The organism is Pseudomonas sp. BN102 (assembly GCF_029871245.1).
In the GTDB taxonomy this organism is placed as follows: Bacteria; Pseudomonadota; Gammaproteobacteria; order Pseudomonadales; family Pseudomonadaceae; genus Metapseudomonas.
Map to the genome: position 1 here is coordinate 1 of NZ_SSON01000038.1, position 110,940 is coordinate 110,940.

Annotated in this window: 110 protein-coding genes; 57 read left to right on the forward strand and 53 right to left on the reverse strand. The window is 66.4% G+C overall.

The window, feature by feature from the left end; translation table 11 throughout:
- Position 1: 1 nt before the first annotated feature.
- The gene (locus tag E8F12_RS06400) at positions 2-1,522 is read right to left on the reverse strand and encodes an aldehyde dehydrogenase family protein (RefSeq protein WP_280324438.1); all 1,521 of its coding nucleotides are present in this window, start codon (positions 1,520-1,522) and stop codon (positions 2-4) included.
- Between the two features lie 347 nt (positions 1,523-1,869).
- Here E8F12_RS06400 and E8F12_RS06405 point away from each other — a divergent pair, with 347 nt between their 5' ends.
- A complete protein-coding gene (locus E8F12_RS06405; protein ID WP_280324439.1) occupies positions 1,870-3,771 on the forward strand; it encodes a sigma-54-dependent Fis family transcriptional regulator in 1,902 nt (633 codons plus the stop codon).
- 454 nt (positions 3,772-4,225) lie between these two features.
- Here the strand turns inward: E8F12_RS06405 and phnX are convergent, their stop codons facing one another.
- From phnX to E8F12_RS06420, 3 genes are all read right to left on the reverse strand, one after another.
- Positions 4,226-5,053: a phosphonoacetaldehyde hydrolase gene (gene phnX, locus E8F12_RS06410; RefSeq protein ID WP_280324440.1), complete on the reverse strand. Its 828-nt coding sequence runs from the start codon at positions 5,051-5,053 to the stop codon at positions 4,226-4,228.
- Between the two features lie 39 nt (positions 5,054-5,092).
- On the reverse strand, positions 5,093-6,433 hold the full coding sequence (locus E8F12_RS06415; RefSeq protein ID WP_280324441.1) for an MFS transporter: 1,341 nt from the start codon (positions 6,431-6,433) through the stop codon (positions 5,093-5,095).
- A 287-nt stretch (positions 6,434-6,720) separates the two neighbouring features.
- Entirely contained in the window at positions 6,721-7,890 is a 1,170-nt protein-coding gene (locus tag E8F12_RS06420) for a 2-aminoethylphosphonate--pyruvate transaminase (RefSeq protein WP_280324442.1), read from the reverse strand.
- Positions 7,891-8,023: 133 nt separating this feature from the next.
- Here E8F12_RS06420 and E8F12_RS06425 point away from each other — a divergent pair, with 133 nt between their 5' ends.
- The 4 genes from E8F12_RS06425 (at position 8,024) to E8F12_RS06440 (ending at position 11,385) form a co-directional block, all read left to right on the forward strand.
- Positions 8,024-8,896 carry a LysR substrate-binding domain-containing protein gene (locus E8F12_RS06425; protein ID WP_280324443.1) on the forward strand — a complete coding sequence of 291 codons (873 nt, stop codon included), beginning with the start codon at positions 8,024-8,026 and terminating at the stop codon, positions 8,894-8,896.
- A gap of 212 nt (positions 8,897-9,108) precedes the next feature.
- Complete coding sequence (gene mpl / locus E8F12_RS06430; RefSeq protein ID WP_280324444.1) at positions 9,109-10,461, forward strand: UDP-N-acetylmuramate:L-alanyl-gamma-D-glutamyl-meso-diaminopimelate ligase; 1,353 nt, start codon at positions 9,109-9,111, stop codon at positions 10,459-10,461.
- A gap of 11 nt (positions 10,462-10,472) precedes the next feature.
- Positions 10,473-11,102 (forward strand): flavin prenyltransferase UbiX, encoded by a 630-nt coding sequence (gene ubiX / locus E8F12_RS06435; RefSeq protein ID WP_280324445.1) that lies wholly within the window; start codon positions 10,473-10,475, stop codon positions 11,100-11,102.
- Complete coding sequence (locus E8F12_RS06440; RefSeq protein ID WP_280324446.1) at positions 11,095-11,385, forward strand: YceK/YidQ family lipoprotein; 291 nt, start codon at positions 11,095-11,097, stop codon at positions 11,383-11,385. The genes ubiX and E8F12_RS06440 overlap by 8 nt, the downstream gene beginning before the upstream one ends.
- 125 nt (positions 11,386-11,510) lie before the next feature.
- Here E8F12_RS06440 and E8F12_RS06445 read toward each other — a convergent pair whose 3' ends face one another.
- The 5 genes from E8F12_RS06445 to E8F12_RS06465 form a co-directional block, all read right to left on the reverse strand.
- The gene (locus tag E8F12_RS06445; protein WP_280324447.1) at positions 11,511-11,978 is read right to left on the reverse strand and encodes a YbaK/EbsC family protein; all 468 of its coding nucleotides are present in this window, start codon (positions 11,976-11,978) and stop codon (positions 11,511-11,513) included.
- A 72-nt stretch (positions 11,979-12,050) separates the two neighbouring features.
- On the reverse strand, positions 12,051-12,917 hold the full coding sequence (locus E8F12_RS06450) for an MBL fold metallo-hydrolase (protein ID WP_280324448.1): 867 nt from the start codon (positions 12,915-12,917) through the stop codon (positions 12,051-12,053).
- 71 nt (positions 12,918-12,988) lie between these two features.
- A complete protein-coding gene (locus tag E8F12_RS06455) occupies positions 12,989-13,630 on the reverse strand; it encodes an oxidoreductase (protein ID WP_280324449.1) in 642 nt (213 codons plus the stop codon).
- 28 nt (positions 13,631-13,658) lie between these two features.
- Positions 13,659-15,386: a C13 family peptidase gene (locus E8F12_RS06460; RefSeq protein ID WP_280324450.1), complete on the reverse strand. Its 1,728-nt coding sequence runs from the start codon at positions 15,384-15,386 to the stop codon at positions 13,659-13,661.
- A gap of 87 nt (positions 15,387-15,473) precedes the next feature.
- Positions 15,474-15,929 (reverse strand): MaoC family dehydratase, encoded by a 456-nt coding sequence (locus E8F12_RS06465; RefSeq protein WP_280287199.1) that lies wholly within the window; start codon positions 15,927-15,929, stop codon positions 15,474-15,476.
- A 216-nt stretch (positions 15,930-16,145) separates the two neighbouring features.
- Between E8F12_RS06465 and E8F12_RS06470 the strand changes: the two genes are divergently transcribed.
- Genes E8F12_RS06470 through E8F12_RS06480 form a run of 3 tightly spaced genes read left to right on the forward strand, consistent with a single transcriptional unit; the run spans position 16,146 to position 17,821 of the window.
- On the forward strand, positions 16,146-16,508 hold the full coding sequence (locus tag E8F12_RS06470; protein WP_280324451.1) for a CidA/LrgA family protein: 363 nt from the start codon (positions 16,146-16,148) through the stop codon (positions 16,506-16,508).
- Positions 16,505-17,221, forward strand: coding sequence for an LrgB family protein (locus E8F12_RS06475; RefSeq protein WP_280324452.1), 717 nt, complete (start codon positions 16,505-16,507; stop codon positions 17,219-17,221). The genes E8F12_RS06470 and E8F12_RS06475 overlap by 4 nt, the downstream gene beginning before the upstream one ends.
- Before the next feature lie 9 nt (positions 17,222-17,230).
- On the forward strand, positions 17,231-17,821 hold the full coding sequence (locus E8F12_RS06480) for an LON peptidase substrate-binding domain-containing protein (RefSeq protein WP_280324453.1): 591 nt from the start codon (positions 17,231-17,233) through the stop codon (positions 17,819-17,821).
- A 61-nt stretch (positions 17,822-17,882) separates the two neighbouring features.
- On the opposite strand, the gene E8F12_RS06485 is transcribed toward E8F12_RS06480, so the two are convergent.
- A complete protein-coding gene (locus tag E8F12_RS06485) occupies positions 17,883-19,199 on the reverse strand; it encodes a bifunctional DedA family/phosphatase PAP2 family protein (protein WP_280324454.1) in 1,317 nt (438 codons plus the stop codon).
- Positions 19,196-19,906, reverse strand: coding sequence for a DNA-3-methyladenine glycosylase (locus tag E8F12_RS06490; protein WP_280324455.1), 711 nt, complete (start codon positions 19,904-19,906; stop codon positions 19,196-19,198). Before E8F12_RS06490 ends, E8F12_RS06485 begins: the two co-directional genes overlap by 4 nt.
- 116 nt (positions 19,907-20,022) lie before the next feature.
- Between E8F12_RS06490 and E8F12_RS06495 the strand changes: the two genes are divergently transcribed.
- Complete coding sequence (locus E8F12_RS06495) at positions 20,023-20,868, forward strand: class I SAM-dependent methyltransferase (RefSeq protein WP_280324456.1); 846 nt, start codon at positions 20,023-20,025, stop codon at positions 20,866-20,868.
- A 136-nt stretch (positions 20,869-21,004) separates the two neighbouring features.
- Here the strand turns inward: E8F12_RS06495 and E8F12_RS06500 are convergent, their stop codons facing one another.
- On the reverse strand, positions 21,005-22,234 hold the full coding sequence (locus E8F12_RS06500) for an alpha/beta hydrolase (protein WP_280324457.1): 1,230 nt from the start codon (positions 22,232-22,234) through the stop codon (positions 21,005-21,007).
- A gap of 276 nt (positions 22,235-22,510) precedes the next feature.
- Between E8F12_RS06500 and E8F12_RS06505 the strand changes: the two genes are divergently transcribed.
- The 11 genes from E8F12_RS06505 to lipB all read left to right on the forward strand — a co-directional run bounded on the left by E8F12_RS06505 (position 22,511) and on the right by lipB (position 32,564).
- Positions 22,511-23,776: a glutamate-5-semialdehyde dehydrogenase gene (locus E8F12_RS06505; RefSeq protein WP_280324458.1), complete on the forward strand. Its 1,266-nt coding sequence runs from the start codon at positions 22,511-22,513 to the stop codon at positions 23,774-23,776.
- Positions 23,776-24,420 carry a nicotinate-nucleotide adenylyltransferase gene (gene nadD / locus E8F12_RS06510; RefSeq protein WP_280324459.1) on the forward strand — a complete coding sequence of 215 codons (645 nt, stop codon included), beginning with the start codon at positions 23,776-23,778 and terminating at the stop codon, positions 24,418-24,420. Before E8F12_RS06505 ends, nadD begins: the two co-directional genes overlap by 1 nt.
- Positions 24,421-24,442: 22 nt before the next feature.
- Positions 24,443-24,796 (forward strand): ribosome silencing factor, encoded by a 354-nt coding sequence (gene rsfS / locus E8F12_RS06515; RefSeq protein WP_280324460.1) that lies wholly within the window; start codon positions 24,443-24,445, stop codon positions 24,794-24,796.
- Between the two features lie 12 nt (positions 24,797-24,808).
- A complete protein-coding gene (gene rlmH, locus E8F12_RS06520; protein ID WP_280287189.1) occupies positions 24,809-25,276 on the forward strand; it encodes a 23S rRNA (pseudouridine(1915)-N(3))-methyltransferase RlmH in 468 nt (155 codons plus the stop codon).
- Positions 25,277-25,285: 9 nt separating this feature from the next.
- On the forward strand, positions 25,286-27,184 hold the full coding sequence (mrdA, locus tag E8F12_RS06525) for a penicillin-binding protein 2 (RefSeq protein WP_280324461.1): 1,899 nt from the start codon (positions 25,286-25,288) through the stop codon (positions 27,182-27,184).
- Positions 27,181-28,326, forward strand: coding sequence for a rod shape-determining protein RodA (rodA, locus tag E8F12_RS06530; RefSeq protein ID WP_280324462.1), 1,146 nt, complete (start codon positions 27,181-27,183; stop codon positions 28,324-28,326). Before mrdA ends, rodA begins: the two co-directional genes overlap by 4 nt.
- A gap of 14 nt (positions 28,327-28,340) precedes the next feature.
- Positions 28,341-29,351: a lytic murein transglycosylase B gene (gene mltB / locus E8F12_RS06535; protein ID WP_280324541.1), complete on the forward strand. Its 1,011-nt coding sequence runs from the start codon at positions 28,341-28,343 to the stop codon at positions 29,349-29,351.
- 3 nt (positions 29,352-29,354) lie between these two features.
- A complete protein-coding gene (locus tag E8F12_RS06540) occupies positions 29,355-30,356 on the forward strand; it encodes a septal ring lytic transglycosylase RlpA family protein (RefSeq protein ID WP_280324463.1) in 1,002 nt (333 codons plus the stop codon).
- Between the two features lie 62 nt (positions 30,357-30,418).
- Entirely contained in the window at positions 30,419-31,582 is a 1,164-nt protein-coding gene (locus E8F12_RS06545) for a D-alanyl-D-alanine carboxypeptidase family protein (protein ID WP_280324464.1), read from the forward strand.
- Positions 31,583-31,656: 74 nt separating this feature from the next.
- Positions 31,657-31,938, forward strand: coding sequence for a DUF493 domain-containing protein (locus tag E8F12_RS06550; RefSeq protein ID WP_280324465.1), 282 nt, complete (start codon positions 31,657-31,659; stop codon positions 31,936-31,938).
- A complete protein-coding gene (gene lipB / locus E8F12_RS06555; protein ID WP_280324466.1) occupies positions 31,938-32,564 on the forward strand; it encodes a lipoyl(octanoyl) transferase LipB in 627 nt (208 codons plus the stop codon). The genes E8F12_RS06550 and lipB overlap by 1 nt, the downstream gene beginning before the upstream one ends.
- Positions 32,565-32,833: 269 nt before the next feature.
- Here lipB and lipA read toward each other — a convergent pair whose 3' ends face one another.
- The 6 genes from lipA to leuS form a co-directional block, all read right to left on the reverse strand.
- Entirely contained in the window at positions 32,834-33,886 is a 1,053-nt protein-coding gene (gene lipA / locus E8F12_RS06560) for a lipoyl synthase (RefSeq protein WP_280324467.1), read from the reverse strand.
- A gap of 178 nt (positions 33,887-34,064) precedes the next feature.
- Positions 34,065-35,363 carry a lytic murein transglycosylase gene (locus E8F12_RS06565; protein WP_280324468.1) on the reverse strand — a complete coding sequence of 433 codons (1,299 nt, stop codon included), beginning with the start codon at positions 35,361-35,363 and terminating at the stop codon, positions 34,065-34,067.
- Positions 35,364-35,421: 58 nt separating this feature from the next.
- On the reverse strand, positions 35,422-35,577 hold the full coding sequence (gene arfA / locus E8F12_RS06570) for an alternative ribosome rescue factor ArfA (RefSeq protein WP_280324469.1): 156 nt from the start codon (positions 35,575-35,577) through the stop codon (positions 35,422-35,424).
- A gap of 72 nt (positions 35,578-35,649) precedes the next feature.
- Positions 35,650-36,687, reverse strand: a complete 1,038-nt coding sequence (gene holA, locus E8F12_RS06575; RefSeq protein ID WP_280324470.1) for a DNA polymerase III subunit delta — start codon at positions 36,685-36,687, stop codon at positions 35,650-35,652.
- A gap of 40 nt (positions 36,688-36,727) precedes the next feature.
- Entirely contained in the window at positions 36,728-37,336 is a 609-nt protein-coding gene (gene lptE, locus E8F12_RS06580) for an LPS assembly lipoprotein LptE (RefSeq protein WP_280324471.1), read from the reverse strand.
- A 61-nt stretch (positions 37,337-37,397) separates the two neighbouring features.
- Complete coding sequence (leuS, locus tag E8F12_RS06585) at positions 37,398-40,019, reverse strand: leucine--tRNA ligase (RefSeq protein WP_280324472.1); 2,622 nt, start codon at positions 40,017-40,019, stop codon at positions 37,398-37,400.
- A gap of 254 nt (positions 40,020-40,273) precedes the next feature.
- On the opposite strand from leuS, the gene E8F12_RS06590 reads away from it, so the two are divergent.
- Positions 40,274-40,705 (forward strand): hypothetical protein, encoded by a 432-nt coding sequence (locus E8F12_RS06590; RefSeq protein WP_280324473.1) that lies wholly within the window; start codon positions 40,274-40,276, stop codon positions 40,703-40,705.
- 26 nt (positions 40,706-40,731) lie between these two features.
- Entirely contained in the window at positions 40,732-41,493 is a 762-nt protein-coding gene (locus tag E8F12_RS06595) for a YdcF family protein (RefSeq protein WP_280324474.1), read from the forward strand.
- Positions 41,494-41,630: 137 nt separating this feature from the next.
- Here E8F12_RS06595 and lnt read toward each other — a convergent pair whose 3' ends face one another.
- The 5 genes from lnt to miaB all read right to left on the reverse strand — a co-directional run bounded on the left by lnt (position 41,631) and on the right by miaB (position 47,035).
- The gene (lnt, locus tag E8F12_RS06600) at positions 41,631-43,151 is read right to left on the reverse strand and encodes an apolipoprotein N-acyltransferase (protein ID WP_280324475.1); all 1,521 of its coding nucleotides are present in this window, start codon (positions 43,149-43,151) and stop codon (positions 41,631-41,633) included.
- A gap of 113 nt (positions 43,152-43,264) precedes the next feature.
- Positions 43,265-44,104, reverse strand: coding sequence for an HlyC/CorC family transporter (locus E8F12_RS06605; protein ID WP_280324476.1), 840 nt, complete (start codon positions 44,102-44,104; stop codon positions 43,265-43,267).
- 21 nt (positions 44,105-44,125) lie between these two features.
- On the reverse strand, positions 44,126-44,590 hold the full coding sequence (gene ybeY / locus E8F12_RS06610; RefSeq protein WP_280324477.1) for an rRNA maturation RNase YbeY: 465 nt from the start codon (positions 44,588-44,590) through the stop codon (positions 44,126-44,128).
- A complete protein-coding gene (locus E8F12_RS06615) occupies positions 44,583-45,602 on the reverse strand; it encodes a PhoH family protein (RefSeq protein ID WP_280324478.1) in 1,020 nt (339 codons plus the stop codon). The genes ybeY and E8F12_RS06615 overlap by 8 nt, the downstream gene beginning before the upstream one ends.
- Before the next feature lie 92 nt (positions 45,603-45,694).
- Positions 45,695-47,035, reverse strand: coding sequence for a tRNA (N6-isopentenyl adenosine(37)-C2)-methylthiotransferase MiaB (miaB, locus tag E8F12_RS06620; protein ID WP_280324479.1), 1,341 nt, complete (start codon positions 47,033-47,035; stop codon positions 45,695-45,697).
- A 129-nt stretch (positions 47,036-47,164) separates the two neighbouring features.
- Here miaB and E8F12_RS06625 point away from each other — a divergent pair, with 129 nt between their 5' ends.
- Positions 47,165-47,488, forward strand: coding sequence for a DUF1820 family protein (locus E8F12_RS06625; RefSeq protein WP_280324480.1), 324 nt, complete (start codon positions 47,165-47,167; stop codon positions 47,486-47,488).
- A 57-nt stretch (positions 47,489-47,545) separates the two neighbouring features.
- On the opposite strand, the gene E8F12_RS06630 is transcribed toward E8F12_RS06625, so the two are convergent.
- From E8F12_RS06630 to E8F12_RS06645, 4 genes are all read right to left on the reverse strand, one after another.
- Positions 47,546-48,094 carry a tetratricopeptide repeat protein gene (locus E8F12_RS06630; protein ID WP_280324481.1) on the reverse strand — a complete coding sequence of 183 codons (549 nt, stop codon included), beginning with the start codon at positions 48,092-48,094 and terminating at the stop codon, positions 47,546-47,548.
- 195 nt (positions 48,095-48,289) lie between these two features.
- Positions 48,290-49,579 (reverse strand): glutamate-1-semialdehyde 2,1-aminomutase, encoded by a 1,290-nt coding sequence (gene hemL, locus E8F12_RS06635; RefSeq protein ID WP_280324482.1) that lies wholly within the window; start codon positions 49,577-49,579, stop codon positions 48,290-48,292.
- 32 nt (positions 49,580-49,611) lie between these two features.
- Positions 49,612-50,241: a thiamine phosphate synthase gene (gene thiE / locus E8F12_RS06640; RefSeq protein WP_280324483.1), complete on the reverse strand. Its 630-nt coding sequence runs from the start codon at positions 50,239-50,241 to the stop codon at positions 49,612-49,614.
- On the reverse strand, positions 50,238-51,035 hold the full coding sequence (locus E8F12_RS06645) for a hydroxymethylpyrimidine/phosphomethylpyrimidine kinase (RefSeq protein ID WP_280324484.1): 798 nt from the start codon (positions 51,033-51,035) through the stop codon (positions 50,238-50,240). Before E8F12_RS06645 ends, thiE begins: the two co-directional genes overlap by 4 nt.
- 254 nt (positions 51,036-51,289) lie before the next feature.
- Here E8F12_RS06645 and E8F12_RS06650 point away from each other — a divergent pair, with 254 nt between their 5' ends.
- From E8F12_RS06650 to amn, 4 genes are all read left to right on the forward strand, one after another.
- A complete protein-coding gene (locus E8F12_RS06650; protein WP_280324485.1) occupies positions 51,290-53,686 on the forward strand; it encodes a hybrid sensor histidine kinase/response regulator in 2,397 nt (798 codons plus the stop codon).
- 155 nt (positions 53,687-53,841) lie between these two features.
- A complete protein-coding gene (locus E8F12_RS06655; protein ID WP_280324486.1) occupies positions 53,842-54,513 on the forward strand; it encodes a TetR/AcrR family transcriptional regulator in 672 nt (223 codons plus the stop codon).
- Positions 54,491-56,140 (forward strand): acyl-CoA dehydrogenase family protein, encoded by a 1,650-nt coding sequence (locus E8F12_RS06660; RefSeq protein ID WP_280324487.1) that lies wholly within the window; start codon positions 54,491-54,493, stop codon positions 56,138-56,140. Before E8F12_RS06655 ends, E8F12_RS06660 begins: the two co-directional genes overlap by 23 nt.
- A gap of 109 nt (positions 56,141-56,249) precedes the next feature.
- Positions 56,250-57,746: an AMP nucleosidase gene (gene amn, locus E8F12_RS06665; protein WP_280324488.1), complete on the forward strand. Its 1,497-nt coding sequence runs from the start codon at positions 56,250-56,252 to the stop codon at positions 57,744-57,746.
- Between the two features lie 67 nt (positions 57,747-57,813).
- On the opposite strand, the gene E8F12_RS06670 is transcribed toward amn, so the two are convergent.
- Positions 57,814-58,866, reverse strand: a complete 1,053-nt coding sequence (locus tag E8F12_RS06670) for an MBL fold metallo-hydrolase (RefSeq protein WP_280324489.1) — start codon at positions 58,864-58,866, stop codon at positions 57,814-57,816.
- Positions 58,867-59,016: 150 nt separating this feature from the next.
- Between E8F12_RS06670 and E8F12_RS06675 the strand changes: the two genes are divergently transcribed.
- Positions 59,017-59,583, forward strand: a complete 567-nt coding sequence (locus E8F12_RS06675; RefSeq protein WP_280324490.1) for a pseudouridine synthase — start codon at positions 59,017-59,019, stop codon at positions 59,581-59,583.
- A gap of 68 nt (positions 59,584-59,651) precedes the next feature.
- Here the strand turns inward: E8F12_RS06675 and E8F12_RS06680 are convergent, their stop codons facing one another.
- The 5 genes from E8F12_RS06680 to E8F12_RS06700 form a co-directional block, all read right to left on the reverse strand.
- Positions 59,652-59,855 carry a DUF2788 domain-containing protein gene (locus E8F12_RS06680; protein WP_280324491.1) on the reverse strand — a complete coding sequence of 68 codons (204 nt, stop codon included), beginning with the start codon at positions 59,853-59,855 and terminating at the stop codon, positions 59,652-59,654.
- 175 nt (positions 59,856-60,030) lie between these two features.
- Complete coding sequence (locus tag E8F12_RS06685) at positions 60,031-60,510, reverse strand: Lrp/AsnC family transcriptional regulator (protein ID WP_280324492.1); 480 nt, start codon at positions 60,508-60,510, stop codon at positions 60,031-60,033.
- Between the two features lie 388 nt (positions 60,511-60,898).
- Positions 60,899-61,315 carry an MAPEG family protein gene (locus tag E8F12_RS06690; RefSeq protein WP_280324493.1) on the reverse strand — a complete coding sequence of 139 codons (417 nt, stop codon included), beginning with the start codon at positions 61,313-61,315 and terminating at the stop codon, positions 60,899-60,901.
- A 59-nt stretch (positions 61,316-61,374) separates the two neighbouring features.
- Positions 61,375-62,265, reverse strand: coding sequence for a cation diffusion facilitator family transporter (locus E8F12_RS06695; protein WP_280324494.1), 891 nt, complete (start codon positions 62,263-62,265; stop codon positions 61,375-61,377).
- Between the two features lies 1 nt (position 62,266).
- A complete protein-coding gene (locus E8F12_RS06700) occupies positions 62,267-62,686 on the reverse strand; it encodes a polyribonucleotide nucleotidyltransferase (RefSeq protein WP_280288177.1) in 420 nt (139 codons plus the stop codon).
- 126 nt (positions 62,687-62,812) lie between these two features.
- On the opposite strand from E8F12_RS06700, the gene hrpB reads away from it, so the two are divergent.
- Entirely contained in the window at positions 62,813-65,335 is a 2,523-nt protein-coding gene (gene hrpB, locus E8F12_RS06705; RefSeq protein ID WP_280324495.1) for an ATP-dependent helicase HrpB, read from the forward strand.
- A 118-nt stretch (positions 65,336-65,453) separates the two neighbouring features.
- Here the strand turns inward: hrpB and E8F12_RS06710 are convergent, their stop codons facing one another.
- Positions 65,454-66,578 (reverse strand): endonuclease/exonuclease/phosphatase family protein, encoded by a 1,125-nt coding sequence (locus tag E8F12_RS06710; protein WP_280324496.1) that lies wholly within the window; start codon positions 66,576-66,578, stop codon positions 65,454-65,456.
- Between the two features lie 49 nt (positions 66,579-66,627).
- Between E8F12_RS06710 and E8F12_RS06715 the strand changes: the two genes are divergently transcribed.
- The gene (locus tag E8F12_RS06715) at positions 66,628-66,876 is read left to right on the forward strand and encodes a CDGSH iron-sulfur domain-containing protein (protein WP_280289842.1); all 249 of its coding nucleotides are present in this window, start codon (positions 66,628-66,630) and stop codon (positions 66,874-66,876) included.
- 13 nt (positions 66,877-66,889) lie between these two features.
- Positions 66,890-67,690 carry a transporter substrate-binding domain-containing protein gene (locus E8F12_RS06720; protein ID WP_280324497.1) on the forward strand — a complete coding sequence of 267 codons (801 nt, stop codon included), beginning with the start codon at positions 66,890-66,892 and terminating at the stop codon, positions 67,688-67,690.
- Here E8F12_RS06720 and E8F12_RS06725 read toward each other — a convergent pair.
- From E8F12_RS06725 to E8F12_RS06740, 4 genes are all read right to left on the reverse strand, one after another.
- Positions 67,684-68,121: a VOC family protein gene (locus tag E8F12_RS06725; RefSeq protein ID WP_280324498.1), complete on the reverse strand. Its 438-nt coding sequence runs from the start codon at positions 68,119-68,121 to the stop codon at positions 67,684-67,686. The genes E8F12_RS06720 and E8F12_RS06725 overlap by 7 nt on opposite strands.
- Before the next feature lie 129 nt (positions 68,122-68,250).
- A complete protein-coding gene (locus tag E8F12_RS06730) occupies positions 68,251-68,913 on the reverse strand; it encodes a YciC family protein (protein WP_280324499.1) in 663 nt (220 codons plus the stop codon).
- 204 nt (positions 68,914-69,117) lie between these two features.
- Positions 69,118-69,843 (reverse strand): transporter substrate-binding domain-containing protein, encoded by a 726-nt coding sequence (locus E8F12_RS06735; RefSeq protein ID WP_280324500.1) that lies wholly within the window; start codon positions 69,841-69,843, stop codon positions 69,118-69,120.
- Positions 69,844-69,999: 156 nt separating this feature from the next.
- Positions 70,000-70,572 carry a cysteine hydrolase family protein gene (locus E8F12_RS06740; protein WP_280324501.1) on the reverse strand — a complete coding sequence of 191 codons (573 nt, stop codon included), beginning with the start codon at positions 70,570-70,572 and terminating at the stop codon, positions 70,000-70,002.
- 85 nt (positions 70,573-70,657) lie between these two features.
- Between E8F12_RS06740 and E8F12_RS06745 the strand changes: the two genes are divergently transcribed.
- Entirely contained in the window at positions 70,658-71,137 is a 480-nt protein-coding gene (locus tag E8F12_RS06745) for an NYN domain-containing protein (protein ID WP_280324502.1), read from the forward strand.
- Positions 71,138-71,162: 25 nt separating this feature from the next.
- Positions 71,163-71,774: a 3'-5' exonuclease gene (locus E8F12_RS06750; RefSeq protein ID WP_280324503.1), complete on the forward strand. Its 612-nt coding sequence runs from the start codon at positions 71,163-71,165 to the stop codon at positions 71,772-71,774.
- A gap of 121 nt (positions 71,775-71,895) precedes the next feature.
- Here the strand turns inward: E8F12_RS06750 and E8F12_RS06755 are convergent, their stop codons facing one another.
- On the reverse strand, positions 71,896-72,375 hold the full coding sequence (locus E8F12_RS06755; protein WP_280324504.1) for an Lrp/AsnC family transcriptional regulator: 480 nt from the start codon (positions 72,373-72,375) through the stop codon (positions 71,896-71,898).
- A 161-nt stretch (positions 72,376-72,536) separates the two neighbouring features.
- Between E8F12_RS06755 and yedA the strand changes: the two genes are divergently transcribed.
- From yedA to E8F12_RS06795, 8 genes are all read left to right on the forward strand, one after another.
- Positions 72,537-73,463, forward strand: coding sequence for a drug/metabolite exporter YedA (yedA, locus tag E8F12_RS06760; RefSeq protein WP_280324505.1), 927 nt, complete (start codon positions 72,537-72,539; stop codon positions 73,461-73,463).
- A 61-nt stretch (positions 73,464-73,524) separates the two neighbouring features.
- Positions 73,525-74,844 (forward strand): DEAD/DEAH box helicase, encoded by a 1,320-nt coding sequence (locus E8F12_RS06765; protein WP_280324506.1) that lies wholly within the window; start codon positions 73,525-73,527, stop codon positions 74,842-74,844.
- Between the two features lie 210 nt (positions 74,845-75,054).
- Positions 75,055-75,879 carry a helix-turn-helix transcriptional regulator gene (locus E8F12_RS06770; protein ID WP_280324507.1) on the forward strand — a complete coding sequence of 275 codons (825 nt, stop codon included), beginning with the start codon at positions 75,055-75,057 and terminating at the stop codon, positions 75,877-75,879.
- 648 nt (positions 75,880-76,527) lie between these two features.
- Complete coding sequence (locus E8F12_RS06775; protein WP_280324508.1) at positions 76,528-77,646, forward strand: ABC transporter ATP-binding protein; 1,119 nt, start codon at positions 76,528-76,530, stop codon at positions 77,644-77,646.
- A 51-nt stretch (positions 77,647-77,697) separates the two neighbouring features.
- Positions 77,698-78,843: a spermidine/putrescine ABC transporter substrate-binding protein gene (locus E8F12_RS06780; RefSeq protein WP_280324509.1), complete on the forward strand. Its 1,146-nt coding sequence runs from the start codon at positions 77,698-77,700 to the stop codon at positions 78,841-78,843.
- An 88-nt stretch (positions 78,844-78,931) separates the two neighbouring features.
- Positions 78,932-79,843: an ABC transporter permease gene (locus E8F12_RS06785; RefSeq protein ID WP_280324510.1), complete on the forward strand. Its 912-nt coding sequence runs from the start codon at positions 78,932-78,934 to the stop codon at positions 79,841-79,843.
- The gene (locus E8F12_RS06790) at positions 79,843-80,655 is read left to right on the forward strand and encodes an ABC transporter permease (protein WP_280324511.1); all 813 of its coding nucleotides are present in this window, start codon (positions 79,843-79,845) and stop codon (positions 80,653-80,655) included. The genes E8F12_RS06785 and E8F12_RS06790 overlap by 1 nt, the downstream gene beginning before the upstream one ends.
- Before the next feature lie 17 nt (positions 80,656-80,672).
- Complete coding sequence (locus E8F12_RS06795) at positions 80,673-82,142, forward strand: aldehyde dehydrogenase family protein (RefSeq protein ID WP_280324512.1); 1,470 nt, start codon at positions 80,673-80,675, stop codon at positions 82,140-82,142.
- Positions 82,143-82,287: 145 nt separating this feature from the next.
- Here E8F12_RS06795 and E8F12_RS06800 read toward each other — a convergent pair whose 3' ends face one another.
- The 5 genes from E8F12_RS06800 to E8F12_RS06820 form a co-directional block, all read right to left on the reverse strand.
- Positions 82,288-82,740, reverse strand: coding sequence for a PAS domain-containing protein (locus E8F12_RS06800; RefSeq protein WP_280324513.1), 453 nt, complete (start codon positions 82,738-82,740; stop codon positions 82,288-82,290).
- Between the two features lie 3 nt (positions 82,741-82,743).
- Positions 82,744-83,751 (reverse strand): response regulator, encoded by a 1,008-nt coding sequence (locus tag E8F12_RS06805; protein ID WP_280324514.1) that lies wholly within the window; start codon positions 83,749-83,751, stop codon positions 82,744-82,746.
- 88 nt (positions 83,752-83,839) lie between these two features.
- Entirely contained in the window at positions 83,840-84,205 is a 366-nt protein-coding gene (locus E8F12_RS06810) for a VOC family protein (protein ID WP_280324515.1), read from the reverse strand.
- Between the two features lie 78 nt (positions 84,206-84,283).
- Positions 84,284-85,522, reverse strand: a complete 1,239-nt coding sequence (locus tag E8F12_RS06815; RefSeq protein WP_280324516.1) for a TIGR03862 family flavoprotein — start codon at positions 85,520-85,522, stop codon at positions 84,284-84,286.
- A 105-nt stretch (positions 85,523-85,627) separates the two neighbouring features.
- Entirely contained in the window at positions 85,628-86,551 is a 924-nt protein-coding gene (locus E8F12_RS06820; RefSeq protein ID WP_280324517.1) for a histone deacetylase, read from the reverse strand.
- Between the two features lie 70 nt (positions 86,552-86,621).
- Here E8F12_RS06820 and E8F12_RS06825 point away from each other — a divergent pair, with 70 nt between their 5' ends.
- The 5 genes from E8F12_RS06825 to E8F12_RS06845 all read left to right on the forward strand — a co-directional run bounded on the left by E8F12_RS06825 (position 86,622) and on the right by E8F12_RS06845 (position 90,732).
- Positions 86,622-87,182 carry a GNAT family N-acetyltransferase gene (locus tag E8F12_RS06825; RefSeq protein ID WP_280324518.1) on the forward strand — a complete coding sequence of 187 codons (561 nt, stop codon included), beginning with the start codon at positions 86,622-86,624 and terminating at the stop codon, positions 87,180-87,182.
- Complete coding sequence (locus E8F12_RS06830) at positions 87,179-88,783, forward strand: nitroreductase family protein (protein WP_280324519.1); 1,605 nt, start codon at positions 87,179-87,181, stop codon at positions 88,781-88,783. Before E8F12_RS06825 ends, E8F12_RS06830 begins: the two co-directional genes overlap by 4 nt.
- Positions 88,784-88,814: 31 nt before the next feature.
- Positions 88,815-89,684: an acyl-CoA thioesterase II gene (tesB, locus tag E8F12_RS06835; RefSeq protein ID WP_280324520.1), complete on the forward strand. Its 870-nt coding sequence runs from the start codon at positions 88,815-88,817 to the stop codon at positions 89,682-89,684.
- An 8-nt stretch (positions 89,685-89,692) separates the two neighbouring features.
- Positions 89,693-90,286: an HAD family hydrolase gene (locus tag E8F12_RS06840; protein WP_280324542.1), complete on the forward strand. Its 594-nt coding sequence runs from the start codon at positions 89,693-89,695 to the stop codon at positions 90,284-90,286.
- Positions 90,287-90,393: 107 nt separating this feature from the next.
- A complete protein-coding gene (locus E8F12_RS06845; RefSeq protein ID WP_280324521.1) occupies positions 90,394-90,732 on the forward strand; it encodes an endonuclease domain-containing protein in 339 nt (112 codons plus the stop codon).
- A 349-nt stretch (positions 90,733-91,081) separates the two neighbouring features.
- Here the strand turns inward: E8F12_RS06845 and E8F12_RS06850 are convergent, their stop codons facing one another.
- From E8F12_RS06850 to E8F12_RS06860, 3 genes are all read right to left on the reverse strand, one after another.
- A complete protein-coding gene (locus E8F12_RS06850) occupies positions 91,082-91,954 on the reverse strand; it encodes a neutral zinc metallopeptidase (protein WP_280324522.1) in 873 nt (290 codons plus the stop codon).
- Between the two features lie 68 nt (positions 91,955-92,022).
- Positions 92,023-92,877: a PhzF family phenazine biosynthesis protein gene (locus tag E8F12_RS06855; RefSeq protein WP_280324523.1), complete on the reverse strand. Its 855-nt coding sequence runs from the start codon at positions 92,875-92,877 to the stop codon at positions 92,023-92,025.
- Between the two features lie 58 nt (positions 92,878-92,935).
- Entirely contained in the window at positions 92,936-93,370 is a 435-nt protein-coding gene (locus tag E8F12_RS06860; RefSeq protein ID WP_280324524.1) for a DUF411 domain-containing protein, read from the reverse strand.
- 142 nt (positions 93,371-93,512) lie between these two features.
- On the opposite strand from E8F12_RS06860, the gene E8F12_RS06865 reads away from it, so the two are divergent.
- Complete coding sequence (locus E8F12_RS06865; RefSeq protein WP_280324525.1) at positions 93,513-93,899, forward strand: DUF4345 domain-containing protein; 387 nt, start codon at positions 93,513-93,515, stop codon at positions 93,897-93,899.
- 44 nt (positions 93,900-93,943) lie between these two features.
- Here E8F12_RS06865 and trmA read toward each other — a convergent pair whose 3' ends face one another.
- Positions 93,944-95,038, reverse strand: coding sequence for a tRNA (uridine(54)-C5)-methyltransferase TrmA (gene trmA / locus E8F12_RS06870; protein ID WP_280324526.1), 1,095 nt, complete (start codon positions 95,036-95,038; stop codon positions 93,944-93,946).
- Complete coding sequence (locus tag E8F12_RS06875) at positions 95,038-96,330, reverse strand: NCS2 family permease (protein ID WP_280289811.1); 1,293 nt, start codon at positions 96,328-96,330, stop codon at positions 95,038-95,040. The genes trmA and E8F12_RS06875 overlap by 1 nt, the downstream gene beginning before the upstream one ends.
- 193 nt (positions 96,331-96,523) lie before the next feature.
- Here E8F12_RS06875 and E8F12_RS06880 point away from each other — a divergent pair, with 193 nt between their 5' ends.
- Entirely contained in the window at positions 96,524-97,090 is a 567-nt protein-coding gene (locus tag E8F12_RS06880; RefSeq protein ID WP_280324527.1) for a DJ-1 family glyoxalase III, read from the forward strand.
- Between the two features lie 147 nt (positions 97,091-97,237).
- On the opposite strand, the gene E8F12_RS06885 is transcribed toward E8F12_RS06880, so the two are convergent.
- Complete coding sequence (locus E8F12_RS06885) at positions 97,238-98,446, reverse strand: MFS transporter (RefSeq protein WP_280324528.1); 1,209 nt, start codon at positions 98,444-98,446, stop codon at positions 97,238-97,240.
- A gap of 310 nt (positions 98,447-98,756) precedes the next feature.
- On the opposite strand from E8F12_RS06885, the gene E8F12_RS06890 reads away from it, so the two are divergent.
- The 8 genes from E8F12_RS06890 to E8F12_RS06925 all read left to right on the forward strand — a co-directional run bounded on the left by E8F12_RS06890 (position 98,757) and on the right by E8F12_RS06925 (position 107,994).
- Entirely contained in the window at positions 98,757-101,585 is a 2,829-nt protein-coding gene (locus E8F12_RS06890; RefSeq protein WP_280324529.1) for a xanthine dehydrogenase family protein molybdopterin-binding subunit, read from the forward strand.
- Positions 101,578-102,117, forward strand: coding sequence for a 2Fe-2S iron-sulfur cluster-binding protein (locus tag E8F12_RS06895; RefSeq protein ID WP_280324530.1), 540 nt, complete (start codon positions 101,578-101,580; stop codon positions 102,115-102,117). The genes E8F12_RS06890 and E8F12_RS06895 overlap by 8 nt, the downstream gene beginning before the upstream one ends.
- A 2-nt stretch (positions 102,118-102,119) precedes the next feature.
- Positions 102,120-103,346, forward strand: coding sequence for a cytochrome c (locus E8F12_RS06900; protein ID WP_280324531.1), 1,227 nt, complete (start codon positions 102,120-102,122; stop codon positions 103,344-103,346).
- Between the two features lie 14 nt (positions 103,347-103,360).
- Complete coding sequence (locus E8F12_RS06905) at positions 103,361-104,332, forward strand: XdhC family protein (RefSeq protein ID WP_280324532.1); 972 nt, start codon at positions 103,361-103,363, stop codon at positions 104,330-104,332.
- 164 nt (positions 104,333-104,496) lie between these two features.
- A complete protein-coding gene (locus E8F12_RS06910; protein WP_280324533.1) occupies positions 104,497-105,066 on the forward strand; it encodes a nucleotidyltransferase family protein in 570 nt (189 codons plus the stop codon).
- A 327-nt stretch (positions 105,067-105,393) separates the two neighbouring features.
- Positions 105,394-106,833, forward strand: coding sequence for a cytochrome ubiquinol oxidase subunit I (locus E8F12_RS06915; RefSeq protein ID WP_280324534.1), 1,440 nt, complete (start codon positions 105,394-105,396; stop codon positions 106,831-106,833).
- Between the two features lie 3 nt (positions 106,834-106,836).
- A complete protein-coding gene (gene cydB, locus E8F12_RS06920) occupies positions 106,837-107,844 on the forward strand; it encodes a cytochrome d ubiquinol oxidase subunit II (RefSeq protein WP_280324535.1) in 1,008 nt (335 codons plus the stop codon).
- Positions 107,845-107,853: 9 nt separating this feature from the next.
- Positions 107,854-107,994 (forward strand): DUF2474 domain-containing protein, encoded by a 141-nt coding sequence (locus E8F12_RS06925; RefSeq protein WP_280324536.1) that lies wholly within the window; start codon positions 107,854-107,856, stop codon positions 107,992-107,994.
- Between the two features lie 150 nt (positions 107,995-108,144).
- Here the strand turns inward: E8F12_RS06925 and E8F12_RS06930 are convergent, their stop codons facing one another.
- A complete protein-coding gene (locus tag E8F12_RS06930) occupies positions 108,145-109,269 on the reverse strand; it encodes a class I SAM-dependent methyltransferase (RefSeq protein WP_280324537.1) in 1,125 nt (374 codons plus the stop codon).
- Positions 109,270-109,352: 83 nt separating this feature from the next.
- Here E8F12_RS06930 and E8F12_RS06935 point away from each other — a divergent pair, with 83 nt between their 5' ends.
- Positions 109,353-110,129 (forward strand): ferredoxin--NADP reductase, encoded by a 777-nt coding sequence (locus tag E8F12_RS06935; RefSeq protein WP_280324538.1) that lies wholly within the window; start codon positions 109,353-109,355, stop codon positions 110,127-110,129.
- Between the two features lie 125 nt (positions 110,130-110,254).
- Here the strand turns inward: E8F12_RS06935 and E8F12_RS06940 are convergent, their stop codons facing one another.
- Together E8F12_RS06940 and E8F12_RS06945 are read right to left on the reverse strand one after the other, a co-directional pair.
- Positions 110,255-110,500 (reverse strand): cbb3-type cytochrome c oxidase subunit 3, encoded by a 246-nt coding sequence (locus E8F12_RS06940; RefSeq protein ID WP_280324539.1) that lies wholly within the window; start codon positions 110,498-110,500, stop codon positions 110,255-110,257.
- A partial coding sequence (locus E8F12_RS06945) for a cbb3-type cytochrome c oxidase subunit I (RefSeq protein WP_280324540.1) occupies positions 110,493-110,940 on the reverse strand: 448 nt, incomplete at its 5' end. The genes E8F12_RS06945 and E8F12_RS06940, both read right to left, overlap by 8 nt.

Sequence of the window (110,940 nt, forward strand, 5' to 3'; positions counted from 1 at the left end):
ATCAGAAGAAGCCCAGCGGATTGACGTCGTAGCTCACCAGCAGGTTTTTGGTCTGCTGGTAGTGGTCGAGCATCATCTTGTGGGTTTCGCGGCCGACGCCGGACTTCTTGTAGCCGCCGAAGGCAGCGTGGGCCGGGTACAGGTGGTAGCAGTTGGTCCACACGCGGCCGGCCTTGATGCCACGGCCCATGCGGTAGGCGCGGTTGATGTCGCGGGTCCAGAGGCCGGCGCCGAGGCCGAACTCGGTGTCGTTGGCAATCGCCAGGGCCTCGGCCTCATCCTTGAAGGTGGTCACGCCCACCACCGGGCCGAAGATCTCTTCCTGAAACACGCGCATCTTGTTGTGGCCCTTGAGCAAGGTCGGCTGGATGTAGTAGCCGCTGGAAAGGTCGCCACCCAGGCGCTCGGAGCTGCCGCCGGCGAGCAGTTCGGCGCCCTCCTGCTGGGCGATGTCGAGGTAGGAGAGGATCTTCTCGTACTGCTGCTGGGAGGCCTGGGCGCCGACCATGGTCTCGGTGTCCAGCGGGTCGCCGCGCTTGATCGCCTTGATCTTCTTCATCACCTCGACCATGAAGGGTTCGAAGATCGACTCCTGCACCAGGGCGCGGGACGGGCAGGTGCAGACCTCACCCTGGTTGAAGAAGGCCAGCACCAGGCCCTCGGCGGCCTTCTCGATGAAAGCCGGCTCGGCCTGCATGATGTCTTCGAAGAAGATGTTCGGGCTCTTGCCGCCCAGTTCGACGGTGGAGGGAATGATGTTCTCCGCCGCGCAATGCATGATGTGCGCGCCCACCGGAGTCGAGCCGGTGAAGGCGATCTTGGCGATACGCTTGCTGGTGGCCAGGGCCTGGCCCGCTTCCTTGCCGAAGCCCTGGACGATGTTGAGCACGCCCGGCGGCAGCAGGTCGCCGATGATTTCCGCCAATACCATGATCGACAGCGGGGTCTGCTCGGCCGGCTTGAGCACCACGCAGTTGCCGGCGGCGAGCGCCGGGGCCAGCTTCCAGGCGGCCATCAGCAGCGGGAAGTTCCAGGGGATGATCTGGCCGACCACGCCCAGCGGCTCGTGGATGTGGTAGGCGACGGTGTTCTCGTTGATCTCGGCGGCGCCGCCTTCCTGGGCGCGGATGCAGCCAGCAAAGTAGCGGAAGTGGTCGACGGCCAGCGGGATGTCGGCGTTCAGGGTCTCGCGTACGGCCTTGCCGTTGTCCCAGGTCTCGGTGACGGCGAGGACTTCCAGGTTCTGTTCGATGCGGTCGGCGATCTTCAGCAGGACGTTGGAGCGGTCCTGGACCGAGGTCTTGCCCCAGGCATCGGAGGCGGCGTGGGCAGCGTCCAGGGCCTTCTCAATGTCTTCGGCAGTGGAGCGGGGGAATTCGGCGATCGGCTGGCCATTCACCGGCGAAGTATTGGTGAAGTACTGGCCTTTGACTGGGGCGACGAACTCGCCGCCGATGTAGTTGCCGTAGCGGGACTTGAAGGAAACGACAGCGCCGGGGGTACCGGGTTGGGCATAACGCATGGTGTTTCTCCTGGCTCTTGTGTTTGTTGGAGAGAACGCTTGCCTGCTCGCGAGATCGTAAACAGGCTCTCGGTGGCGTTTGTATCTCCTGAGCAAGGCCTGGGCCAAAGTGCCAGGAGTGCCGTGCCAGAGCGGTTCTCCGCTCTGTGATGCGGGCGGCCCGCGGTGGGCTGTCGCAAGCCCGGTACAAACCAGAGTGACACTTTGTCACGCTACTGGCGCGGTGGGTGACCGACCGGTCGGCGGGCCATTGCAAAGGACTGCACGCTGGGGGATGCTGCGGCGATGCGGGTGCCGCGCCACGGCCCGGGCTGCCTCCCGGAAACCCGCATTGGAGAACAACAACAATGCAGAACCCTCACAGTCGTCACGCCCAACAGGTGCTGACCCTGGCACAGGGCAAGGCGCAGGCCAGCGGGCCGGCTGCCGACCCTTCGATTGCCCGTTCCTGGCTGCGCTGCCTGGAGGATTACCACCTCGACCCGGCCTTGCCGGTGGCGCCGACGGTGCTGGAGCACGGGCGCATGCTCGAATGCCGCGAGCGCATGCAGCAAGTGTTGGAGATCGCCAGCGGCGAGATGAACAACCTCTACCGGCAGCTCTCCGGAGCCGGGCACGCGGTGCTGCTCACCGACGCCCGCGGAGTCATCCTCAACTGCGTCACCGCCCATGCCGAGCGGCCGACCTTCGAACGCGCCGGGCTCTGGCTCGGCGCCGACTGGAGCGAGTCCAGCGAAGGCACCAACGGCATCGGCACCTGCGTGGTGGAGCGCCAGGCGCTGACCATCCACCAGGACGAACACTTCCGCAGCCGTCACACCGGCCTCACCTGTTCCGCCAGCCCGGTGTTCGATCCCCAGGGCGACCTGATGGCGGTGCTCGACGTGTCCTCCGCGCGGCATGATATGTCGCGCCAGAGCCAGTTCCACACCATGGCGCTGGTCAACCTGTCGGCAAAGATGATCGAGAGCTGCTACTTCCTGCGCCGCTTCGAAGGCGAATGGTTGCTGCGTTTTCACCTGCAGGCCGAGTACGTCGGCCTGTTCAGCGAAGGGCTGCTGGCCTTCGACGGCGAAGGGCGCATTCGTGCGGTCAACCAGAGCGCGATCAACCTGCTCGGCTGCTTCCGCGAGCAGTTGCTCGGCCAGCCGGTGGAGGCCTTCTTCGATATCCGCCTGGACGACCTGCTCGGCCGCGCCACACCGCAACCGGCTACCAGTTGGCCGCTGCGCACGCGCCAGGGCCGTGCGCTGTTCGCCGCCCTGCGCGGCCAGCCCCGCAGCCTGCCGTGTCCCGTCCCGGTGGCGCCGTCCCAGCCTGCGCGGCCAGGCATCTGCCTGGGCGACACGGCGCTGCAGAACGACTTCCGCCGCGCCCTGCGCGTCTACGAGCGCGACGTGCCGTTGCTGATCAATGGCGAAACCGGCTCCGGCAAGGAAGCCTTCGCCCGCGCACTGCATGAGGCCAGCTCGCGCGCCGCCAAGCCCTTTGTGGCGTTGAACTGCGCGGCCATTCCGGAGACCCTGATCGAGAGCGAACTCTTCGGTTATCGCGGCGGCAGCTTCACCGGCGCGCGCAAGGAAGGCATGCGCGGCAAGCTGCAGCAGGCCGACGGCGGCACCCTGTTCCTCGACGAGATCGGCGACATGCCCCTGGCCCTGCAGACCCGTCTGCTGCGGGTGCTGGAAGAGCGCCAGGTGGTGCCCATCGGCGGCGAACCCGTGGCCGTGGACGTGCGCATCATCAGCGCTACCCACCGCGAGTTGGAAGCGCGAGTGCAGAACGGTGGTTTCCGCGAAGACCTCTACTACCGGCTCAACGGCCTGGTCCTTGACCTGCCGCCCCTGCGCGAGCGCAGCGACAAGCCGGAGTTGTTGTTGCACCTATTGGCCGAGGAAGCCCGCGGCCAGCACATCCACCTTGCCGACGAGGCCCGCCAGGCGCTGCTGGACTACCACTGGCCAGGCAACGTGCGCCAGTTGCGCAATGTGCTGCGGACCCTCGCGGCGCTCTGCGAAGACGGCATCATCCGCCTTGCCGACCTGCCCCGCGACGTGCTGCGCGCAGCGCCCCTCGCCTCCGAGCCGGAGCCTGTGGCTAACCCGCTGGACGATGCCGAACGCACTGCGTTGCTCAATGCCCTGGACAGCCAGCGCTGGCACATGACCCGCACCGCCGAACAGCTCGGCATCAGCCGCAATACCCTGTACCGCAAGCTGCGCAAACACGCCATCGCCACGCGGGGATAAGGGCTGTTTCACCTCGTGGGGCGAATTCGTTCGCTAACCGGACCGCAGGGCCGGCTTGCGGGCTGGCAGGGGAATGCGCAGCCGCCCCGTAGGTTGGTGCTGAGCCTGCGAAGCTCAACTATCCCGAGCACCGAGTTCGTCCTGTTGGGCTTCGCGGAGCTCAGCCCAACCTACGGGCTGCTTCGCCCCTACAGGGTTCGAGTCCTGCCGGTGGGCGCGGGTGTTTCCAGGGAGCCGTTAATGTAGGGGCGAACTCATTCGCCAAGGACGACGAAGCCGTACCGTAGGTTGGTGCTGAGCCTGCGAAGCCCAACAATCCCGGGTATCGAGTTCGCCCAACAGCTCTGCTGCCAATGAAAAAGCCCGGCCCCTTTGCGGGGGCCGGGCTTTTGCGTGAACAGGTGCGTGCATCCATGCCCGCCGGGGGAGGGGCCGACGGCGGACCCCGGTCCAATCAGGCGCCTTGCGGGGTTTCGCCGCGCCTGAGACGGGTGTTGATGTCGTCGATCACCGCCGGCAGGTCGGCGATGGTGTCGATCAGGTAGTGCGGGCGAGAGGCTTCGAACATCTGGCCGATGCGCGCACGCTCCTGGTCCAGCTTGTCCTTGGGCAGGGCCTTGTACTGATCAAAGGTCAGGCCCAGGGCGTTGCCGGAGCAGGTCAGGGCGACGGTCCACATGCCGGCGCTGCGGCCTTCGAGGATGCCCGGCCAGGTGTCGTCGACCTTGACGCAGGCGGCGACGTCGTCGATGCCCAGGGCGATCACGTTGGCCAGGGCCTGGGCCGGGTGCGGACGGCCGTTGGGGACTTCGTCGGTGGCGACCACGTGGTCGGCGACGTAGCCGTTCTCGCGGGCCAATTCCACCACCTGGGCCATGACCACCGCCGGGTAGCCGGAGCAGGAGCCGATCTTCAGGCCCTTGCCGCGCAGGGTGGCGATGGCGTCGAGGGCGCCGGGAATCAGCGCGGAGTGCACACCGATCTTCTCGATCTGCAGCGGCATGAAACGCTCGTAGATGGCGGTGACGTCGTCATCGGTGGGCAGGCGGCCGAAGGCGGCGCGGTAGCGCTCGGCGATTGCCGGGATGTCGCAGAGGGTGCGGATGTGGTCCCACTTGCCCATGCCCATCGGGCCGCGGGCTTCTTCCAGGGAGACGGCGACGCCGAACTCGGCGAAGGCCTCGACGAAGATTTGGGTCGGTGCGAAGGAACCGAAGTCGACGACGGTGCCCGCCCAGTCAAGGATCGCGGCTTTGAGTTGAGTGGGTTGCTTGTATTGCATGGCGATGGCTCCAGCGGATTGCGAGTTGGGAAACAAGTTTCAGGACTTGGCGCCGGCCAAGGCCGGTTGTCCGGTTGTCGGGAAGGGTTCCGGTGCTTTCAGGGTTTGCGGGCGGCTGTTCCAGAAGGGCGCCAGCATCAGGCTGGCCAGCAATGCTGCGACGGTGAACACGATGAATACGGTGACGGTGTCGAAGTAGCCCGGCAGCAGGCCGCCGAGGATGGCGCCTATCGAGCCGCAGCCGTTGACGAAGCCCGCTGCGGTGCCGGCGCCGTCCTGGGTGCCGAAGTCGATGGCGGCCGAGCCGCTGATCATCGAGTCCGGCCCGTAGAGGGTCATGCCCATCATGAACAGCAGGCCGACCACCAGGTACAGGCTGCCGCTCTGCATGGCCGGGACGAACAGCGCCAGGCAGGCGGTGAGGGCGACCAGGCTGAGCACGCAGGCCGGCATGCGGCGGGCGCCGAACAGTTTGTCGGAGGCATAGCCGATCAGGATGGGACCCACCAGGCCGGCCAGTTCGAAGGCGGTGGGCACTATGGCCGAGGCCACTTTGCCGATGGCCGGCATGCGTTCGTAGATGATCACCGGGCCCCACAGTAGGATGGCGTAGCGCGCGGGCTTGAGCAGGAAGTAGGCGAGGCCGAGGACCAGCACGGTGCGGTTCTTCAGCACCTTGCGCAGGGCGTTCCAGTGGCCTTCGTGTGGCGTGTTGACCTTCTCCTGGGGAGTGGTCTCGACTTCCACCGGCGGCAGGCCGACGTCCTGCGGACGATTGCGCTGGAGCAGGAAGAACAGGACGGCCACCACCAGCACGACCACGGCGGATGACATGAATGCCATGCGCCAGTCGTGCGACACCTCGTAGGCCCACCAGCCGGCGAAGGGCGTGGCGACCAGGCCGCCGAAGGCGTAGCAGGTGCTCCAGTAGCCCAGTACGCGGCCGCGTTCGCGGGTGGCGAAGAAGCTGCCAATGTTCTTGCACAGCCCCGACCAGCCGGTGGACTGGGCCAGGCCCTGGACCAGCATGCAGGTGACGAAGATCGGCAGGGTGGCGAAGGTGCCCATGACCATGGCCGCGAGGGCCGAGACCACCAAGCCGCCGAGGACCACCATGCGCGGGCCGAAACGGTCGGCGAATATGCCCCAGGTGAACTGGCCCACGGCGTAGGCGGCCAGGTAGATGGCATCGAGGTTGGCCATCATGGCCTTGTCGAGTTCGAAGCTCGGGTCTTCACCGATGCCAAGCTTGGCGACCGAGAAGGCTTTCCGGGTGAAGTAGAAGGCGGCGTAGGCCAGCCAGGTGATGAGGAAGATCTGTACGCGCCAGCGCTGGAGGGATTTCCAGCCGCTGCCGAAGGCACCTGCGTTGTTGTTCATGATTCTGACCCCGTGTGGGTATGCCGGACAGTGCAACTAGGGAGGTTGTTTTTGTTTTCAGTACTGCTGGGCTGTCTAAACGCACGGCCTTGGTCAGATGGCAGCGGTCGTGGCGTCAGGCGGATTGGATGAGGTTCTGTGCTACTGAGGCTCCCTGCCCGGCATTTCCGAGCGGTCGGTTTACTACAGAGATGTTTCAGAAAAAGGTCACCACACCACGACCCCGCCACCCGCAGCGGGAACCGTCTCAGGACGGCGGGTGACCTTGAATGGGTCGAGGTGTCGACTCAGGCGACCGCTTGCTTCATCTCCACGCCCATTACCTCGAGGGCGTCGGCGATGGCGCGCAGCAGTTGGCGGACGATGTGTTCGTCGATCTGCCCGATGCAGCCGATGCGGAAGCTCTCGGCCACGGTCAACTTGCCCGGGTAGATGACGAATTGGCGGGCCTTGAGCTCCTCGTAGAAGCGCTTGAACTCGAAGTTCGGGTGCTCCGGGCTGAAGAAAGTGGTGATGATCGGCGACAGCCAGCGGTCTTCCAGCAGGGTCTGGAAGCCCAGGTCGCGCATGCCGGCCACCAGTACGTCGCGGTTGCGGCTGTAGCGCGCCAGGCGACCCGGGACACCGCCCTCGGCGGCGTGCTGTTCCAGGGCAGCGCGGAAGGCCACCACGCTGTGGGTCGGCGGGGTGAAGCGCCATTGGCCGGTGCGCTCCATGTAGACCCACTGCTCATAGATATCCAAGGCCAGGGAATGGGCGCGGCCCTTGGCGGCTTCCAGCAGGGAGCGACGGATGATCACGAAACCGAAGCCGGGGATGCCTTCGATGCACTTGTTGGCCGAGGACACCAGCACGTCGAAAGCCACTTCATTCACAGTCAGCGGCACGGCGCCGAAGGAACTCATGGCGTCGACGATCAGGCTCTTGCCATGGGCTTTCACCACATCGGCAATTTCTCGCAGCGGGTTGAGGATGCCGGAGCTGGTCTCGCAGTGGACCAGGAACACGTTGGTCACATCCGGGTTGGCCTTGAGAAGGGCATCCACTTCTTCTGGCTGCGGCGGCAGGTAGTCGCCCTTGTCCAGGGTGATGTAGGCGCGGCCGAGATAGTCCAGGGTCTTGGCGGCGCGCTGACCATAGGCACCGTTCATCAGGATCAGGCACTTGCCGTCGCGGGGGATGGCGGTGGCCAAGGCGGCCTCTACCGAGAAGCTGCCGCTGCCTTGCAGCGGTACGCAGGCGAAGCTGTCGTCGTGCACGCCGGCCATGGACAGCAGCTCCTGGCGGACTTCGGCGGTGACCAGGTTGAAGGCGCCATCCCAGGAGCCCCAGTCGCGCAGCATGGCTTCCTTGGTGGCCTTGGAGGTGGTCAGCGGGCCGGGGGTCAGCAGGTAGGGCTCGCCCAGGGCGGGCGCGGCCAGGGGCTGGTTGGATGTGGGGAATTCTGCTTTGGTCATGATCGTCTCCAGCGGCGTTGTTCTGGTGAGGGCGCGTTGCGTTGGAGAGATCAAAACAATTTCGTAGAAATAAAAAAAATCGATTTATAGTATTTCAAAAATAACTTGAGCTTATTTATCGAGGAGTGGACAGATGGCGGTTTCCCAGGCGCAGCTCAAGGCCTTCCACGCCGTGGCGGTGCACGGCAATTTCACCCGTGCGGCCGAGGCCCTGTTCCTCAGCCAGCCGGCGGTTTCCGACCAGGTGCGCAAGCTGGAAGAGCGCTTCGGCATCCTGCTGTTCAACCGCAACAAGCGTTCGGTGCAGTTGACCGACCTCGGCGAGCGCCTCCTGGCCATCACCCAGCGCCTTTTCGCAGCAGAGGCCGAGGCCCAGGAGCTGCTTTCCACGTCGCGGGCGCTGGAGACCGGCAGCCTGACCCTGGCGGTGGACTCGCCGGTGCACCTCCTGGGGCATATCGCGCGCTTCTGCGAGCGCTATCCGGGCATCCGCGTGAGCCTGGTCACCGGCAACAGCGACGAGTGCCTGCGCCGGCTGCAGGAGTACAAGGCGGACTTCGCCCTGCTCGGTCGGGTGGTGGAAGACGACAGCCTGATCACCCACGTGCTGAGCAGCGATCCGCTGGTGGCTTTCGTCGCCCACTCGCACCCCTGGGCGGCGCGCGAGTCGATCGTCCTCGCCGACCTGAAGGACATGCCCATGGTGCTGCGCGAGCGCGGCTCCATGACCCGTCAGATACTGGAGGACGAGATGAAGCGCGCCGGCCTCCTCATACGTCCGGCCATCGAGGTGGAGGGCCGCGAGGCGACCTTCGAGATGGTCGCCGCGGGGCTTGGCGTCGGCCTGGTGTCGGCAGCGGAGGTGGGGGCCAGTGCCAATGTGCATGTGCTGCCGGTCCGCGACTGCCTGCAGCGCATGACCGAAACCCTGGTGTGCCTGCGGGAGCAGGGCTCGCGGCGGATCATCGAGACCTTTTTCGAAATCGTGAGGTCGAACGGCCGATAAGGGGCTTGCCGTTTCCTTGTGGGGGCGAATTCATTCGCAAAGGGACGCGCAGCGGTCCCTCGCTTACCGAACCTTCGGTCCGGTTAGCGAATGAATTCGCCCCCACAGTAGAGCCGACCGCGCCAGTGGTTGAACCATAGGGCCGACAGGGCCGCTGTGCTAACCTGCGTCAAGTTTTTTCCGGGCCGGGCGGCCCGTTTCAGAGGTCATCCATGCATATCCACATCCTCGGCATCTGCGGCACCTTCATGGGTTCGCTGGCGGTGCTGGCCAAGGAACTTGGCCACCGTGTCACCGGCTCCGACGCCAATGTCTACCCGCCCATGAGTACCCAGCTCGAAGCCCAGGGGATCGAGCTGATGCAGGGTTACGATCCGGCGCACCTCGATCCGGCGCCGGACCTGGTGGTGGTCGGCAACGCCCTGTCCCGCGGCAACCCTGCGGTGGAGCATGTGCTGAACAAGGGCCTGCCCTATGTCTCCGGCCCGCAGTGGCTGGCCGACCATGTGCTGCAGGGGCGCTGGGTATTGGCGGTGGCCGGTACCCACGGCAAGACCACAACCACCAGCATGCTGGCCTGGGTGCTGGAACATGCCGGCATGAGTCCGGGTTTCCTGATTGGTGGCGTACCGCAGAATTTCGGTGTTTCCGCGCGCCTGGGCGGTACGCCCTTTTTCGTGGTGGAGGCCGACGAGTACGACAGCGCCTTCTTCGACAAGCGTTCGAAGTTCGTCCACTATCGGCCGCGCACCGCCATCCTCAACAACCTGGAATTCGACCACGCGGATATCTTCCCCGACCTCGCATCCATCGAGCGGCAATTCCATCACCTGGTTCGCACCATTCCCGGTGAAGGCCTGATCATCCATCCCACTTCCGAAACTGCGCTTACGCGCGTGCTGGAGATGGGCTGCTGGACCCCGGTGCAGACCACCGGCGAAGGCGGTCAGTGGCAGGCGCGCCTGCTGGCCGAGGACGGCTCGCGCTTCGAGGTGCTGTTCGAAGGTGCGGTCACCGGTACGGTGGACTGGGAGCTGACCGGCCAGCACAACGTCGCCAACGCCCTGGCCACTCTGGCTGCCGCCCGCCATGTGGGCGTGGTGCCGGAGCTGGGTGTCGCCGCGCTCTGCGCCTTCAAGAGCGTCAAGCGGCGCATGGAGAAGGTGGCCGAAGTGAACGGCGTGACCATCTACGACGACTTCGCCCATCACCCGACCGCCATCGCCACCACCCTCGACGGCCTGCGCAAGCGCGTGGGCGATGCGCCCGTGGTGGCGGTGATCGAACCGCGCTCCAACTCGATGAAGCTCGGCGCCCACCGCGACGGCCTGCCGGAATCGGTGAAGCTGGCCGACCAGGTGTTCTGGTACGCGCCGCCGAACCTCGGCTGGGACCTGGCCGCCACTGCCATCGCCTGCCCGGTGCCGGCGCAGGTCTGCACCTCGCTGGAGAGCATCATCGCCGAGGTCAAGGCCCTGGCCCGACCCGGCACCCAGGTGGTGATCATGAGCAACGGCGGTTTCGGCGGCCTGCACGGCAAGCTGGCCAAGGCCCTGGAAGACTGAGGAGGCAGCAGATGAACGGACCCGCACGCGTCACCCTGGCGATGACCGGCGCCTCGGGCGCGCAATACGGCCTGCGCCTGCTGGACTGCCTGGTGCAGGAAGACCGTGAGGTGCACTTCATGATCTCCAAGGCCGCCCAGCTGGTGATGGCCACCGAGACGGACGTCACCCTGCCGGCCAAGCCCCAGGCGATGCAGATTTTCCTCAGCGAATACACCGGCGCGGCGCCGGGGCAGATCCGCGTCTACGGCAAGGAAGACTGGATGGCGCCAGTGGCCTCGGGCTCCGGCGCGCCGGGGGCCATGGTGGTGGTGCCCTGTTCCACCGGCACGCTTTCGGCCATCGCCTGCGGCGCCTGCAACAACCTGATCGAACGCGCCGCCGACGTGGCGCTGAAAGAGCGCCGCCAACTGATCCTGGTGCTGCGCGAGGCGCCTTATTCGAGCATCCACCTGGAGAACATGCTCAAGCTCTCCAACCTTGGCGCAGTGATTGTGCCGGCCTCGCCGGGCTTCTATCACCAGCCGCAGACCATCGACGACCTGGTGGACTTCGTGGTGGCGCGCATCCTCAACCTGCTGGACATCCCGCAAGACATGCTGCCGCGTTGGGGCGAGCATCACCTGGGTGTCGATGAGTAAGGGCCTGGCCGCGGTCCTGCTGGCGCTGGGCCTGTTGCAGGGCTGCGCCAGCGTCGGCACCCTCAATGCCGCCAAGCCGGGGGCGCCGATCATCTATTCCGGAACCCGCCTGGACTGGTATTCGCTGAATGGCGGCTGCTGCCCCATGGACCGTTTCGGCGTCGAGGCACCGCGCTATCCGGGCCTCGATCTGCCGGCCAGCGCACTGCTGGATACCCTGCTGCTGCCCTTTGCGGTGGCGGCGGAGCTGGGGGTGGGGCTGGGTGTCAGCGGCGGGTATTGAGGTGACCCTCAACCTGTAGGGGCGAATTCATTCGCCAAGGAGGCCGCAGGTCTGCCAATGGACGCCTTTGGGGGCAGCTGCGCTGCCCTTGGCGAATGAATTCGCCCCTACAACAAGAGCGCCCTTCAAGCCGGTTCCTGGCAAACATCCACCCATTTCGCCTCCACCAGCTCGGCCATGCGCTCAGGGGTGATGCGCACCGCGCTATGGGTGGCGCCGGCCGCCGGCACCACTTCGTCGAAGGCTTGCAGGGAGCGGTCGCAGTAGACGGGCAGGGCAGTGGCCAGACCGAAGGGGCAGACGCCGCCTACCGGGTGGCTGGTCAGGGCTTCCACCGTCTCGGCATCCAGCATCTTGGCCTTGGCGCCGAAGGTTTCCTTGAACTTGCGGTTGTCGATGCGCGCGTCGCCCCGCGCCACCACCAGCACGGCATCCTCGCCGACGCGGAAGGCCAGGGTCTTGGCGATGCGGCCAGGCTCCACGCCATGGGCCTCGGCGGCCAGGGCCACGGTCGCGGTGCTGGTCTGCAGTTCGATGATGTCGATCTCGGGCGCCCTCCCGGCGAAGAAGGCGCGTACCGAATCAAGGCTCATTGTCGATTCCTTTGTCAAAGGCCGAATCGTTATTCAGCCGTCGACCCGGCGTCAGCCGGGCCACCATCTGTATCAGGCGGCCAGCCCACGCACCGCGGCCAGGCTGTCGGTCAATCCATAACGTCCTTTGCCGTCACGCACCACGCGGCCCATGGCGATGGCCGGGTCGTGGGTGAAGACCAGGCGGCCATTGCGCGCCAGCAGGTCGGCCAGCAGGGCCTCCTTCTCTTCGATCAGGCCTTCGGGGAAGCGGTCGTAGCCCATGGTGATGGGCAGGTGCACCCAGGGCGCGCCGGGGATCAGGTCGCCGCTGAACAGCACCGGGCCATCGGGCATGTCCACTTCCGGCAGCAGCTGGCCCGGAGTATGTCCGTCGCTCCAGTGAAAGCGCCAGCCGTCGCCGAGGCTGTCGCTGCCGCTGCCGTCCTCGATCAGTTCCAGGCGGCCGCTGCCTTCCAGCAGGTCGAGCAGTTCCGGGATGTAGGACGCGCGGTCCCGCGCATGGGGCTGGCAGGCGCGCTGCCACTGGCGGCGGCCGGTGACGAAGCGCGCTCGGGGGAAAAGCAGGCGCGGCGGCTGGCCCTCTTCCCAGGGAGCGAGCAGGCCGCCGGCGTGGTCGAAATGCAGGTGGGTGAGCAGCACGACGTCTATGTCGGCGTCGCTGAGGCCCGCCTCGGCCAGGCTGTCGAGCAGCACGTGGCGCTCTTCCTGGACGCCGAAGCGTTGCTTGAGTTCGGGGGAGAAGAAGGCGCCGATGCCGGTCTCGACCAGGATGTTGCGCTCACCGTCCTGGACCAGCAGGGCGCGGCAGCCGAGGTCGATGCGGTGCTCGGCATCCGGCGTCATCCAGCGCTCCCAGAGGGCGCGGGGGGCGTTGCCGAACATGGCGCCGCCGTCGAGTTTCTGGCTGTTGCCGAGCAGGGTGGTGAGGGTACGCATGGCAGGGGTTCACATCCGATGGCAAGTCGCCAAGGCTAAACCCTGGCGACTGTGCTGCCCAGTCCCGGATATCAGCGGCCCAGTCGGCGCAGGTCGTCGGAATCGATAATGCGCACGCCGTCTTCCTCCTCCAGCGCCAGGCGCCAGAGTGCGCGGGCGAGGGTGCAGGCGCCGATTCCGCGGTACTTGCCCGGCAGCCAGCGCATGAAGGGCGCGGCCAGGCGTTCGCCAATGCGGAACTCGCTGCGCGGGCCCATCAGCAGGGAAGGGCGGGCGATGGTCAGCTGTGGCCAGTCCATGGCCTTGAGGGCTTCTTCCATCTCGCCCTTGACCCTGTTGTAAAAGACCGGCGAAGCACGATTGGCGCCCACGGCGCTGATCACGATGAAGTGCCGGGCGCCCATCTCCCGGGCGCGTCGGGCGACGGCCAGTACCAGATCCAGGTCCACCGCGCGGAAGGCTTCCTGGGAACCGGCCTGGCGGATGGTGGTGCCAAGGCAGCAGAAGGCGGTATCGATCCGACCTTGCAGTTGTGGCAGCAAGTCGGCCAGGGGCCCGACGGGATTCCGCAGGTGCGGGTGTTCGGCCAGGGGACGGCGGGTAGGGGCCTGAACCTGCGCCACGGTGGGTTCGTTGAGCAGGCGGTCGAGCAGGTGCTCGCCGGTGAGTCCAGTGGCGCCGGCTAGCAGTATGTGCTGGGGCGTCAGATACATGTTGTTTCTCCGCTGATACAGACTCAGCTTAGTGGCTGCGGGCAGTTTTGTCGGCGCCCTGGGCTCTTTGCGCGGTCAGGGCCTGTTCGGCCTGGCGCTCGCGCAGCACGCGCCAATGGGCGGTGACGGCCTTGGGGGCCCAGATTTGCGGCTCCGATGCCTCGAAGTCGTCGGCCTGTTCCCGTTCGGCGACTTTCTCCCTGGCGATGCCGAAGGCGCGCTCGAGATCGTCGGTCTCGCTGAAGGCGTCGGCGAACAGGGCGCGGCCGAAGTAGGTGAAGTCGTTCTCTTCGGAGCAGCCGAAGGACACGCGGTCGGAGCGGGCCGCGGTCATGATCAGGGTCTTCTCATCCTTCAGCGGTGGAATGAAACCACCGGAGTAGCAGGCGGAGATCACCAGCACCTTGTACCTGTCCTTGAGCGGGACGAGCAGGTCCGCCAGTTCCTGGGCCGGCAAGTGGCCCAGCTGCAGGCCGGGTTGCTCCAGCGCCAGCTCGTGCTGCGGCGAGCCGTGGCTGGTCAGGTAGATGAACACCAGGTCCTCGGGACCGCTGCGTCGGGCGATCGCCTGGACGGCGCGGGACAGGGTCTCGCGGGTGGCCAGCGGACGGTCGGTTATGTGGTCGCGATGGTTGACCAGGGTGACCTGGCCGTGGGCGCCGAAGCGATCGGCCAGCAGCTTCGACACGTAGTCCGCCTCGCGCAGGAACACGCTCTGGCGACCGTCACCCGCCAGGCTGAGGGAATACAGCTCCACAGCGGAGGTGGAGGCCGGTACGGCGTCCAGGGCCTGGTCGAGCAGCTTACCCTGGGCCAGCAGGCCGATTTCCAGCGGGTTGGGCAAGGCCTTACCCTGTTCGTCGCGGATGCGCGTACCGTCCTGCCAGGCGCCGGCCTCGCGCTTGCCGTCGGCTCGGGTCAGGCTACCGCTGCCGCTGTAGAGGCCGTCATTGAAATGGCCCTGGTAGCGGCTGCCGTCGGCCAGGGACAGCTTGCCCTCGCCCTGGTAGCGCCCGTGGCGGAAGTGGCCGTCGTAGTGGCTGCCGTCGGCGCCGATGAATTCGCCCTGGCCGACCAGGCCGCCTTCCTTGAAGGGGCCGCTCCAGACGTCACCGTCGGCGCTGGTGAAGCGGCCCTTGCCGTCGAACAGGCCATTCTTGAAGTCGCCGATATAGTGGGAACCGTCCTCGCCCTGGTAGCTGCCCTGGCCTTCCAGCTGGCCACGGCGGAAGCGCCCGCTGAAGCGGTTTCCGGCCTCGTCGGTGCGTACCCCTTCACCGTCCGGCTGGCCGGCGTTGAAGCGGCCCTGGTGGTTGCTGCCGTCGGGCCATTCGAGGTTGCCGAAGCCGTGGTACTTGTCGTTGTGGAACTGTCCGCGGTAGGTGGCGCCACCCTGGCGCAGGGTACCTTCGCCTTCGAACTGGTTGTGGGCGAAGCCACCTTCGTAGGTGGTGCCGTTGCCGTAGCTGAGAAGCCCCTGGCCATGGAACAGGCCGGCCCTGAAGTCACCGACATAGACCAGGCCGTTGGGCCCGTGCCACTCGCCGCGGCCTTCGGGTTGGCCGTCCTTGAACTGGCCTTCGAACCAGGTGCCGTTGGTGTAGTCCAGACGACCCGGGCCTTGCAGCAGACCGTCGACCAATTCGCCGCGGTAGCGGGAACCATCGGGCAGACGGGCGTCCGGTGGCGTCAGGGGCTCCCCTTCGCCGCAGGCCGTGAGCAGCAGGGCGAGGGTCAGGGGCAGAAGCGGCTTCATCGGGTGTCCTTGTCCAGGCGTCTGCCCATCAGTTTGGCGCAAAAAAGCCCGCTATTGCGGGCTTTTTTGGGCAGACGGTTTCTGGGCTCAGACGAAGCAGAGGCTCAAGGACTCGGCAATGTAGGCGGGTTTCTGCTGGCCTTCGATCTCCAGGGTGCAGAGGGCCTTGATCAGCCACTGGCCGGGGTTTTTCTCGTTGACGTCGATTACCTTGACTGCGAGGCGTACGCGGGAGTCAACCTTCACCGGCTGGATGAAGCGAACGGTGTCGAGGCCGTAGTTGACCACCATCTTCGCGCCTTCGGGCAGAACCAGCAGGCCGTCGATCAGTTGGGGGATCAGCGACAGACTGAGGAAACCGTGGGCGATGGTGGAGCCGAAGGGCGTCTGCTTGGCGCGCTCCGGGTCGACGTGGATGAACTGGTGGTCGCCGGTGCATTCGGCGAACTGGTTGATGCGCTGCTGATCGATGGTCACCCAATCCGAGTGGCCGAGTTCCTTGCCAACGTAGTTCTTCAGTTCCGCTACTGGTACGAACGCCATACGTCATCCTCCGTGGATGCAGTGTTGTAATTCTTATTGGTCCGGGGGCCTGCGCCCCTGTCTTGCGAGCAGGACGTAGATCACCATGCCGGGCAGGGCAGGTCAAGCCGCCATGCCCCCTGCGAATGGCGGGTTATAGCGTGGCGGCGGGCAGGCCTATAATGCCCCGGTCCCGGCCGAGGCTCGCCCGGCCGGACCTTCACCCTGGAGATTTTAATGCTGTTGCGCGGACTGACCTGGCTGGTGCTGTTCCAGCTGATCGGTAGCGGGCTGAACGCCCTGTTCCTGTCCATGCTGCCCGGGCCCATTATCGGCCTGGTGCTGCTCTTCATCTACCTGCTGGCCCGTGGCGAAGTGAGTGAGCCGCTGAGCCTGGCCGCCAGCAGCCTGTTGCGCTATCTGCCGCTGCTGCTGGTGCCGCCGGCGGTGGGGGTGATGGTGTACGCCGAGGCCATCTGGGCGGACTTCTGGGCCATAGTCGGCGCACTGGTGTTGTCCTTGCTGACCGCATTCCTCTTCTGCGGTTGGCTGATGCAGAAGCTCATCGATCGCCAGGCACAACGCCGGGAGGAGCCATGAGCCTCGACTGGCAGGCCGCTGTGCAGGTGGTGGTGCACCACCCCCTGTTCGGCTTCGGTGTCACCCTGGGCGCCTATCAGCTGGCCCTGGCCGCTTACGAGAAGACCCGCTGGGTCTTCCTGCAGCCGGTGCTGCTGTCCATGTTGCTGCTGATCGGCGTGCTGTTGGCCTTCGGCATCAGCTACCAGGAGTACCGCCAGAGCACGCAATTGCTCACGGTGTTCCTCGGGCCGGCCACTGTGGCCCTGGCCGTGCCGCTGTTCCTCAACCTGCGGCGGATTCGCCAGCTGTTCTGGCCGACCCTGCTGACGCTGGTGTTCGGCGGGCTCTTCGCTACGCTGTCGGTAGCGCTGTTGGGCTGGTGGTTCGGCACCGAGCGCATGGTGCTGATGACGTTGTTGCCAAAATCGGTGACCTCGCCCATCGCCATGCTAGTGGCCGAGCAGCTCGGCGGAGTGGCGGCGCTGGCCGCGGTATTCGTGCTGATCACGGGCGTGCTCGGCGCCATACTGGGGCCGGAGCTGTTGCACCGTTGCGGTGTGCGTCATCCGGCTGCCCAGGGCATTGCCCTGGGACTCACGGCCCATGCCGTGGGCACCGCACGGGCGCTGCAGGAGGGTGAGGAGTGCGGCGCCTTCGCCGCCCTGGCCATGAGCCTGATGGGCGTGGCCACCGCGGTGCTGCTGCCGCTCGCCGTTGCGATGATTGCTTGAGGTCGATGCATGAAGTTGCCGTTGTTTCCGCTCAATACTGTGCTGTTTCCGGGCTGCACCCTGGACCTGCAGATCTTCGAGGCGCGCTACCTGGACATGCTCGGTCGCTGCATGAAGCAGGGCGAGGGGTTCGGCGTGGTCTGCATCCTCGAAGGCCAGGAAGTGGGCGAGGCCGCCAGCCGTTTCGCCGCAGTCGGCTGCGAGGCGCTGATCCGCGACTGGCAACAGCAGCCCAACGGCTTGCTGGGCATTCGGGTCGAGGGTGGCCGGCGCTTCCATGTCAATTCGGCGGAGGTGCTGCGCGACCAGCTGACGCTGGCCGAGGTGGAGTGGTTGCACGATGAACCCGAGCGGCCGCTGCGACCCGAACATGCCGACTTGGCGGCACTGCTCAATGCGCTGGCCGAACATCCCATGGTCCAGGGCCTGGGCATGGGCGGTGAGGTGGACGGGCAGCAGGCCCTGGCCAACCAGCTGGCCTACCTGCTGCCGTTCAACCTGAAGGAGAAGTTGCACCTCCTGACCCTGCCCAGCCCCGACGAGCGCCTGGCTTTTCTCCAGGGGTTGCTCGATCAGTTGCAGGGCGAGTCCATCGCCTGACTTCCACTCTGTGCAGGAGCCAGCTTGCTGGCGAACAGGGACTCCTCCTTCTGTTCGTTCATTAATAGCTGTAGCGCGCCAGGGCCTCGGGCAGCGCCCAGGTGGCGACGCCGCCGAGCAGGGCCAGGCAGGCCGGCAGAATCAGCAACCAGACCTGCGGGCTCATGGCCGACAGCGGCGCCGCGCGTTGCATCAGCGCCAGGCTGGCGGCGGAGATGCAGCCGGCCAACAGGCTGCCGGCAAGTATGTCGGTGGGCCAGTGCACGCCGAGGTAGACCCTCGACAGAGCGATGGCCAGGGCCGGCAGGCAGGCCAGCAGCAACCAGGTCAGGCGCAGGCGTCCCGGCTGGCCGCGGCCGGCGAGGATGCCCAGCACCAGGAAAAAGGCGAAGGCCGCCGAACTGTGGCCGCTGGGAAAGCTGTAGGTGGACAGCGGCTCGGTGAGGACTTCCGGCCGCGCCCGCGCATAGAGCTGCTTGAGGGCGGTGTTGGCCAGCGCCGTGGCCACCAGCGTACCGATGGCGAAACAGGCGGCGCGCCATTGGCGGACCACCAGCAACAGGGTGCCGAGCAGGGCGCCGACGAGGAACTGGGTATTGAAGTCGCCCAGGCGGGTAACCAGCACCATCAGCCGGTCCAGGCTGATGTGGCGCTGTTCCTGGACCAGCGCCATCAGGCCCTGGTCGAGTGCTTGCAAATGCGGCCAGCCGAGCAGCAGGGCCCCTAGTCCCGCCAGGCAGAGCGAGGCGGCCATGGGATTCGCCCAGCGCTTTTCGCCCAGGGTGCTGTGGATGGTCAGGCCGAGGATGGCCAGCATCACGACTATCACCATTCCGGCTTCGCCCCAGAAGCCTTCCGGCAGTGGCAGGCGCAGGGCCGCGCCAGTGGCCCAGCCGGGCACCAGGTAGGCCACCGCCCAGCCGGCGGCGGCCAGCATGCTCACGGCGATGAAACGCGGCAACGGCATGTCCAGCATGCCCGCCACCATCGGCAGCATGGGGCGCAGCGGTCCTATGTAGCGGCCCACCAGCAGGCTGGCGACGCCGTAGCGCTGGAAGTAGTTCTCCGCGCCGCTGATCCATTCCGGGTGGTCGCGGAGCAGCGGCAGGCGCCGGATGTTCTGGTGGAAGCGCCGGCCCAGGCCGTAGGAGATCATGTCACCCACCAGCCCGCCGGCGTAAGCCAGCAATAGGGTCTGCCAGAGCTCGAGGGCGCCGCTGCCGGCCATGACCCCGACGGCGAAGAGCAAGGCGACGCCGGGCACCACGATGCCGGCGATGGCCAGGCATTCGATGCAGGCGATAAGGAAGATGGCCAGGCCCAGCCATTCCGGGTTGGCGCTGAGCCAGGCAGTGACCTGGTCGAACCATTGGCTCATGGGTGAATGTCCTCGATCAGCTGGTAGTCGCGTCCTTCGACCTGCCCGCGGCGCAACGGGTTGCGCGTGCAGTGGCGGGCATAGCCGGCATCGACGAAGCGGTAGGGCAGGTGTTCGTCACGGCCATGGGGGATGCCCAGGCGCGCGGTCTGGATGATGGTAGCGGGGCGTTCGCCGACATCCTCGACGAACAGGCGCTGCCAGTCGAAACGCTGGCCGTCCCAGTCCGGCACCTTCAGGCCCAGGGATTTGCACAGCAGGGTCTGCCCGGCGCAGAGGCGCCCGGCCGGGCGCGGCTGGCCCTGGGCGTCCGGATTGTTGCGCTGCATGGCCGCCAGGGCGTCGGCGGGGGATATGGCATCCACCCAGGGATGGCCCGACTTGATCAGCACCGCGTTGCCAGCGCCGTGGGCGCTGAAGTTCAGCGAGTCCCCGCCTCGGGCGTAATACATATAGATGTGCCCGCCATCGAGGAACAGCGCCCGGCGCTTTTGGGTGTAGCCGAGGGAGGCATGGCTGCCCTTGTCCACCAGGTAGTAGGCCTCGGTCTCGATGATGCGCGCGGCCAGCCAGCGGCCGTCGACGCGGTGGCGGATGACCTTGCCCAGCAGTTCGCGGGCTACCTGCTGGGCATCGCGGTCGAAGAATTCGTCCGCCAGCGGGCGGGCGCCGGGCCAGGGCAAACTAAGGATGGGATCGAGGGACATGGGGCTGTCGCAGGGTTCCGGCTGGGAATAGGCTGGCGATTATACGGAAGCCATGCTGAGCCGAAGCTGAAGTACGGCGTCGGAAACGTCACGCAAAATAACAAGAGCCCGTCGCCATGTCCCGAACCGCTCGCCTCGACAGCGCCCATATCACTCCCAGCGCGCATTACACCGGTTACATCTGGTATCGCCACCGGTTGGCCGAGGCACCCTTCGTCACGCCGTTCGGCCGCCTCGCCTATGGCGTGCTGGCGCCGGTCAGCTGGGGCGCACGGGTGGCGTTCGGGCTGGATCTCGAACGCCTCCTGCTGCAGCGCCACCTCCTTATCGATGCCCGGTTGCACGAGGCCATCCAGCAACGCGGTGTGTGCCAGGTGGTGGAGATCGCCTGCGGGCTGTCGCCCCGTGGCCGGCGCTTCTGTGCCCGCTATCCGGAGTTGCGCTACCTGGAGGCGGACCTGCCGCCCATGGCTGCGCGCAAGCGCCTGCTGCTGCACGAGGAGGGCTGGCTGGATACGCGGCACCAGGTTCACCCTGTGGATATCCTCGCGCAGCAGGGGGCCAACGATCTGCAGGCGCTGTTCGCCGGACTGGATCGCGAGGCGCCGCTGCTGGTGATCACCGAGGGCCTGGTGAACTACTTCGCGCTACCGGTGATCGAGGCCTTCTGGAGCCGGCTGGCGGCGCAGATGCGCCGGTTCCCCAGCGCCACCTACCTCACCGACCTCTACCCCGACCTGCAGGAGCATCCGCGTTACCGCCAGTTGCGCTGGGGGATCGACCTGGTCGGCCGGCTGACCCGAGGCCGCTACTACCTGCACTACCGCAACGACCGGGAGATAGCCGAGGGCTTCGGCGATTGCGGCTTCCGCGAGGTGCGGGTGCATGGCCCGAAGGAACTCGGCACGGGCCAGGTCGAGGCCTGGCCGGGGCTGGTGCGGGTGGTGGAGGCTCGGGTCTGAAGTCCCGTAGGTTGGGCTGAGCTCCGCGAAGCCCAACGACCCAATCTCGTGGCTCGCCATTGTCGGGCTTCGCAGGCTCAGCACCAACCTACGAAGCGCGCGGGTCAATTCCGGTTTGGCTTCACCCGTCGTGGACTTAGGCGCAGGACGCCGCGCGGGTTTCCGTCTGCCCCACCTCGGCGGCCAACGCGTCGCTCGCCGTGGCTTCGGTGTGGGGGAACACCAGCGCCAGGCTGTCGCCCTCGCGGCGCAGGGGCAGCAGGTCCAGCGCCGGCAGGTCGCCGGCCTGCAGGCGCCAGCCCCGGTCCGGCAGGGTCGCGGGCAGGTTGCCTTGCACCAGGCCGCCGAAGAAACCCAGTTCGCTGACCTCCACCGGCCATTCGCCGGCTTCGGTATGGAGCAATCGGCCGCGCCGGTTCAGCGGCGCCACCCTGGGCTCCTGGCGCCGTTCCAGGCGGTCGAGGCGGTTGCGCGCCAGGCGAGTGGCGCCGGGGCTGGCCAGGGGCAGGGCGTTACCCAGGAGGAAGGGCCGGTAGAAGCTGGCGCAGGCCTCGCGCTGCTCGAACTGGGCCAGGTGGTCGCCGTTGTGGATCAGGGCGCAGTCGGCATCGGCACAGGCAGCGGCGAAGCCGGCGTGTTCCCAGGGTTGGGTGAAATGGTCGTACTCGCCGGCCAGGACCAGGGTCGGGCACGCCGGGTGCCGGTCGAAGCCGGGGAAGTCCAGCAGGCGGCGGCTGTTCTGCTGGTAACGTTCGATTTCCTGCGGGGAAAGCCGCTGCATCTGCCGCAAAAGTGCCTTGCGGAACACCAGCGAGATGCCGGTCTCTTCCAGGCGCAGGGGGTTGATCAGCCCGGTCAGGGCGCCCTGGGCGAAGCGTGGGGTCTGGCCTTCGGCCAGCAGGTCCAGGCCTTCCTCCAGCATGCGTCGGGCGCCGGGGCGGCCGAAGGCGGTGATGCCGGCGAGCAGCAGCCGGGCGCAACGCGCCGGGTGGCGCACGGCGAACAGCGCCGCCAGGGCCGATCCGTAGGACAGGCCGATGGGCATCAGCGGCGGCAGCTGGAGCTCTTCGGCAAAGGCGGCGATCAGGTCGGACAGCTGCCCCAGGGACAATTCCGGCGCCAACTGCAGGTTGCCGCCCTGGCTCGGCAGGTCGAGGAGGATCACCGGGTGCCGGGGCAGCAGTTCCTGCACCTCGGTGCCGAAAGAGCGGAAGCTCTGGAAGGCGCCGCCGAGCATCAGCACGGGTTCGCGGCCGTCCTCGGCGTGCCGGGAGAAAGCCTGGTACTGCAAGGTCCAGGGGCCGAGCCGGACGACGCGGGGCGCGTCAGCCAGGTGTTGCGGGCTGAAGTCGGTCTGGTAACGCATGGCGGGTTCTCCGGCGCCGGGGCGCTATCTTGTTCTTCTGCGGCGACTGCGCTTTGAAGGTAAACAGCAGGAGCGGTTTTGTTTACCCAACCTTCGGGCGGGCGCCGCCGCCGGGTGTCACCGTCCCGGGCGCAGCCCGCCAGGAGCCCGGTTTGCGCCGTTACCCACGGGAGCCCCTGGAATGGTCTGTCTACCATCCGCCAGACGCCGCTGGGCGCGGGCGAGCGCGGTCGCTATAATCTGTCGCTTTCCCTTGACCGCCAGAATCGCGAGACCATGACTGAGTCCGTTCTCGATTACATGACCCGCCTGGGTCGCGCCGCTCGCGCTGCCTCCCGCGTGGCCGCCCGTGCCAGCACCGTGCAGAAGAATCACGCCCTGCTGGCTGCCGCCGATGCCCTGGATGCCGCTCGTGCCGAGCTGGCCTCCGCCAACGAGCAGGACCTGGCCAATGGCCTCGCCAATGGCCTGGAGCCAGCCATGCTCGACCGCCTGGCCCTGACTCCGGCACGCATCGACGAAATGATCGAGGGCCTGCGCCAGGTCGCCACTCTGCCGGACCCCATCGGCGAGATCCGTGACATGCGCTATCTGCCGTCCGGCATCCAGGTCGGCAAGATGCGTGTGCCGCTCGGCGTGATCGGCATCATCTACGAGTCGCGGCCGAACGTGACCATCGATGCAGCCAGCCTCTGCCTGAAGTCCGGCAATGCCACCATCCTGCGCGGCGGTTCCGAGGCGATCCATTCCAACCAGGCCATCGCCGAGTGCATCCAGAAGGGCCTGGCCGAGGCCGGCCTGCCGGCGGAGTTGGTGCAGGTGGTCGAGACCACCGATCGCGCCGCTGTCGGCGCGCTGATCAGCATGCCCGAGTACGTCGATGTGATTGTCCCGCGCGGCGGCAAGGGCCTGATCGAGCGCATCAGCCGCGAGGCCAAGGTGCCGGTGATCAAGCACCTGGACGGCATCTGCCATGTCTACATCGACATAGCCGCCGACCTGGACAAGGCGATTCGCGTGGCCGACAACGCCAAGACCCAGCGCTACGCGCCGTGCAACACCATGGAAACCCTGCTGGTGCACGCCGGCATCGCCGAGCGCGTACTGCCGCCGCTGGCCGCCATCTACCGCGACAAGGGCGTGGAACTGCGTGGCGACGAGGCGACACGCGCGCTGCTGGGCAGTGACGTGCTGGAAGCGACCGAGGAAGACTGGCGCACCGAGTACAACGCGCCGATCCTCTCGATTCGCGTCGTCGATGGGCTGGAACAGGCCATCGAGCACATCAATACCTACGGCTCGCAGCACACCGACGCCATCATCACTGAGAACTTCAGTGACGCCCGGCGCTTCCTCACCGAAGTGGATTCCGCTTCGGTGATGGTCAATGCCTCCACCCGATTCGCCGATGGTTTCGAGTACGGTCTGGGGGCGGAGATCGGCATTTCCACCGACAAGCTGCACGCCCGCGGCCCGGTCGGCCTGGAAGGCCTGACCAGCGAGAAGTACGTGGTCTTCGGCGACGGCCACGTACGCACCTGATGGGCAAGCGCATCGGCCTCTTTGGCGGCACCTTCGATCCCGTGCACATAGGTCACCTGCGGGGTGCCCTGGAAGTGGCCGAGCAGTTCGGTTTCGACGAACTGCGCCTGATTCCCAGTGCGCGCCCGCCGCACCGCGAGACCCCGCAGGTGTCGGCGGCCCAGCGGCTGGAGATGGTGCAACTGGCGGTGGCTGGCGTCGCGCCGCTTTGCGTCGACGATCGCGAGTTCAAGCGTGAGCGGCCGTCCTGGACCATAGAGACGCTGGAGTCCCTGCGCGCCGAACTGGCCGCCGAGGACCAGCTGTTCCTGCTGGTGGGCTGGGATGCCTTCTGCGGTCTGCCGAGCTGGCACCGCTGGAGCGAGCTGCTCGACCACTGCCACATCCTGGTCCTGCAACGGCCGGATGCCGACAGCGAAGCCCCCGAAAACCTGCGCAACCTGCTGGCTGCGCGCACCGCGGCCGATCCGCATTCCCTGCAGGGGCCGGCCGGACAGATCGCCTTCGTCTGGCAGACGCCCCTGGCGATTTCCGCCACCCAGATCCGCCAATTGCTGGGGGAGGGGCGCTCGGTGCGCTTCCTCGTGCCTGACGCGGTATTGGCCTACATCCATGCGCACGACCTGTACCGTGCGCCGAATTGATTCACTGAGGTAGTTGAACCCGATGCAAAACGAAGAACTCGTCCAGGTCGCCATCGCGGCCCTGGAAGACCTGAAAGGTCAGGACATCACCACCATCGACGTGCGCGGCAAGACCAGCATCACCGATTTCATGGTGATCGCCAGCGGCACCTCCGGCCGTCATGTCAAATCCCTGGCCGAGAGCGTGCTGGAGAAGGTCAAGGAAAAGGGCGTACGTCCGCTGGGCAGCGAAGGCCTGGATAGCGGTGAATGGGCCCTGCTGGACCTGGGTGATGTGGTGGTGCACGTGATGCAGGTGGCCACTCGCCAGTTCTACGACCTGGAGCGCCTCTGGCAAGGCGCCGAGCAGAGCCGCGCGCACCACAGCCACGAGTAAGCGAGGCGTCCCTTGCGTCTACGTCTTATCGCTGTTGGTTCGCGCATGCCGGGCTGGGTGGAGGAGGGCTGGCGGGAATACGTCAAGCGCCTGCCATCCGAGCTCAGTCTGGAGCTGGTGGAGATTCCCCTGACCACGCGCGGCAAGAATGCTGACGTCGCCAGGATGATCCGCCAGGAGGGCGAGGCCATGCTGGCCAAGGTGCAGCCGGGAGAACGCGTCGTCACCCTGGAAGTCCAAGGTCGGCCCTGGAGCACCGAGCAGTTGGCGGCCGAACTGGACCGCTGGCGTCTGGATGCGCGCACCGTCAATCTCATGGTCGGCGGCCCCGAGGGGCTGGCGCCTGAGGTCTGCGCCCGCAGCGAGCAGCGCTGGTCGCTGTCACCGCTGACGTTGCCTCACCCGCTGGTACGCATCCTCGTCGGCGAGCAGATCTACCGCGCCTGGACCGTGCTGTCCGGCCACCCCTATCACAAGTAAGCCTTGTCCATGCCGCAACCGATCCGCCTGAAAGACCACGAAAAGGACGCTCGCCTGGTGCGCCAACGCGTGATCGTGGGCGCGGTGGCGGTATTGCTGCTGACTTGCGTGCTGATCGCCCGCCTTTATTACCTGCAGGTGATCCAGTACGAGTACCACTCGACCCTGTCCGAGAACAATCGCGTCCATGTGCAGCCGATCCCGCCCACCCGCGGGCTGATCTTCGACCGCAGCGGCGTGCTGGTGGCCGACAACCGGCCCAGCTTCAGCCTCAGCGTCACCCGCGAGCGGGCTGGCGACTGGCAGCAGACCCTCGACGTGATAGTCGAGGTGCTGCAGTTGACCGCGGATGACCGTGCGCTGTTCGAGAAGCGCATGCGGCAGGGGCGCCGCCCCTTCGAGCCGGTGCCCATCCTCTTCGAGCTGACCGAGGAGCAGATCGCCCGCGTGGCGGTGAACCAGTTCCGCCTGCCCGGTGTGGAGGTGGTGGCGCAACTGGTGCGGCACTACCCGCAGGGTGCGCATTTCGCCCATTCGGTGGGCTATGTCGGACGGATCAACGAGAAGGAGCTCAAGCAGCTCGACCCGGTTAACTACAGCGGCACCCACCACATCGGCAAGACCGGCATCGAGCGCTTCTACGAAGACCAGTTGCACGGCGAGGTGGGCTACGAGGAAGTCGAGACCAACGCCCGGGGGCGCGTATTGCGTGTGCTCAAGCGCACCGATCCGAAACCCGGCAAGGACCTGGTGCTGACCCTCGACGTGCGCCTGCAGGAAGCGGCCGAGCAGGCCCTGGGCGGCCGCCGTGGCGCCATCGTCGCCATCGAGCCGTCCAGCGGCGACGTGCTGGCGATGGTCAGTCAGCCGAGCTTCGACCCCAATCCCTTCGTCACCGGCATCAGCTTCAAGGCCTATGCCGAACTGCGCGACTCCATCGACCGGCCGCTGTACAACCGCGTCCTGCGCGGCCTCTATCCACCGGGCTCGACCATCAAGCCGATGGTGGCGGTGTCTGGCCTGGATGCCGGCGTGGTGACCCCGGCCTCGCGAGTCTTCGACCCGGGCTTCTACCAGTTGCCGAACTACGACCACAAATACCGCAACTGGAACCGTTCCGGTGACGGCTGGGTGAATATGGAAACCGCGATCATGCGGTCAAATGACACCTACTTCTACGATCTTGCGCACAAGATGGGCATAGATCGGATGCACGACTACATGAGCCGCTTCGGCTTCGGCCAGCGCGTGGCGCTGGACATGTTCGAGGAGTCCTCCGGCCTGATGCCGTCCCGCGAGTGGAAGCGCGCACGTTACCGCCAGGCCTGGTATCCGGGGGAAACCCTGATCCTCGGCATTGGCCAGGGCTATATGCAGGCCACGCCGCTGCAGCTGGCCCAGGCGGTGGCGCTTATGGCCAATCGCGGCAAGTGGATTCGCCCGCACCTGGCCAAGACCATCGAGGGCCAGCCACCGGAAGACCCCAATCCGATGCCGGACGTCGTCCTGCGCGACCCGTCGTTCTGGGACGCCGGCCGCATCGGCATGGAACAGGTCGTCCACGGCGCCCGCGGCACGGCGCACAAGGTCGGGGCCAATTCCGTCTATCGCATCGCCGGCAAGAGCGGTACCGCCCAGGTGGTGGCCATCAAGCAGGGCGAGAAGTACGACCGTAACAAGCTCCAGGAGCGGCACCGCGACCACGCCCTGTTCGTCGCCTTCGCCCCCGCCGACGATCCGAAGATCGCCGTCGCGGTGATGGTGGAGAATGGCGAATCAGGCTCGGGCGTCGCCGCCCCGGTGGTCAAGCAGGTGATGGACGCGTGGCTGCTCGGCGAGGATGGCCAGTTGAAACCCGAGTTCCGCCCGCCCCAGCCGCTGGCGAACCAGCAGAGCGCCAACCGATGAACAGCAATTTCGACCGCACCATCTCCCAGGAGGACGTGCTCAAGCGCCGCGCCACGCTGTTGCAGCGCATGCACATTGACGGCTGGCTGCTGCTGATCCTGCTGCTGCTGGCGGCCGGTAGCCTGTTCGTCCTCTATTCGGCCAGTGGCAAGCACTGGGATCTGCTGGTGAAGCAGGCCTCCTCCTTCGGCCTCGGCCTGGGCGCGATGATCGTCATCGCCCAGTTCGAGCCGCGTTTCATGGCGCGCTGGGTGCCGCTCGGCTACGTGGTGGGCGTGAGCCTGCTGATGGTGGTGGAGATCATGGGGCACACGGCCATGGGCGCCACCCGCTGGATCAATATTCCGGGGGTGATCCGCTTCCAGCCCTCGGAATTCATGAAGATCATCATGCCGGCGACCATCGCCTGGTACCTGTCGCGGCACAACCTGCCGCCCAAGCTCAAGCACCTCGTCATCAGCCTGGTACTGATCGTGGTGCCCTTCGTGCTGATCCTCAAGCAGCCCGACCTCGGCACCGCGATGCTGATCCTCGCCTCGGGCGCCTTCGTCCTCTTCATGGCCGGCCTGCAGTGGCGCTGGATCCTCGGCGTGGCGACTGCGGTGGTGCCGGTGGCGGTGGCCATGTGGTACTTCGTCCTGCACGACTACCAGAAGCAGCGGGTGCTGACCTTCCTCGACCCGGAGAGTGACCCGCTGGGCACCGGCTGGAACATCATCCAGTCCAAGGCCGCCATCGGCTCGGGCGGGGTATTCGGCAAGGGCTGGCTGCTGGGCACTCAGTCGCACCTGGATTTTTTGCCCGAAAGCCACACGGACTTTATCATTGCCGTCCTCAGCGAAGAGTTCGGCCTCGTCGGCGTCTGCCTGCTGCTGCTGGTCTACCTGCTGCTGATCGGCCGCGGGCTGGTGATCACCGCCCAGGCCCAGACCCTGTTCGGCAAGCTGCTGGCGGGCAGCTTGACCATGACCTTCTTCGTCTACGTGTTCGTCAACATCGGCATGGTCAGCGGACTGCTGCCGGTCGTGGGGGTGCCCCTGCCCTTCATTAGCTACGGCGGAACCCACTTGGTGACGCTGCTGTCTGGGTTTGGGGTTTTGATGGCTATCCATACCCATCGCAAATGGATTGCCCAGGTTTGAAACGAGTGAATGATTTGAAAGCACTGCGCAAGTGGATGCAGCTGGCGGCCACCGGAGCGGCCCTGGTCGGCCTGCTGGGGGCAGCCGTACCGGCATTTTCCGGGGATTACGAGGGGTCGCCCCAGGTCGCCGAGTTCGTCGCCGAGATGACCCGCGACTACGGTTTCGCCGGTGAGCAGCTGGTGGACCTGTTCCGTGAAGTGGAGCGCAAGCAGTCGATCCTCGATGCCATCTCCCGGCCCGCGGAGCGGGTCAAGACGTGGAAGGAATACCGCCCGATCTTCATCACGCCGGCGCGCATCCAGAAAGGCGTGAACTTCTGGAACCAGCATGCCGACGCCCTGGCCCGCGCCGAGAAAGAATACGGCGTGCCGGCCCAGGTGATAGTGGCGATCATCGGCGTCGAGACCTTCTACGGCGGCAATACCGGCAACTTCCGCGTCATCGACGCCCTCTCGACCCTGGGCTTCGACTACCCGCCGCGCGCCGACTTCTTCCGCAAGCAGCTCAAGGAATTCCTCCTGCTGGCCCGCGAAGAGCAGGTCGACCCGCTGGTACTCAAGGGTTCCTACGCCGGCGCCATGGGCCTGCCGCAGTTCATGCCGAGCAGCTTCCGCTCCTTCGCCGTGGATTTCGACGGCGACGGCCATATCGACATCTGGAGCAACCCGGTGGACGCCATCGGCAGTGTCGCCAGCTATTTCAAACGTCACGGCTGGGTGGCCGGCGGCCTGGTGGTCAGCCACGCCCAGGTGCGCGGCGAACGAGTCGACGAAGGGTTGACCCAGGGGCTGGACCCGGTGAAGAACGTCGGCGATCTTAGGGCGCTGGGCTGGGCAAGCTCCGAGGCACTGCGCGATGATGTGCCGGTCACGGCTTTCAAGCTGGAGGGTGACGCGGGAGCGGAGTACTGGATGGGATTGCCGAACTTCTACGTCATTACCCGCTACAATCGCAGCGTGATGTACGCCATGTCCGTGCATCAGCTATCTGAATTGCTGGTCAACGCAAGGGGCGGGCGTTAACCGATGCCACTACCGATAAGAGTCGCCGTTTACGGCGCCGTAGCATTGTTACTGGCCAGTTGCTCGAGCAGCCGCGCGCCTGAGCCAGTTCAGCCTGGCGGGCCGATCTCCGGTCCCGGCGATTATTCGCGTCCGCACAAGGACGGCGCCCCCTGGTGGGACGTCGACGTCTCGCGCATTCCCGACGCCGTGCCCATGCCGCACTACGGCGCGGTCAAGGCCAATCCCTATACCGTGCTGGGCCAGACCTACTACCCGATGAACGACGCGCGTCGTTACCAGGCGACCGGAACCGCGTCCTGGTACGGCACCAAGTTCCATGGCCAGGCTACCGCCAACGGCGAGGCCTACGACCTCTACGGCATGACCGCCGCACACAAGACCCTGCCGCTGCCGAGCTATGTCCGGGTGACCAACCTGGACAACGGCCGCAGTGTGATCCTGCGGGTCAATGACCGTGGCCCCTTCTACTCCGACCGCATCATTGACCTCTCCTTCGCCGCGGCGAAGAAGCTCGGCTATGCCGAGTCGGGCACTGCGCGCGTCAAGGTGGAAGGCATCGACCCGCAGCAATGGTGGGCCGCCCAGGGCCGTCCGGTGCCGATGGTGCTGGCGCAGCCGCAGATGGCAGCCAAGCCCCAGCCGAAACCGGCCGTGCAGCAGGTCGCCAGCGCGCCGATCGAACAGTACAGCCCGCCACCGCAGCAGCACGCCGCCGCCGTCCTGCCCGTGCAGATCGACGCAAAAAAAAACGATTCACTCGCAGCTTCTGGCCTGTATCTCCAAGTGGGCGCCTTCGCCAATCCGGACGCTGCGGAACTTCTCAAGGCCAAGCTGAGCGGGACGGTGAGTGCGCCGGTCTTCATCAGCTCGGTCGTGCGCAACCAACAGATACTGCACCGGGTACGCCTGGGGCCGATCGGAACTCAGGGTGAGGCCCAGCAATTGCAGGACTCGGTGCGCCTGGCCAAACTCGGGCAGCCAACCCTGGTGAAACCGGATTGACGGTTTCCTTGAATTTGCCCGCAAGGGCCTGTTAGACCATTAGCTACTTTTCAGAGAGACGGATGAACATCTTCAGCTTCGCCAAACGCCTACTACTGCCCGCAGCCCTGCTCATCGTCGCGCCGGCCTCCATGGCGGCCCAGCAGATCGTCCCGTCGCCGCCGCAACTGGCCGCCAAGGCCTATGTACTGATGGACGCCCAGAGCGGCCAGGTCCTGGTCGAGAACAACGGCGACCAGCGCCTGCCCCCGGCCAGCCTGACCAAGCTGATGACCGCCTACATTGCCACCCTGGAGATCCGCAAGGGCCAGGTCGGCGAGAGCGACCCTGTGACCATCAGCGAGCACGCCTGGCGTACCGGCGGTTCGCGCATGTTCGTCCAGGTCAACACCCAGGTGACCATGAGCGACCTGCTGCACGGCATCATCATCCAGTCGGGCAACGACGCCAGCGTGGCCGTGGCCGAGCACATCGCCGGCAGCGAAGATGCCTTCGCCGACATGATGAACACCACTGCCGAGAAACTCGGCATGACCAACAGCCACTTCATGAACGCCACCGGCCTGCCGGACCCGGAGCATTACTCCAGCGCCCATGACATGGCTCGCCTGGCACGCGGCATCATCTACGAGGACCCGGCCCACTACGCCATCTACTCGCAGAAAGAGTTCTTCTGGAACAACATCAAGCAGCCCAACCGCAACCTGCTGCTGTGGCGCGACAAGACCGTCGACGGCCTGAAGACCGGCCACACCGACGAAGCCGGCTACTGCCTGGTGGCGTCCGCCGTGCGCGACAACATGCGCCTGATCGCCGTGGTCTTCGGCACCAACAGCGAGCAGGCTCGCGCCGCCGAGACCCAGAAGCTGCTGACCTACGGCTTCCGCTTCTTCGAAACCCAGACCTTCTACCAGAAGGGCGCCGAGCTGGCCAAAGCCCAGGTGTGGAAGGGCGCGACCCGTGAAGCCAAGGCCGGTCTGGCCCAGGACCTGACCATGACCCTGCCCAAGGGCCAGGCGAAGAAACTGCAGGCCAGCATGACCCTCAACCCGCAGCTGATCGCCCCGATCAACAAAGGCGACGTGATCGGCAAGGTCGAGGTCAAGATGGAAGACCAGGTTGTCCACAGTGCCGACCTGATCGCCCTGGAAACCGTCGAGGAAGGTGGCTTCTTCCGCCGCCTGTGGGATAGCATTCGCCTGTTCTTCTTCGGCCTGTTCAACTGACCTACTGAGCCGACGCCTCGCGCCCTCTCCGGGCACGGGGCGTCCGCATCTCGGATCACGAGTCCGCTGCTGCCATGACCGATACCCCTGACGTACAACCCCCGAAAATCGAGTTCCCCTGCGAGCGCTACCCCATCAAGGTGATTGGCGATTCCGGTGAAGGCTTCGCCGACCTGGTGATCGAGATCATCCGGCGCCACGCGCCCGACCTCGACGCCGCCACCCTGGTGGTGCGCGACAGCCGCAACGGCCGCTTCCTCTCGGTGCAGGTGTTGATCACCGCCACCAGTGTCGAGCAGCTGCAATCCATCCATGTCGACCTGCGGGCCACCGGCCGCGTGCACATGGTGCTTTAGTGGCACCTGCCGAACTCATCGTGCGTCATCTGGGGCTGGTGGACTACCTGCCGACCCTGGAGGCGATGCGCCGCCTGACCGTCGAGCGCGACGAACGGACGCCCGACGAAATCTGGCTGCTGCAGCATCCTCAGGTGTTCACCCAGGGCCAGGCCGGCAAGGCCGAGCATTTGCTGGCACCGGGAGACATCCCGGTGATCCAGGTCGAGCGCGGCGGTCAGGTCACCTACCATGGCCCTGGCCAATTGGTGGCCTATCTGATGCTGGACCTGCGCCGCCTGGGATTGGGCGTGCGCGAACTGGTCACGGCCATGGAGCAGAGCCTGGTTGATGTGCTGGCTGCCTATGGCGTCGAGGCGGCGCCCAAGGCGGATGCTCCCGGCGTCTATGTCGAAGGCGACAAGATCGCCTCGCTGGGACTGCGGGTCAGCCGGGGCTGTTCATTCCACGGCCTGGCGCTCAACGTGGATATGGACATGTCGCCCTTCTGGCGGATCAATCCCTGCGGCTACGCCGGGTTGAAGATGGTGCAGCTCAAGGACCTGCTCGAGACGCCACCGCAGCTCGATGAGGTTGCGCAGCGCCTGGAGCAGGCTCTGCGCCAGCGGCTGGGCTACGCCCGATAGGCGACGGGGCAGGACGCCCTGGCTCGCATTCCGTTTCGAAGGCTATGCCCCTGTTAGCTGTTGCCAAGAGGTTTCGGTCAGGGATCGGGGCCTTGTAGTGAAGGCCGGGCGGAGATCTATAGCCCACGCTGACCTGCAATGCTGGGCTGAAGCCCACCTTACGGGCCTCTGCGCCACATCCCAACACTTAACGCACACATAGCCTGAAAGACACTGCACGCACGGCGTACCCCAGGCACGTTGCCTGGAGTGGGCCGTGCAGTTTCCGATCAGTTCAGGTTGAGTGCCGGAATAATGCTCGTGTCGAGGGGCTGGCCCGGTACCGGCACCGGCGCCGCCAGGCCCAGGTTGTTCTTCTCGAACACCCGGTCGGCCCTGTAGCTGGAACGCACCAGCGGGCCGGCTGCGACTTCCATGAAGCCCTTCTGCAGGCCGATATCGCGGAAGCGGTTGAATTCCTCCGGGCTGACCCAGCGCTTGACCGTCAGGTGGTTACGGGTGGGCTGCAGGTATTGGCCGAGGGTGAGGATGTCGACGCCTATGGCGCGCAGGTCGTCCATGGTTTCGATGACTTCCTCGTCAGTTTCGCCCAGCCCCAGCATCAGGCTGGTCTTGGTCAGCACGTTCGGGCGGTGGCGCTTGGCATGCTCCAGCACGCGCAGGGTCTTCTCGTAGCCGGCGCGCGGGTCGCGCACCACATGGGTCAGGCGCTTGACCGTCTCGACGTTCTGCGCGAACACCTCCAGGCCGGAATCCACCACCCGCTCGATGGCCTGATGGTCGCCATTGAAGTCCGGGGTTAGGGCCTCCACCACCACCTGTGGCGTGCGCTCCTTGATGGCGCGCACGCAGGCGGCGTAGTGGCTGGCGCCGCCGTCGTCCAGGTCATCGCGATCCACCGAGGTCAGCACGATATAGCGCAACGCCATCAGCTCGACCGACTTGGCGGTGTTCTGCGGCTCTTCCTGGTCCAGCCAGCCGTTGGGATTACCGGTGTCCACGGCGCAGAAGCGGCAGGCACGGGTGCACACCGAGCCCATCAGCATGATGGTGGCGGTGCCGTTGGACCAGCACTCGCCCATGTTCGGACAGTGTGATTCCTGGCATACGGTGCTCAGGCGATGTTCGCCGACATTGCGCTTGACCGCATCGAAGCGGCTGCCGCCCGGTGCCTTCACCCGCAGCCACTTGGGCTTGGGTTCGAATACCTGGGGTTCGGCCGAGGCGCGGCGCTTCTGGCCATCCTTGATCGCGGTGATGCCCTGAGCAGTACGGAACTTTTCGCCGCTGGCGACGGGTTTGGACGAGTCTGTATCGGACATCGGAAATCTGGGCTCCGCTAGAGGCTTCGTGGGCTGCCGCAGGGGCACGGGAGGGTGGCGCAGTGTATCACAAAAGGTCTCTGCTCCAGCTGGCAGCGGGGGCCTGGGCCGGCCGCAAAGCGGGCTGGGCGACGTTCCAGGCACCCGGCGCGTACGGAGCATTCGTGGCCCGCAGGCGCTAGCGCTGTTGCAGGCTCTCCAGCAGCTTCTGGGTCGGGAAGCCGTCAGCCGGCCAGCCCTGGCTCTGTTGGTAGCCACGGATCGCCTTGCGGGTGTTGGCGCCGATGATGCCGTCCGCCGCTCCTGGCGAGTAGCCGGCGGCAGCCAGGGATTCCTGCAATTCGACGCGCTCGCTGCGGCTCAACGGGCGCTCGTCGCGGGGCCAGCTGCCGACGAGTTCGCCGCGGCCATCGAAGCGCTCGCCCAGCAGGCTGACGGCCAGGGCGTAGGACGAGGAGTTGTTGTACTTGAGGATGGCGCGGAAGTTGTCCAGCACCAGGAAGGCCGGACCGCGATGGCCGGCGGGCAGCAGCAGGTAGGCGGATTCGCCGGCGAGACCGGAGGCCTGCGGGCCGGTCTGCACGCCCATCGCCTGCCATTGCCCCACAGGCTTGCGGATGTCGGCGTCGGCTTGCGCGTAGTCGAAGCCCTGGGGCAGTTGCACCTGCAGCGCCGCAGGTTGGCCCTTGCGCCAGCCGGAGGCCTGCAGGTAGTGCGCGGCGGAGGCCAGGGCGTCGGCCGAGGAGTTCCAGATATCGCGTCGACCGTCGCCGTCGAAGTCCACCGCGTGGCTGTTGTAGGTGGTGGGGATGAACTGGGTCTGGCCCATGGCGCCGGCCCAGGAGCCGAGCATGCCGGAGGGCTGGATATCGCCGTGCTGGATGATCTCCAGGGCGGCCAGCAACTGCGCATGGGCGAAGGCCGGGCGGCGGCCTTCATAGGCCAGGGTGGCCAGGGAGCGGATCACCGACTTGTCGCCCATGAACTGGCCGAAGCTGCTTTCCATGCCCCAGATGGCCACGAGGGTTTCGCGGTCCACGCCGAAACGCTGCTCGATACCGTCGAGTGACGCCGCATGCTCGGCCAGCAAGGCCTGGCCCTTGCGCACCCGATAGGGCGAAATGGCGCCTTCCAGGTATTCCCAGACCGGCCGGGTGAACTCGGGCTGGCTGCGGTCAGCGGTGATCACGCTGGGATCAGGGGTGACGCCAGCGAAGGCGCGGTCAAAGGCGGCGGCGTCGATGCCGCTGGCCAGGGCTTCGCGGCGGAAGCCGTCGCGCCAGGCACTGAAGCTGATGGTCGGCATCACCACCTGGGCCATGGCAGGGGCTGCGGGCGCCTTGGCGGCGGGTTGGCTGACCTGGGGAGCGGCGGCGGGTTTCTGCGCCGGAGCGTCGGCACACGAGGAGAGCAGGGTGAGGGCGGAGGCTGCGGCCAGGCTGCGGAACATCAGGCCGGGGGCAGTGGCATCGAACATAATAAAGTCTCGAGGCTGACGAAGAATCAAGCCGCGACCTTAACATGTTCGGGCCTTTTCAGGCGGCTATAAGCGACGAAGCCTCCCAATTGTGGGAGGCTTCGCGGCGGTAACTTCCTTTGCCTTTCAGGGGCTTTTCCTGGCGGCAGCGGAAGAGAGGTTGGGCTACCAGGGATTTAGCGCGGTTCGGCGCTGTCTTGCGTTTCTTGGCCATGGCCAGTCCTCGATTGGCGCCCGCGGCAGTGCGGGCGCGCGCATCATCGACCCCTGCTCAGAAAATGTCCAGCTATTCGGCGGCCAGTGGCAGACGCTGGCCGGCCAGCAGCAGGGCAAGGCGCGCGAGGCCGTTCCATGGATCGCCCGCGGCCTGACCTTTGATCTGCGCGTCGATGCGCTGGGCGTCCTGCAGCAACTGGTTCCAGCGCGATGCGGGGTGGCGTTGCAGGGCGCGACTGACCAGGGGCCGGCGCTTGTCCCAGACCGGCGGGCGGGCCGAGGCGAAGGCCTTTTCCAGGGGCACGCCCTGGCTGTACTGCTGGGCCAGGCTGGCCAGCAGACGCAACTCGCGGGCCAGCGCCCAGAGGACCACCGGCGGTTCGACGCCTTCACCGCGCAGCCCTTCCAGGGTGCGCAGGGTATGGGCGGGCTCGCCGTTGAGTGCGGCGTCGATCAGGCCAAAGACGTCGAATCGCGCGCTGTCGGCGACCGCCGCCTGGACGGTGGCGGCATCCACCTGGCCGCCCTCGGCGAGCAGCTTGAGCTTCTCGATCTCCTGGGCGGCCGCCAACAGGTTGCCTTCGACCCGCGCGGCTATCAGGTCTACGGCTTCCTGGTTGGCAGCGAGTCCCGCCTGGGACAGACGCTGGCGAATCCACTGGGGCAGGTTGTGCGCCTCGACGGGCCAGACCTGGACGAACTGGACGTCCGGCCCGTCGATCAGGGCCTTGGCCCATTTGGTTTTCTGCGTGCTGCCGTCGAGTTTGGGCAGGCTCAGCAGCAGCACGGTGTCTTCCGGAGGCCGTGCCAGGTACTCCAGCAGCGCTGCGGCGCCTTTGTCGCCCGGCTTGCCGGAGGGCAGGCGCACTTCCAGCAGGCGCTTCTCGGCGAACAGTGAGAGGCTGGCGCCGGCTTCAAGCAGCAGGCCCCAGTCGAAGTTGGCTTCGGCGTTGAATACCTGGCGCTCGCTGAAATCCCGCGCACGGACGCTGGTGCGGATGGCGTCGCAGGCTTCCTGGCAGAGCAGCGGTTCATCGCCGCTGACCACGTAGACCGGTGCCAGTTGGCCCTGCAGGTGTTTACCCAGTTGAGCGGGATTGAGTTTCATAGGCGCAAATGATCGGGGCCGCTGGTGCGGCCCCTTGTGCTCACTGGATGGGCAGTTGCAGCGGTGACTGCTGCGGTTGCTGGGTCTTTTCGGCCTGGCGCGCGGCTTCCAGCGCTTCGGCTTCGGCCTTGGCCTTGGCTTCGGCGGTCTGCTGCAGCTGGTCCAGCTGGGCCGGGGTGACCAGGTGCAGGCGCATGACCATCTGCTGGACCATCTCCTGGCGCATTTCCTGGCGCAGCTGGTCCGCTTCCTGGTCGGAGCCGATCAGGTTGTTGCTGTCGAAAACGTAGGTCTTCTGCACAGTCAGCTTGTCGTTCATCAGCAGCAGGTCATTGGCGCCGCGAATCTCGTATTGCAGCGTGTGGGTCAGCTCGTACTCGGCGCTGCGGGAAGATTGGGTGTAGGAGGCGGTACGCTGAGTCTCGTCCTCGCGGGCCAGCACCAGGGTATAGGGCGCCCCGGCATGGACCTTGACGTCGTTATTTTCCAGCGCCGCGCGCACGGCCTTTACCGTCGCGCCGTACTGGTTACGGGCGGTAAGGTCCAGTTCGGTGAGGGCGAAGTCGGCGTCGCCGGTGCCGCGAAGCTGGAAGCCGCAGGCGCTCAGCAGCGCGGTGAGGCCCAGGACCAGCAGATTCCGTTTCATCATGTCTTTGCGTTCCCCTTGCAAGCGGTCCGGCGCCACTCCCGCAGGAGGGCGCCGGCTTCGATCAGTTGGCGACTATGTTGACCAGTTTGCCAGGCACCACGATGACCTTGCGAATGGTGAGACCGTCGGTGAAGCGCAGCACGTTCTCGTTGGCCCGGGCGCTGGCTTCCACTGCTTCGCGGCTGGCATCGGCCGGTACTTCGATGTGGCCGCGCAGCTTGCCGTTGACCTGTACCACCAGTTGCAGGCTGTCCTGCACCAGGGCGGCTTCGTCCACGGTCGGCCAGACGGCGTCGATGATGGCGTCGGCGTGGCCGAGTTCGTGCCACAGCACGTGGCTGATGTGCGGGGTGATGGGGGCCAGCAGCAGGGCGATGGTCTCCAGGCCTTCCTGGATCAGCGCGCGGTCTTCGGCATTGGCCTGCGGCGCCTTCTCCAGCACGTTCATCAGGGTCATTACGGCCGCGATGGCGGTGTTGAACTTGTGGTACTGGCCGATATCCTGGCTGGCCTGCCTGATGGCCAGGTGGATGGCACGGTGCACGGCCTTTTGCTCATCGTTCAGGGCGCTGCGGTCGAGGGCGGCCGGGAGGCCGGCAGCGACATGGGCCTGGGCCAGGCGCCAGACGCGGCGGAGGAAGCGGCTGGCACCCTCGACGCCGGAGTCGGACCACTCCAGGCTCATGTCCGGCGGCGACGCGAACATCATGAACAGGCGGCAGGTGTCGGCGCCATACTGGTCGATCATCGCCTGCGGGTCGACGCCGTTGTTCTTCGACTTCGACATCTTCTCGGTGCCGCCGATCTCCACCGGCAGGCCGTCGGTCTTCAGTTTGGCGCCGATGACCTTGGCCTTGGCATCACGCTCGACCTCGACGTCGGCCGGGTTGAACCAGTCCTTGCCGCCATTGGCTGCGACGCGGTAGTAGGTTTCGGCCACGACCATGCCCTGGGTGAGCAGGTTCTTGAACGGCTCGTCGGAGCTGACCAGGCCTTCGTCACGCATCAGCTTGTGGAAGAAGCGCGCGTAGAGCAGGTGCAGGATGGCGTGCTCGATGCCGCCGATGTACTGGTCAACTGGCAGCCAGTGGTTGGCCGCGGCCGGGTCGACCATGCCCTTGTCGTAGGTCGGCGAGGCGTAGCGGGCGAAGTACCAGGAGCTCTCGACGAAGGTGTCCATGGTGTCGGTTTCGCGCTTGGCCGCAGTGCCGCATTTCGGGCAGGTGCACTCGTAGAACTTGGGCATCTTCGCCAGCGGGCTGCCGGCGCCGTCCGGCACCACGTCCTCCGGCAGCACGACCGGCAGTTGGTCTTCCGGCACCGGTACGTCGCCACAGCTCGGGCAGTGGATGATCGGGATCGGGCAGCCCCAGTAGCGCTGACGGCTGATCCCCCAGTCGCGCAGGCGGAACTGGGTGCGGGCCTGGCCGAGGCCTTTCTTCTGCAGGGCCACTTCGATGGCGTCGAAGGCGCCCTGGTAGTCCAGGCCGTCGAACTCGCCGGAGTTGATCAACTGGCCGTGTTCGCTATAGGCGTCCTGCCAGGGGGCCGGGGTTTCGTCGCCGGCGGCGGTGCGGATCACCGGCTTGATCGGCAGGTCGTACTTGTGGGCGAAGGCAAAGTCGCGCTCGTCGTGGGCCGGTACGGCCATCACGGCGCCTTCGCCGTAGTTCATCAGCACGTAGTTGGCGACCCAGACCGGCAGCTTGTCGCCGGTCAGCGGGTGCTCGACGAAGAGCGGCGTGGGCAGGCCCTTCTTCTCCTGGGTGGCGATGTCAGCTTCGGCGACGCCGCCGCGCTTGCATTCGTCGATGAAGGCCTGCAGTTCGGCGGCCTTGTCGGCCGGCAGCTTCTGCACTGCCAGGCTGGCCAGCGGGTGCTCGGCGGCGACGGCCACATAGGTGGCGCCCAGCAGGGTGTCCGGACGGGTGGTGAAAACTTTCAGCTCACCGGCCTGGTCGATGCTCGCCTGGTCGAAGGGGAAGGCGACTTCCATGCCGCGGGACTTGCCGATCCAGTTGCGCTGCATGGTCTTGACCTGTTCGGGCCAGCCGTCCAGGTCGTCGAGGCTGCTCAAGAGTTCATCCGCGTAGGCGGTGATCTTGAAGTAGTACATCGGAATCTCGCGCTTCTCTACCAGCGCGCCGGAGCGCCAGCCACGGCCGTCGATTACCTGCTCGTTGGCGAGGACCGTCTGGTCTGCCGGGTCCCAGTTGACGGTACCGTTCTTGCGGTAGATCACGCCCTTCTCGAACAGTTTGGTGAACAGCCACTGTTCCCAGCGGTAGTAGTCGGGCTTGCAGGTAGTGACTTCGCGCGACCAGTCGATGGCCAGGCCCAGGCTGTTCAGCTGGGCCTTCATGTAGGCGATGTTCTCGTAGGTCCACTTGGCGGGCGCGACGTTGTTCTTCATCGCGGCGTTTTCCGCCGGCATGCCGAAGGCGTCCCAGCCCATGGGCTGCAGCACGTTCTTGCCCTGCATGCGCTGGTAGCGGGCGATCACGTCGCCGATGGTGTAGTTGCGCACGTGCCCCATGTGCAGCTTGCCGCTCGGGTAGGGGAACATCGACAGGCAATAGAAAGTGTCCTTGCCGGGCTGCTCACTCACTTCAAAGGATTTGTGCGCGTCCCAGTGGGCTTGCGCGGCGGCTTCGATTTCGCGGGGCTGATACTGTTCGTGCATGGCTACTGGCGCTGAAGGATGGAGTTCGCCGGGGCGGTTGCGCTGGCTGTCGCCGCGGCGCCCGGGCCCGTGCGGAAATGGAAATTCAAGCGCCGTAGCATACATGACCCCTGCCGGACTGGGGAAACCTTGATTGCACGGGCGGGCGTCCGTCGGCAATCTCGGCGCCGTTGGTCGCAGGCACCTTGCAGCGGGGCACCGAACGCTAAGCTTTTCATAAGCAAGGCAAGCGTTTACGTAGTATGAGGTGCCGGATGGGTGAGTTGCGGCGGACGGATTCAGGGAACGGGCTTTACGAGCGGTTGTTGCACCGGTTGGCCCTGGCGCTGGATGAAGCGGAGACGGCGGTTCGCTTGCGCGACGAGGAACCGCTCGAATTGGAACTCAAGGGACTGACGCCCGCCGAGATGGAACTGATTCGCGCCTATCTTGATCGCGACATGCGCTGGCTCCGGGGCTGGCACGCCGCCGCCGAGGAGCTGGCGGCCATCGAGGAATTTCCCAGGCGCTCCGCCAGGCTGGAACGTGGCTCGGCCGCTGTGTTGAAACCCAAACCCCTGTTCAAGCGCCGCCAGCAGCTCTGCTGCGCCATGTGCGGTACTCCGGCCGTCTGGTGTCGCGGCCAGGGCGTGCAGGCCTGCATGTCCTGCGGTTCGCAACTTTTCCGCACGTCCAATCCCCGCTAGGCTCCCGGGCACCTCTGGAGGTGCCCATGCCGATCCGCTACATCCTCAAGCAATTGCTGCTGCCGCCCGGTGGCTTCCTGCTGCTGCTCCTGCTCGCCTGGTGGCTGCGACGACGCATGCCCAGGTTGTCCCTGGCCTGCTTCGTCACCGGCCTGGGCGGCCTCTGGCTGATGAGCCTGCCGGTGGTGGTGGAGTGGTCGGCCCGGTCGCTCGAAACCGAACCGCCCCTGGCCGAGGCCGAGTGGCCGCGGCTGGCCGAACGGGTGGATGCGATAGTCGTACTCGGCGGTGGCCGCGAGCGCGACGACCCGGCCTGGGGTGGCGACCAGCCGTCCGCCATGGCTTTGGAGCGCCTGCGCTACGCGGCGCGCCTGGCCCGCGCGAGTGGCCTGCCGTTGCTGACCAGTGGTGGCCTGCATTTTGGCGAGCCGCCCAGCGAGGCGCTGATCATGGCCGACACCCTCAAGCGTGATTACGGCCTGGACGTGCGCTGGCAGGAAGGGAAAAGCCGCACCACCTGGGAGAATGCCGAGTTCACTGCAGGGATACTGCTGCCGCAGGGCATCCGCCGCGTGCTGCTGGTCACCCAGGCCGCGCATATGCCACGGGCGCGCTGGAGCTTCGAGCGCGCCGGGTTCGAGGTGGCGGCGGCGCCCGTGGGCTATCTCGGCGTGCCCAATGGCCGGCCTCTGGGGGGCTGGCTGCCGGAGAGCAAGGCGGTATGGCAGAGCGGGATGCTGCTGAACGAGGCTGTGGGGCTGATCGCTTATCCGCTGGCTTACGACTGAACTGCCAGGCGGTAGCTCTTCGTGGGGGCGAATTCATTCGCTAAGCAAGCCGAAGGCTTGCCCGTGGAATTTGATGGGGCCGCTGCGCGGCCCTTGGCGAATGAGTTCGCCCCGACAGGGGAAGAACTTGCTCCCGGTCAAACCGTCTTGGCGATCCGGCTTGCCAGCAGGGCCCAGGCGAACAGCAGGCCACAGAGGATCACCAGCGGCCAGGCGCGCCACTGCAGGTAGGGCGTCAGGCCTTGCATCGGCAGGACTTCTCCGTAGAGCACCCCTTGCTGGAACTGCGGGATGCCTTCGGTGATCTGGCCGAAGGGGTCGATCAGCACGGTGACGCCGTTGTTGGTGGCGCGGATCATCCAGCGGCCGGCCTCCAGGGCGCGCATCTGGGCCATTTGCAGGTGCTGCAGCGGGCCGATGGAGGTGCCGAACCAGGTGTCGTTGCTCACCGTCAGCAGGATGTCGCTATTGGCGGCCAGATCGGCGGCGAACTCCGGGTAGACCACTTCGTAGCAGATGTACGGGGCGATGCGGTAACCCTTGGCCAGCAACGGCGGCTGCTCCGAACCGCCACGGGCGAAGTCGGACATGGGCAGGTCGAAGAAGGCGATCAGCCCGCGCAGCACGTCCTGCAACGGCACGTATTCGCCAAAAGGCACCAGCTTCTGCTTGAGGTAGGTGCCTTCGCCGTGGCCGAGCACGGTGATGCCGTTGTAATAGCGCTTCTCGCCATGCTCGTTGACCTGGCGGATCGGCACACCGGTGATGAGTGCAGACTCGCGCTCATTGGCGAAGCGTCCCATCACGCCGAGGTAGCCCTCGACGAGCTCCTTGAGCACCGGAACAGCGGTTTCCGGCCAGACGATCAGGTCCGCCGTCCGGGCGCTGAAGGTCATGTCGCGGTAGAGCGCCAGCTGGGCATTGAGCTGATCCGGGTCCCATTTCAGGTTCTGTTCGATATTGCCCTGCATGGCCGCCACCTTCAGCGGAGCGCCGGCAGCTTGGGTCCAGGCATGGCCCTTGAGTGCCAGGCCGACCACCCAGGGGACGATCAGCAGGGCGACGCCCGTAGCGAGGAAGGCCGGGCGGCTGCGCAGCCGGGCCAGGTTCACCAGCAGGGCGGCGGTCAGCGCCATGGCGAAGGACACCAACCAGACGCCGCCCACGGGCGCCAGCCCGGCCAGCGGAGCATCCAGTTGGCTGTAGCCGGCATAGAGCCAGGGAAAGCCGGTGAGGAACCAGCCGCGGAAGGCTTCCTGGGCCAGCCAGAGGGCCGCGAAGGCCAGGGTGTCGGCCAGGGCAGCTTCGCTGCGGCGTAGCCAGCGGGCCCAGACCAGCGCGGGGAGGGCGAAGAAGAGGGCGACGCCGGCACTGAAGCCGATGGTGAGGAAGCTCGCCAGGGGCACCGAGGCGGCGCCGTAGTCGTGGATGCTGACGTAGATCCAGCTGGTCCCGGCGCTGAACAGGCCGAAGCCGTAGCACCAGCCGCGCCAGAAGGCGGCCTTGGGCGCCAGGTCACGCAGCCCCAGGTAGAAGAGGGCCAGGGACAGCAGTTCCAGGGGCCAGAAATCGAAGGGGGCGAAGGCCAGGGGCGTCAGGGCGCCGGCGGCCAGGGCCAGCAGGTTGCCCGGCCAGCCGGGGCGGGTGATCCAGTTCATGCTCGGTCCTTGGGCGGATGGGGAGCTGGAAGAGAGTGCGGGGCGGACCAGTGATGCCGGTCCGGGGCGCGATTATCCACGGGCGCCCCTCCGTTGTGGAGGGGCACTGTGTTTCAGCGGGAAAGCGGGGAGAGGCGCAGCAGGTGGATGCGGCGGCTGTCGGCGTTGAGCACGCGGAAGCGGAACTCGCCTATCTCGGTGGTCTCGTTACGCTTGGGCAGGTGGCCGAAGGCGCCCATGACCAGGCCGCCGACGGTATCGAACTCGTCTTCGGAGAATTCGGTCTCGAAGAATTCGTTGAAGGTGTCCACCGGGGTCAGGGCCTTGACGATGAAGTCGCCGCTGGGCAGCGGCTTGATGTAGCTGTCTTCCTCGACGTCGTGCTCGTCCTCGATATCGCCGACTATCTGCTCCAGCACGTCCTCGATGGTCACCAGGCCGGCCACGCCGCCGTATTCGTCGATGACGATGGCCATGTGGTTGTGGTTGGCGCGGAATTCGCGCAGCAGCACGTTGAGGCGCTTGGACTCAGGGACGAAGGTGGCCGGGCGCAGCAGATCCTTGATGTTGAAGGAGTGGCCGTTCTCCTGGAGGATCAGCGGCAGCAGGTCCTTGGCGAGGAGGATGCCCATGACGTCGTCGATGCTTTCGCCGATGACCGGGTAGCGCGAGTGGGCGGCGTCGATGATCGCCGGAAGAAACTCCCTCGGCGTCTGGTTGGCCTTGATGCTGATCATCTGCGAGCGCGGGACCATGATGTCGCGAACTTGCAGGTCGGCGACCTGGATGGCGCCTTCGACGATCGACAGCGCTTCGCTGTCGAGCAGTTTGTTCTGGTGGGCTTCGCGCAGTAGCTCAAGGAGCTCCTGGCGGCTTTTCGGCTCATGGGCAAAGGCCTGGGTCAGCTTTTCCAGCCAGGACCTGTGCCCGTTGCTCGATCGATCTTCGCTCATATGTCCTTTGCTCGGTGCTTCTTATTGGTCTTCGTGATCTTGGTAAGGGTCGGGGTGGCCAAGTTCGGCCAGCAATTCCCGTTCCAGTGCTTCCATTTCCTCGGCTTCCTCATCCTCGATGTGGTCGTAGCCGAGCAGGTGCAGGCAACCATGGATCACCAGGTGCGCCCAGTGCGCCTCCACGGGCTTGCCTTGTTCGGCGGCTTCCCGCGCCACCACCGGCGCGCAGATCACCAGGTCGCCGAGCAGCGGGATATCCAGCAGCTCGTCTGGCACATCGGCGGGGAAGGAAAGCACGTTGGTAGCGTAGTCCTTGTGCCGCCAGGTGTGGTTCAGTTCGCGGCCTTCGGGCTCATCCACCAGGCGGATGGTCAGTTCGGAGTCAGCGCTGCGCTGGCGCAGGGCCAGTTCGCACCAGCGACGGAAGTCCGCTTCGCTCGGCAGGCCCAGGGCCGTGCTGGCGAGTTGCAGGTCGAGTTCAAGCATTGTCGTTTATCGCGCCCGGGTCATTGTCGGCCGGTTTGGCCTTGGCCGCCTGCTGGCGGCTTTCGAAGCGGTCGTAGGCTTCCACGATGCGCTGCACCAGAGGGTGGCGCACCACGTCCTGGGACTTGAAGTGAGTGAAGCTGATGCCCGGTACGTCGCGCAGCACGTCGATCACGTGGGTCAGGCCGGAGCGGGTGCCGCGCGGCAGGTCGATCTGGGTGATGTCGCCAGTGATCACGGCCGTGGAGCCGAAACCGATTCGGGTCAGGAACATCTTCATCTGCTCGAGGGTGGTGTTCTGACTCTCGTCGAGAATGATGAAGCTGTTGTTAAGGGTGCGGCCGCGCATGTAGGCCAGCGGCGCGACTTCGATGACCTGTTTTTCGATCAGCTTGGCCACCTGCTCGAAGCCGAGCATCTCGTAGAGCGCGTCGTAGAGCGGGCGCAGGTAGGGGTCGATCTTCTGCGAGAGGTCGCCGGGAAGGAAGCCAAGCTTCTCGCCGGCTTCGACCGCCGGACGCACCAACAGGATGCGGCGCACCTGTTCGCGCTCCAGGGCGTCCACCGCGCAGGCCACGGCCAGGTAGGTCTTGCCGGTGCCGGCCGGGCCGATGCCGAAGTTGATGTCGTGGTCGAGGATGGCTTTGACGTAGCGCTGCTGGTTGGCGCCGCGCGGGCGGATGTTGCCCTTGCGTGTGCGCAGGGTCACCGCTTCGATCTTGGGATTGGCCACTTCTTCCATGCCGGTCTCGCGCAGGAAGAGGTGCACCAGGTCGGGCGACAGCTCGCTGGCCTCGGTCTCGCGGTACAGGCGGCGCAGGAGGATTTCCGTGGCGTGGGTGAGTTGCGGGTCGCCGACCAGTTCGAACTGGTTGCCGCGGTTGCGGATTTCGATGTCCATGCGCTGTTCGATCAGGCGCAGATGCTCGTCGAATTGCCCGCACAGGTTGGCGAAGCGGCGAGCTTCAAAGGGTTCCAGGGTGAAGCGGTGCAGATCCAGGGAGGCGTTCAATGTCGTGTGTTCGCCCTTGGGCGGTGGGAATGGGATGAGATGAAGAATAACCCCGAGGGCCCGCCTGGAAAAGCACGGACCCCGGATGGCTGTCAGTGCGGAATGTCTTCCAGCAGGCTGCCGCGCAGGGAGTGGGGCAGGGCGTCATCAATGCGCACGTCGACGAACTGGCCGATCAGGCGTGGGTTGGCGCTGCAGAAGTTGACGATGCGGTTGTTCTCGGTGCGGCCCTGGAGCATGCCCGGGTCCTTCTTGGAGAAGTCACTGACGAGGATGCGCTGGATGCTGCCGACCATTCGTCGGCTGATCTCGAAGCCCTGCTGGTGGATGCGCCCCTGGAGAATCTGCAGGCGCTGCTTCTTCACTTCTTCCGGGGTGTCGTCCACCAGGTCGGCCGCCGGGGTTCCGGGGCGCGAGCTGTAGACGAAGGAGAAGGAGAAGTCGAAGCCGACGTCTTCCACCAGTTTCATGGTCTGCTCGAAGTCCTTGTCGGTCTCGCCGGGGAAACCGACGATGAAGTCCGAGCTGATGCAGATGTCCGGTACAGCGGCCTTCAGCTTGCGGATGCGAGACTTGTATTCCAGGGCCGTGTGGTTGCGCTTCATGGCCGCGAGGATGCGGTCGGAGCCCGCCTGTACCGGTAGGTGGACGAATTTCACCAGCTCCGGAACCTCGGCATGGGCCTGGATCAGCGCGTCGGAGAACTCCAGCGGGTGCGAGGTGGTGTAGCGGATGCGGTCGATACCATCGACAGCTGCGACGACGCGGATCAGTTCGGCGAAGTCGGCGATGCGGCCGTCATGGGTGAGGCCGCGGTAGCCGTTGACGTTCTGTCCCAGCAGGGTCACTTCGCGTACGCCGTTCTCGGCGAGGTGGATGACCTCGGCCAACACGTCGTCGAACGGGCGGCTGACTTCCTCCCCGCGGGTATAGGGCACCACGCAGAAGGTGCAGTACTTGCTGCAGCCTTCCATCACCGAGACGAAGGCGCTGGGGCCGTCGACGCGCGGCTCGGGCAGGCGGTCGAACTTCTCGATCTCGGGGAAGCTGATGTCCACCTGGGGTTTGCGGGTGGCGCGGGCGGCGTCGATCATCTCGGGCAGGCGGTGCAGGGTCTGCGGGCCGAACACCACATCGACATAGGGCGCTCGGTCGCGGATGGCGGCGCCTTCCTGGCTGGCGACGCAGCCGCCGACGCCGATCACCAGCTGCGGGTTCTGCTGCTTCAGCTCGCGCCAACGGCCAAGTTGCGAAAACACCTTTTCCTGCGCCTTCTCGCGGATCGAGCAGGTATTGAGCAGAATCACGTCGGCTTCTTCCGGACGTTCGGTGACCTCCAGCGCCTGGTGCTCGCCGAGCAGGTCGACCATGCGCGAGCTGTCGTACTCGTTCATCTGGCAGCCGTGGGTTTCGATATAGAGCTTCTTGGCCATGCACTTTAATCGGAGTGGTTCGAAGAACCGCGCATTATAGTCGCCGAGTCCTGGCCTTCCTAGCGCTGGCTGCCTAGTGGCTGTGCTATGATTTGCGCCCCTTTGTTTCTCCGTGTTGCCCCATATCCAATGAGCAAGTCCGATCCGATCTACAAGGTGATTTTCCTCAACCAGGGCCAGGTGTACGAGATGTACGCCAAACAGATCTACCAGAGCGATCTGTGGGGCTTCCTGGAAGTGGAGGAATTCGTCTTCGGCGAGCGCACCCAGGTGGTGGTGGACCCGAGCGAGGAGAAGCTCAAGGCTCAGTTCGAGGGTGTGGTGCGCAGCTTCCTGCCAATGCACTCGATCATCCGCATCGACGAAGTCGAACGCCTGGGCACGCCGAAGATCAGCGAAGCCAAGGGCGGCGGCAACGTGATGCCCTTCCCCGTGCCGATGCCGGAGAAATAAGCAGCAGGCTGCAAGAGAAGGTTTTTTTGATTGCCCGATGCTTCTTCAGGCCGCCTGCTAAGGCAGGGGTGAGAAGGGCGAGCCGCCATCGGCGGCCTGCAGCTCCATCAGGTAATTGCGGAAGATCTGTCCCAGCACCTGGGTAGCGATTTCCAGCTCGTCGCTGCGCATCTGCGCAGCGACCAGGTCGGCGCTATCCATCGCCTCGTCCGAGCCGTTCACCGCAGCCATCTTCAACACGATGTAGGCCTGCACGTTATTGGCCGGCACCCCTTCGCCGCGGAAGAACATGTTGCCCAGACGCAACTGGGCCAGGGCGTGGCCTTTCAGCGAAGCCTGTTCGAACCATTGCAGGGCCTGGGCCAGGTCGCGCGGGGCGCGCTTGCCGTCGTAATAGAACTCGCCGAGTTCGTACTGGGCTTGTGCATCGCCACCCTTGGCGGCCTGTTGGCAGGCGGCAACGGCTTCGGAGAGGTTTTCCGGCAGGCTGTTCAGGTTGCAGCGGCCGGTGGCCGGGATCAGCAGGGAGTTGCCGCCGGCATTGGCCAGCAGTGGCAGGAGAAGCAACAGGCAGCCCAGGGTCAGGGTGCGGCCGGTGCGGTTCATGGGAATCACAGCGCCTCGGAAGCAGTGCGGGCATCATGCCCGGCCGGCGAGAAACGCGCCGACCGTCACATTATGAAATAAGCCGAGGTGATCTTACAAAGCCTTTACCTTGTTTGCGTTCGGCACGGTGCCAACGGTCAGCCCTTGCCCGCCTGGAGCAGCGCGAGGGGGCGCTGGCCAGGCAGGTGGCGGTGCTCAGGCCTGTTTCAGCTTGGCGAAGGCGCGTTCGGCCGCGTCCAGGGTGAGCGCGAGCTCCGCGTCGCCGTGGGCGATGGAGGTGAAGCCCGCCTCGTAAGCGCTCGGCGCCAGGTACACACCGCCTTCCAGCATCAGGTGGAAGAAGCGCTTGAAGCGCTCCGCGTCGCTGGCCATCACGTCCTGGAAGGTGACTATGTCGTCGGCGCCGCTGAAGTAGAGGCCGAACATGCCGCCCGCCTGGGTGGTGACGAACGGGATGCCGGCGGCATCGGCACGCTGCTGCAGGCCGTCGAGCATGCGGGTGGTGTAGTCGGTCAGTTCGGCGTGGAAGCCTGGGCGGCTGATCAGTTTCAGGGTGGTCAGGCCGGCGGCCATGGCCAGCGGGTTACCGGACAGGGTGCCGGCCTGGTAGACCGGGCCCAGCGGGGCGATGTGCGACATGATTTCGCGCTTGCCGCCAAAGCAGCCGACCGGCATGCCGCCGCCGATGATCTTGCCGAAGGTGGAAAGATCCGGGGTGATGCCGTAGTAAGCCTGGGCGCCGCCGAGGGCGACGCGGAAGCCGGTCATCACCTCGTCGAAGATCAGCACCACGCCGTGCTCGTCGCAGAGGCTGCGCAGGCCTTCGAGGAAGCCGGGCGCCGGCGGCACGCAGTTCATGTTGCCGGCCACCGGCTCGACGATGATGCAGGCCACTTCATCGCCCGCCTCGGCCAGGGTCTTCTCCACCGCCTCGATATCGTTGAACGGCAGGGTCAGGGTGTGCTTGGCGAAGGCCGCCGGTACGCCCGGGGAGCTGGGTACGCCCAGGGTCAACGCGCCGGAGCCGGCTTTCACCAGCAGGGAGTCGGAGTGGCCGTGGTAGCAGCCTTCGAACTTGATGATGCTGTCGCGGCCGGTGTAGCCACGGGCCAGGCGGATGGCGCTCATGGTGGCTTCGGTGCCGGAGCTGACCATCCGCACCATGTCCATCGACGGCACCAGGGAGCAGACCAGGTCCGCCATTTCCACTTCAAGGGCGGTGGGCGCGCCATAGGACAGGCCGTGTTCGAGCTGCCTGCGCACCGCGTCCAGTACGTCCGGGTGGCTGTGGCCAAGGATCATCGGGCCCCAGGAGCCCACGTAGTCGACATAGCGCTTGTCATCCTCGTCCGTCACATAGGCGCCAGCTGCGTGCTTGAAGAACAGCGGCGTGCCGCCGACGCTCTTGAAGGCGCGAACCGGCGAGTTGACGCCGCCAGGGATGTGTTTCTGTGCGTTGGCGAACAGGATTTCGGAACGGGACATGGGCAGGTCTCTCTATACAAGCGGAATTCGGGTCAGGCGGCGTCGAACAGGGCGCTGAAGGCGCGGGCGCGGCGTTCCACTTCGTCGGCCGACGCGGCGCCGAACAGTGCGTGGATCACCGCCACCATGCTGGCGCCGCGGGCGATCAGCTCGGGCGCGTTGTCCAGGGTCACGCCGCCGATGGCGACGATCGGCAGCTGGAAGCGCTGCTTTGCCTGGTCCAGCAGGTCCAGGGTGGCGGCGGGCGCGCCCGGCTTGGTCTGGGAATTGTAGAAGCGGCCGAAGGCGATGTAGCTGGCGCCTTCGCTGACGGCGTTGGCGGCCAGCTCCAGGCTGGCATGGCAGGTGCCGCCGATGATCGCCTGGCGGCCGAGCAGGGCGCGGGCCGCGGCGAGGGAACCATCACTCTGGCCCAAATGAAGGCCGACGCCCAGGCGCGCGGCCAGTTCGGCGTCATCGTTGATGATCAGGGTGGCACCGTAGCGGGTGCAGAGCTCGCCCAGGGCTTCGGTTTCGCGCAGGCGGCGGGCTTCGTCGCTGGACTTGTCGCGATACTGCAGCAGCCGGGCGCCGCCCTTCAGGGCCGCTTCGACATAGGGCAGCAGCTTGCCGCCGGCCAGCAACTGGCTGTCGGTGATGGCGTAGAGGCCGCGCAGTTTCATTGGCAGAAATCCAGTGGCAGGCGCCGTGGCACGTACTGGCCGTGGCCCGGTTGCTCGGCATCACGCAGGGTGCGCCAGGTGTAGTCGAGGGCCGAGCGCACCGCGCTGGACAGTTCCTCGCCCAGGGCGAGGCGGCCGGACAGTGCGCTGGCCAGGGTGCAACCCGAGCCATGGTAGCTGCCGGGCAGGCGCTGGCAGGTGAAGGTGTGGCACTCGCCGTCGTGGGTGTAGAGACGGTTGTGCACTTCGGATTCGTCGCCATGGCCGCCGGTGATCAGCAGGTTCCGGCAGAAGGGCAGGAGCTTTGCCGCGCATTCGTCCGGGGTGCCTTCCGGCAATTCGGCGAGGATGCGTGCTTCCGGCAGGTTCGGCGTGGCGATGGTGGCCACGGGCAGCAGGCGTTCGCGGATCGCGTAGCCCACCTCGTCCTTACCCAGTGCACCGCCACCGCCGGCGCGCAGCACCGGGTCGCAGACCAGCGGTACGCCGGGCAGGGACTGCATGATCTCGAGCACGGTCTCGACCATCTCCACCGAGCCGAGCATGCCCAGCTTGACGGCGGCCACCGGCAGGTCGGCGATCACTGCGCGGGCCTGGGCGAGCACCCATTCGCGGTCGAGGACGCGGAAGTCGGAAACGTTGACGGTATCCTGCACGGTCAGGGCGGTCACGGCCGGGGCAGCGTGGCAGCCTTGCGCGATCAGGGCTTCGATATCCGCCTGGAGGCCGGCGCCACCACTGGGGTCGTGGCCGGAAAGGCAGAGGACTACGGGGCGAGAGTTGGTCGTTTTCATGGTCGGCGAGCTTACCACTAAACACCCCGCCGAGCCGCACCGGCGGCGCCTTGCCGCAGGCGGGGCGGGGCGGCCCCTGCAATTCTGGCTGTGAGCCCCGAGATAGAGCGGCCCCTGCATGCTGGCAATGTGCAGCTTCCAGCGGCCTTGCGCTGTGTTAGAGTGGTCGCATTTCGAACAACCTGGCCCTGGGTGGCGCGCCGGATAAGGAGGTGAGGCTCCGGGGTGCGGTCCTGTGGTCATTGTGGGGCTGCATGCGGATCCTCCTTTTTGCTTTTTTTTGCCTGCTCGCGAGCCTGGCCGGTGCCGTGGAGTTCGACGAGCAGGCACGCAATGTCCCCCTGGGACAGCACATGGATGTGTTCGAGGATGTCCGGGGCGATGCCAGCATCGAGGACATCACGTCCCCGGCGCTGGACGGCAGCTTCCGGCGCAACGAGAAGCCGGTGCTCAACGCCGGCTATTCACGCTCGGTATTCTGGCTGCGCATCGATCTGGAGTACCGCCCCCGCACCCAGGGCGGCCAGCAGATCTGGCTGCTGGAGCTGGCCTACCCGCCGCTGGACCACCTCGATCTCTACCTGCCGGATAGCCAGGGCGGCTACCAGCTCGCCCAGCGCACCGGTGATGCGCTGCCCTTCGACAGCCGGCAGATCAAACAGAACAATTATTTGTTCAGCCTTGGCCTTCAGCCCAGCCAGCCGCAGCGGGTCTATCTGCGCCTGCAGAGCGAAGGCTCGATCCAGGCGCCGCTGACGCTCTGGTCGCCGCGGGCCTTCGTCGAGGCGCAGCCGGAGCGCATCTATGTGCTCGGCATCATCTACGGCGTGTTGCTGGTGATGCTGATCTACAACTTGTTCATCTTCATCAGCGTCCGCGACACCAGTTACCTCTACTACATCCTCTATATCGCCTCGTTCGGGCTCTACCAGATTTCGGTCAATGGCGCCGGCATCCAGTACTTCTGGCCGGACAACCCCTGGTGGGCCAATGCCGCCACCCCCTTCCTGATCGGCTCGGCGGCGCTGTTCGGTTGCCAGTTCGCCCGCAGCTTCCTTCACACCGCCGAACACAGCCCCTGGATGGATAGGTCGTTGCTCGGCCTGATGGCCCTGGGCGCCCTGGCTATGATTCTGGCGCTGACCGCCAGCTATGGCCTGGCCTTGCGCCTGGCCACGTCCCTGGCGTTGATCTTCACCGTGGTGATCTTCGCCGCCGGCGTGCTCGCCTGGCTGCGCGGCATGCGCGTGGCGCGCTACTTCATCATCGCCTGGAGCGCCTTCCTCCTCGGCGGCGCCATCAATACCCTGATGGTGCTGGGTTATCTGCCCAATGGTTTCTTCACCATGTATGCCAGCCAGATTGGCTCGGCGCTGGAAGTGGGCCTGCTGTCCCTGGCCCTGGCCGACCGCATCAATGCCATGAAGGAAGAGCGTGCGCGCATCCTCCTGGACGCTGGCCGCAAGCTGGAAGCCCTCAACCAGGAACTGGCCAACAGCAACCGCCTCAAGGACGAGTTCCTCGCCACCGTCACCCACGAGCTGCGTACCCCGATGAACGGTGTGATCGGTTCCCTCGAACTGATGCAGACCCTGCCTCTGGACGACGAGATGGAGCAGTACCAGCGCACTGCCGCCGGCTCGGCGCGGGACATGATGCGCCTGGTCAACGACATCCTCGCCATGACCGAGCTGCAGGCCGGCAAGCTCTATCCGCGGCGCGAGCCGTTCAGCCTGCGCGGCCTGATGGACAGCCAGCGGGTCCAGTACGCCGCGCGGGCCGCGGAGAAGGGCCTGACCTTCGACCTGGACCTCGATCATAAGCTCCCGGACACCCTCGAAGGCGACGCCGGCAAGTTGGCCCAGGCCCTGGGCTACCTGTTGGACAATGCCATCAAGTTCACCTACCAGGGCCGCGTCGGGCTCAAGGTCAGCGGCCAGGAGCCGGTCGGCGGCAGACTGGCGCTGTGCATCGAGGTGACGGACACCGGGATCGGCTTCGCCACGCCGGCCGATGGCCTGCTCTATCGCCGCTTCTTCCAGCTCGACGGTTCCATGACCCGCGAATATGGCGGTCTCGGCATCGGCCTGGCGCTCAGCCAGCAATTGGTGGAGCTGCTCGGCGGCAAGCTCTCGCACCAGTCCCAGCCGGGGCGCGGCAGCACCTTCAGCCTCGACCTGTCCCTGGTACTGCCGGCTCAGATACCCCCGGTACCGGTGCGTCGTTCCGGCGGCCAGGCCCTGCGTCGGCCGGAAGAGTGCACGGTGCTGGTGGTGGAGGACAACGCCATCAACCAACTGGTGACCCGCGGCATGCTGCTCAAACTCGGCTATCGCGTCTGCACTGCCGACAACGGCGCTGAAGCCCTCGAGCAGATTCGCCGCGAGCCCATCGACGCTGTGCTGCTGGATTGCCAGATGCCGGTGATGGACGGCTTCGCTACCTGCCGTGCCCTGCGTGCGATGCCCGGCTGCGTCGATCTGCCGGTATTGGCCATCACCGCCCACAGCCACAGCGGCGATCGCGAACGCTGCCTGGCGGCGGGAATGAGCGACTACATGGCCAAGCCGGTGAAGTTCGAGGAGCTGCGTTCGCTGCTCCACGACTGGCTGCTGTGCAAGCCGGAAGAAAGCTTGAAGTCGTTGGGTTGAGCTGATTGGCAGGCCGTCGGCCTGCCTGGCGAATGAATTCATCCCCACAAGCTCCAGCCAGCCGCGGCGCTTATGCCCCCGTTCGCGGCATTTATCCCTCTTTCTGCAAGGTCTGAATGCTGATTCACTGAAAGAAGTGAACCAGGATTCAGACCATGGCCTATCGCACCACCGCTTCCCGAATCGACCGTGACCAGGAACTGCGCAGCCGCATCCTGGCCTGCGCCCATGCGCGGGTGGTGGAAGGGGGCTTCGCGGCGCTGACAATGCAGGCCCTGGCCGAAGACGCCGGTATCGCCACCGGCAGCCTGTATCGCCATTTCGGCAGCAAGGGTGAGCTGGCTGCGGAAGTCTTCGCCCGCGCCAGCCAGCTGGAAGTCGACAGCCTGGCGCGGGTGCTGCGCGGCAGCGGCTCAGCTGCCGAGCGCCTGGCACGCGGCCTGCGCCAGTTCGCCGCGCGCGCCTGGCACAGCCGGCGACTGGCCTTCGCGCTGATCGCCGAGCCGGTGGACCCCGAAGTCGACGAACAGCGCCTGCTTTACCGCGAGGCCTATGCCGAGCTGTTCTCCCATCTGCTGGAGGAGGGAAGGAACAGCGGCGAGTTCCAGGTGCCTTCCGTACCCCTGACCGCGGCCTGCCTGGTCGGCGCCATCGCCGAATCCCTGGTCGGACCGCTGTCGCCCCCGGCCCGCGCAGCACGCGAGGCCAGTCATGCGCCGGACGCTCTCGAAGACGTCTGCGCCAATCTCGTTACCTTCTGTCTGCGCGCCCTGGGCGCCAGCCAATCTGCCCGGGAGACCTGCGATGAGCCTGCACGAGTTCGCTGAAACCCATGAAGTCTTCAACCAGGTGCCGCCACTGGATGGCGCCAACCTCTACCGCGTCGACCTGCCGCTGCAGGAGTGGGTGCGCCGCTTCCACGGCAGCTGGGCCGAGCAGCGCCTGGACAGCTATGGCGCCCTGGCCGGCGGCCCGCTGATGGCGGCGGGATTCCTCGCCAACGAGAACAAACCGGTATTCAAGAGCCACGACCGTTATGGCCACCGCATCGACCTGGTGGAGTTCCATCCGGCCTACCACGAACTGATGGCCGCCGCGATCGCGCACGGCATCCCTTCCATGCCCTGGACCGATCCTCGCGCCGGCGCCCAGGTGGCCCGCGCCGGCATGAGCTACCTGCACAGCCAGGCCGAGGCCGGCACGGGTTGCCCGCTGACCATGACCTTCGCCAGCGTGCCGGCCCTGCGCCTGCAGCCGGAGATCGCCGAGAATTGGCTGCCGAAGATCCTCTCCACCGAATACGACCCGCGCAATCTGCCGATGGAGCAGAAGACCGGGGTCACCATCGGCATGGCCATGACCGAGAAGCAGGGTGGCACCGACGTGCGCGCCAACACCACCCGCGCCCATCCGGTCGGCATCCCCGGGCCGGGGCAGGCCTATGAACTGGTGGGCCACAAGTGGTTCTGCTCGGCGCCCATGTGCGACGCCTTCCTCACCCTGGCTTACACCGACAAGGGCCTGTCCTGCTTCCTGCTGCCACGCCACCGCCCGGACGGCACGCGCAACCAGTTCTACATCCAGCGGCTGAAGAACAAGCTGGGCAACTGGTCCAACGCCTCCAGCGAGGTGGAGTACCGCGGCGCCCTGGCCTGGATGGTGGGCGAAGCAGGCCGTGGCGTGCCGACCATCATCGAAATGGTGTCCCTGACCCGCTTCGATTGCATGATCGGCTCCAGCGCCCTGATGCGTCAGGCCCTGACCCAGGCCGCCCACCACTGCGCCCACCGCAAGGTCGGCGGACGGGTACTGGCCGAGCAGCCACTGATGCAGAACGTGCTGGCCGACCTGGCGCTGGAGAGCGAGGCCGCGCTGGCCCTGACCATGCGCATGGGCCGCGCCCTGGACAATGGCCACGATGAGCAGGAGGACAAGTTTGCGCGTCTGGTCACCGCCGTGGGCAAGTACTGGATCTGCAAGCGCGCCCCCGCGATGATCAACGAGGCCGCCGAATGCCTGGGCGGCGCCGGCTATGTGGAGGACACCATCCTGCCGCGGCTGTACCGCGAAGCCCCGGTCAACTCCACCTGGGAAGGCTCGGGCAACGTGCAGTGCCTGGACGTGCTGCGCGCGTTGTCCAAGGAACCCGGCGTCCTCGATGCGCTCTTCACCGAACTGGGCGATGGCCATGGCGATGTGCGTCTGGCGGCCTTCATCGGCAATCTGAAGAAGGGCTTCGCCGACACCGCCGACATCCAGTTCCGTGCCCGCCAGCTCACCGAAGACGTGGCTGTGGCGCTGCAGGCCAAGCTGCTGCTGGAGGCCGGCAATGCCACTGTCTCCGACGCCTTCATCGACAGCCGCCTGGGCGGCCATGGCCGGGTCTACGGCACCCTGCCGCGCGGCGCCGATGTAGAAGCGCTGGTGGCCCGCTCAACCCCGCACCTGGTCTGATCGCGACCGCTCGCGCCACCCCTGCCTTGTGGAGGGGCGCGCGAGCGGCCCGGCATCCTGCCGATTCGTTCTATGCCTTTGCCTGCCCAAGCAGGCAAGATAGGCAATAGTGCGAACAGACAGGATGCCGCTCGTGAGCCTCGAACCGACTGATTTTGTGATTGCTGAAACCGCTGAGGAAGCCGTCGATCGACTCGCCGAACTGCACAAGCAGGCCACCGGTGCCCTCAGCCTGGCGCTAAAGCGCTATATCAAGGAACGCATCGAGCCGGATGCCGAACAGCGCGCGCTGTTCCGCTACCCGCTGCTGCGCATCACCTACCGTTGCCAGGGCGAGGTGCCGTCCACCACCCGCGCCTACGCCAAGATCCAGGTGCCGGGCAACTACAGTGTCACCGTCACCCACCCCGACGCTTTCCGGACCTACCTGCTGGAGCAATTGCGTCCGCTGATGCACGACTTCACCGTGCAGGTGGAAGTGGGTATCAGCCCGCAGAACATTCCCTACCCTTATGTCGTCGAGCATGGCGAAGAGCTGGCCGGATCCGGGGTGACCGCTGCCGAACTGGCGCGGGTCTTCCCCAGCACCGACCTGTCCGCCGCCACCGATGGCGTGGCCGATGGCCTCTACGAATGGGAGGGCGCCGACCCGCTGCCCCTGGCCCTGTTCGACGCCGCACGCGTGGATTTTTCCCTGCGCCGCCTGGTGCATTACACCGGCAGCGACTGGCGCCATGTGCAGCCCTGGATACTGCTGACCAACTACCACCGCTACGTCGACCAGTTCATCCGCCACGGCCTCGACCAGTTGCGTGACGACCCGCGTTTCGTGCGCATGGTGTTGCCGGGCAATGTGATAGTGAGCCGCGGCATGGACGAAGGGGAGATGCAGGCCATCATCGACGGCGTGGTCTGGCACAGCTATCAGATGCCGGCCTATCACCTGATCGCGGCCGATGGCCATGGCGTCACCCTGGTCAATATCGGCGTCGGCCCGTCCAATGCGAAGAACATCACCGACCACCTGGCCGTGCTGCGTCCACACTGCTGGCTGATGATCGGCCACTGCGGCGGCCTACGGCAGTCGCAGACCATCGGCGACTACGTGCTGGCCCACGCCTACATGCGCCGCGACGGCATCCTCGACCGGGTGCTGCCCCCGCACATCCCGCTGCCGGCCCTGGCTGAAGTGCAGCAGGCGCTACAGGAGGCCGCCGCGCAGGTCACTGGTGAACGCGGCGAAGACCTCAAGCGCCGGCTGCGGACCGGCACCGTGCTGACCTACGACGATCGCAACTGGGAACTGCGCTGGGCCCAGGAACGCCCGCTGATCAACTTGTCGCGGGCGGTGGCGGTGGATATGGAAAGCGGCACGGTGGCGGCCCAGGGCTATCGCCTGCGGGTGCCCTACGGCACTCTGCTGTGCGTGTCCGACAAGCCGCTGCACAGCGAGATCAAGTTGCCCGGCTCGGCCAGTGCCTTCTACCAGCGCGCCGTCAGCCAGCACCTGCGCATCGGCATCGCCGCCCTGGAACTGCTGCGCAACCAGCTAAACGCCCTGCACTCACGCAAGCTGCGTAGCTTCGACGAGCCGCCGTTCCGTTGATCGAGGGATAGGCCGCTCCCATTGTGGGAGCGAATTCATTCGCGAAAGGGCCGCAAAGCGGCCCTTCCTATTCCTGGGCCGCCAGTGGCGGGATCAACCACTGATACCCCGGCGTCGGCACGCGGAAGTCATCCGCATCCACCTGCCAGTCGGCGAGGGCCTTGGCCAGGTCCCGGGGCGGGCCGAACTGGCCTTCGTCGGAGAGCTGGAAGGTACCGAAGTGGATCGCCAGGCTGCGGCTGGACTCCAGCTGCTTGTGGGCCTGCACCGCATCGTCCGGGTTCATGTGGTTGTCGCGCATGAACCAGCGCGGCGCGTAGGCGCCAATGGGCAGGGCGGCGAAGCGCATTGGGCCGAAGCGTTCGCGGATCAGGCGGAATTCCGGCCCCAGCCCCGTATCGCCGGGAAACAGCAGCGGGCCGTCCGGCGATTCGATCACGAAGCCCATCCACAGGGTCTCGTTGGTGTCGTCGCGGGTCCGCGCCGACCAGTGCTGCACCGGTACCGAATGCAGGGTCAGGCCGCCCGCCAGTGGCAGCTCCTGCCACCAGTCCAGTTCGACGATCCTGCTGAAGCCGGATTCGCGGATCAGCGGGCCATTGCCCAGCCCGGAAACCACTGAGGCCAGCGGAAAGCGCTCCACCAGTGCGCGCAGGCTTTCCAGGTCGAGGTGGTCGTAGTGGTTGTGGCTGACCAGGATCAGGTCGATCGGCGGCAGCTGGTCGAGGCCAAGCCCCGGCGGATGGTGGCGCCTGGGGCCGACGAAGCTGAAGGGGCTGACCCGCTGCGACCAGACCGGGTCGGTAAGGATGTTCAAGCCGCGGTGCTGGATCAGCAGGGTGGCGTGGTTGATATAGGTGACCCGCAGCTCGTCACCCTCGACCCGTTGCGCGACCTCGGGCGGAATCGCCGGACCCGGCTGGTCAATCCAGGGCGCCTGCTTCTCGCGGCTGAACTGCCAGCGCAGCAGTGCACGCGTGCCCTTGTGGGGCTTGGGTTCGAGGTTGCGGAAGCGGCGGCCGTCGAAGTTGTCCGACTGCGGGCCCCGGTAGGGCGCCCTGAAACATCCGGCGAGGGTCATCAGGCTGATCAGCCAGGTGGGGCGCAGGGCACGCGGCATGGCGTTCTCTCTTGCGGCGGAAAGGCAGTCAACCTAGCATGCCTCTCCCGTTCCCAGACCGCCAACCCGTTTCCAGGCATGTCGCGCCCAACTCGTCCCGTCCGTCCCGCTTCCCGCCGCCCCGGCTCTGGTCCAGGTGCGCCGCGGCGCGTGGCCAAGGCTGCGCCGGCCGAACCGCGCCTGGTGCTGTTCAACAAGCCCTTCGACGTGCTGACCCAGTTCAGCGACGGCGACGGGCGCGCGACCCTCAAGGACTACATTCCCATACCCGGCATCTACCCCGCCGGGCGCCTGGATCGTGACAGCGAGGGTCTGCTGCTGCTGACCAATGACGGCCGCCTGCAGGCGCGCATCGCCGACCCGAAGCACAAGCTGGCGAAGACCTATTGGGTGCAGGTGGAAGGCGAGCCCAGTGAAGAGCAACTGCAGCGGCTGCGCGATGGCGTCGAGCTCAACGACGGTCCGACCCTGCCGGCCGAGGCGCGGTTGCTGGATGAGCCGCAACTCTGGGAACGCAACCCGCCGGTGCGCTTTCGCAAGAGCGTGCCCACTGCCTGGCTGGAACTGGTGATCCGCGAAGGGCGCAACCGCCAGGTCAGGCGCATGACCGCCGCTGTGGGGCTGCCCACCTTGCGCCTGGTGCGGGTGCGGATCGGCCCCTGGAGCCTCGACGGGCTGGGGCTGGGCGAGTACCGGGAAGTCCCCGCCAAGCTTTGAGCCGGCAGCGCCCAAAAAGCTGTTTCTAACGCGGTATCGCCGACGCGCAGCAGATCAGAAACGGGTTCCTACATGCCTTCGAGGCTGCCAATGACCAGGGTCTTGATCACGAAGCCGAGCACGCCCAGGCCCAGGGCGAGGAAGAGGATCATGGTGCCGAAACGGCCGGCCTTGGATTTCTTCGCCAGGTCCCAGACGATGAAGGCCATGAACGCTATCAGGACGGCGATCATCGCCGTCATCATCAACTCTTCGAATTTTTCCGGGCTCATCGCATACCTCGAGGGCTGAATACAGGCTGCACCGGCACGGCCGAAAGGCCAGGCGTCAGGCGGGCGGTGCGCTTGTGATTCTGCGAGCCGGAAGGCTCTTATGGGGCGGGGCCGCGCGGGGGGTACAGCAAAGCGCGGCGATTATACGCCAAGCTGCCCGCCGCGCGAGGGCCATTCAGCTGCGCAGGTGGGCCAGGGGTAGCTCAGTGCTGCTCAGCACCTGGTTGAGCACGAAGCTCGAGCGCACACTGGTCACCCCTTCGATGCGGGTCAACTGGCCGAGCAGGAACTGCTGGTAATGGTCCATGTCCGGCACCACGACCTTGAGCTGGTAGTCCGCTTCCATGCCGGTGACCAGGCTGCACTCCAGCACCTCGGGGCATTGACGGATCACTTCCTGGAAATGTTCGAAGCGCTCAGGCGTGTGCCGGTCCATGCCGATCAGCACGTAGGCGGTGAGGCTGAGGCCGAGTTTCTTGCGGTCCAGCAGGGCCACCTGGCGAAGGATGTAGCCGTCGTCTTCCAGCTGCTTGACCCGCCTCGAACAGGGAGACGGCGACAGGCCGATGCGTTCGGCCAGCTCCTGATTGGAGATGCGCGCATCGTGCTGCAGTTCGGCGAGGATCTTCAGGTCATAGCGATCGAGTTTTTCCATTGCAGCTGCCAGGCTTTTGTTTGATTGCGATAAATGTTGCTCCTTTAGTTATTAATTGTGCAAGTGGCCTTTTGGTGAGCAATATTCGCAATCATTCGTCGCGCGCCAAACCTTAATATTTCTCTCAGTTTCACGGCCCGGACAGCAAGTCCACCCGACCCGCCCAATCAGGTGCGTCGGCGCCGCCGATCCCACCGGATCGAGCAGGCCCCCGGGTCCGCACTGCCCAATCAGGCAGGCGACGAAAGCGGCGACACAATTGCCAGCACAGGACGAATTTCCCGAAGGGGGCCCGCGGTATGGGGCTCCCTTTTTTATTGCGTGGAAAATGCGCAAAACGCTTCTGCGGGAGCGGATCCATTCGCGAAACAGGCCGCAGGCCTGGCTCTTAGATACCCGCCAGCTTCACCAGCCACCAGGCCAGGATCGCCAGCTGCACGAAGAACCCGGCAAACCGCAGCCAGACGAACAGGGCGCTGGTGCTGATCAGGTGCATGCAGGTCTGGAACAGCCGCGCCCCGAGCAGCAGGCCGGCCAGCGGGTCGGTGATCGCGGTCTGCCCGGCTGCCATGGCGTAGAGCAGCAACGCCGCCTGCAGTGGCAGATTCTCCAGGCAGTTGGCATGGGCGCGCACCAGGCGTTGGCCGAAAATGCTGGGGGTGTTGCTGCCGTCGGCGGCGAAGGCGTTGACCTTCATCTGCCCGGTCAGGACCAGCAGGCCACGCTGGTTTACCAGCAGGAACACCAGCAGCAAGCTCCAGGCGAACAGGCCAAGCAGGGCGACGGCGGAAGGGGACAGGGGCATTGCAGACTCCTCGTTCTTGTTATGGAAGGAGGCAGTCTAGGATTTGTAGAGCTTTTGCTCTAGTCGTGTTTCACCACGTCGCTGGGATCGGCATGGACCAGCACTTCCGCACGTGGGTAGTGCGCGGTGATGGCGTTGGCTGCCTGTTCGCAGAGCGCGTGGGCGCGCGACAGTGGCAACTCGCCGGGCAATTCCAGGTGCAGCTGCACGTACCAGTGGCTGCCGGAGATCCGCGTACGCAGGTCGTGGGCGCCGAGCACGCCGGGCACGCTGCATGCCAGGCGGTGCATGTCGGCGGTGATGTCCAGTGACAGCTCCTCATCCATCAGCACCGATACCGACTCGCGCGCGATGCTGAGCGCGCTCCAGAGGATGTAGCCGGCGATCCCCAAGCCGAACAGGCCATCGGCCTGCTCCCAGCCGAGGCTGGCGAGGATGAGGGCCAGCAGGATACCGCTGTTGAGCAGCAGGTCGGAGCGGTAGTGCAGGGCATCGGCGCGGATGGCGGTGGAGCCGGTGGCACGGATCACGCGGCGCTGAAGCATCAGCAGGCCGGCGGTGAGCAGCAGCGACAGCAGCATCACCGCGATGCCCAGGGCTTCGGCCGTCAATGGCTGCGGGTTACGCAGGCGTTCGAAGGCCTGGGTCGCCACCAGCACGGCGCTGACGCCAATGAACAGCGCCTGGGCCAGGCCCGCCAGGGCTTCCGCCTTGCCGTGGCCGTAGCGGTGATCCTCGTCCGCTGGCTTGAGGGCATAGCGCACGGCCAGCAGGTTGAGGAAGGAAGCGGCGCTATCCAGCAGCGAGTCGGTCAGGCCGGCCAACAGGCTGACCGAGCCGCTCATGCTCCAGGCCACGGCCTTGGCCAGGACCAGGATGATGGCGACGGTCAGGGACGCGCGGGTCGCCAGGCGCAGCAGCTGCGCGTGCTGCCGGGCCTGATCGCGCATCTCAGGCCGCCGGGTGCAGGCCGTAGGCGGCCAGTTGCTGGAGGTTGCCGCTGCGTTGCAGCAGACGCGGGTCGTCCAGCGGCAGGCTGTGGCCGGTTTCGCGCTCGATGATTGCCTTCAGGTGCGCCTTGTCCACCTGGCCGTCGGCGCCGATGGCCTCTTTCAGCTTCTCGGGGGAAACCTGGGCATTCTGGCCCTCGGGCAGGTAGATGGCGCCGGTGGCGAAATCGACACCGAAGGCGATCAGGCCCGGGATGACATAGAAGAGGATGCCGATGGCATCGAGGGCGGCGACCACCGGGTCGATCTTGCCTTCGATCTGGCCGCGGCGATCGGGGAAGAACAGGGTGCCGCAGGCGGTGAGCTGGGTGAGCAGCGTGGCGGCAACCAGGCCGCCAATCAAACGGGAAGTCATGCGCATAAGCGTCTCCTGATCAAAATGACGCAACTATAGCAAGTCAGTTATCGCAAAACTGCTGGCATTGCTAAGACCCCGGCAAGGAACTGGCGGTTCGTCGGTATACTTTTGCGCCTGCCTGGAGTGCCCATGAATCCCCTACCCATAGACGCCGCCCTGCCCGACCTGCGGGCCGCCCTGCAAACCCGCGACGAGGCCGTGCTGGAGGCACCGCCCGGCGCCGGCAAGACCACCCGCGTGCCCCTCGCCCTGCTCGACGAGCCCTGGCTGGCCGGGCAGAGCATCCTCATGCTGGAGCCGCGTCGCCTGGCCGCCCGCGCCGCCGCCGAGCGCCTGGCCAGCGAACTGGGCGAACAGGTCGGCGAAAGGGTCGGTTACCGCATCCGCCTGGAGTCGAAGGTTGGCCCACGCACGCGCATCGAGGTGGTCACCGAAGGCATCCTCGCCCGCCGCCTGCAGGAGGACCCCGCGCTGGAAGGAGTCGGCCTGGTGATATTCGACGAATTCCACGAGCGCAGCCTCGACGCCGACCTGGCCCTGGCCCTCTGCCTCAACGGCCGCGCGCTGTTGCGTGACGAGCCGCCGCTGAAGGTCCTGCTGATGTCCGCCACCCTGGAGGGCGAGCGTCTGTCGCGCCTGCTGGATGACGCGCCGGTGGTGCGCAGCGAAGGCCGCATGTATCCGGTGGAGCAGCGCTGGGGCCGGCCGGCCGCGCCCGGCGAGGCGCTGGAGCCCAAGGTGGTGCAGACGGTACTCCAGGCGCTGGCCGACGAGCCCGGCAGCCTGCTGGTGTTCCTGCCCGGCCAGGCGGAGATCCGCCGCGTCGCCGAGCAACTGGCCAAGCGCCTGGACGGGCGTGGCGACATCCTGCTCTGCCCGTTGCATGGCGAACTGGACCTGGCCGCCCAGCGCGCGGCCATCGAGCCGGCGCCGACGGGCAAGCGCAAGCTGGTGCTGGCCACCAACATCGCCGAGACCAGCCTGACCATCGACGGCGTGCGCGTCGTGGTGGATGCCGGCCTGGAGCGGGTGCCGCGCTTCGACCCGGCCAGCGGTATGACCCGGCTGGATACCCAACGCATCTCCCGCGCTTCCGCCACCCAGCGCGCCGGCCGTGCCGGGCGGCTGCAGCCGGGTGCCTGCTACCGGCTCTGGTCGGAAGCGCAGCACGAACAATTGGCCGCCCACGGCAGCGCGGAAATCCTCCAGGCCGACCTCGCTGGCCTGGCCCTGCAGCTGGCGCGCTGGGGCGTTGGCGATCCCAACGAACTGGCCTGGCTCGACCCGCCGCCGGCCGCGGCTTACGCCCAGGGCCGCGACCTGCTGCAACGTCTCGGCGCCCTGGCCGAGGACGGCAGCCTGACCCGCCATGGCCAGGCCATGGCCGAATTGCCGGCCCACCCGCGCATCGCCCACCTGCTGTTGCGCGGCCAGGCCCTGGGCCTTGGCGCCCTGGCCTGCGACCTAGCCGCCCTGTTGGGCGAGCGCGACATCCTGCGCGGCGGCGGCGCCGACCTGCACAGCCGCCTGGTCTTGCTGGCCGGCGGAGACAAGGCCGCGCGCGGCGCCCGTGGCGGCGTGCAGCGCGCCCGCCAGCTCGCGCGGCAGTTCCGTTCCTACCTGCGTGGCCCGGCCAGCGAGCCGGTGGCCGACCCGGATCACCCGCGCTGGCTCGGCTGCCTGCTGGCCTTCGCCTACCCGGATCGCATCGCCCAGCAGCGCCGGTCCGGCGGTGCCGATTACCGCCTGGCCAATGGTCGCGCGGCGACCTTCGGCGAGCCGGATGCCCTGATGAAAGAGTCCTGGCTGGTGATCGCCGACCTCGGTAGTCGCCAGGGCCAGCGCGAAGAACGCATCTACCTGGCGTCAGACCTGGACCCCGCGTTGTTCGACGGCCCCCTCGCCGAACAGGTGAGTCGCCAGGATCTGCTGGATTGGGACGAGCGCGAAGGTGTGCTGCGCGCCGAGCGCCAGCTGCGGGTCGGTGAGCTGGTGCTGGCCCGCGAGGCCCTGGCCGGACTGGACGAGGAGGCGCGTTCGCGGGCGCTGCTCGGCCTCGTCCGGCGCAAGGGGCTGGAATTGCTGCCCTGGACCCCGGAGCTGCGCCAGTGGCAGGCGCGGGTGGCGCTGCTGCGACGCCTCGATCTGGCCGACAAGGGGGAGTCCCAGTGGCCGGAGCTGTCCGATGCCGCCCTGCTGGCCGGACTGGAAGACTGGCTGCAACCCTGGTTGGGCAAGGTCAGCCGCCTTAGTCACTTCGCCAACCTCGACCTTGCCGGCATCCTTCAGGGCCTGCTGCCCTGGCCGTTGCCGCAACGCCTCGATGAACTCGCCCCACGCACCCTGGAAGTGCCATCCGGCTCGCGCATCCGCCTGGACTACAGCGAGGACATGCCGGTTCTGGCGGTACGCCTGCAGGAGCTGTTCGGCCTCGCCGATACCCCGCGCATCGCCGGCGGCCGTCAGGGCGTCAAGCTGCATCTGCTGTCCCCGGCCCAGCGCCCGGTGCAAGTCACCCAGGACCTGGCCAGCTTCTGGCGCAACACCTATGTGGAAGTGAAGAAGGACCTCAAGGGTCGCTATCCCAAGCACTACTGGCCGGACGACCCGCTGGTGGCCGAGCCGACGGCAAGGGCCAAGCCGAGAAAGTAGGGGCGATTTCAATCGCCAAGGGCTGCGTAGCGGCCCTCCAGCGGCCCGCCAGGGCAGACCTTCGGCCTGCTTGGCGAATGAATTTGCCCCTACAAGGAGGCGCGCCGCTTTCCGCGCTTCAATGCGCCGGCGGCAGGAAGAATCGAGCAGACAATGGCAGGTGATCGGAGATGCGCAGGGTATCGCTCTGCCGCACCCTCGCTTCGATGCGGGTCAGGCTGGGGCTGTGGAAGAGGTAGTCCAGGGTGCGGTCCGGACCCTTCACCCGCGGGTCGTTGGGGAAGTGGGTGAACCACTGCGCCTGTTGCGCGCCGCTGGTTTCCTCGACGCTGGGAGTCATCGGGTACCGGTTCCAGAGTGCCTTCAGCTCGCTCTCGGGGGCGTAGCGGCTGCGCTGGGCCGGCGCCAGGCGGTCGTACTGGCCGGGGGGGAGCTGGCTGAAGTCGCCGCCCAGCACCCAGGGCAGTCCTTCGGATTGCAGCTGGTCGAGCAGGCCACGGGTCATGGCCACCTGACGTTTCAGGGTTTCCTGGTCGTCGGCCAGGGCATCCAGGTGAGTGTTGATCGCCGCCAGGCGGCCGCCGCCGCGGATCGGCAGGTAGCTCACCAGCAGGGCGCGCTTCTTGTCGAACTGGCGGCTGACGGGGTCGTTGTCCGCCAGGGGCAGTTGCAGGCGTTCGGCACTCTCGATGCGGAAGCGGCTGAGGGTGGCCAGCTTCATGCCGACACTGCCGAGGATTCGCGGATGGGGCACGAAGGAAGCCTTCCAATAGAAGGCCTGGCTGGCGCAGGGATAGAGGTCGGCCAGGCGCTCCTGGAGCAGGGCCAGTTGGTCCTGGTAGTCAGTGGCCCGGGTGCCTTCGTGCAGTTCCTGCAGGTTGACGATGTCCGGCTGTTCCTCGCGAATCACCCGCACCGCTTCGTCCAGGCTGTAGGCCAGGTCCTCGGGGGTGGGGCGTTCATCCGGGCCTTTGCCGTCGGGCAGGTCGTAGTAGAAGACGTAGCGCTTGCCGGCCAGGTACTGCAGGTTCCAGGTCATCACCTTGAGCGCCTGGCCGGGCTGCAGTTGCGGCGCCTCCGCCAGGCAGGCGAGGGGAGCCGCTTCGCGTTCCGCAGGATGCCAGGTCAGCGCATAGATCAGGGCGACCAGGGCAACGGCGAAGACCGACAGGCTGAGCAGGGCTAAACGCAGGACTCGGGACATCGGCAAGGGCTGGGAACTATGCTGGAAGAGGGCGAGCATACCCGAGAGGCCGCCGCGGCCCAACCCAAGCACGCCCGGGAGGAGTGCCGTGACCAGTGAGCCGCTGATCGCCCAGAAGGGCCCCTACGAAGTCGAGGTGGAAGCCGGCCAGGACTACTTCTGGTGTCGCTGCGGACGCAGTCAGCAACAGCCGTTCTGCGACGGTTCGCACAAGGGGACAGGCCTGGTCCCGCTCAAATTTCATGCAGAAGTCAGCGAAACCTTGTATTTCTGTGGTTGCAAACATAGCCATTCGCCTCCTTGCTGCGATGGTACCCACAACCAACTGAACGATTGATCCGGGAGCCGGCATGCCGCTGGGCGCAGTCCTCTGGTCATTGCTGTCCTTGCTTGTCAGGCCGAATCGCCGCCGCTGCCTGCCGGTCCTGTTGCTGCTGCCCGGTCTCGTCGGGGCGGAGGAGCCGGCGCCGCTGCGGGTGATGACCGACTTCTGGCCACCCTTTCGCATCGCCGGCCCGGAGGGTGAGCTGCGCGGCCTGGACCTGGACCTGCTGAATGAACTCGGGCGCCGCACCGGGTTGCGCTTCGAGGTGCAGCGCGTGCCCTGGTCGCGGGGGCTGGCAGCCCTCGAGCGGGGTTCGGCGGACATGATGACGGGCCTCGCCCGGACGCCCGAGCGCGACCGCTATATCGACTATCTGGAACGCCCCTATTTCACCTGCGCGCCGCGCTTCTACAGCCGGCCGGAGCTGGCCCAGGGCGTCACCGGTTATCCCCAGTTGAGCCAGTACGACATCGGATTCGTCCGGGGTTCGGCCTATTTCGAACCCTTCGATTCCGATACCGCATTGCACAAGGTCGGAGTCGCCAGCGAGGGGCAGTTGCTGGACATGCTGCGCCATAAGCGGCTGCAGCTGGTGATAGGCACCGACTGCCAGGTGGACTACGAACTGCTGCGCGACCCGCATCTGGCCGGGCGCATCGTCAAGCTGGCCTACCGGCCGCCGGCGCGCACCGAGCTATTCCTCGGCTTCTCGCGGCAGCGACCCCTGCAGGCCCAGCGACGGGCCATAGCCGAGGCCATGGGGCAGATGATCGATGAAGGCTGGGTCCTGGATGCCGCGCGGCGCTATCGCCCCGGCGCTCAGTGAGCGTGGGGCTCGACGTAGAGCTCGTAGCCAGGGTCCAGGGACATGTCCCAGAAGGCCGCCTCGATCTTGTGTCCGTCCAGGTCGCGTACGAAGCAACCGTAGTAGGGGTCGCCATACTCCGGGCGTGGGCCGGGGGCGCCGTCGCCCTGGGCGCCGGCGTCCAGCGCCGCCTCGAAGAACGCCAGCACGGCGTCCTTGCTGGGGGCGAAGAAGCCGAAATGGGTGCCGTTGCCGACACTGGCCGGGCGGCCGTCGATGGGCGTCTGGACCCAGAATTCCGGGTATTCGCGGCCGTAGGCCACGGCGCCGGGGTGTTCCATGATTCGCTTGCAGCCCAAGGTGGGCAGCACCTTGTCGTAGAAGGCGACGGCGCGCGCGAAGTCGTTGGTGCCCAGGGAGATGTGGGAGAGGATGCTGGGGTTCTCGGACATGCTGGAATCCTCCTTGAATGGACCAGCAAGCCTAGCAGGCGATTGAAAAACTGCTGCGCTCGGCCATGCGTCGTTGACGTCAGCCTGGCAGGCGTTCGCTACGTTTTTCAACAGCCTGCTGGACGCGGTTCACTGCTCCGTCGCCCTCTCGGTCACCAGGGTGAACATCCGGTACAGGGTGACGCTGACGAACAGCTGGAAGAAGCTGTTGAAGCTCTCCAGCAGCACGGTGCCCACCGGGTCCGGGCTATCCCCCAGCGCGCCGTAGGCGAACCAGTCCACCAGCCAGATCGGTCCCATCACCAGCAGCACGCAGGACAGGATGGTGAAGAAATGCCCCTTGGTGAGCTCGAAGCTTTCCTTGATGGCGTCCAGCGGTGACTTGCCCTCCAGCACCAGCAGGTATTCGGCGAAGGCCAGCTTGATCATCACGTAGACGCCGGGAAGGATCAGCATCCAGACGCCGACCATGATCAGCAGGGTGCTGATGGCCGCCAGCACGGCGAAGGATGGCCAGCGGAACAGTGCCATCTCCATGACCTGCCTGGGCTTCAGGCGGATGCGGTGGCTGCGGCTGTCGACGAAGATGATCAGCGCGCCGATGTAGACCGGATAGAACAGCATGCTGAGCACTATCGAGGCGCCCTGGGACTTGTCCGGGCCGAGCCAGGCGATCAGGCCCTGCTGGGAGATGGCTTCGATGAAGATCGCCGGCAGACAGAGCAGGACGATCTCGCCGACGTTGCGGGAGAAGAAGTACCAGGAGTCGCGCAGCAGCTCGAACGGGTTCATCAGTGGGCATTCACATCTTGCGGCAGAAGGTCTTGCGCACTTTAGCCCAAGCCACGGCTGCCACCAAAGGCAACCTCAGGCGGAACATGGCGCAGCACCCGGTTGGGCAGCACCGGCAGCAGCCGGGCGAGGTCGACGGTGGCCGCCTCCAGGGTGCGCTATCGCGGGCCGGGGGACGTGGTCAGGGAGCGTCATGATAAGGGCTCAGGGAGGGCTGAGGTCATCCAGTCCGGCTTCCGCCAGCACCTGGTGTTCGATTTGCTGCAGGCGGCCGCTCTTCGCCATGTGCTGCAGGACTTCCTCCAGGCGCGGCGCCAGCTCGCGATGGCGGGGATTGAGGTAGTGATGCATGGAGAACCGCTCCAGCACCGGGTGCAGCGGCTGGATGCCGCGCATGCCGTTCTGGCGCAGGAAGCACATGCCCGAGTAGTAATCCTCCACATGCACGTCGACGCGGCCGCCGGCCAGCTTGCGCATGCCGTTCTCCACGCCGTTGGATGGCGACAGGCGGACCCCCTTCAGGCGCAGTTCCAGGGCCGCCTTGCCACGCTCGAAACCCACCAGGTAGGGCTTGAGGCTGGACCAGCCACGCAGTCGCAGCGGGCGGTTGGCGAAGGCCACCGCATAGGAATCGAACAGCGGGGTGCGGATCAGCAGCAGGTCGCTGCGCTGCTCGGAGATCAGGTTGGTGCGGCACAGTTCGCCGTCATTCAGGCCGCGTTCGGCGTACTGCAGCGCACGGGCAGCCGGCGCGGCGCGGGTTTCGATGCTGATGCCCAGCTGGCCGTAAGCTTCCACCAGGATGCGCTGGCAGATCTGGAACAGTGGCAGGCCCTGGTCGGGGAAGGCACTGAATACCAGGCGAGCTTCGGCATGGCCAGGGGAGGAGAGCAGCAGCAGGGCGAGCAGCCAGCATCCATGGGCGCGCATCGGACTATCGCCTGGGGCACGGCCTGCGCTGGAGTGACTGCCTGACGACGCCGCCTGCCATGGCGGGCGCCTTGCTCCCTGCGACAGACCCATGCGGTGGGTCGCGGCGTATTCCCCGTTCTCAGGATCCGCGGGGTTAGCTGCAACTATAGACGCCTACTGTAAGGGCGTCGGTCCGCTCGCCAGCAGCGCCTCGGCCCGAACCACCTCGGCATACTCGCCATGCAGGTTGGCCATGGCCATGTCGTGCACTTCCTCGGCGCTGCGCGGGCGACCGGCGAAGTCGGGCTTGGCGAAGGTGTAGCAGGCGTCCGTCACCACGGTCGTGGCGAAGCCCAGGTTGCCGGCGCTACGCGCCGTGGCCTCCACCGAGTTCTCGCTGGCCACGCCCACTACCACCACCGCCTCGATGCCGCGCACCCGCAGCCAGCGCTCCAGGCCGCTGTTGGCGAAGGCATCGGGGACATTCTTCTCCAGCACCTGCTCGCGCTCTCGTGGCGCCAGCTCCGGCTGGAACAGCGCGCCGGGCTGGCCGGGGGCGAATACCGAATCCGCCTCGCGGGAAATGTGGCGGATATGCACCAGCGGCCAGCCGGCCCGGCGCCAGTGTGCCAGCAGTGCGGCGATTCGGGTTTCGGCGTCAGGGTTGTTGCGGGGCCGGTCCAGGCGTCGGATGCCTTGTTGCTGATCGATGATCAGCAGGGCACCTGGCGAGTTCTGCGCGGTCATATCCACTTTCCACTCCCTGAGGCTGGCATACTGGCCGCAATCTACCCCTATCGAGCCGCCGCCAGCCAGCTGCCGAGGTATCGCGTTGAAGAAAATCGCAGTGTTCGCCGACGTGCAGAACCTCTATTACACGGTGCGCCACGCCTATGGCTGTCACTTCGACTACAGCGTCTTCTGGCAGAGCGTCAGCGCCGAAGGCGAGATAGTCGAAGCCAACGCCTATGCCATCGACCGTGGCGACCCCAAGCAACAGCAGTTCCAGCAGATCCTGCGCAACCTCGGCTTCCGGGTGAAGCTCAAGCCTTTCATCCAGCGCAGCGATGGCTCGGCCAAGGGCGACTGGGACGTCGGCATCACCATCGACGTGCTCGATGCCGCGCCCCGGGTGGACCAGGTGGTACTGGCCTCGGGCGACGGCGATTTCGACCTTCTGCTGGAGCGGGTGGCCCAGGCCCATGGCGTCGAGACCCTGGTCTATGGCGTGCCCGGCCTGACCGCGCAATCCCTGATCCGTGCCGCCGACCGCTACCAGCCCATCGAAGGCAACCTGCTGCTGCGCAACTGAGCCCCATCCCGACCTGGAATCACCCGTGGACCCCATCGCTGTAATCGACTTCGAAACGACCGGCATCACGCCGGGCAACGACTGCCGCGCTACCGAGATAGGCGTGGTCATCCTCGACGGCGGTCGCATAGTCGACCGCTACCAGAGCCTGATGAATGCCGGCATCCCGGTACCCCCCTTCATCCAGAACCTCACCGGCATCAGCACTGCCATGCTGCGGGAGGCGCCACCCGTGGCGCAGGTGATGAACGAGGTGGCCGACTTCATCGGCGACCTTCCGCTGCTGGCGCACAACGCCTCCTTCGACCAGAAGTTCTGGGACTTCGAACTGGCGCGCATCGGCCGCACCCGCCGCCAGGCCTTCGCCTGTTCCCTGCTGCTGGCGCGGCGTCTGCTGCCCGAGGCGCCCAACCACAAGCTCGGCACCCTCAACGCCTGGGCACAGTTGCCCAACACCGGCAAGGCCCACCGCGCCCTGGCCGATGCCGAGATGGCGGCCAATCTCACCCTGCACCTGGCCGGGCGCCTGCGCGACAAGCACGGGATAAATGCGGTCTCGCACCAGCTGTTCTGCAGCCTGCAGAAGGTGCCGGCGGCGAAGATTCCCGAAGCGCTGAGGCGGCATCGGGCAGGGTGAGGCAGGGCGTTACCGTAGGTTGGCGCCGAGCGGAGCGAGGCCCAACATTTTCGGGCGCAGAGGTTCTGGACGTTGGGCTTCGCAGGCTCAGCACCAACCTGCGTTAGCTTCGGCGTGAGCTTCAGCCCTTCACCGTCCGCAGCGTCTCCACCTTCGCTCCGCGCTCCTGCAGCACCCCGGGAATCCTTTGCTCGAAGGGCGTGGAGAGGATCAGCGAAGTCTTGGTCGCGCCATACTTGCCGATCTGGTCGATCAGGTCCTGCAGTTCCGGCATCGAGGCCACGGCGGCCTTGATCAGCAGGCAGGCATCGCCGGTGACACGGTGGCAGAGGTTGAGCTGCGGAATATTCTCCAGTGCTTCCTGGGTCCGCTTGTAGTCGCGATCGGTGATGCGCAGTTCGATCACGCATTCGATGGGCAGCCCCACCTTCGCCAGGTCCACATTGGCGTGGTAGCCGGTGATGATCCCGGCGGCCTCCAGCTTGGCCACCCGGTCGGCCACCGCCGGCGGCGAGAGGTTGACCCGGCGTGCCAGGTCGGCGAAGGACGCGCGGCCATTCTCGATAAGCGCCGCAAGCAGCAGGCGGTCGTACTTGTCCACAGGACCTCCGAAATCAGCCTCTGTCGAATCAACGGCAGAGGATCAAGAAAACAGTGCTTTCCAAGGTTTATAAAGCAATGAATAAGGCTTTCGTCCTTATTCAGCGCTCATCGCCTTACTTAGAATAGACACCTCAATCCTCCCTGTGTCGAGTTCCGATCATGCCAGCGCGCCGTGTTCCCCTACTGCTGATAGGTGCCTTCATCGCCCTCTACCTGATCTGGGGCTCCACCTACCTCGCGATCCGCATCGGCGTCGAGTCCTGGCCGCCGCTGTTGATGGCCGGCATCCGCTTCGTGGTCGCCGGTGCCCTGATGTACGGCTTCCTGCGCTGGCGCGGGGCGCCCAACCCGAGCTGGCAGGAATGGAAGTCCGCCGCTGCCATCGGTTTCCTCCTACTCAGCTGCGGCAATGGCGGCGTGACCCTGGCCGAGGACCTGGGCGTGGCCTCGGGCGTCGCGGCCCTGGCCGTGGCCACTGTGCCGCTGTTCGCCCTGCTGTTCGGGCTGATCTGGGGGCAGCGCACCACCCGCCTGGAATGGGCCGGCATCCTCCTCGGCCTGGTCGGCATCGGCCTGCTCAACCTGGGCTCCAACCTCCAGGCCAGTCCGCTGGGGGCCGTGCTGATCATCTTCGCCGCGGCGGCCTGGTCCTTCGGCTCGATGTGGAGCAAGAACCTCAAGCTGCCCGCTGGCCCCATGGCCAGCGCCGTGGAAATGCTCGCTGGCGGCTTTGCCCTGTTGGCCGGCAGCCTGCTCAGTGGCGAACGCCTGGTCGCCGCGCCGACCTCCGCCGGCTGGGCTGCGCTGGCCTATCTGATCGTCTTTGGCTCGATCATCGCCTTCAGCTCCTATCTCTACCTGCTGAAGAACGTGCGACCCGCCGCGGCCACCAGCTACGCCTATGTCAACCCGGTGGTGGCGGTGCTGCTGGGCATCGGCTTCGCCGGCGAGCAGATCGGCATGGAAGAAGGCCTGGCCATGCTGGTGATCATCGGCGCCGTGGTGCTGATCGGCCTGCCGCAGTGGCGCGAGCGCAAGGAAGAGCAGGTGCGCAAGGCCGAAGGGTTGCAAGAGCAGACCAACTGATCCCGGAGGGCCGGGGCGGCCTGCTAGAATCGCGGCTTTTCCGCATACTACGGCTGCCCCCATGACCTTCGCTTCCCTCGGCCTGATCGAACCCCTGCTGCGCGCGACCGAAGCGCTCGGCTACCAGACCCCATCGCCGGTGCAGGCCGAGGCGATTCCCGCCGTCCTCAAGGGCCGTGACCTGATGGCCGCGGCCCAGACCGGTACCGGCAAGACGGCCGGCTTCGCCCTGCCGCTGCTGCAGCGCCTGACCCAGGAAGGCCCCCAGGTGGCCAGCAACTCGGTACGCGCCCTGGTGCTGGTGCCCACCCGCGAGCTGGCCGAGCAGGTCAACGAAAGCTTCCGCGTCTATGGCCAGCACCTGCCGCTGCGCAACTACGCGGTTTACGGCGGCGTCAGCATCAACCCGCAGATGATGAAGCTGCGCAAGGGCATCGACATCCTGGTCGCCACGCCCGGCCGGCTGCTCGACCTCTATCGGCAGAACGCGGTGAAGTTCAACCAGCTGCAGGCGCTGGTGCTGGACGAGGCCGACCGCATGCTCGACCTGGGCTTCGCCCGCGAGCTGGACGAGCTCTTCGTCGCATTGCCGAAGCGGCGCCAGACCCTGCTGTTCTCCGCCACCTTCTCCGACGCCATTCGCCAGATGGCCCGCGAGCTGCTGCGTGACCCGCTGTCCATCGAGGTCAGTCCGCGCAACGCGGCGGCCAAGAGTGTGCGCCAGTGGCTGATCCCTGTGGACAAGAAACGCAAGAGCGAGCTTTTCCAGCACCTGCTGGAGGAGCGCGGCTGGGGCCAGGTGCTGGTCTTCGCCAAGACCCGCAAGGGTGTCGACCAACTGGTCGATGAGCTCCAGGCTCGGGGCGTCAGCGCCGACTCCATCCATGGCGACAAGCCGCAGCCGTCGCGCCTGCGCGCGCTGCAGCGGTTCAAGGACAACGAGGTGCAGGTGCTGGTGGCCACCGATGTGGCGGCCCGTGGCCTGGACATCGACGACCTGCCCCTGGTGGTCAATTTCGACCTGCCTATAGTGGCCGAGGACTATGTTCACCGGATCGGCCGCACCGGCCGTGCCGGCGCCACGGGCGAGGCGGTGTCCCTGGTTTGCGCCGACGAGGTGCAATTGCTGGCGGCCATCGAGGTGCTGACGCGTCAGACCCTGCAGCGCCGCGAGGAGCCGGGTTTCATCCCCGACCACCGGGTGCCGCAGACCGACGCCAGCGGCCAGGTGCTGAAGAAGCCGAAAAAACCCAAGAAGCCCAAGGAACCCCAGGCCGGAGCCGGCAAGGCGGCGGCCCTCGGTCGCTGGATCGACAGCGAGAAGCCCAAGGTCAAGGCGGTGCGCAAGGCACCGGGCTTCGGCAAGGCCAAGAAAGGCTGAGTCACGCCCCAGGCGTCACCCTCGCTGTAGCGATGGGTGACGCCCGATGGGGCGGCAGGCGCCGGAACGGGGCAGGGCGGGAGAGCGGCATCCGCGTGCCAGAGGCCTCGGGTAGGGCTTTCAGGATATTGGCTCACTTCCTGCATTTCTGTGCGAAATGCTGAACGCCTATAGTGATTGATGCGCAGCCCAACCTCAGGCATCTCCCCCATGCGCCACAAGGAACTCAAGCACTGGACCTCCGGTGTCGCCCACTTGCTTGCCCAACCGGCAGGCCGGGCCCGATTGCTCGGGCTCAGCCAGTGGCTGCAGCAGATCTGCCATGTCGACCATTTCGTGCTCTTCGTCTACGAAGGCAACCACCGGCCACTGGCCTTGTTCGACACCTTTCCGCCAGACAAGCGCCACGTCTACGTCGAGGACTACCAGATCGGTCCCTACCTGCTCGATCCCTTCTACCTCGCCTGCACCCGCAACCAGGCCCCCGGCCTCTGGCGCCTGCGCCAGTTCGCCCCGGACCATTTCTACCTGGGCGAGTACTACGTCACCTACTACCAGCAGACCGGCCTGACCGAGGAGATCGCCTTCTTCGTCGACCTGGCCGATGGCGCCAAGGCGGTGCTTTCGCTGATGCGCAGTACGTGCAGCCCGGCGTACAGCCGCGACGAAATGCAATTGCTGGATTGCGCCCAGCCGGTGGTGGAGCAAGTGGTGAACGAAGCCTGGGAGCTCTGCCGCGCCCATGCGCCGCGCCCGGTGCAGGACCTGGACTACAAGATCCGCGAAGCCTTCGACCAGTTCGGCGCCCATGTGCTGACCGCCCGCGAGCTGGAAGTCGTGCAGATGCTCCTGCGCGGCCACTCCAGCGCCTCGGTGGCCGAGCACCTGGCCATCAGCCCGGGCACGGTGAAGATCCACCGCAAGAACATCTACGCCAAGCTCGGCATCGGCAGCCAGTCCGAGCTGCTCGGCCTCTTCGTCCGCGACCTGGCCGGTCAGCGCGACGACTCGGAACCCTTGCGGACGGCGGTCTAGCCTTATTTCCAAAGGCGATTAGCGGCTGGCTGATCAATAACCGTACAGCCTGACGCAGGCTAGCCGCCATGGGCCTTCCGTGGCGATGCCCACGACTTATCCACAGTGATTTGCACAGAATTTGTGGGCAGTGGGACGTTGCAGGGGCGGCGAATCCCTTGTAGTGGCGAATTCATTCGCCCCTACAGCTGTGTCGCCGAGCTAACTCTGCTCAAAAACCGGGCACTTGCTTGCAACCCTCGCCCAAAGGGCTCTACAGCCAGTCATCCACGAGTTATCCACAGTTGATCCCGCAGATTTTGTGAGTAGACGAACGCGGGCGATCGCTCTTTGTGGGGGCGAATTCATTCGCTATGGGCAGCGCAGCTGCCCCTGGGGATCCAAAAGGCAGGCCTGCGGCCTGCTCAGCGATTGAAATCGCCCCCACAAGTTGGGTGCCGATCCGAAATCTCTTCTGGTCAATATACAACCACACACGCCAAGCCCGCGCCCTGCATGGCCTGCAGCCCATCATCCATAACTTATCCACACCTCGCTCCACAGCTTCTGTGGAAGGTTCGCCTATCCCCCAAGGGATATATACAGCCGAAAACCGCTATAGCTAGCCTGTTGCCACATGCCAAGAACACCTGGAACAAGGGGCCGGCCGTGAGCGATGCAAGCGAGTTCATCGATATCGAGTTCCGCAATGTGGTCAAGCGCTATGGCGCGGTGGCGGCGGTCAACGGCCTGAACTTCAAGGTGCGGCGCGGCTCCTTCCATTCCTTCCTCGGCAGCTCCGGTTGTGGCAAGACCACCACCCTGCGGATGATCGCCGGCTTCGAGCAGCCCAGTGCCGGCGAGGTGCTGCTGGCCGGGCAATCGGTGGCCGGGGTGCCGGCGCACCAGCGGCCGGTGAACATGGTGTTCCAGAGTTATGCACTGTTCCCGCACCTTTCGGTGGCCGAGAACATCGCCTACGGCCTGCGTTATCACCAGCCACGCCCGGACCGCGCCGCGCAGCGCCGCCTGGCCGACCAGGCGCTGGAGATGGTGCGTCTGTCCGGCTTCGGCCAGCGCAAGCCCCATGAACTTTCGGGCGGGCAGCAGCAGCGGGTGGCACTGGCCCGCGCCCTGGTGAACAAACCCACGGTGCTGCTGCTGGACGAACCCCTGGCGGCGCTCGACCGCAAGCTGCGCAAGGAAATGCAGTCCGAGCTGCTGCGCTTGCAGCGCGAGGTGGGCATCACCTTCGTGCTGGTCACCCATGACCAGGAAGAGGCGCTGTCCATGAGCGACAGCATCAGCGTCATGCAGGACGGCCAGATCCTCCAGAGCGCCAGCCCCGAGCAGCTCTACGAGACTCCGGCGAGCCGTTACGTGGCCGACTTCATCGGCGAGTCCAACCTGTTCGACGGCACCGTGCGGCGCATCGACGGCGGCCGGGTGACGCTGGAAACCACCCACGGCCTGCAATTGGCCAGCCCGCAGACGCCCACCGGCCCGGCGCTCAAGGCGTGCGAGCCGGGCTGCATCGCCGTGCGTCCGGAGCTGATCGCCATCGGCGCGGCGCAGGAGGCGCTGCCCCGCGAGATCAGCCTGCCCGGCCAGGTGGTGGATCGCATCTATCTCGGCAATCTCACCGAGTACCGGGTACGCACCGAGCCCTTCGGCGTGGTCTGCGTGCGCGTGCCGCGCCATGGCCAGCATGAGCGCGCGGCCTTCGAGCATGGCACTCCGGTGCGCATCGGCTGGGATCAGGCCAGCGGCCTCGCGATGACGGTGTAGTGACGTAGTACGGAACGGACAACAGCAACCACACACAGGCGGGTAGCAGCAATGGATCGGAAAGACTTCATCAAGCAACTGCGCAGTTGGCAGAACGGCTCCATCAGCCGTCGCGAGTTCCTCGGCCGCACCGGCCTGGGCTTGGCCATGGCGGTGATGGCCGCCAACATGCCGGGCCTGCTGACCGGCAATCGGGCCTTCGCCGCCGAGAAGGGCTCCATCGGCGACCGCGTGGTGCTGGCCACCTGGCCCAACTACCACAATGCCGAGAACTTCGCCGCCTTCGCCGAGCAGACCGGCGCCCAGGTGCAGATGAATGTGTTCGGCTCCAACGAAGAGATGCTCGCCAAGCTCCAGGCCGGCGGCAGCGGTTGGGACGTCTTCGTGCCCACCAACTACACCATCAGCACCTATGCCGAGTTGGGCCTGATCGAGCCGCTGGATCTGGCGCGCATCCCCAACTTCGACCCGGCCTCCTTTGAAAAGCGCTTCATGGAGCAGGGCGTAGTCAACGGCAAGACTTACGCCGTGCCCAAGGACTGGGGCACCACCGGCTTCGTCTACGACAGCAAGAAGCTCAAGGCCAAGCCCACCACCTGGAAGGAGTTCTGGGAACTCGCCAAGGGCGAGGCCACCGGCCGGGTGATGGTCCACGACTACCAGCTGACCGTGATCGGCAACGCCCTCAAGGCGTACGGCTACAGCTTCAACTCGATCGACCCGAAGGAGATGGCCGACGCCGAGAAGCTGCTGCTGGAGGTCAAGCCGCACCTCTTCGCCATCAACTCCGACTACCAGCCCTCCATGCGCAACGGCGATGCCTGGATGTCCATGTGCTGGACCGGAGACGCCTCGCAACTGCACCGCGACCTGCCGCAGATGCAGTACGTGTTGGGCCGCGAAGGCGGCGAGATCTGGAGCGACTTCTTCGCCATTCCGAAGAGCGCCGAACGGCCTGATGCGGCGTATGCGCTGATCAACTTCCTGCTCGACCCGCAGGTGAACAAGCTCGAGGTGGAGGCCCACGGCTACCCCAGCGGCGACAAGCGCGTGGATGCGCTGCTGCCCAAGACCATGCTCGACGACCCGATCATGTATCCGGCCGCCGACTTGCTCAGTGCCCTGGAGTTCGGCGCCGCGGCAACCCTGACCAGCCCGGCCAGGGCGGAACTGATGGCGCGCTTCAAGGCGGCCTGATCGGCGCGGGGAGGGGGGAACCCTCTCCCCGGCCCTCTCCCTGAAGGGGGAGGGGGAATTTCGATCCGTGCGAACTAAGGAATCGTCCATGAACATCGCCATCAGCGCCCCCGCGCTGGCCGATGCCGGCCAGGTCGCGCCGGTCGAAAGTCGAAGCCTCGGCCGGCGCGTCACGCTGCTCCTGCTGTTGCCGTCCACCCTCTGGTTCCTGCTGCTGCTTCTGCTGCCGCTGGTGATCATCCTGGTCTTCAGCTTGGGCGAGCGCAGCCCGGTGGGCGGCTACAGCGCGGCCCTGACCCTGGAGAACTACCTGAACCTCGGCTCCCGGGCCAAGGCCTTCTACAACACCTTGCTGCTCGCGCCGCTCGGCACCCTGGTGTGCCTGGTGGCGGCCTACCCGCTGGCCTATTTCCTGGCGGTGAAGGTGCAGCGCAGCCGCTCCCTGCTGCTGACCCTGGTGATAGTGCCGTTCTGGACCAGCTTCCTGATCCGCACCTACGCCTGGATCTTCATCCTCGGCGGCAAGGGCATCCCGGCGCTGCTGGCCATGGTCGGACTGGACGACGTGCGCCTGATCAACAGCCCGAGCGCGGTGCTGATCGGCATCGTCTACGGCTACCTGCCGCTGATGGTGTTCCCCATCTACGTCAGCCTGGAGAAGCTCGACAAGCGCCTGTTGGAGGCGTCCTCCGACCTCGGCGCCAGCGCCTTCGAGACCTTCCGCCGGGTGACCTTGCCGCTCTCGGCTCCCGGCGTCATCACTGGCTCCATGCTGGTGTTCATCCTGCTCATGGGCGAGTTCCTGATTCCCGCCATCCTCGGCGGCGGCAAGGTGTTTTTCGTCGGCAACGCGCTGGTGGACCTGTTCCTGCAATCGCGCAACTGGCCCTTCGGCAGCGCGGTGGCGATGACCCTGGTGGCGATGATGCTGCTCATCATCGCCCTCTACCTGAAACTGGTGGCGCGCTACGGCAAGCGCGGCACGGAGGGGATGCTCTGATGTGGCTGCGCAGTTACTCCACCTCGCTCTACCTGTTCCTCTATGCACCCATTGCGCTGATCGTGCTGTTCTCCTTCAACGCCGGGCGCAGCGGATTGTCCTTCGAATGCTGCTCGACGCAGTGGTTCGGCCGCGCCTTCGGCAACCCGTTCATCATGGAGGCGCTGGGCACCAGCACCCTGATCGCCTTCTGCTCGGCGGTGATCGCCACGCTGTTCGGCACACTGGCGGTATTCGGCCTGCAGCGGGCGGGCCGGCGGGTGCGGCTGTTCTTCGATGCCCTGACCTACTGCGCCATCATCATCCCCGGCATCGTCATCGGCATCGCCACGCTGATCGCCTTCATCAGTCTGTTCGAAGTGGTCAACCCGCTGCTCGACCTGCTGCTGGGCGCCAGCCTGCCGCGCCTGCGCATGGGCCTGTTCACCGTGATCGCGGCGCACTCGCTGTTCACCATGGCGCTGGTGATGGTGATAGTCCGCACCCGCGTCGACGCCCTGGACCAGGCGCTGCTGGAGGCTTCGGCCGACCTCTACGCACCGCCGCTGGAAACCTTCCGCCGGGTGACCCTGCCGCAGATAGCCCCGGCCATCCTCGCCGGCTTCCTCCTGGCCTTCACCTTCAGCTTCGACGATTTCATCATCGCCTTCTTCGTCGCCGGCTCGGAAACCACCCTGCCGATCTACATCTTCTCGTCGATCCGCCGGGGCATCACCCCGGAGATCAACGCCATCTCCACGGTGATCATCTGCGTCTCCCTGGCGCTGCTGTTCACCTCCCGCCATCTGCAGAACCGCCGCAGCGGCGCCTGAGCGCCGGGGAGCCAACCATGCGTGACCAGCTGTACATCAACGGGCAATGGGTCCGCCCCGACCTGGGCGGCTATTTCGAAGTGCTGGACCCCAGCAACGGCGACCTGATCCAGCGCGTGCCGGCGGCCACCGAGGAAGACATCGACCATGCCGTGCACGCCGCCCGCCAGGCCTTCAATCGCGGCTGGGGGCAAAGCAGCGGAGCCGAGCGCGCCGCCTGGCTGGAGGCCCTCGCCGCGGACCTGGAAAGCCGCCAGGACGCCCTGGCGGTGCTGGAGGTGCGCGACAACGGCAAGCCGCTCCCGGAGGCGCAATGGGATATAAGCGATGCCATCGGCTGCTTCCGCTACTACGCCGAGCTGGCACGGGAGCTGGACGGCCGCCAGGACCAGCCCCTGGCACTGCCGGACGAACGCTTCAGCTGCCGCGTCCGCTATGAGCCGGTGGGCGTGGCGGGGCAGATCATCCCTTGGAACTACCCACTGCTGATGGCCGCCTGGAAGGTCGCCCCGGCCCTGGCGGCAGGCGCCACCTGTGTGCTCAAGCCCTCCGAGCTGACACCCCTGACCGCCCTGGAACTGGCCGCTACCGCCGAGCGGGTCGGCCTGCCGTCTGGCGTGCTGAACGTAGTCACGGGGCTGGGCAGCGAGGCTGGCGGCCCCCTCAGCCAGCATCCGGGGGTGGACAAGCTGGCCTTCACCGGCAGCGTGCCGACGGGGGCGAAGATCATGTCGGCGGCCGCTGCCGACATCAAGAACATCAGTCTGGAGCTGGGCGGCAAGTCGGCCTTCATTGTCTTCGACGACGCCGAGGTGGAGGCCGCGGTGGAATGGATCATGTTCGGCATCTTCTGGAACCAGGGCCAGGTGTGCAGCGCCACCTCGCGGCTGCTGGTGCAGGAGGGCATCGCCGAGCGCCTGATCGAGCGCCTGGTGGAAGAGACGCGGCGCATCAGCATCGGCCCGGGCCTGGAGCGCGGCGTGTTGCTGGGGCCGCTGGTGAGTGCCGGGCAGTACCAGAAGGTCACGGGCATGATCGAGCAGGGCCGCCAGGAGGCCAGCCTGCTCACCGGCGGCAAGCGCCCGGCGCACCTGTCCCACGGCTACTTCGTCGAGCCGGCGGTGTTTGCAGAGCCGGCAGACAACGCGCGCATCTGGCGCGAGGAAATCTTCGGCCCGGTGCTCTGCGTGAAGCGCTTCAAGACCGAAGCCGAGGCCCTGCGCCAGGCCAATGACAGCCGCTTCGGCCTGGCCGCGGCGGTGATGAGCGCCGACCTGGAACGCGCCGCGCGGGTGGCCAACGGGCTGCGCGCCGGCATCGTCTGGGTCAACTGCTCGCAACCCACCTTCACCCAGGCGCCCTGGGGTGGCATGAAGCAGAGCGGCATCGGCCGCGAGCTGGGCCGCTGGGGATTGGACAACTACCTGGAGGTGAAACAGATCACCGAGTACCGCAGCCGGGAGCCTTGGGGGTGGTACATCAAATAGGAGGGGGGCGTCGCTTTTTCCTGTGGGGGCGAATTCATTCGCTAAGGGCAGCGCAGCTGCCCCGGTGGGATTCCAGAGGGCAGGCCTTTGGCCTGCTTAGCGATTGAAATCGCCCCCACAAGATTCCAGGGCCCTGAAGCAGGACCTATGAGCCGCCAGCTTCCGCCAACCGCTTCTTCAACCGCGCCACCTCGGTCATGTCGGTGATCACCAGGCACACCCGCTCCACCTGTCCGCCGGCGGTGGCCAGCGGCAACAGGGTGATGTTCTGGTACATGAAGTCCTCTTCGCCGGTGATGGGCCGGTAGTTCTCGAAGCGGATCAGGTAGGGCCGCTGTTCCCACAGGCTGAAGGCACGTGTGCCCAGTTGCAGCACGGTATCCACCTTGCGCCTCAGCCAGATGCGGTCGATCTCCGGGAACAGCTCGAAGAGATTCTTGCCGTGCACCCGGTCGGGGCCGAGGCCGGAGTGGTTTTCCATGAAGCTGTTCCACACCTCGACCCGGTACTGGCGGTCCAGGACCACCACGCCGACGTCCAGGCACTGGACGATGTCGAGCAGCCAGTGGAGTTCCTTGAAATCGATCTGTGCCGGCATGGGTCAGTCCATCAGGTAGTGGATCTTCTGGGTCAGGCGCGCGATGGAGGTTTCGGTGAACAGCAAGAGCAGGTCGAAGTGCAGGTTGTGGTCTTCGATGGCGTAGCTGATCTCCACCGCCAGGGTCTTGCGCCAGCGTCGGCGGTTGAGTTGGAACAGCCGCTCGATGGAGCTGTGCTGGCCGAGCAGCTGCGGGTGGCCCTGGGAGAAACGCACGTCGATCTGCTCGGCGATGCCGGCCAGGCAGGCGCCAATCAAGATACTCGCCAGGTCGAGCAGCATTTCCGCCTGGCCGGCCTCGCCCTGGGGGTTCCAGCCGAGCAGGCGTGCGATCTCGGCGCTCTCGGCATCGTGATACAGCAGCAGCGCCTCGCCGGCGATGGAGTCGCCGATGAAACCCTGGCACACCGCGGAGATGCGCTGGCCGCGCTGGGCATCGGCCAGGGCCATGTGCAGTTCGCTGACCTCGAAGAGGTTGACGTTGGGCACCGGCAACCGCACGAAGACTCGGAGTACGCGCGCCAGCAGGGCGGCGGCGCGGCCCATGGCGACGTTGCTCACCTCGCGCAGGGCGTCGCGGAAGTTCACCCGCAGGTCCGGGTCGGCGCGGCCGGGCACGCCGGTGACCGGACTGCTGGAAGGCGCCGGTCGCAACAGGCCGAGGCTGATCAGGGTCTCCCGCAGCTCGTCCGGGTCGGCCGGTTTACGGATGAAGGCCAGCGCGCCCAGCTCGTGGACACGCCGCTGGGCCTCTTCCTGGATATCCCCGGAAACCACCACCACCTTGGACTTCAGGCCCTCGTCGCGAATCCGGCCGAGCACCTGGTAGCCGTCCATTATCGGCATGGTGAGGTCAAGCAGAACCACCTGGCCGTGTCCGTGGCGGATAGCTTCTAGGGCTTCTTCACCGTGGCTGGCCTGAGTGATGTGGACCGGCCAGTCCAGCGGTAGCGCGCGGATCAACTGCTTGCGCGCCATCATCGAGTCGTCGCAGACGAGAAGGGGGATCACATTAGGGGCACCGCATGGAAAAAGCTGGGCTCAGGGCAAGCATAGTCGCTGGCCGGGCGCCAGCCGACACCACCCGGGCAGCTTCCGATCAGATGTTCTGTCCGATGCGCCAAAGGACGCCGCTGGGATCGAAGAGAATGAAATCGCGCATGCCCCAGGGCTGGTCCTGGGGCGGCACCACGCGCACGCCGTAGCGCTCGATCACGCCGGAGTCCTGGACCATCCGCCACCAGGACTCAACGTCCTTGACCAGCAGATGCATCATCAGGTTCTCCGCCAGCTCCCGGGCGTAGAAGTTCTGTAACAGGAAGGCGCAATCGCCGTGGCTGAAGTAGGTCACTTCAGCGGACTCGCCGCCCGGCTTGAAGCCGAGGTCGAGGTAGAAGGCCTTGCTCTGTGGATAGTCCTTCGCCGGGACGAAGGTTTTGATCTCGATGGTGTCCAGCGTGTTCATGGAAGGGGTTCCCCGACAGTTCCAATGGACAGCCAAGCACGGTGCAGGTGGCCCTCTGCCGGGGCCTGGCGCTGGATGCTACGTGAGCTGGCGCTGCAGCGAAAGCCAGTGCAGCATGCCGCGCGCGGCGATGCGCCCGCTGGCGAAGCAGGCGGTGAGCAGGTAGCCGCCGGTGGGGGCTTCCCAGTCGAGCATTTCCCCGGCGCAGAAAACCCCAGGCAGGTCCTTGAGCATCAGCCCGTCATCCAGAGCCTCGAAGGGCACGCCGCCAGCCGAGCTGATGGCTTCGTCCAGCGGTCGCGCCCGCACCAGCGTCAGCGGCAGGCTCTTGATCACGGCGGCCAGGCGCGCGGGGTCGAGGAAGTCGTCCTTGGCCGCCAGCTCGCGCAGCAGGCCGGCACGGGCACCGTCGATACCGAGCTGGCCGTGCAGGTGCTTGGCCATGGAGCGCGAACCGCGGGGCCGGGCCAGGGCCTTGGCGACCTTGTCCAGGGGCTGGTTGGGCAGCAGGTCGAGGTGCACCGTGGCGCTGCCGGTGGCCTTGATCCGCTCGCGGATGGCGGCGGAGAAGGCGTAGATCAGGCTGCCTTCCACGCCCGTGGCGGTGAGCACGAATTCGCCCTGGCGCGGCACCCCGTCATCCAGGCGGATGGCCACCGGCTTGATCGGTGCGCCGGCGAACTTCTCCAGTAGCAGCGGGCTCCAGCCGGCCACGTCGAAGCCGCAATTGCTCGGCTCGAGGGGCGCGATGCGGATGCCGCGATTCTCCAGAAGTGGTACCCAGGCGCCGTCCGAACCCAGTCGCGCCCAGCTACCGCCGCCGAGCGCCAGCAGGCAGGCATCGGCCGCCAGCAGGGTTTCGCCGTTCGGGGTGGCGATACGCAGGGCGCCCTGGTCGTCCCAGCCCAGCCAGCGTTGGCGGGTGTGGATAAGCACGCCCTGCTCGCGCAGGCGTTTGAGCCAGGCGCGCAGCAGCGGCGCCGCTTTCATGTCGGTGGGGAAGACCCGGCCCGAGCTGCCGACGAAGGTGTCGATGCCCAGATCGTGGATCCACTGGCGCAGCTCCTCGGAGCCGAAGTCCTCCAGCAGCGCGGCGACCTCATCGCGGCGCGCGCCGTAGCGGCCCAGGAAGGGCGCCTTGGCTTCGGAGTGGGTGATGTTCATCCCGCCCACGCCGGCCAACAGGAACTTGCGGCCCACCGACGGCATGGCATCGAACAGCTCCACGCGCGCGCCGCCCTTGGCCAGGACTTCGGCAGCCATCAGCCCGGCCGGGCCGCCGCCGATGATGGCGACGAAGGGGGAGGTGTTTTTCATGGGGGCAAGGGTGCAGGAGTAGGGGAGGGCGCATTCTACTGCACCGCGCAGGCTTTCGTAGGTCGCAGCCCTTGGCGAATAAATTCGCCCCCGCAAGGATCACCTTCAAGCCCCCAGCCCCATCCCCCGCCAGACCTTGTCCGCACTGTGGTGGAGGATGCCGTGCCGACGAGCCAGCGCCGCGCGGTCCTTGTCGTAGCCGCCGCCGATGAGCCCCACCACCGGGATGTCCCGGCCCAGGCAGTGGCGGATCACCCGTTCGTCACGCTCGGCGACGCCGGCGTCGGTGAGTTGCAGGTAGCCCAGGGCATCGTCCTTGTGCACGTCCACACCGGCGTCGTAGAGCACCAGGTCCGGCTGGTAGAGGGGCAGCAGGTAGTTCAGCGCGTCCTCCATAACCTGCAGGTAGTCGGCGTCGCCCATGCCCATGGGCAGGGGAATGTCCCAGTCGCTCTCGGCCTTGCGCGCGGGGAAGTTCTTCTCGCAGTGCATGGACACGGTGATGGCCTCCGCCGTATCGGCCAGCAGCCGCGCGGTGCCGTCGCCCTGGTGCACGTCGCAGTCGAAGATCAGCACCCGCTGCACGCGGCCGGCTTCCAGCAGGTAGCGGCTGACCACCGCCAGGTCGTTGAATATGCAGAAGCCCGCCGCGTGGTCGAAGTGGGCATGGTGGGTGCCGCCGGCCAGGTGGCAGGCCAGGCCATGCTCCAGGGCCAGCTCGGCGGCCAGCAGCGAGCCGCCCACCGCGCGCACGGTGCGCCGCGCCAGCGGGGGGCTCCAGGGCAGACCCAGGCGGCGCTGTTCCTCGCGGCCGAGTTCGCCTTTAAGGAATCGCTGGATGTAGTCAGGGCAATGGGTCAGGGCCAGCACCTCCGGCGGACAGATGTCCGGTCGATGCAGGTGCTCGTCGGTAGCCAGGCCGCTTTCCAGCAGATGCTCGTAGAGCAGGCGGAACTTCTCCATGGGAAAACGGTGCTCCGCAGGGAATGGCGGGTTGTAGTCGTCGTGGTAGACCAGCGGCAGGAACATCGATCAGCACTCGGCGGTGTTACGGCGGCAGTATGATGGGCGCTTCGAGCCCGGCTCAAGAGAAACTCCCGTGCCCTCCATCGAACTCGACACCCCGCGTCTGCGCCTACGCACCTGGCGCGACGATGACCTGACGGCCTTCGCCGCGCTGAATGCCGACCCCGAGGTGATGCGCCATTTCCCCGCCTGCATGAGCCGCGAGGAAAGCGATGCCCTGGCCGCGCGCATACGCCAGCACTTCCAGGACCACGGCTTCGGCCAGTGGATAGTGGAGCGCGCCGGCGATGGTGCCTTCGTCGGCGTGCTCGGCCTGCAGAACGTGAGCTTCGAGGCGCCTTTCACCCCGGCGGTGGAAATCGGCTGGCGCTTCATGCGCCCCCACTGGGGGCAGGGACTGGCCAGCGAGGCGGCCCAGGCGGCCCTGGCCTTTGCCTTCGAGCGGCTGCTCCTGGCGGAAGTGGTGGCCTTCACCGTGCCGGCCAACCTGCGTTCGCAGGCCGTGATGGAGCGCATCGGCATGCAGCGCGACTTCGACGGGGACTTCGAGCACCCGGGTCTGCCGCCAGGCCACCCGCTGCGGCGCCATGTCCTCTATCGGCTCGGCCGCGCCGAATGGGAGGCGTTGCGATGAGCGATGCAGTGCGCGCCTACCACGAACTGAGCAAACACCGCCCGGATCGCTTCGCCCCCGGTCCCGGCCAGCTGGACTGGGCCACCCAGCCGGCGCCCTTCCGCCGCTACGCCGGCGCGCGGCTGCTGGAGCTCTGGCAGCGCCCGCTGGAGGAGACCCCGCCCTACGACGCCGTATTCGCGGGCCCGATCGGTCCGCCGGCGCCGCTGAACCGCGAGAGCCTGTCCCAGCTGCTCTACGACAGCCTGGCCATCTCCGCCTGGAAGGAGGCCGGCGGCAGTCGCTGGGCCCTGCGGGTCAATCCATCCTCGGGCAACCTGCACCCGACCGAGGCCTATCTTCTGCTGCCGCCCGGCGTGGTGGAGGAGGGCGCGCTGCTGGCCCATTACGCGCCGGATCTCCACGCCCTGGAGGTCCGCGCCGAATTGCCGGTGCCCCTGGCCGCGCAGCTGGCGGCGGCTCTGCCGGCGGGGGGCTTGCTCCTCGGCCTGGCCAGCATCCCCTGGCGCGAGGCCTGGAAGTACGGCGAACGCGCCTACCGCTATTGCCACCACGACCTCGGCCACGCCCTGGCTGCCCTGGCCCTGGCCGCCAGCGCCCTCGGCTGGCAAGTGCGGTTGCTCGGCAATGTCGCCGAGGCAGCGCTGGACGGCGTGCTGGGACTGGACCGGCCGGGCTTCGTCGAAGACGAGTACGCCGATGCGCTGCTCTGGATAGGTCCGCCCCGGGATGCGGAGTTCGCCCTGGATCAACAACTGCTGGCCGGCCTGGCCGCGCTGGAGCTGCAGGGCACGCCCAATCGCCTGTCCCGCGAGCAGCACCATTGGCCGGAGCTGGAGCGCGTCCACGCCCTGTGCCGTGCGCCGCGCCAGCCCCTGGCCGACTGGCGCGCGGCGGTTGCCGCCGCCACGGTGGATAACCCCGGCCTGCCGCTACGCCCGCTGCTGCACCGGCGACGTAGCGCCCAGTCGATGGACGGCCGCAGTGGCATCCAGGCGGAATTGCTGCTGGCCTGGCTGCGCCGCCTGCTGCCGGAGCATTCGCCGGTTCCCTTCGCCAGCCTGGGCGCACCCCGGGTCGATTTGCTGCTCTTCGTCCACCGTGTCCAGGGCCTGGCGCCGGGCCTTTACTGGCTGGCCCGCGGCGCCGCCCCCGACGATGAGCTGGCGGCTGGCCTGCGCAAGGATTTCCTCTGGCAGCGGGCCAGCGACGAGCTGCCGCTGTACCGCCTGCTGGAAGGCGACGCCCGTGGCCTGGCGGGCTTCCTCTCCTGCGGCCAGGACATCGCCGCCGATGGCTGCGTCGCCCTGGCCATGCTCGCGCGCTTCGACGCCGCCCTGGATCAGGGCGCCTGGCATTACCCGCGGTTGTACTGGGAGTGCGGCCAGATCGGCCAGCTTCTCTACCTGGAGGCCGAGGCGGCCGGGCTGTCCGGCACCGGCATCGGCTGCTACTTCGATGATGCGGTACACGAATTGCTGGAGATTGCCGACAGCCGCTGGCAAAGCCTTTACCATTTCACCCTGGGCCGCGCGCTGTGGGACGAGCGCCTGACGACGCTGCCGGCCTATCCTGAACTACGACGACCGCCCCGGCCATGACCGGGGCGGCAGCCTTGCTGAGGAGATTTCCATGACCCAGGTGCTCGACGAACTGGTCGCCCTGCTGAGCCTCGAGTCCATCGAGGAGAACCTGTTCCGCGGCGTCAGCCAGGACCTGGGCTTCCGCCAGCTGTTCGGCGGCCAGGTGCTCGGCCAGTCCCTCTCCGCCGCCAGCCAGACAGTGGAGGACGAGCGCCACGTGCATTCCCTTCACGGCTACTTCCTGCGCCCGGGCGATGCCAGCCTGCCGGTGGTCTACTCGGTGGACCGGGTGCGCGACGGCGGCAGCTTCAGTACCCGCCGCGTCACCGCGATCCAGAAGGGCCAGCCGATCTTCACCTGCAGCGCCTCCTTCCAGCAGGACGAGGAAGGCTTCGAGCACCAGTTGGCCATGCCCCAGGTGCCGGGTCCGGAGAGCCTCCCCAGCGAGCTGGAAATCGCCCGGCAGAACGCCCACCTGCTGTCCGAGCGGGTGCGCGACAAATTCCTCTGCGCCAAGCCCATCGAAATCCGCCTTGTCACTGCGGAAAACCCTTACGACCCCAAGCCGGGCGAGCCGATCAAGCACATCTGGTTCCGCGCCGACGGCAATCTGCCGGATATCCGCGCCATCCATAAATACGTCCTGGCCTACGCCTCCGACTTCGGCCTGCTGACCACCTCGATGCTGCCCCACGGCGTCTCGGTGTGGCAGAAGTTCATGCAGGTGGCGAGCCTCGACCACGCCCTGTGGTTCCACCGCGACCTGCGCGCGGACGACTGGCTGCTCTACTCCATGGACAGTCCCTGGGCCGGCAATGCTCGCGGCTTCTCCCGCGGCAGCATCTTCAACCGCGCCGGCCAGCTGGTGGCGTCCGTGGCCCAGGAAGGCCTGACCCGTCTGCGCGAGGACTGGAAGTGAGCGTCCCTTTGATCCTGGCGCAGTTCCGCCACTGGGTGTTCGACATGGATGGCACCCTGACCATCGCCGTGCATGACTTCGCCGCCATACGCCAGTCCCTGGACATACCGCCAGAGGACGACATCCTCCACCACCTGGCGGCCCTGCCCGAGGAGGAGGCGAACGCCAAGCATGCCTGGCTGCTGGAGCACGAACGGGAGCTGGCGCAGAACGCCCGTCCTGCCAGCGGTGCCATCGAGCTGGTACGTGAACTCCACCAGCGCGGCTGCCGGCTCGGCATCCTCACCCGCAACGCCCACGAACTGGCGTTGCTCACCCTCGAAGCCATCGGCCTCGGCGACTGCTTCGCCACCGACGACATCCTCGGCCGCGGCGAAGCCCCGCCAAAACCCCACCCCGGCGGCCTGCTGCACCTGGCCGACCGCTGGCAGGTAGAGCCCCGGCGACTGGTAATGGTGGGCGACTACCGCTTCGACCTCGACTGCGGCCGCGCGGCCGGGGCGAGCACCGTGCTGGTGAACCTGCCGGAGAACCCCTGGCCAGAGCTGGCGGACTGGTTCGCGCGCGATTGTGGGGAGTTGATGGGGATGGTGCGGGGTTGAGGAAGGTGTAGAGCAGGAGACGGGGTGCCGGGTGTGGCAGGGATAGCCCCCTCTCCCGCTTGCGGGAGAGGGCGGGGGGAGAGGGAGTAAGCGAGCAAGGAGGCTCAATGGACCTGAAACACAACGCCAGGCAATTGCGCAGCAACATGACCGACGCCGAGCGTCATCTCTGGTATTACCTGCGTGGTCACCGCTTTCTCGGGCTCAAGTTCAAGCGGCAGAAGCCCATGGGGCGCTACATAGTCGACTTCATCTGCCTGGAGTACAGGCTGGTCATCGAGTTGGATGGCGGGCAACACCAGGAGCAAGTGGCGCGGGATGCAGAGCGCGACCGCTACTTCATCAAGCAGGGCTACCGGGTGCTGCGCTTCTGGAACCACGAAGTGCTGGGTGAAACGGACTCGGTACTCGAAGTCATCAGGCGAGCGGTGGTCGAACCGCGTTGACCCTCTCCCCAGCCCTCTCCCGCAAGCGGGAGAGGGGGCGGTCCGTGCCTTGGCGGAAATGCTGAGCTCGGGCACCGATCATCCCCCTCCCGCAAGCGGAAAGGGAGTGGTCCGTGCCTTGGCGGAAATGCTGAACTCGGGCACCGATCATCCCCCCTCCCGCAAGCGGAGAGGGAGTGGTCCGTGCCTTGGCGGAAATGCTGAGCTCGGGCACCGATCATCCCCCCTCCCGCAAGCGGAGAGGGAGTGGTCCGTGCCTTGGCGGAAATGCTGAACTCGGGCGCCGATCAGGCCCCCTCTCCCGCCTGCGGGAGAGGGCGGGGGGAGAGGGTTACGGCGTATCCCATAGCTAAAGCTTCGCCGTGGCAAAGGTATCGCACCGCCCCACTTCCCCACGCTCGAACCCCATCTTGAACCAGCGCACCCGCTGGGCCGAAGTCCCGTGGGTGAAGGAGTCGGGCATCACCTGGCCGCGTGCCCGGCTCTGCAGGCGGTCGTCGCCGATGGCGTTGGCGGCGTTGAGGGCTTCTTCCAGGTCGCCGGGCTCCAGCCAGTCCAGGCGTTTCTGCGCGTGGAAGGCCCAGACACCGGCCAGGCAATCGGCCTGCAATTCCTGGCGCACCAGCAGGCCATTGTCGCCTTCCAGCCGTTCGCCGCGCTGGCGGGCGGCGTTGACCTTGGCGGAGACACCCAGCAGGGTCTGCACGTGGTGGCCCACTTCATGGGCGATCACATAGGCCTGGGCGAAGTCGCCGGCGGCCTCGAAGCGCTGGGCCATTTCCTCGAAGAAGTCCAGGTCCAGGTAGACCTTGCGATCACCCGGACAGTAGAAGGGGCCGACTGCGGCGGAAGCGAAGCCGCAGGCCGATTGCACGCCGCCGTTGAACAGCACCAGGGTCGGGTCCTGGTACTGGCGGCCGGCGGCCTGGAAGATGGCGCGCCAGGTGTCTTCGGTGTCGCCGAGGATGGCGCGGACGAATTCGCGTTCTTCCGGCGCGCCCGTGGGCATGGCCGATTGCTGTTGCGGGTTGACCGAAGCGTTTTGCTGGGTGATCTCGCCGAGTATCTGCAGCGGGTCCTCGCCCATCAGCAGCGCCACGACCACCACTATCGCGATGCCGCCCAGGCCGAGGCTCTTGCCACCGCCCAGGCGCATACCGCCACTCCCCATGCCTCCGGCATCTTGAACATTGTCGCTGCGACGCGCACGTTGCCAGCGCATGATCGCTCTCCCTTCGTTGTGCGAGTGTTCAGTGTTGACGCTGGCGGCAGGTGCCGCCAGCCCGGTCGTCAGCCCAGATCCGCTGGGGCCGCCAGCAGGCGGGCCTGGGCCAGCAACTGCACCTTACCGCCGACCTTCACCCGGTCGTCATCGCCCACGCACACATCGAGCCGGCTCAGCCGGCCGAGGAAGCGCCCCTGGGACAGGGCGAAGGGTTGCCCGTGGAACTCCAGCCCCTGCTCCACCATCCAGGCGGCCACCGGGCCTGCGGCGCTGCCAGTGGCGATATCCTCCACCACGCCCAGCGGGTCCCAGGTGCGGCCTTCGCGGGCCTCGACCTCGATAAGGAAGACGAAGGCTGCACCTATTCCCGCCAGGGCGTCGTCGAGCAATTCGCGCTGTTTCGCCGCGGCGAGGCCGGCGGCGGTCACCGGCAGCAGCAGGTAGGGCAGGCCGGTGCTGACCACCTGGGCGGGGAAGCGGCGGTCGCGCTCGCTGCCGAAGGCGGCGGCGAAGGCGTCGGCACTGGCGTCGTCCAGGACCTGGCCGAACTCGGCGCGGCCCTGGTCCATCTCCGCGTAGAAGCCCTTGCCCTGGTGCCGGGTGGCGATGCGCACCTGCTTCTCCGAAAGGTGCAGCAGCCAGTCGGCAGGCGCTGCGCCGCCGTGCAGGTGATGCAGCAGGGCCGCCGCGCCGAGTATGGGGTGGCCGGCGAAGGGCAGCTCCTCCTCCACCGTGAACACCCGCGCGGAGAAGGCGTTGGGGCCGTCCAGCGGCGCCAGGAAGATCGACTCGAACTGCCGCAGTTCGCGGGTCAACTCCTGCATGGCGGTGGTGGAGAGGCCGCGGCAGTCGGGAAAGACCGCCACGCCGTTGCCGGCCAGCACACGTTCGGCGAATACATCGACTTGCCAGTAGTCCATTTCAGGCTCCAGAAGAAAGAACGGCCGCATCAGGCGGCCGTCGGTGGAGGGAGATCGCTCAGCGTGCAGGATACGCGCTCAGCACGCTCCGCTGGCCGCCCTGGGCCACGCCTATCACCTGGTAGGCGTCGACGCGATCGCCCATCTCCATGCCCGGCGAACCGACGGGCATGCCGGGTACGGCAGCGCCCAGCAGGTCGGGACGGCCGCGCAGCTTCAGCACATCGCTGGCCGGCACGTGGCCCTCGACGAATTTCCCATCCACCACGCCAGTGTGGCAGGAGCCCAGGCTGTGGGGCACGCCGAGGCGGGTCTTGACCGAGGCCATGTCGGATTCCTCGTGGTCGCGGACCTGGATGCCGTTTTCCTGCAGGTGACTGATCCAGGCCTTGCAACAGCCGCAGTTGGGGTCGCGGTAGACATCCATGGTGACGGGCTCGGCAGCCTGGGCGATGCCGGCGAAGAGGGTGGTGAGGAGGAGGAGGGAACGCATGCTGAGCTCCATGCGGCCAGGCAGGCCGGTGACAAAGAAGGGCAGCATAGCGCCGTGCCTCGCAGGCCCCAAGCACAGGTCTGTTTCAGACTGTTCCCCGGCGGCCTATGCTTTTTCCTGCACTCCACGCGAGACCAGAGCGATGCTCTTCACCCGCATCCTGCTCGGCCTGCAGGCCCTGATACTCACAGGCGCAGGCCTGGCCTACTTCATCCGTCCGGAGCTGATGGCCAGCCTCAGTGGCATGCTGCTGATGGACCCTTCTGCGGTCACCGATGTGCGCGCCTACTACGGCTGCCTGCCGCTGGGCATCGCCGCCTTCCTCCTGCTGGCCCAGCTGCGCCTGCAACTGGCGCGGGCGGCGCTGGACCTGCTGGTGCTGGTCTACATCGCCCTGGCCCTGGGCCGGATCGGTGGACTCTGGCTGGACGGCAGCCTGGGGCAGACCTTCAACCTCTATGCGTTGCTGTTCGAGGTGGTCTCGGCGGGGTTGGCCTTTGCCGCGTTGCGCAAGCTGGATGGGGGATAAGGCTGGCGCGGGGGGCTGTCCACCCTACCTATGCCCCGAGCCTTTCAGCGGCGCTCCAGCAGGACGCCCGACTCCATGTGATGGGTATAGGGGAACTGGTCGAACAGGGCGCAGCGCGTGACCTTATGGGTATCGCTCAGCTGCTGGATGTTCGCCGCCAGGGTCTCCGGATTGCAGGAGATATAGAGGATGCGGTCGAAGCGCCGGGTCAGTTCGCAGGTGTCCGGGTCCATGCCGGCGCGCGGCGGGTCGACGAAGACGCTGCCGAACTCGTAAGCCTTCAGATCGATGCCGGCGAGGCGGCGGAAGGGCCGCACTTCGTTCAGGGCTTCGGTCAGCTCCTCGGCGGAAAGGCGCACCAGGGTGACGTTGTCCACGGCGTTGTCGGCCAGGTTGGCCAGGGCGGCGTTGACCGAGGTCTTGCTGATCTCGGTGGCCAGCACCTTGCGCACGCGGGTGGCCAGCGGCAGGGTGAAGTTGCCGTTGCCGCAGTAGAGTTCCAGCAGGTCGTCGCTGCGCTCGCCGAGCGCCTCGAAGGCCCAGCCGAGCATCTTCTGGTTCACGTCGCCATTGGGCTGGGTGAAGGCGCCTTCCGGCTGGCGGTAGCGGAACGCGCGGCCGGCCACGGTCAGCTCTTCCTCGACATAGTCGCGGCCGATGACGATGCGCTTGCCCTTGGAACGGCCCACCAGGCTTACGCCCAGCTCGGCGGCGAGCTTCTCGGCTTCGGCCTGCCAGGCCTCGTCCAGCGGGCGGTGGTAGCAGAGGGTGATCAGCGCATCGCCGGCCAGGGTGGTTAGGAATTCCACCTGGAACAGCTTGAAGGAGAGCACCTGGCTCGCCTGCCAGCCGGCCTTCAGACGCGGCATCAGCTCGTTGATGCGGCGGCTGGCGATGGGGAAGTCCTCGATCAGCACCGGGCTGAACTTGTCGCCGGCCTCGAACATGGCGTAGTGGCGGTTCTCGCCACCGGTCTCGCGCCACAGGCGGAATTCGGCGCGCAGGCGGTAATGCTCGCGGGGGGACTCGAAGATTGCCGGCTCCGGCGCAGCGAAAGGCGCCAGCAGCGCCTTCAGGCGCTGCGTCTTTTCGGCGAGTTGGGCGGCATAGGCCGCCGGGTCGAACTGGGGACGACTCATCAGTGGAAGAAACCCATCTTGATAACAAAGAGCACGGCGAGGATCACCAGGGCCGGGCTGAGTTCCTTGTAGCGGCCGGCCAGGGTCTTGATCGCGGCCCAGGCGATGAAGCCGAAGGCGATGCCGTCGGCAATGGAATAGGTGAAGGGCATGGCCAGGGTGGTGATGAGCACCGGCGCGGCGGTGGTCAGGTCATGCCAGTCGATCTCGGCCAGGCCCGAGGCCATCAGCACGGCGACGAAGAACAGCGCCGGCGCGGTGGCGTAGGCCGGCACGCTGCCCGCCAGCGGCGAGAGGAACAGGGCCAGCAGGAAGAGCACGGCCACCACCATGGCGGTGAGGCCGGTACGGCCGCCGGCGCTGACGCCCGCGGCGGATTCGATATAGCTGGTGGTGGTGGAGGTGCCCAGGAGGGAACCGCCCATGGCGGCGGTGGAGTCGGCGATCAGGGCACGGCCCATCTTCGGCATGTAGCCGTCGGCGCGCATCAGGCCGGCCTTCTTGGCTACGGCGATCAAGGTGCCGGAGTTGTCGAACAGGTCGACGAAGAGGAAGGCGAAGATCACGCTGACCAGGCCGATTTCCAGCGCGCCCTTGATGTCCAGCTGGAGGAAGGTGGGTGCCAGCGACGGCGGCATGGAGAAAATGCCTCCGAACTGGGAGACGCCGAGGGCGATGCCGAAGAGGGTCACGGCGAGGATGCCGATCAGCACGGCGCCGGTCACCTTGCGCGCTTCCAGGGCGATGATCAGGAAGAAGCCGAGCACGGCGAGGATGGGTTCGGGCTTGGTCAGGTCACCGACGGTCAGCATGGTCACGGGGTGGGCGGCGACTATGCCGGCCTTTTGCAGGGCGATCAGCCCGAGGAACAGGCCGATGCCCGCGGCGATGGCCGAGCGCAGCTCCAGCGGGATGCTGTTGATGATCCATTCGCGGATCTTGAAGATCGACAGCAGGAAGAACATGCAGGCGGAGAGGAACACCGCGCCCAGGGCCACCTGCCAGGTGTGGCCCATCTGCAGCACCACGGTGTAGGTGAAGAAGGCGTTCAAGCCCATGCCGGGAGCCAGGGCGATGGGGTAGTTGGCGATCAGCGCCATGGTGGCCGAACCGATGGCAGCGGCCAGGCAGGTGGCGACGAAGACCGCGCCCTTGTCCATGCCGGTTTCGCCCAGGATGGCCGGGTTGACGAACAGGATGTAGGCCATCGTCAGGAAGGTCGTCAGACCGGCCAGTACCTCGGTGCGCACGTTGGTGTCGTGCGCCTTGAGTTGGAACAGCTTCTCCAGCATGTGTGGCTCCCCGTGACGCACAGCGTCATTGTTATGCAGCTGGCAGAAAGAAAAGCACAAATGCACGGCGGCCAGGCGCCATGGACTTTTCTCTGCCAGTCTGAAAAAAGGCGCGCATCATACCAGCTCACCCCGGAGCGGTGAATTTATGACCGGACAGACAGCTTCGGTTCCCGGGGCAAGGAGGACATTCATGACTCATCCCACCCATCCCCATGCCCTGATCGCCGTCGCCGACGGCGTGGAAGACCTGGAAACCGTGACTCTGATCGACGTGCTGCGGCGCGCCGAGGTGAAGACGGTGGTGGCCAGCGTCGAGAACCGGCGCATGATCACCCTGGCCCGCGGCACCCGCTTGACCGCCGACGCCATGCTGCTGGACGTGCTGGCCCAGGACTACGACCTGATCGTGCTGCCCGGCGGCATGCCCGGCGCCCAACGCCTGGGCGAGCACGAGCCGCTGGCCGAGCGGGTGCGCGAGCAGGCTGCCGCCGGCGGCTTCTTCGCCGCCATCTGCGCATCCCCGGCCATGGCCCTGCAACCCTACGGCGTGCTGCGCCAGCGGCGCATGACCTGCTACCCCTCCTTCAGCGACCGCCTGTCCGGCTGCACCTTCGTCGATCAACCGGTGGTGGTGGACGGCAACTGCATCACCAGCCAGGGCCCCGGCACCGCCCTGGCCTTCGCCCTGACCCTGGTGGAACAGCTCTGCGGCAAGGCCAAGCGCAATGAAGTGGCCAAGGCGATGCTGGTGCCCTGAGAGGTGAAGGGCTTTGTCATGGGGGCTCTTTTTGTGGGGGCGATTTCAATCGCTATGCAGGTCGCAGACCTGCCTTGCAGATCTTCAGGGGGCAGCTGCGCTGCCCTTGGCGAATGAATTCGCCCCCACAGAGAGCAGATCGCAGGCTCAGTGCAGCTTGTCCCGCTTGGCCAAGCTGGGGAACAGCTTGATCCACAACCCGGTCACCAGCAGGGTGCCCACCCCGCCCATGACCACCGCCGGCACGGTGCCGAACCAGGCGGCGGTGACGCCGGACTCGAATTCCCCCAGCTGGTTGGAGGCGCCGATGAACAGGCCGTTCACCGCGCTGACCCGGCCGCGCATCTCGTCCGGAGTGTGCAGTTGCACGAAGGCGCCGCGGATCACCATGCTGATCATGTCGGCGGCGCCGAGCACGGCCAGCACCGCCAGGGAGAACCAGACGGAGGTGGACAGGCCGAAGGCGATGGTCGCCACGCCGAACACCCCCACCGAAGTGAACATGATCCGCCCCACATTGCGCTCGATGGGGAAACGCGCCAGCCAGAAGGACATCACCAGCGCCCCCACCGCGGGTGCCGAGCGCAGCAGGCCCAGGCCCCAGGGGCCGGTGAGCAGGATGTCCTTGGCGAACACCGGGAGCAGGGCGGTGGCTCCACCCAGCAATACGGCGAAGAGGTCCAGGGAGATGGCGCCGAGTATGTCCGGGCGGCTGCGGATGAAGCGGATGCCCGCGAGCAGGTTTTCCAGGTTGGCCGGGGCCTTGCTCGCCTGCTGCTGGTTGCTCGAAAGACCGAGCATCAGGACGCAGGCGGCGATGTAGAGCACCGCCGTCGGCCCATAGACCCAGAGGCTGCCGAAGGCGTAGAGCAGCCCGCCCAGGGCCGGTGCGACTATGGTGGCAGCCTGCATGGCCGAGGCCGAGGCTGCCACGGCGCGGGGGAAGAGTTCGGCCGGGACTATGTTCGGCAGCAATGCCTGGGTAGCCGGCATCTCGAAGGCGCGGGCGGCGCCGAGGACGAAGGCCACGAGGAAGATCAGCTCGCGGCTGGCGCTGTCGGTGGCGCTGGCGAACACCAGCACACCGGCCACCACGGCCTGCAGCACCTGGCACAGGGCCGCGACGCGGCGGCGGTCGAAGCGGTCGGCCACATGGCCGGTGTGGAGCATGAAGAGCACACGGGGCAGGAACTCCACCAGTCCCACCAGGCCCAGGTCGAGGACGCTGCCGGTGAGTTCGTAGATATGCCAGCCGATGGCGACGGTGATCATCTGGAAGCCACTCGCCGTGCAGACGCGGGCGAACCAGAAGGCCAGGAATGGACGGTGGTGGCGTAGGAGGGTGGCCGTGGACATGCAAGAAACTGCTTAGGCTGCTATCGATGACGCAGCCTACCACGACCCTTGAAACATTCGGTTGCATCCGCCGAACAGAGCGTTCGATCAGCGGGCGGGATGCGCCGGTCGCGCATTTCTAATTGGAGATTTCTGACTAAAGAGACAGATTTACTCTTTGTCTGCGTCAGGGATTTCGCTAATATTTGACTTTCAAGTCAGATTCACCCTCCGACTATTCTTTCTGACAGCCCTTCCGCATGGCTGGGGCTGGCGGCTGTTTATTGCACAAACACTTGGGCAGGCTCCGGTCGGCCCACGAGGTACGGGTATGTCCACTCCTGAACTGTCCCGCCGCGCCTTCCTGCAAGGCAGCGTCGTAGCCGGTATCGGCATCACTCTGGCGCCGCTCGGCAGCAAGGCCTTCGCCGCGCTGTTCGAGGCGCAGGTCACCAGCACTCCGCAAACCTGGTACACGGCAGGCGGCCAAGCCCGCGGGCGCATCGACGGGGTCAGCAAGGTCTGCGGCGGCAAGGTCTTCGCCCGCGACATCCGCGCCAAGGACATGCCCGGCTGGCCGCAGCAGCAGGGCCACGCGCTGTTGCTCAAGGCGACCCGTGCCGACCAGCTGTATCAGGGCTTCGACCTGTCCATGCTGGACGCTGAGCTCGCACCCGACCGCGTGGTGACCGCCGCCGACCTGACGCGGGACGGCATAGCTTTCCCGGAAGGCCACAGCCCCGACCCCTTCCTGCCCGAGGGCCAGGTGCCGATGTTCATCGGCCATCCGGTGGCGCTGCTGATCTGGAAGGACTTCGACCGTTACCGCCGGGCCAAGAACATCCTCAAGTTCAATGAGAAGGTGATCCGCTACGGCGCCAAAGCCCCGCTCTACCAGCGCGACCCATACGGCAGCTTCCGTTTCGTCCGCGTCGGCGGCGCCACGCCCTTCGACCCGGACACCTTCTCCAGCCTCAAGGACAGCATGCTGTTCCCGCTGATCCGCGAGCGCAAACCCACCTGGGGCGCGGGCAACCCGACCGGCGACCTGACCGCCCAAGGCCTGTTCCACGCCGAGCAGATGCAAGCGACGCTGGCGACCCCGCCGGAAGGCTGGATGGTCTTCGACGAGCGCTACAAAACCCAGTCCATCGAGCCGGCCGCCCTGGAAGCGGACAACGGCAATGGCTGGTACGACGCCGCCAGCGGCACCCTGCATTTCGTCGTCGCCACCCAGTGCCCCTTCGAGGTGGCCGAGCAGGCCGCCCACATGCTGGCGCCGTCGCGCTTCAAGGTCGCGACGCTGAACATGCACCCGGGCTATACCGTGGGTTACGGCTCCAAGGACAACAACATCTTCGTCTTCTACGCCGCCCTGGCCGCGATGTACGGCGACGGTGTACCGGTGCGCCTGGCCAATGACCGCTACGAGCAGTTCCAGAGCGGCATCAAGCGCCACCCCTTCGACATGCACTACCAGCTGGCGGTGAAGAAGGACGACCAGTCCTTCCAGATCTTCCGCGCGCACATGGATGTCGACGGTGGCGGCCGCATCAACTACAGCCCCTCGGTGGCCGCCGTAGGTGCCACCGCCGCGCAGTCCATCTACTACCTGCCGCAGAGCGACCTGGCCGCCACCGCCTACCATTCCCGCGGCGTCGAGGCCGGCTCCATGCGTGGCTACGGCACCCTGCAGACCATGGCCGCCACCGAAATGATGGTGGACGAGGTGGCCGCCCGCCTGGGCGTGGATGCCATCGAGCTGCGCAAGAAGAACGTCTTCAAGTCCGGCATGAAGAACACCCAGGGCGCCATTCCCGCCGGTGCCCTGCGCCTGGACGAGATCCTCGACAAGGCGGCGCAGCACGAGGTCTGGAAGAACCGCGATGCACGCAAGCGCGAGGAAGAGGCCAAGGACCCGGACCACTACTACGGCGTCGGCTTCGCCATCTGCCAGAAAGACTTCGGCACTGGTTCCGAAGCGCCCATGGCCAGCCTGGAGTTCACCGCCGAGGGCCGCGTGAAGCTGCGCCAGATCGCCATCGACATGGGCACCGGCATGGCCACCTCGCAGGCGCTGCTGGTAGCCGACTACCTGGGGCACCCGGCCGACGAGATCCGCACTGGCGACACCGAATGGGCCGAGCTGGCGCTGACCACCAGCGGTAACCCCTACCTGATCAGCCAGGCCGAACAGGACGCCGCGCTGAAGAATCCGCGCTGGGTCGGCAAGCTGGCTTCGCCGTCCTCGGCCACCAACTCGGCCTACTATTCGGGGCATGGCACCCGTGAGGCGGCGCGTATCCTCTTCAACCACGGCCTTTGGCCGGCGGCCCTGAGCATCTGGGGTCGTGGCGAGTACGGCGGCCTGGCCAACCCCTACGTGGTGCGCCGCGAGGACGCCCACTGGGTGGACGGCAAGCTGACCGCCAACGGCATGCCGCCGATTCCCTTCGAGCTGCTGGCGCACAAGGCCCATGAGCTGGGCTTGGTCACCGGCGTCAGCGTGCACGGTTTCAACCGCTGGTCCTGGGCTTCAGGCGAGTTCGACATCGATGGCCGCCGTGAAACGGTCCCGCTCGACGCGGTGGCCGTGAAGTACGGCGACGGTGCCCCGGCGGCGAAGAAGGCGCAGATGACCAGCCACGGTTTCCACCTGCTGAACCGTGTCTCCGTCAGCTACCCGCCGACCCAGCTGAACAACGCCATGGTCACCTACTACAGCCCGGTGGCGACCCTGGTCGAAGTGAAGGTGAACAAGGGCAGTGGTGAGGCGCGAGTGGTCAACCACCATTCCTGGCTGGAGTGCGGCCGGGTGATAGTGCCTGAACTGGTGCGCGGTCAGCTCGAAGGCGGCATCGCCATGGGCATCGGCCACGCGCTGCTGGAAGAGATGCCGCTGTATGAAGGCGGCCCCGGCGAAGGCACCTGGAACTTCAACCGCTACCAGCTGCCCCGTGCCAAGGATTGCGCGGTCTGGACCCAGACCGCCGAGATCCTCCCGCCGCTGTCGCCCAGCGACCCGGCCAAGGGCATTGCCGAGGTGGTGATGATCCCCGTGGTCGGCGCCATCGTGAACGCCGTGGCCCATGCCACCGGCAAGCGCCTGCGCGACCTTCCCCTGACTCCGGCCCGCATCAAGGAGGCCCTCCATGGCTAAGCGCGCACTCAGCATGACCATCAACGGCCAGGCCGTCGGCCCCTTCACCGTGGACGACGACCTGATGATGATCGACTTCCTGCACGAACAGCTGAACCTCACCGGTTCGCGTCTGGGCTGCGGCCAGGGCATCTGCCACGCTTGCGTGGCCATCCTCGACAAGCCGGACGGCACCAGCGAGGAAATCCGCACCTGCATCACCGGCGCGCACTTCTTCGACGGCAAGAAAGTGCGCACCATCGAAGGCCACGCCAAGCGTGATGCCAAGGGCGAAGTCGCCGAGCTGAACCCTATCCAGCAGAAGTTCATCGACCAGTTCGCCTTCCAGTGCAGCTACTGCACGCCCGGCTACGTCAATGCCGCCACCGTGCTGGTGGAGAAGCTCCAGCGCCAGCCGGTCAAGCGCAGCGAACTGGAAGGGGAGATCGAGAACGCCCTGGGCAAGCACATCTGCCGCTGCACCGGCTACGTCCGCTACTACAGCGCCGCGCGCGATGTGGTGGAAGGCCTCGGCCTGGTCAAGGAGGGTTGAAGATGCGCGCGCTTCTACTCGCGGCACTGCTGGCGCCCCTGGCGGCCCAAGCGGCGGACCAGGAACAGCCGGCGGACAAGGCACAGATCGAACGCGGCAAGTACCTGGCCAATGCCGCCGACTGCGTGGCCTGCCACAGCATCGAGGGTGGCGCCGAGTACGCCGGCGGCCTGCCGCTGGTGTCGCCGTTCGGCACCATCTATGGCACCAACATCACCCCGGACAAGGAGCACGGTATCGGCCACTACAGCGCCGACGACTTCTACAAGGCGGTGACCCAGGGCGAACGCAAGGACGGCAGCAAGCTCTATCCGGCGATGCCCTATACCTCCTATCACCTGCTGAAGCGGGAGGACTCCGACGCCATCTACGCCTACCTGATGAGCCTGGAGCCGATTGCCAAGCCGAGCCCGAAGACCGACCTGGCCTTCCCGTTCAACGTGCGCTTCGGCATGACCTTCTGGAACATGCTTTACAAGAACCGGGTGCAGCTACAGCCGGCCGACGGCAAGGGCGAGGAATGGCAGCGCGGCCAGTACCTGGTGGAAGTGCTCGGCCACTGCGGTGAGTGCCACACCCCGCGCAATGCCGTGGGCGCCCTGCAGCAGGACCTGCGCATGAGCGGCGGCGAGCTCCTCGGCTACCAGGCGCCCAGCCTGCTGGCCGACGACCTGGCCGAGCGCGGCTGGACCACCGATGACCTGGCCACCTTCCTCAAGCACGGCATCAGCGCCCAGGGCTCGGTGTTCAACGAGATGTACCCCGTGCTGCACCACAGCACCCAGTACCTGCCCCAGGACGACCACCGCGCCATGGCCACCTACCTGCTTGGCGAACAGCCGCCGGCACCGCGCAAGATCGCCGCGGTGGCCGAGGACAAGCTGGGCGAAAGCGCCGCCCGCGGGCGCCAGGACTACCTGAATGTCTGCGCCGGCTGCCACGGCGCGGCGGGGGAGGGCGTGCCCCATGTGGCGGTAGCGATGAACGGCAACACCACCTTGCGCCTGGCTGATTCGCGCAACCTGCTGCGGGTCGTCGACGACGGCATCCGCGAGCAGCAGTTCACCGGCTTCGAACGGATGCAGCCGATGCCGGGCTTCAGGGATAAACTCGACGACAGTCAGATGCGCAACCTGCTCAACTACCTGCGCCAAACCTGGGGCGGCCTCGACAGCGAGGTGACTCCGGATCAGGTGGCCGAGCTGCGCGGCGAAGTCCAATCCCACTAACGGCGAGTTTTCCCATGCAACACCTTGATCAGCTGGTGGTGCGCAAGGCCCTGGAATGGTCGAGTTCCGGCCAGCGTGTGTGGCTCTGTACCGTGCTTGCCACCTACGGCTCGGCGCCCCGCGCGCCGGGCTCGCTGCTGGCGGCCAATGCGTCCGGCCACTGGATCGGCTCGCTGTCCGGCGGCTGCGTGGAGGATGATTTCCTCGAACGCCTGGCCGCCGGCGCCTTCCCCGAGCCCGTCCAGCAGGTGCGCTACGGCGACGGTAGCGACGAGCGCTCGCAGATCCGCCTGCCCTGCGGCGGCGTGCTGGAAGTGCTGGTGGAGAACCTGCCGTCCGACTGCGACGTTCAGGCCCACCTGCGCGAGCTGGAAAGCGCCCTGGCCGGCCAGCGCCGACTGATTCGCGAAGTCTCGCTGCCCGATGGCGCGCGCCGGTTATTGCCGGACCACGCGCAGGGCCCCCGGGTGGAGCGCCTGGGCGATCTGCTGCGCCTGCGCGTCGGCGCGGCCCAGCGCCTGCTGCTGGCGGGCTATTCCACGGTGGCCCAGGTTTGCGCCGAGTTCGGCCAGAGCCTGGGCTTCGAAGTGGTGCTCTGTGACCCCCGCGAGGAAGCGCTGCAGGGCGTCGAACTGCCCGGCGTGGAAATCCGCCGCGAACTGCCCTCGGAATTCATCCGCCTGGGCGGCTGCCATGCCGATACCGCCGTGGTCGCCCTGACCCACGACCCGAAGATCGACGACCTGGCCATGATCGAGGCCGTGCGCACCGAGGCCTTCTACATCGGCGTGATGGGCTCCATGGCCACCAGCAGCAAACGCCTCGAGCGCCTGCGCCGGGTCGGTGGGCTGAATGAACTGGAAATCGCCCGCATCATCGCCCCCATTGGCCTCAACCTGGGCAGCAAGACCCCGTCCGAGATCGCCCTGGCGGTGCTGGCGGATATCCTGCGGGTGCGCAATGGCATTGCCCGTGAGCGGGTCTGACGGCGGGCTTGCGTGGCCGATGTCTTCCCTTGTGGGGGCGAATTCATTCGCTAAGGGCAGCGCAGCTGACCCCTGTAATCCCACAGGGCAGACCTGCGGTCTGCATAGCGAATGAATTCGCCCCCACATCGTTCGATCCGTCCGCCTTCCACCGGAGCTGACTGATGCCCTCCATCCCCGCCCTGATCCTCGCCGCCGGCTTCGGCAGCCGCTTCGGCAGCGACAAGCGCCGCGCCACCCTGGCCGACGGTCGCACCCTGCTGGCCGCCAGCCTGGAAGGCGCGCTGCGGGTGTTCGACGACGTGCACCTGGTACTGCGCCCGGAGGATGACCCGACCGCGCTGGGGCTGCCGGGCGGCTGCCGCATCATCCTTTGCGAAGATGCCGGGCAGGGCATGGGCCATAGTCTGGCAGCGGGTGTGCGGGCGTTATCCACAGACCCGGCCGAGGCCATCGCCGTGCTGCTCGGTGACATGCCCTGGATCGCCGAATCCAGCCTGCGCGCCCTGGTGGCCAAGGCGGCGACTGGGCGCATCGTCTTTCCTGTCCATCAGGGCGAACGTGGCCACCCGGTGCTGTTTGGTCACGCTTTCTGGCCCGAACTTCAGGGCCTGACCGGCGACGAAGGCGCGCGCCGGGTGCTGCGCGCCCACGCGTCAGCTTGGGTAGCGGTGGACGTGGATGATCCGGGCGTACTGCGCGACGTGGATGCACCCGAGGCACTGGATTCGTAGGGTGGATCGCGCTTCATCGATCCACCCGCGAGGCCGGGTTCGCGCACATAGCTGATCCAATCTCACCCCCTTCATCGTCTGCGGCCGACAGCCGCGCGGCAACCCGCCGCGCGACAATGGACCACAGCTTGCAAACTGCCGCGAGCGGCTAATCTCTAGGCATTGCTTGATCCACGTCAAAATACCGGGCGCGGATTTGTGAAGGGCCGACTTGGCCCGCATCCAGTCGCAGCAGACCCCAGAAGAACAATTCGGCCCTGCCTGGCCCCAGACCCCATGGAGCCGCGCGTGGGGCATACCCGTATCAACCTGATTAGAGGAATCGCCATGTTCGGATTGGAGGCTCTCGATCTCGCCCGAATGCAGTTCGCCTTCACCGTGTCCTTCCACATCATCTTTCCGGCCATCACCATTGGCCTGGCCAGCTACCTCGCGGTGCTGGAAGGGTTGTGGCTGAAGACCGGGCAGGAGGTCTACCGCGACCTCTATCACTTCTGGTCGAAGATATTCGCCGTCAACTTCGGCATGGGCGTGGTCTCCGGCCTGGTCATGGCCTACCAGTTCGGCACCAACTGGAGCGCTTTCTCCGACTTCGCAGGCAGTGTCACCGGGCCGCTGCTGACCTACGAGGTGCTCACCGCCTTCTTCCTCGAGGCCGGCTTCCTTGGCGTCATGCTGTTCGGCTGGAACCGCGTGGGGCCGAACCTGCACTTCTTCGCCACGGTGATGGTGGCCATCGGCACCATCATCTCCACCTTTTGGATCCTCGCCTCCAACAGCTGGATGCAGACCCCCCAGGGCCACGAGATCATCGACGGCCGCGTGGTGCCTGTGGACTGGCTAGCGGTGATCTTCAACCCGTCCTTCCCCTACCGCCTGCTGCACATGGCCACGGCGGCCTTCCTCGCCACCGCCTTCTTCGTCGGCGCGTCGGCGGCCTGGCACCTGCTGCGCGGCCGAGACAACCCGGCAATCCGCAAGATGCTCTCCATGGCCATGTGGATGGCCCTGCTGGTGGCCCCGGTGCAAGCCTTCATCGGCGACCTGCACGGGCTCAACACCCTCAAGCACCAGCCGGTGAAGATCGCCGCGATGGAAGGCCACTGGGACAACAGCAGCGGCGAGGCCACCCCGCTGATCCTCTTCGGCTGGCCGGACATGGAGCGCGAGGAAACCCGCTTCAAGGTGGAGGTTCCCTACCTCGGCAGCCTGATCCTGACCCACAGCCTGGACAAGCAGGTACCGGCTCTGAAGGAGTTCTCCAAGGAGGACCGCCCGAACTCCACCGTGGTCTTCTGGTCCTTCCGCATCATGGTCGCCCTCGGCCTGCTGATGATCCTGGCCGGCGTCTGGAGCCTGTGGCTGCGCTGGCGCGGCGGGCTGTTCCGCTCGCGGCCCTTCCTCTACCTCTGCCTGTGGATGGGGCCCTCGGGGCTGATCGCCATCCTCGCCGGCTGGTTCACCACCGAGATGGGGCGCCAGCCCTGGGTGGTCTACGGGCTGATGCGCACTGCCGACGCGGTATCCAACCAGAGCGTGACCCAGATGAGCCTGACCCTGGTGACCTTCGTGGTGGTGTACTTCCTGCTCTTCGGCGCGGGCCTCGGCTACATGATGCGTCTGGTGCGCAAAGGCCCGGTCACCGACGAAGGCAAGGAACAAGGCATCGGCGGCCCCGGCCAGCACCGCACCCCCGCGCGCCCGCTCTCCGCGACCGAAGAGGGCATGGACGATGACGACACTGCTGTAACCGAGGGGAGGAACTGAACCATGGGCGTCGACCTTTCGCTGATCTGGGCCATCATCATCATCTTCGGCGTGATGATGTACGTGGTGATGGACGGTTTCGACCTGGGCATCGGCATCCTCTTCCCCTTCGTCAAGGACGATGGCGAGCGCGATGTGATGATGAACACCGTGGCACCGGTCTGGGACGGTAACGAGACCTGGCTGGTGCTGGGCGGCGCGGCGCTGTTCGGCGCCTTTCCCCTGGCCTACTCGGTGGTGCTCTCCGCCCTCTACCTGCCGCTGATCCTGATGCTCCTGGGGCTGATCTTCCGTGGGGTGGCCTTCGAGTTCCGCTTCAAGGCCCGGCCGGACAAACGCCACCTGTGGGACAAGGCCTTCATCGGCGGCTCCATCGCCGCCACCTTCTTCCAGGGCGTGGCGCTCGGCACCTACATCGAAGGCCTCCCGGTGGTGGACCGCGCCTTTGCCGGCGGCTCACTGGACTGGCTGGCGCCTTTCCCGCTGTTCTGCGGCCTGGGCCTGATCGCCGCCTATGCGCTGCTCGGCTGCACTTGGCTGATCATGAAGACCGAAGGCCGCCTGCAACAGCAGATGCACGACCTGGCGCGGCCGCTGGTGCTGGTGTTGCTCGGCATCACCGGTATCGTCAGCATCTGGACCCCGCTGGCCCATGCCGATATCGCCGAGCGCTGGTTCAGCCTGCCCAACCTGTTCTGGTTCATGCCGGTGCCGATCCTGGTGCTGGTGTGCACCTGGGCGCTGCTGCGCGCGGTGGCGAACAACGCCCACCATGCGCCCTTCGTGCTGACCCTGGTGCTGATCTTCCTCGGCTACAGCGGCCTCGGCATCAGCCTTTGGCCCAACGTGGTGCCGCCGTCCATCTCCATCTGGGACGCGGCTGCGCCGCCGCAGAGTCAGGGCTTCATGCTGGTGGGCGCGCTGTTCATCATCCCCTTCATCCTGATGTACACCGCCTGGAGCTACTACGTGTTCCGCGGCAAGGTGACCCAGGAAGACGGTTACCACTAGGAGCGGCCTGTGGATAAGCCCGAGAACAAACCCCTGTGGCAGCGCCTGGGCTGGCTGGTGGGCATCTGGGCCCTCAGCGTGCTGGCCCTCGGCGCGGTGGCCTACCTGTTGCGTATGGTGATGACGGCGGCGGGGTTGAGTACGCACTGAGCCTGTCTGCGGTGCTGAACGGCTTTCCTGTAGGGGCGAATTCATTCGCCAAGGGCAGCTCTGCTGCCCTTATTGGCGGTGCAAGGCAGGCCTTCTCGGCCTGCTTGGCGAATGAATTCGCCCCTACACATGTTTGCACCAGCCTGCTTGCTACTTGGTCGCCTTCAACACCACGAACTTCGGCGTCGCCGCCACCTGCTCCACGCCGCGGAACAAGCGCTTGAGCTTGGCGTGGTAGCCCAGGTGGCGGTTGCCCACTATCCACAGCTCGCCACCCTTCACCAGGGCATTGCGCGCCTGGACGAACATGCGCCAGGCGAGGAAGTCGCCCACCACCTGCTGCTGATGGAAGGGCGGATTGCACAGCACCAGGTCCAGGGAGTGCGCCGGCTGTTCCGTCAGGCCGTCGCCGGCGCGGATATTCGCCGGGCGCTCGCCCAGGGCCGCCCGCCAGTTCTCCTTCGCCGACTGCACGGCCATATAGGACTCGTCCACCAGGGTCATCTCCGCCTGGGGGTTGATCTGGGCGTAGGCGATGCCCAGCACCCCGTTGCCGCAACCCAGGTCCGCCGCGCGGACGGCCGCCAGGCTGCGCGGCAGGTGCGGGAGGAAGGCGCGGGTACCGATATCCAGGCCTTCGCGGCAGAACACATTGGCGTGGTTGGTCAGGGTCAGGCGCGGCTGATCCAGTTGGTACCGCGTGGGGTAGGGCGAGGCCACGGCGGGCTTATCCACAGGCGTGGCGATCAGCAGGCGGGCCTTCTTCACCGCGAGTGAGGGCTGCATCGGGCCGATGTACTTCTCCAGCAGGTCGCCGGCGGCGTGGGGCAGGTGCTTGACCATGCCGGCGGCGACCACCGTGGCGCCCGGGGCCAATTGGCCATGCAGGCGGATCAGCTGCTCTTCCAGCAAGGACAGAGTCTTGGGCACGCGGATCAGCACCCGGTCGAACGGACCGTCAGCCCGCTCGCTGGCGGGCACGAAGCGCACCGCTGCATCGTCCAGGCCATTGCGCGCCAGGTTGCGCTGCAGGGCGATATGCCCCAGGTGCGAATCGCCGCTGCTGGTAACGCTGGCGCAGGACGCCAGGCTGGCGGCCAGGGCGCCGAAGCTGTCGTTCAGTACCAGGACGCGCGTGTCGGCCGTGACGCCCTGCTCGTGCAGCTGGTTGAGCAGGTACTCGTCGGCGGCGTCGAAGGCTTGCAGCGGGTCGTCCTGCTGCTCGGGTTGACGAATGAGATCGAGCTGGGCGAAAGGCGTAGTGAATATAGGCATAAGAACCGGCGGTGTTTCTGAAGGCCGCTTTGCGAGACACTGGAGCGGTCTTGGAAAGAATCGGAAAAGGATGGGAGCGGAGTATGACCGCCAGCGAAGAGAAGTTCACCCGTCAGACCCTGCTGGATGTGCAGACCCTGACGCCCAGCCTGTTCACCCTGCGCACCACCCGCGATGCGGGCTTTCGCTTCCGCGCCGGGCAATTCGCCCGCCTGGGGGTGACCAAGGCTGATGGCAGCACCGTCTGGCGCGCCTATTCGATGGTGTCGGCGCCTTATGACGAACACCTGGAGTTCTTTTCCATCGTCGTTCCGGAGGGTGAATTCACCAGTGAGCTGTCCCGCCTGAAGGAAGGCGACACCCTGATGGTGGACAAGCAATCGTTCGGCTTCCTCACCCTCGACCGCTTCATCGACGGCCGCGACCTCTGGTTGCTGGCCACCGGCACGGGGCTCGCGCCTTTTCTTTCGATCCTCCAGGACCTGGAGGTCTGGGAGCGCTTCGAGCGCATCATCCTTGTCTACAGCGTGCGCCATTCCGCTGAACTGGCTTATCAGGAGCTGATCGCCGAGCTCAAGGACAAGGAGTACCTGGAGGGGGTGGCGGACAAGCTGCTGTTCATCCCGGTGGTCACCCGCGAAGAAGTGCCCGGTGCGCTGCACGGGCGCATCACCACCTTGATCGAGAACGGTGAGCTCGAGCTCGCCGCTGGCCTGGAACTGACCCCGGAGCATTCCCGGGTGATGCTCTGCGGCAACCCGCAGATGATCGATGACACCCGCGCCGTGCTGAAGGCCCGCGACATGCACCTGAGCCTGAGCCGCCGGCCGGGGCAGGTGGCGGTGGAGAATTACTGGTAGGGACGCAAAGCGGCCCCGTAGGTTGGTGCTGAGCATAGCGAAGCCCAACAATCCCGGGCACCGGGACTTCGCCTGTTGGGCTTCGCAGGCTCAGCACCAACCTACAATCAAAGTCCTGCGCTGGCTCAAGCCTCTAGCTCTACCCGTCTCGCACAACTCCCATCACACCTTCCCGGACAACTGCACCCCGTGCTGCTGCGGCCGGTGGCGCGTTCCATGCGGCGGGCGACGGGCTCGTCATCGGCAAATGGCAGCATGGTGGCTTCGTCCAGCTGGCGCTGGCTCCTGCCCCCCAGGCTGGTCTGGGTGGCGAGGTAGAAGAAGGCCAGGGCACTCAGGCTGAGCAGGGCGTAGGCGCTTTCGCTATCCATGGGCCACCGCCTGCGGCACGGCTTCTGTGGTGCTGGCATTGCCCACCCGCACTGTGCGCCAGGTGTTCCAGGCCATGAGGAACATGCCGGTGAGGAAGAACACGCCGCCGATCATGCGGACCACGAAGCCCGGATGGCTGGCCTCCAGCGCCTCGACGAAGGAGTAGGTCAGGGTGCCGTCCTCGTTGACCGCGCGCCACATCAGGCCCTGGGTGATGCCGTTGACCCACATCGAGGCGATGTACAGAACGGTGCCGATGGTGGCGAGCCAGAAGTGCGCGTTGATCAGGCCGACGCTGTGCATCTGCGCGCGGCCCCAGAGGCGCGGAATCAGGTGGTAGAGCGAGCCGATGGTGATCATCGCAACCCAGCCCAGGGCCCCGGCATGGACGTGGCCGATGGTCCAGTCGGTGTAGTGGGAGAGGGCGTTGACGGTCTTG

Excerpts from the sequence above, each read along its gene's own strand:
- E8F12_RS06415 (WP_280324441.1), bottom strand. The coding sequence starts at position 6,433 with ATGAACAACAACGCAGGTGCCTTCGGCAGCGGCTGGAAATCCCTCCAG.
- hemL (WP_280324482.1), bottom strand. The coding sequence starts at position 49,579 with ATGTCCCGTTCCGAAATCCTGTTCGCCAACGCACAGAAACACATCCCT.
- rsfS (WP_280324460.1), top strand. The coding sequence starts at position 24,443 with ATGCAAAACGAAGAACTCGTCCAGGTCGCCATCGCGGCCCTGGAAGAC.
- E8F12_RS06500 (WP_280324457.1), bottom strand. The coding sequence starts at position 22,234 with ATGCGTTACCAGACCGACTTCAGCCCGCAACACCTGGCTGACGCGCCC.
- E8F12_RS06590 (WP_280324473.1), top strand. The coding sequence starts at position 40,274 with ATGGGTGAGTTGCGGCGGACGGATTCAGGGAACGGGCTTTACGAGCGG.
- arfA (WP_280324469.1), bottom strand. The coding sequence starts at position 35,577 with ATGGCCAAGAAACGCAAGACAGCGCCGAACCGCGCTAAATCCCTGGTA.
- E8F12_RS06440 (WP_280324446.1), top strand. The coding sequence starts at position 11,095 with ATGAGTAAGGGCCTGGCCGCGGTCCTGCTGGCGCTGGGCCTGTTGCAG.
- E8F12_RS06830 (WP_280324519.1), top strand. The coding sequence starts at position 87,179 with ATGAGCGATGCAGTGCGCGCCTACCACGAACTGAGCAAACACCGCCCG.
- E8F12_RS06625 (WP_280324480.1), top strand. The coding sequence starts at position 47,165 with ATGAGCAAGTCCGATCCGATCTACAAGGTGATTTTCCTCAACCAGGGC.
- E8F12_RS06505 (WP_280324458.1), top strand. The coding sequence starts at position 22,511 with ATGACTGAGTCCGTTCTCGATTACATGACCCGCCTGGGTCGCGCCGCT.
- E8F12_RS06540 (WP_280324463.1), top strand. The coding sequence starts at position 29,355 with ATGCCACTACCGATAAGAGTCGCCGTTTACGGCGCCGTAGCATTGTTA.
- E8F12_RS06645 (WP_280324484.1), bottom strand. The coding sequence starts at position 51,035 with ATGAAAACGACCAACTCTCGCCCCGTAGTCCTCTGCCTTTCCGGCCAC.
- E8F12_RS06820 (WP_280324517.1), bottom strand. The coding sequence starts at position 86,551 with ATGTTCCTGCCGCTGGTCTACCACGACGACTACAACCCGCCATTCCCT.
- E8F12_RS06905 (WP_280324532.1), top strand. The coding sequence starts at position 103,361 with ATGCAACACCTTGATCAGCTGGTGGTGCGCAAGGCCCTGGAATGGTCG.
- E8F12_RS06780 (WP_280324509.1), top strand. The coding sequence starts at position 77,698 with ATGGATCGGAAAGACTTCATCAAGCAACTGCGCAGTTGGCAGAACGGC.
- E8F12_RS06475 (WP_280324452.1), top strand. The coding sequence starts at position 16,505 with ATGAGCCTCGACTGGCAGGCCGCTGTGCAGGTGGTGGTGCACCACCCC.
- E8F12_RS06790 (WP_280324511.1), top strand. The coding sequence starts at position 79,843 with ATGTGGCTGCGCAGTTACTCCACCTCGCTCTACCTGTTCCTCTATGCA.
- E8F12_RS06910 (WP_280324533.1), top strand. The coding sequence starts at position 104,497 with ATGCCCTCCATCCCCGCCCTGATCCTCGCCGCCGGCTTCGGCAGCCGC.
- E8F12_RS06660 (WP_280324487.1), top strand. The coding sequence starts at position 54,491 with ATGAGCCTGCACGAGTTCGCTGAAACCCATGAAGTCTTCAACCAGGTG.
- E8F12_RS06550 (WP_280324465.1), top strand. The coding sequence starts at position 31,657 with ATGACCGATACCCCTGACGTACAACCCCCGAAAATCGAGTTCCCCTGC.
- E8F12_RS06685 (WP_280324492.1), bottom strand. The coding sequence starts at position 60,510 with ATGGAAAAACTCGATCGCTATGACCTGAAGATCCTCGCCGAACTGCAG.
- E8F12_RS06470 (WP_280324451.1), top strand. The coding sequence starts at position 16,146 with ATGCTGTTGCGCGGACTGACCTGGCTGGTGCTGTTCCAGCTGATCGGT.
- E8F12_RS06725 (WP_280324498.1), bottom strand. The coding sequence starts at position 68,121 with ATGTCCGAGAACCCCAGCATCCTCTCCCACATCTCCCTGGGCACCAAC.
- E8F12_RS06730 (WP_280324499.1), bottom strand. The coding sequence starts at position 68,913 with ATGAACCCGTTCGAGCTGCTGCGCGACTCCTGGTACTTCTTCTCCCGC.
- holA (WP_280324470.1), bottom strand. The coding sequence starts at position 36,687 with ATGAAACTCAATCCCGCTCAACTGGGTAAACACCTGCAGGGCCAACTG.
- E8F12_RS06450 (WP_280324448.1), bottom strand. The coding sequence starts at position 12,917 with ATGCGTACCCTCACCACCCTGCTCGGCAACAGCCAGAAACTCGACGGC.
- E8F12_RS06810 (WP_280324515.1), bottom strand. The coding sequence starts at position 84,205 with ATGAACACGCTGGACACCATCGAGATCAAAACCTTCGTCCCGGCGAAG.
- cydB (WP_280324535.1), top strand. The coding sequence starts at position 106,837 with ATGGGCGTCGACCTTTCGCTGATCTGGGCCATCATCATCATCTTCGGC.
- E8F12_RS06875 (WP_280289811.1), bottom strand. The coding sequence starts at position 96,330 with ATGCTGGAGAAGCTGTTCCAACTCAAGGCGCACGACACCAACGTGCGC.
- E8F12_RS06785 (WP_280324510.1), top strand. The coding sequence starts at position 78,932 with ATGAACATCGCCATCAGCGCCCCCGCGCTGGCCGATGCCGGCCAGGTC.
- E8F12_RS06940 (WP_280324539.1), bottom strand. The coding sequence starts at position 110,500 with ATGGATAGCGAAAGCGCCTACGCCCTGCTCAGCCTGAGTGCCCTGGCC.
- E8F12_RS06700 (WP_280288177.1), bottom strand. The coding sequence starts at position 62,686 with ATGCGCATGACTTCCCGTTTGATTGGCGGCCTGGTTGCCGCCACGCTG.
- E8F12_RS06605 (WP_280324476.1), bottom strand. The coding sequence starts at position 44,104 with ATGAGCGAAGATCGATCGAGCAACGGGCACAGGTCCTGGCTGGAAAAG.
- E8F12_RS06735 (WP_280324500.1), bottom strand. The coding sequence starts at position 69,843 with ATGCGCGCCCATGGATGCTGGCTGCTCGCCCTGCTGCTGCTCTCCTCC.
- lipA (WP_280324467.1), bottom strand. The coding sequence starts at position 33,886 with ATGTCCGATACAGACTCGTCCAAACCCGTCGCCAGCGGCGAAAAGTTC.
- trmA (WP_280324526.1), bottom strand. The coding sequence starts at position 95,038 with ATGAGTCGTCCCCAGTTCGACCCGGCGGCCTATGCCGCCCAACTCGCC.
- E8F12_RS06855 (WP_280324523.1), bottom strand. The coding sequence starts at position 92,877 with ATGGACTACTGGCAAGTCGATGTATTCGCCGAACGTGTGCTGGCCGGC.
- E8F12_RS06930 (WP_280324537.1), bottom strand. The coding sequence starts at position 109,269 with ATGCCTATATTCACTACGCCTTTCGCCCAGCTCGATCTCATTCGTCAA.
- E8F12_RS06915 (WP_280324534.1), top strand. The coding sequence starts at position 105,394 with ATGTTCGGATTGGAGGCTCTCGATCTCGCCCGAATGCAGTTCGCCTTC.
- E8F12_RS06595 (WP_280324474.1), top strand. The coding sequence starts at position 40,732 with ATGCCGATCCGCTACATCCTCAAGCAATTGCTGCTGCCGCCCGGTGGC.
- mrdA (WP_280324461.1), top strand. The coding sequence starts at position 25,286 with ATGCCGCAACCGATCCGCCTGAAAGACCACGAAAAGGACGCTCGCCTG.
- E8F12_RS06850 (WP_280324522.1), bottom strand. The coding sequence starts at position 91,954 with ATGCGCTGGCAACGTGCGCGTCGCAGCGACAATGTTCAAGATGCCGGA.
- E8F12_RS06695 (WP_280324494.1), bottom strand. The coding sequence starts at position 62,265 with ATGCGCGATCAGGCCCGGCAGCACGCGCAGCTGCTGCGCCTGGCGACC.
- E8F12_RS06770 (WP_280324507.1), top strand. The coding sequence starts at position 75,055 with ATGCGCCACAAGGAACTCAAGCACTGGACCTCCGGTGTCGCCCACTTG.
- E8F12_RS06490 (WP_280324455.1), bottom strand. The coding sequence starts at position 19,906 with ATGTCCCTCGATCCCATCCTTAGTTTGCCCTGGCCCGGCGCCCGCCCG.
- E8F12_RS06815 (WP_280324516.1), bottom strand. The coding sequence starts at position 85,522 with ATGAAAAACACCTCCCCCTTCGTCGCCATCATCGGCGGCGGCCCGGCC.
- E8F12_RS06670 (WP_280324489.1), bottom strand. The coding sequence starts at position 58,866 with ATGCCGCGTGCCCTGCGCCCCACCTGGCTGATCAGCCTGATGACCCTC.
- E8F12_RS06800 (WP_280324513.1), bottom strand. The coding sequence starts at position 82,740 with ATGCCGGCACAGATCGATTTCAAGGAACTCCACTGGCTGCTCGACATC.
- E8F12_RS06845 (WP_280324521.1), top strand. The coding sequence starts at position 90,394 with ATGGACCTGAAACACAACGCCAGGCAATTGCGCAGCAACATGACCGAC.
- E8F12_RS06465 (WP_280287199.1), bottom strand. The coding sequence starts at position 15,929 with ATGGCGTTCGTACCAGTAGCGGAACTGAAGAACTACGTTGGCAAGGAA.
- E8F12_RS06650 (WP_280324485.1), top strand. The coding sequence starts at position 51,290 with ATGCGGATCCTCCTTTTTGCTTTTTTTTGCCTGCTCGCGAGCCTGGCC.
- lnt (WP_280324475.1), bottom strand. The coding sequence starts at position 43,151 with ATGAACTGGATCACCCGCCCCGGCTGGCCGGGCAACCTGCTGGCCCTG.
- E8F12_RS06740 (WP_280324501.1), bottom strand. The coding sequence starts at position 70,572 with ATGACCGCGCAGAACTCGCCAGGTGCCCTGCTGATCATCGATCAGCAA.
- leuS (WP_280324472.1), bottom strand. The coding sequence starts at position 40,019 with ATGCACGAACAGTATCAGCCCCGCGAAATCGAAGCCGCCGCGCAAGCC.
- E8F12_RS06710 (WP_280324496.1), bottom strand. The coding sequence starts at position 66,578 with ATGCTCGCCCTCTTCCAGCATAGTTCCCAGCCCTTGCCGATGTCCCGA.
- E8F12_RS06455 (WP_280324449.1), bottom strand. The coding sequence starts at position 13,630 with ATGTATCTGACGCCCCAGCACATACTGCTAGCCGGCGCCACTGGACTC.
- E8F12_RS06655 (WP_280324486.1), top strand. The coding sequence starts at position 53,842 with ATGGCCTATCGCACCACCGCTTCCCGAATCGACCGTGACCAGGAACTG.
- E8F12_RS06935 (WP_280324538.1), top strand. The coding sequence starts at position 109,353 with ATGACCGCCAGCGAAGAGAAGTTCACCCGTCAGACCCTGCTGGATGTG.
- E8F12_RS06460 (WP_280324450.1), bottom strand. The coding sequence starts at position 15,386 with ATGAAGCCGCTTCTGCCCCTGACCCTCGCCCTGCTGCTCACGGCCTGC.
- rodA (WP_280324462.1), top strand. The coding sequence starts at position 27,181 with ATGAACAGCAATTTCGACCGCACCATCTCCCAGGAGGACGTGCTCAAG.
- E8F12_RS06895 (WP_280324530.1), top strand. The coding sequence starts at position 101,578 with ATGGCTAAGCGCGCACTCAGCATGACCATCAACGGCCAGGCCGTCGGC.
- E8F12_RS06425 (WP_280324443.1), top strand. The coding sequence starts at position 8,024 with ATGGCGGTTTCCCAGGCGCAGCTCAAGGCCTTCCACGCCGTGGCGGTG.
- E8F12_RS06890 (WP_280324529.1), top strand. The coding sequence starts at position 98,757 with ATGTCCACTCCTGAACTGTCCCGCCGCGCCTTCCTGCAAGGCAGCGTC.
- E8F12_RS06445 (WP_280324447.1), bottom strand. The coding sequence starts at position 11,978 with ATGAGCCTTGATTCGGTACGCGCCTTCTTCGCCGGGAGGGCGCCCGAG.
- E8F12_RS06865 (WP_280324525.1), top strand. The coding sequence starts at position 93,513 with ATGCTCTTCACCCGCATCCTGCTCGGCCTGCAGGCCCTGATACTCACA.
- miaB (WP_280324479.1), bottom strand. The coding sequence starts at position 47,035 with ATGGCCAAGAAGCTCTATATCGAAACCCACGGCTGCCAGATGAACGAG.
- yedA (WP_280324505.1), top strand. The coding sequence starts at position 72,537 with ATGCCAGCGCGCCGTGTTCCCCTACTGCTGATAGGTGCCTTCATCGCC.
- E8F12_RS06690 (WP_280324493.1), bottom strand. The coding sequence starts at position 61,315 with ATGCCCCTGTCCCCTTCCGCCGTCGCCCTGCTTGGCCTGTTCGCCTGG.
- thiE (WP_280324483.1), bottom strand. The coding sequence starts at position 50,241 with ATGAAACTGCGCGGCCTCTACGCCATCACCGACAGCCAGTTGCTGGCC.
- E8F12_RS06495 (WP_280324456.1), top strand. The coding sequence starts at position 20,023 with ATGTCCCGAACCGCTCGCCTCGACAGCGCCCATATCACTCCCAGCGCG.
- E8F12_RS06545 (WP_280324464.1), top strand. The coding sequence starts at position 30,419 with ATGAACATCTTCAGCTTCGCCAAACGCCTACTACTGCCCGCAGCCCTG.
- E8F12_RS06630 (WP_280324481.1), bottom strand. The coding sequence starts at position 48,094 with ATGAACCGCACCGGCCGCACCCTGACCCTGGGCTGCCTGTTGCTTCTC.
- phnX (WP_280324440.1), bottom strand. The coding sequence starts at position 5,053 with ATGCAATACAAGCAACCCACTCAACTCAAAGCCGCGATCCTTGACTGG.
- E8F12_RS06480 (WP_280324453.1), top strand. The coding sequence starts at position 17,231 with ATGAAGTTGCCGTTGTTTCCGCTCAATACTGTGCTGTTTCCGGGCTGC.
- E8F12_RS06880 (WP_280324527.1), top strand. The coding sequence starts at position 96,524 with ATGACTCATCCCACCCATCCCCATGCCCTGATCGCCGTCGCCGACGGC.
- E8F12_RS06900 (WP_280324531.1), top strand. The coding sequence starts at position 102,120 with ATGCGCGCGCTTCTACTCGCGGCACTGCTGGCGCCCCTGGCGGCCCAA.
- E8F12_RS06885 (WP_280324528.1), bottom strand. The coding sequence starts at position 98,446 with ATGTCCACGGCCACCCTCCTACGCCACCACCGTCCATTCCTGGCCTTC.
- ybeY (WP_280324477.1), bottom strand. The coding sequence starts at position 44,590 with ATGCTTGAACTCGACCTGCAACTCGCCAGCACGGCCCTGGGCCTGCCG.
- mpl (WP_280324444.1), top strand. The coding sequence starts at position 9,109 with ATGCATATCCACATCCTCGGCATCTGCGGCACCTTCATGGGTTCGCTG.
- E8F12_RS06795 (WP_280324512.1), top strand. The coding sequence starts at position 80,673 with ATGCGTGACCAGCTGTACATCAACGGGCAATGGGTCCGCCCCGACCTG.
- E8F12_RS06485 (WP_280324454.1), bottom strand. The coding sequence starts at position 19,199 with ATGAGCCAATGGTTCGACCAGGTCACTGCCTGGCTCAGCGCCAACCCG.
- E8F12_RS06680 (WP_280324491.1), bottom strand. The coding sequence starts at position 59,855 with ATGAGCCCGGAAAAATTCGAAGAGTTGATGATGACGGCGATGATCGCC.
- E8F12_RS06765 (WP_280324506.1), top strand. The coding sequence starts at position 73,525 with ATGACCTTCGCTTCCCTCGGCCTGATCGAACCCCTGCTGCGCGCGACC.
- E8F12_RS06565 (WP_280324468.1), bottom strand. The coding sequence starts at position 35,363 with ATGTTCGATGCCACTGCCCCCGGCCTGATGTTCCGCAGCCTGGCCGCA.
- E8F12_RS06400 (WP_280324438.1), bottom strand. The coding sequence starts at position 1,522 with ATGCGTTATGCCCAACCCGGTACCCCCGGCGCTGTCGTTTCCTTCAAG.
- tesB (WP_280324520.1), top strand. The coding sequence starts at position 88,815 with ATGACCCAGGTGCTCGACGAACTGGTCGCCCTGCTGAGCCTCGAGTCC.
- nadD (WP_280324459.1), top strand. The coding sequence starts at position 23,776 with ATGGGCAAGCGCATCGGCCTCTTTGGCGGCACCTTCGATCCCGTGCAC.
- E8F12_RS06420 (WP_280324442.1), bottom strand. The coding sequence starts at position 7,890 with ATGACCAAAGCAGAATTCCCCACATCCAACCAGCCCCTGGCCGCGCCC.
- E8F12_RS06860 (WP_280324524.1), bottom strand. The coding sequence starts at position 93,370 with ATGCGTTCCCTCCTCCTCCTCACCACCCTCTTCGCCGGCATCGCCCAG.
- E8F12_RS06405 (WP_280324439.1), top strand. The coding sequence starts at position 1,870 with ATGCAGAACCCTCACAGTCGTCACGCCCAACAGGTGCTGACCCTGGCA.
- lptE (WP_280324471.1), bottom strand. The coding sequence starts at position 37,336 with ATGATGAAACGGAATCTGCTGGTCCTGGGCCTCACCGCGCTGCTGAGC.
- ubiX (WP_280324445.1), top strand. The coding sequence starts at position 10,473 with ATGAACGGACCCGCACGCGTCACCCTGGCGATGACCGGCGCCTCGGGC.
- E8F12_RS06720 (WP_280324497.1), top strand. The coding sequence starts at position 66,890 with ATGCCGCTGGGCGCAGTCCTCTGGTCATTGCTGTCCTTGCTTGTCAGG.
- hrpB (WP_280324495.1), top strand. The coding sequence starts at position 62,813 with ATGAATCCCCTACCCATAGACGCCGCCCTGCCCGACCTGCGGGCCGCC.